This window comes from Tenacibaculum sp., from assembly GCF_050290165.1.
Taxonomy (GTDB): domain Bacteria; phylum Bacteroidota; class Bacteroidia; order Flavobacteriales; family Flavobacteriaceae; genus Polaribacter.
The window spans coordinates 173,015-288,357 of sequence record NZ_JBNKHD010000001.1; the positions used below are offsets into that span (position 1 = coordinate 173,015).

The 115,343-nt window shown below is 32.2% G+C and carries 91 protein-coding genes, 1 other RNA gene and 2 pseudogenes (2 of these 94 running past the window's edge); 54 read left to right on the forward strand and 40 right to left on the reverse strand.

Translation table 11 applies throughout. The features are described from left to right. The 3 genes in view from ACQY6M_RS00780 to ACQY6M_RS00790 are tightly spaced (at most 45 nt apart) and all read right to left on the reverse strand, a layout consistent with a single transcriptional unit that may run on beyond the window. Positions 1-9,621, reverse strand: the 5' portion of a protein-coding gene (locus tag ACQY6M_RS00780; RefSeq protein WP_428742791.1) for a T9SS type B sorting domain-containing protein. It extends 4,752 nt beyond the left edge of the window; the window shows 9,621 of its 14,373 coding nt (coding positions 1-9,621); the start codon lies at positions 9,619-9,621; its stop codon lies beyond the left edge, outside the window. A 45-nt stretch (positions 9,622-9,666) separates the two neighbouring features. Continuing rightward, positions 9,667-11,502 carry a PorP/SprF family type IX secretion system membrane protein gene (locus ACQY6M_RS00785; RefSeq protein ID WP_428742792.1) on the reverse strand — a complete coding sequence of 612 codons (1,836 nt, stop codon included), beginning with the start codon at positions 11,500-11,502 and terminating at the stop codon, positions 9,667-9,669. An 8-nt stretch (positions 11,503-11,510) separates the two neighbouring features. Next, positions 11,511-13,739 (reverse strand): gliding motility-associated C-terminal domain-containing protein, encoded by a 2,229-nt coding sequence (locus ACQY6M_RS00790; RefSeq protein ID WP_428742793.1) that lies wholly within the window; start codon positions 13,737-13,739, stop codon positions 11,511-11,513. A 281-nt stretch (positions 13,740-14,020) separates the two neighbouring features. Between ACQY6M_RS00790 and cmk the strand changes: the two genes are divergently transcribed. Together cmk and ACQY6M_RS00800 are read left to right on the forward strand one after the other, a co-directional pair. Next, positions 14,021-14,710: a (d)CMP kinase gene (gene cmk, locus ACQY6M_RS00795; protein ID WP_428742794.1), complete on the forward strand. Its 690-nt coding sequence runs from the start codon at positions 14,021-14,023 to the stop codon at positions 14,708-14,710. 77 nt (positions 14,711-14,787) lie between these two features. Then, entirely contained in the window at positions 14,788-16,275 is a 1,488-nt protein-coding gene (locus ACQY6M_RS00800) for an NAD(P)H-hydrate dehydratase (protein ID WP_428742795.1), read from the forward strand. Here ACQY6M_RS00800 and ACQY6M_RS00805 read toward each other — a convergent pair. The 3 genes from ACQY6M_RS00805 to ACQY6M_RS00815 form a co-directional block, all read right to left on the reverse strand. Beyond that, positions 16,272-17,933, reverse strand: a complete 1,662-nt coding sequence (locus ACQY6M_RS00805; protein ID WP_428742796.1) for a sodium:solute symporter — start codon at positions 17,931-17,933, stop codon at positions 16,272-16,274. The two genes, ACQY6M_RS00800 and ACQY6M_RS00805, sit on opposite strands and share 4 nt — an antisense overlap. A gap of 278 nt (positions 17,934-18,211) precedes the next feature. After that, positions 18,212-19,996, reverse strand: coding sequence for a cytochrome-c peroxidase (locus tag ACQY6M_RS00810; protein ID WP_428742797.1), 1,785 nt, complete (start codon positions 19,994-19,996; stop codon positions 18,212-18,214). A gap of 11 nt (positions 19,997-20,007) precedes the next feature. Further along, a complete protein-coding gene (locus ACQY6M_RS00815) occupies positions 20,008-21,468 on the reverse strand; it encodes an alkaline phosphatase PhoX (protein WP_428742798.1) in 1,461 nt (486 codons plus the stop codon). A gap of 1,680 nt (positions 21,469-23,148) precedes the next feature. Between ACQY6M_RS00815 and ACQY6M_RS00820 the strand changes: the two genes are divergently transcribed. The 3 genes from ACQY6M_RS00820 (at position 23,149) to ACQY6M_RS00830 (ending at position 26,115) form a co-directional block, all read left to right on the forward strand. After that, positions 23,149-23,364, forward strand: a complete 216-nt coding sequence (locus tag ACQY6M_RS00820; protein WP_428742799.1) for a hypothetical protein — start codon at positions 23,149-23,151, stop codon at positions 23,362-23,364. 135 nt (positions 23,365-23,499) lie between these two features. Further along, complete coding sequence (locus ACQY6M_RS00825) at positions 23,500-25,428, forward strand: tetratricopeptide repeat-containing sensor histidine kinase (protein ID WP_428742800.1); 1,929 nt, start codon at positions 23,500-23,502, stop codon at positions 25,426-25,428. 3 nt (positions 25,429-25,431) lie between these two features. Further along, the gene (locus tag ACQY6M_RS00830) at positions 25,432-26,115 is read left to right on the forward strand and encodes a response regulator (RefSeq protein WP_428742801.1); all 684 of its coding nucleotides are present in this window, start codon (positions 25,432-25,434) and stop codon (positions 26,113-26,115) included. A 36-nt stretch (positions 26,116-26,151) separates the two neighbouring features. On the opposite strand, the gene acs is transcribed toward ACQY6M_RS00830, so the two are convergent. Further along, on the reverse strand, positions 26,152-28,059 hold the full coding sequence (acs, locus tag ACQY6M_RS00835; RefSeq protein ID WP_428742802.1) for an acetate--CoA ligase: 1,908 nt from the start codon (positions 28,057-28,059) through the stop codon (positions 26,152-26,154). A gap of 283 nt (positions 28,060-28,342) precedes the next feature. Between acs and ACQY6M_RS00840 the strand changes: the two genes are divergently transcribed. Next, positions 28,343-29,272, forward strand: coding sequence for an AraC family transcriptional regulator (locus ACQY6M_RS00840; protein ID WP_428742803.1), 930 nt, complete (start codon positions 28,343-28,345; stop codon positions 29,270-29,272). A 77-nt stretch (positions 29,273-29,349) separates the two neighbouring features. Further along, positions 29,350-30,123, forward strand: coding sequence for a sulfite exporter TauE/SafE family protein (locus ACQY6M_RS00845; protein WP_428742804.1), 774 nt, complete (start codon positions 29,350-29,352; stop codon positions 30,121-30,123). Positions 30,124-30,133: 10 nt separating this feature from the next. On the opposite strand, the gene ACQY6M_RS00850 is transcribed toward ACQY6M_RS00845, so the two are convergent. Further along, the gene (locus ACQY6M_RS00850) at positions 30,134-31,531 is read right to left on the reverse strand and encodes a serine hydrolase domain-containing protein (RefSeq protein ID WP_428742805.1); all 1,398 of its coding nucleotides are present in this window, start codon (positions 31,529-31,531) and stop codon (positions 30,134-30,136) included. A gap of 130 nt (positions 31,532-31,661) precedes the next feature. Continuing rightward, positions 31,662-32,132: a Dps family protein gene (locus tag ACQY6M_RS00855; RefSeq protein WP_428742806.1), complete on the reverse strand. Its 471-nt coding sequence runs from the start codon at positions 32,130-32,132 to the stop codon at positions 31,662-31,664. 116 nt (positions 32,133-32,248) lie between these two features. Between ACQY6M_RS00855 and ACQY6M_RS00860 the strand changes: the two genes are divergently transcribed. Further along, entirely contained in the window at positions 32,249-33,190 is a 942-nt protein-coding gene (locus ACQY6M_RS00860; protein ID WP_428742807.1) for a hydrogen peroxide-inducible genes activator, read from the forward strand. A gap of 63 nt (positions 33,191-33,253) precedes the next feature. On the opposite strand, the gene ACQY6M_RS00865 is transcribed toward ACQY6M_RS00860, so the two are convergent. Then, complete coding sequence (locus tag ACQY6M_RS00865; RefSeq protein ID WP_428742808.1) at positions 33,254-35,146, reverse strand: SulP family inorganic anion transporter; 1,893 nt, start codon at positions 35,144-35,146, stop codon at positions 33,254-33,256. Between the two features lie 236 nt (positions 35,147-35,382). Here ACQY6M_RS00865 and pyrR point away from each other — a divergent pair, with 236 nt between their 5' ends. Genes pyrR through ACQY6M_RS00890 form a run of 5 tightly spaced genes read left to right on the forward strand, consistent with a single transcriptional unit; the run spans position 35,383 to position 38,535 of the window. After that, a complete protein-coding gene (gene pyrR / locus ACQY6M_RS00870; protein ID WP_428742809.1) occupies positions 35,383-35,937 on the forward strand; it encodes a bifunctional pyr operon transcriptional regulator/uracil phosphoribosyltransferase PyrR in 555 nt (184 codons plus the stop codon). A gap of 24 nt (positions 35,938-35,961) precedes the next feature. Continuing rightward, positions 35,962-36,894 carry an aspartate carbamoyltransferase catalytic subunit gene (locus ACQY6M_RS00875; RefSeq protein WP_428742810.1) on the forward strand — a complete coding sequence of 311 codons (933 nt, stop codon included), beginning with the start codon at positions 35,962-35,964 and terminating at the stop codon, positions 36,892-36,894. Positions 36,895-36,896: 2 nt separating this feature from the next. Beyond that, entirely contained in the window at positions 36,897-37,229 is a 333-nt protein-coding gene (locus tag ACQY6M_RS00880; RefSeq protein ID WP_428742811.1) for a hypothetical protein, read from the forward strand. A 43-nt stretch (positions 37,230-37,272) separates the two neighbouring features. Further along, entirely contained in the window at positions 37,273-37,593 is a 321-nt protein-coding gene (locus tag ACQY6M_RS00885) for a T9SS type A sorting domain-containing protein (RefSeq protein ID WP_428742812.1), read from the forward strand. After that, on the forward strand, positions 37,594-38,535 hold the full coding sequence (locus ACQY6M_RS00890; protein WP_428742813.1) for a ribonuclease Z: 942 nt from the start codon (positions 37,594-37,596) through the stop codon (positions 38,533-38,535). It begins immediately after the preceding gene. Here ACQY6M_RS00890 and ACQY6M_RS00895 read toward each other — a convergent pair. Further along, on the reverse strand, positions 38,532-38,894 hold the full coding sequence (locus ACQY6M_RS00895) for a CoA-binding protein (protein WP_428742814.1): 363 nt from the start codon (positions 38,892-38,894) through the stop codon (positions 38,532-38,534). The two genes, ACQY6M_RS00890 and ACQY6M_RS00895, sit on opposite strands and share 4 nt — an antisense overlap. A 95-nt stretch (positions 38,895-38,989) precedes the next feature. Here ACQY6M_RS00895 and ACQY6M_RS00900 point away from each other — a divergent pair, with 95 nt between their 5' ends. Further along, positions 38,990-41,386, forward strand: coding sequence for a TonB-dependent receptor domain-containing protein (locus tag ACQY6M_RS00900; protein ID WP_428742815.1), 2,397 nt, complete (start codon positions 38,990-38,992; stop codon positions 41,384-41,386). Between the two features lie 86 nt (positions 41,387-41,472). On the opposite strand, the gene ACQY6M_RS00905 is transcribed toward ACQY6M_RS00900, so the two are convergent. Further along, positions 41,473-42,483, reverse strand: coding sequence for a 3-oxoacyl-ACP synthase III family protein (locus ACQY6M_RS00905; protein WP_428742816.1), 1,011 nt, complete (start codon positions 42,481-42,483; stop codon positions 41,473-41,475). Positions 42,484-42,659: 176 nt separating this feature from the next. Between ACQY6M_RS00905 and htpG the strand changes: the two genes are divergently transcribed. From htpG to ACQY6M_RS00930, 5 genes are all read left to right on the forward strand, one after another. Continuing rightward, positions 42,660-44,573, forward strand: a complete 1,914-nt coding sequence (gene htpG, locus ACQY6M_RS00910; RefSeq protein ID WP_428742817.1) for a molecular chaperone HtpG — start codon at positions 42,660-42,662, stop codon at positions 44,571-44,573. A 123-nt stretch (positions 44,574-44,696) separates the two neighbouring features. Next, on the forward strand, positions 44,697-45,317 hold the full coding sequence (locus ACQY6M_RS00915) for an SGNH/GDSL hydrolase family protein (protein ID WP_428742818.1): 621 nt from the start codon (positions 44,697-44,699) through the stop codon (positions 45,315-45,317). A gap of 186 nt (positions 45,318-45,503) precedes the next feature. Next, positions 45,504-47,423: a YncE family protein gene (locus ACQY6M_RS00920; protein WP_428742819.1), complete on the forward strand. Its 1,920-nt coding sequence runs from the start codon at positions 45,504-45,506 to the stop codon at positions 47,421-47,423. A gap of 4 nt (positions 47,424-47,427) precedes the next feature. After that, positions 47,428-48,132, forward strand: a complete 705-nt coding sequence (locus ACQY6M_RS00925; protein ID WP_428742820.1) for a hypothetical protein — start codon at positions 47,428-47,430, stop codon at positions 48,130-48,132. A 38-nt stretch (positions 48,133-48,170) separates the two neighbouring features. Continuing rightward, on the forward strand, positions 48,171-49,988 hold the full coding sequence (locus ACQY6M_RS00930) for a DUF885 domain-containing protein (protein ID WP_428742821.1): 1,818 nt from the start codon (positions 48,171-48,173) through the stop codon (positions 49,986-49,988). 53 nt (positions 49,989-50,041) lie between these two features. On the opposite strand, the gene ACQY6M_RS00935 is transcribed toward ACQY6M_RS00930, so the two are convergent. Both ACQY6M_RS00935 and ACQY6M_RS00940 read right to left on the reverse strand, forming a co-directional pair. Next, positions 50,042-50,455, reverse strand: coding sequence for a hypothetical protein (locus ACQY6M_RS00935; protein ID WP_428742822.1), 414 nt, complete (start codon positions 50,453-50,455; stop codon positions 50,042-50,044). Next, the gene (locus ACQY6M_RS00940; RefSeq protein WP_428742823.1) at positions 50,442-51,026 is read right to left on the reverse strand and encodes an RNA polymerase sigma factor; all 585 of its coding nucleotides are present in this window, start codon (positions 51,024-51,026) and stop codon (positions 50,442-50,444) included. Before ACQY6M_RS00940 ends, ACQY6M_RS00935 begins: the two co-directional genes overlap by 14 nt. Before the next feature lie 138 nt (positions 51,027-51,164). On the opposite strand from ACQY6M_RS00940, the gene ACQY6M_RS00945 reads away from it, so the two are divergent. From ACQY6M_RS00945 to ACQY6M_RS00960, 4 genes are all read left to right on the forward strand, one after another. Then, positions 51,165-51,548 carry a DUF6249 domain-containing protein gene (locus ACQY6M_RS00945; protein WP_428742824.1) on the forward strand — a complete coding sequence of 128 codons (384 nt, stop codon included), beginning with the start codon at positions 51,165-51,167 and terminating at the stop codon, positions 51,546-51,548. Positions 51,549-51,626: 78 nt separating this feature from the next. Further along, positions 51,627-52,193 (forward strand): YdeI/OmpD-associated family protein, encoded by a 567-nt coding sequence (locus tag ACQY6M_RS00950; RefSeq protein ID WP_428742825.1) that lies wholly within the window; start codon positions 51,627-51,629, stop codon positions 52,191-52,193. A gap of 34 nt (positions 52,194-52,227) precedes the next feature. Next, the gene (locus ACQY6M_RS00955) at positions 52,228-52,755 is read left to right on the forward strand and encodes an RNA polymerase sigma factor (protein WP_428742826.1); all 528 of its coding nucleotides are present in this window, start codon (positions 52,228-52,230) and stop codon (positions 52,753-52,755) included. Further along, positions 52,755-53,552, forward strand: coding sequence for an anti-sigma factor (locus ACQY6M_RS00960; RefSeq protein WP_428742827.1), 798 nt, complete (start codon positions 52,755-52,757; stop codon positions 53,550-53,552). Before ACQY6M_RS00955 ends, ACQY6M_RS00960 begins: the two co-directional genes overlap by 1 nt. Positions 53,553-53,653: 101 nt before the next feature. Here the strand turns inward: ACQY6M_RS00960 and ACQY6M_RS00965 are convergent, their stop codons facing one another. The 4 genes and pseudogenes from ACQY6M_RS00965 to ACQY6M_RS00980 all read right to left on the reverse strand — a co-directional run. Continuing rightward, the gene (locus tag ACQY6M_RS00965; protein WP_428742828.1) at positions 53,654-55,882 is read right to left on the reverse strand and encodes a TonB-dependent receptor; all 2,229 of its coding nucleotides are present in this window, start codon (positions 55,880-55,882) and stop codon (positions 53,654-53,656) included. Positions 55,883-55,893: 11 nt separating this feature from the next. After that, positions 55,894-57,189: a tetratricopeptide repeat protein gene (locus tag ACQY6M_RS00970; RefSeq protein ID WP_428742829.1), complete on the reverse strand. Its 1,296-nt coding sequence runs from the start codon at positions 57,187-57,189 to the stop codon at positions 55,894-55,896. 87 nt (positions 57,190-57,276) lie between these two features. Beyond that, positions 57,277-58,206 (reverse strand): annotated as a pseudogene (locus ACQY6M_RS00975) (DUF4331 family protein). A 33-nt stretch (positions 58,207-58,239) separates the two neighbouring features. Then, positions 58,240-58,512: pseudogene (locus ACQY6M_RS00980) on the reverse strand (DUF4331 family protein); the annotation flags it as partial. 112 nt (positions 58,513-58,624) lie between these two features. Between ACQY6M_RS00980 and ACQY6M_RS00985 the strand changes: the two are divergent. Then, positions 58,625-59,515: a TIGR01777 family oxidoreductase gene (locus ACQY6M_RS00985; RefSeq protein ID WP_428742830.1), complete on the forward strand. Its 891-nt coding sequence runs from the start codon at positions 58,625-58,627 to the stop codon at positions 59,513-59,515. Then, complete coding sequence (locus tag ACQY6M_RS00990; RefSeq protein ID WP_428742831.1) at positions 59,505-60,188, forward strand: GNAT family N-acetyltransferase; 684 nt, start codon at positions 59,505-59,507, stop codon at positions 60,186-60,188. Before ACQY6M_RS00985 ends, ACQY6M_RS00990 begins: the two co-directional genes overlap by 11 nt. A gap of 8 nt (positions 60,189-60,196) precedes the next feature. Here ACQY6M_RS00990 and ACQY6M_RS00995 read toward each other — a convergent pair whose 3' ends face one another. From ACQY6M_RS00995 to ACQY6M_RS01005, 3 genes are all read right to left on the reverse strand, one after another. Continuing rightward, complete coding sequence (locus ACQY6M_RS00995; protein ID WP_428742832.1) at positions 60,197-61,918, reverse strand: hypothetical protein; 1,722 nt, start codon at positions 61,916-61,918, stop codon at positions 60,197-60,199. A gap of 93 nt (positions 61,919-62,011) precedes the next feature. Then, positions 62,012-62,833, reverse strand: coding sequence for a hypothetical protein (locus ACQY6M_RS01000; RefSeq protein WP_428742833.1), 822 nt, complete (start codon positions 62,831-62,833; stop codon positions 62,012-62,014). Positions 62,834-63,044: 211 nt separating this feature from the next. Continuing rightward, entirely contained in the window at positions 63,045-63,782 is a 738-nt protein-coding gene (locus ACQY6M_RS01005; RefSeq protein ID WP_428742834.1) for a DUF6263 family protein, read from the reverse strand. Positions 63,783-63,934: 152 nt separating this feature from the next. On the opposite strand from ACQY6M_RS01005, the gene ACQY6M_RS01010 reads away from it, so the two are divergent. Next, entirely contained in the window at positions 63,935-65,908 is a 1,974-nt protein-coding gene (locus ACQY6M_RS01010) for an alpha-ketoacid dehydrogenase subunit alpha/beta (RefSeq protein WP_428743000.1), read from the forward strand. Between the two features lie 46 nt (positions 65,909-65,954). On the opposite strand, the gene ACQY6M_RS01015 is transcribed toward ACQY6M_RS01010, so the two are convergent. Continuing rightward, on the reverse strand, positions 65,955-67,265 hold the full coding sequence (locus ACQY6M_RS01015; RefSeq protein ID WP_428742835.1) for a dihydrolipoamide acetyltransferase family protein: 1,311 nt from the start codon (positions 67,263-67,265) through the stop codon (positions 65,955-65,957). Positions 67,266-67,516: 251 nt separating this feature from the next. Between ACQY6M_RS01015 and ACQY6M_RS01020 the strand changes: the two genes are divergently transcribed. Further along, the gene (locus ACQY6M_RS01020) at positions 67,517-70,153 is read left to right on the forward strand and encodes a DEAD/DEAH box helicase family protein (RefSeq protein ID WP_428742836.1); all 2,637 of its coding nucleotides are present in this window, start codon (positions 67,517-67,519) and stop codon (positions 70,151-70,153) included. A gap of 8 nt (positions 70,154-70,161) precedes the next feature. Here the strand turns inward: ACQY6M_RS01020 and hemF are convergent, their stop codons facing one another. The 8 genes from hemF to hemA all read right to left on the reverse strand — a co-directional run bounded on the left by hemF (position 70,162) and on the right by hemA (position 78,934). Next, positions 70,162-71,064: an oxygen-dependent coproporphyrinogen oxidase gene (gene hemF, locus ACQY6M_RS01025; protein ID WP_428742837.1), complete on the reverse strand. Its 903-nt coding sequence runs from the start codon at positions 71,062-71,064 to the stop codon at positions 70,162-70,164. A gap of 130 nt (positions 71,065-71,194) precedes the next feature. After that, positions 71,195-71,941 (reverse strand): EI24 domain-containing protein, encoded by a 747-nt coding sequence (locus ACQY6M_RS01030; RefSeq protein WP_428742838.1) that lies wholly within the window; start codon positions 71,939-71,941, stop codon positions 71,195-71,197. 74 nt (positions 71,942-72,015) lie between these two features. Beyond that, positions 72,016-72,618 carry a TlpA family protein disulfide reductase gene (locus ACQY6M_RS01035; RefSeq protein ID WP_428742839.1) on the reverse strand — a complete coding sequence of 201 codons (603 nt, stop codon included), beginning with the start codon at positions 72,616-72,618 and terminating at the stop codon, positions 72,016-72,018. A gap of 19 nt (positions 72,619-72,637) precedes the next feature. Next, positions 72,638-73,669 carry a uroporphyrinogen decarboxylase gene (hemE, locus tag ACQY6M_RS01040; RefSeq protein ID WP_428742840.1) on the reverse strand — a complete coding sequence of 344 codons (1,032 nt, stop codon included), beginning with the start codon at positions 73,667-73,669 and terminating at the stop codon, positions 72,638-72,640. An 83-nt stretch (positions 73,670-73,752) separates the two neighbouring features. Next, positions 73,753-75,042: a glutamate-1-semialdehyde 2,1-aminomutase gene (hemL, locus tag ACQY6M_RS01045; protein WP_428742841.1), complete on the reverse strand. Its 1,290-nt coding sequence runs from the start codon at positions 75,040-75,042 to the stop codon at positions 73,753-73,755. Between the two features lie 81 nt (positions 75,043-75,123). Next, positions 75,124-76,089 carry a porphobilinogen synthase gene (gene hemB / locus ACQY6M_RS01050; RefSeq protein ID WP_428742842.1) on the reverse strand — a complete coding sequence of 322 codons (966 nt, stop codon included), beginning with the start codon at positions 76,087-76,089 and terminating at the stop codon, positions 75,124-75,126. Between the two features lie 3 nt (positions 76,090-76,092). Beyond that, positions 76,093-77,679 carry a hydroxymethylbilane synthase gene (gene hemC / locus ACQY6M_RS01055; protein WP_428742843.1) on the reverse strand — a complete coding sequence of 529 codons (1,587 nt, stop codon included), beginning with the start codon at positions 77,677-77,679 and terminating at the stop codon, positions 76,093-76,095. After that, positions 77,663-78,934 carry a glutamyl-tRNA reductase gene (hemA, locus tag ACQY6M_RS01060; RefSeq protein WP_428742844.1) on the reverse strand — a complete coding sequence of 424 codons (1,272 nt, stop codon included), beginning with the start codon at positions 78,932-78,934 and terminating at the stop codon, positions 77,663-77,665. Before hemA ends, hemC begins: the two co-directional genes overlap by 17 nt. Before the next feature lie 210 nt (positions 78,935-79,144). On the opposite strand from hemA, the gene ACQY6M_RS01065 reads away from it, so the two are divergent. From ACQY6M_RS01065 to ACQY6M_RS01085, 5 genes are all read left to right on the forward strand, one after another. After that, the gene (locus ACQY6M_RS01065; RefSeq protein WP_428742845.1) at positions 79,145-80,029 is read left to right on the forward strand and encodes a helix-turn-helix transcriptional regulator; all 885 of its coding nucleotides are present in this window, start codon (positions 79,145-79,147) and stop codon (positions 80,027-80,029) included. 40 nt (positions 80,030-80,069) lie between these two features. Then, on the forward strand, positions 80,070-80,585 hold the full coding sequence (locus ACQY6M_RS01070; protein WP_428742846.1) for a TrmH family RNA methyltransferase: 516 nt from the start codon (positions 80,070-80,072) through the stop codon (positions 80,583-80,585). 13 nt (positions 80,586-80,598) lie between these two features. Then, on the forward strand, positions 80,599-81,636 hold the full coding sequence (gene hemH, locus ACQY6M_RS01075) for a ferrochelatase (protein ID WP_428742847.1): 1,038 nt from the start codon (positions 80,599-80,601) through the stop codon (positions 81,634-81,636). A gap of 163 nt (positions 81,637-81,799) precedes the next feature. After that, positions 81,800-82,393 carry a CopD family protein gene (locus ACQY6M_RS01080; protein WP_428742848.1) on the forward strand — a complete coding sequence of 198 codons (594 nt, stop codon included), beginning with the start codon at positions 81,800-81,802 and terminating at the stop codon, positions 82,391-82,393. A 197-nt stretch (positions 82,394-82,590) separates the two neighbouring features. Beyond that, entirely contained in the window at positions 82,591-82,980 is a 390-nt protein-coding gene (locus ACQY6M_RS01085; protein WP_428742849.1) for a lipocalin family protein, read from the forward strand. Positions 82,981-83,018: 38 nt separating this feature from the next. Here the strand turns inward: ACQY6M_RS01085 and recR are convergent, their stop codons facing one another. Further along, complete coding sequence (gene recR, locus ACQY6M_RS01090) at positions 83,019-83,636, reverse strand: recombination mediator RecR (RefSeq protein ID WP_428742850.1); 618 nt, start codon at positions 83,634-83,636, stop codon at positions 83,019-83,021. Positions 83,637-83,707: 71 nt separating this feature from the next. Here recR and ACQY6M_RS01095 point away from each other — a divergent pair, with 71 nt between their 5' ends. The 3 genes from ACQY6M_RS01095 to ggt all read left to right on the forward strand — a co-directional run bounded on the left by ACQY6M_RS01095 (position 83,708) and on the right by ggt (position 87,511). Then, the gene (locus ACQY6M_RS01095) at positions 83,708-85,171 is read left to right on the forward strand and encodes an aminoacyl-histidine dipeptidase (RefSeq protein ID WP_428742851.1); all 1,464 of its coding nucleotides are present in this window, start codon (positions 83,708-83,710) and stop codon (positions 85,169-85,171) included. Between the two features lie 63 nt (positions 85,172-85,234). Continuing rightward, positions 85,235-85,822, forward strand: coding sequence for an ACP phosphodiesterase (locus ACQY6M_RS01100; protein WP_428742852.1), 588 nt, complete (start codon positions 85,235-85,237; stop codon positions 85,820-85,822). Positions 85,823-85,828: 6 nt separating this feature from the next. Further along, positions 85,829-87,511, forward strand: a complete 1,683-nt coding sequence (ggt, locus tag ACQY6M_RS01105; RefSeq protein WP_428742853.1) for a gamma-glutamyltransferase — start codon at positions 85,829-85,831, stop codon at positions 87,509-87,511. Between the two features lie 61 nt (positions 87,512-87,572). Here ggt and ACQY6M_RS01110 read toward each other — a convergent pair whose 3' ends face one another. Beyond that, complete coding sequence (locus tag ACQY6M_RS01110) at positions 87,573-88,586, reverse strand: glycosyl hydrolase family 17 protein (protein WP_428742854.1); 1,014 nt, start codon at positions 88,584-88,586, stop codon at positions 87,573-87,575. Positions 88,587-88,804: 218 nt separating this feature from the next. On the opposite strand from ACQY6M_RS01110, the gene ACQY6M_RS01115 reads away from it, so the two are divergent. From ACQY6M_RS01115 to ACQY6M_RS01170, 12 genes are all read left to right on the forward strand, one after another. Next, positions 88,805-89,662 (forward strand): RluA family pseudouridine synthase, encoded by an 858-nt coding sequence (locus tag ACQY6M_RS01115; protein WP_428742855.1) that lies wholly within the window; start codon positions 88,805-88,807, stop codon positions 89,660-89,662. A gap of 160 nt (positions 89,663-89,822) precedes the next feature. After that, positions 89,823-91,268, forward strand: coding sequence for an energy transducer TonB (locus ACQY6M_RS01120; protein WP_428742856.1), 1,446 nt, complete (start codon positions 89,823-89,825; stop codon positions 91,266-91,268). A 23-nt stretch (positions 91,269-91,291) separates the two neighbouring features. Further along, on the forward strand, positions 91,292-91,966 hold the full coding sequence (trmD, locus tag ACQY6M_RS01125) for a tRNA (guanosine(37)-N1)-methyltransferase TrmD (RefSeq protein ID WP_428742857.1): 675 nt from the start codon (positions 91,292-91,294) through the stop codon (positions 91,964-91,966). Between the two features lie 125 nt (positions 91,967-92,091). Further along, entirely contained in the window at positions 92,092-92,439 is a 348-nt protein-coding gene (gene rplS, locus ACQY6M_RS01130) for a 50S ribosomal protein L19 (RefSeq protein ID WP_428742858.1), read from the forward strand. A 709-nt stretch (positions 92,440-93,148) separates the two neighbouring features. After that, positions 93,149-95,374 carry an NADP-dependent isocitrate dehydrogenase gene (locus tag ACQY6M_RS01135; RefSeq protein WP_428742859.1) on the forward strand — a complete coding sequence of 742 codons (2,226 nt, stop codon included), beginning with the start codon at positions 93,149-93,151 and terminating at the stop codon, positions 95,372-95,374. A gap of 208 nt (positions 95,375-95,582) precedes the next feature. After that, positions 95,583-96,398 (forward strand): N-acetylmuramic acid 6-phosphate etherase, encoded by an 816-nt coding sequence (gene murQ, locus ACQY6M_RS01140; protein WP_428742860.1) that lies wholly within the window; start codon positions 95,583-95,585, stop codon positions 96,396-96,398. Next, entirely contained in the window at positions 96,391-96,630 is a 240-nt protein-coding gene (locus tag ACQY6M_RS01145; RefSeq protein ID WP_428742861.1) for a DUF6095 family protein, read from the forward strand. The genes murQ and ACQY6M_RS01145 overlap by 8 nt, the downstream gene beginning before the upstream one ends. A gap of 2 nt (positions 96,631-96,632) precedes the next feature. Then, entirely contained in the window at positions 96,633-97,685 is a 1,053-nt protein-coding gene (locus ACQY6M_RS01150; protein ID WP_428742862.1) for a D-alanine--D-alanine ligase, read from the forward strand. Positions 97,686-97,785: 100 nt separating this feature from the next. After that, complete coding sequence (locus tag ACQY6M_RS01155) at positions 97,786-98,727, forward strand: hypothetical protein (RefSeq protein WP_428742863.1); 942 nt, start codon at positions 97,786-97,788, stop codon at positions 98,725-98,727. 44 nt (positions 98,728-98,771) lie between these two features. Beyond that, positions 98,772-99,509 carry a hypothetical protein gene (locus tag ACQY6M_RS01160; RefSeq protein ID WP_428742864.1) on the forward strand — a complete coding sequence of 246 codons (738 nt, stop codon included), beginning with the start codon at positions 98,772-98,774 and terminating at the stop codon, positions 99,507-99,509. A 5-nt stretch (positions 99,510-99,514) separates the two neighbouring features. Next, positions 99,515-100,258, forward strand: coding sequence for a hypothetical protein (locus ACQY6M_RS01165; RefSeq protein ID WP_428742865.1), 744 nt, complete (start codon positions 99,515-99,517; stop codon positions 100,256-100,258). A gap of 2 nt (positions 100,259-100,260) precedes the next feature. Further along, the gene (locus ACQY6M_RS01170) at positions 100,261-101,421 is read left to right on the forward strand and encodes a gliding motility-associated C-terminal domain-containing protein (RefSeq protein ID WP_428742866.1); all 1,161 of its coding nucleotides are present in this window, start codon (positions 100,261-100,263) and stop codon (positions 101,419-101,421) included. Here the strand turns inward: ACQY6M_RS01170 and ACQY6M_RS01175 are convergent. Next, entirely contained in the window at positions 101,411-101,905 is a 495-nt protein-coding gene (locus ACQY6M_RS01175; protein ID WP_428742867.1) for a DinB family protein, read from the reverse strand. The genes ACQY6M_RS01170 and ACQY6M_RS01175 overlap by 11 nt on opposite strands. A 237-nt stretch (positions 101,906-102,142) precedes the next feature. On the opposite strand from ACQY6M_RS01175, the gene ACQY6M_RS01180 reads away from it, so the two are divergent. Further along, a complete protein-coding gene (locus ACQY6M_RS01180; RefSeq protein WP_428742868.1) occupies positions 102,143-102,865 on the forward strand; it encodes a hypothetical protein in 723 nt (240 codons plus the stop codon). Between the two features lie 62 nt (positions 102,866-102,927). Here ACQY6M_RS01180 and rny read toward each other — a convergent pair whose 3' ends face one another. The 4 genes from rny to ACQY6M_RS01200 form a co-directional block, all read right to left on the reverse strand. Beyond that, positions 102,928-104,493, reverse strand: coding sequence for a ribonuclease Y (gene rny / locus ACQY6M_RS01185; RefSeq protein ID WP_428742869.1), 1,566 nt, complete (start codon positions 104,491-104,493; stop codon positions 102,928-102,930). A 49-nt stretch (positions 104,494-104,542) separates the two neighbouring features. After that, positions 104,543-104,650, reverse strand: a non-coding RNA gene (ssrS, locus tag ACQY6M_RS01190) — 6S RNA. Between the two features lie 61 nt (positions 104,651-104,711). Continuing rightward, positions 104,712-104,999: a cell division protein ZapA gene (locus ACQY6M_RS01195; RefSeq protein ID WP_428742870.1), complete on the reverse strand. Its 288-nt coding sequence runs from the start codon at positions 104,997-104,999 to the stop codon at positions 104,712-104,714. A 13-nt stretch (positions 105,000-105,012) separates the two neighbouring features. Beyond that, positions 105,013-105,303, reverse strand: a complete 291-nt coding sequence (locus ACQY6M_RS01200; protein ID WP_428742871.1) for a hypothetical protein — start codon at positions 105,301-105,303, stop codon at positions 105,013-105,015. 149 nt (positions 105,304-105,452) lie between these two features. Here ACQY6M_RS01200 and ACQY6M_RS01205 point away from each other — a divergent pair, with 149 nt between their 5' ends. Both ACQY6M_RS01205 and ACQY6M_RS01210 read left to right on the forward strand, forming a co-directional pair. Continuing rightward, entirely contained in the window at positions 105,453-107,144 is a 1,692-nt protein-coding gene (locus ACQY6M_RS01205; RefSeq protein ID WP_428742872.1) for a M23 family metallopeptidase, read from the forward strand. Positions 107,145-107,300: 156 nt separating this feature from the next. Then, a complete protein-coding gene (locus ACQY6M_RS01210) occupies positions 107,301-108,038 on the forward strand; it encodes a hypothetical protein (RefSeq protein WP_428742873.1) in 738 nt (245 codons plus the stop codon). A 125-nt stretch (positions 108,039-108,163) separates the two neighbouring features. Here ACQY6M_RS01210 and rlmF read toward each other — a convergent pair whose 3' ends face one another. The 3 genes from rlmF to ACQY6M_RS01225 are packed head-to-tail and all read right to left on the reverse strand — an operon-like array spanning position 108,164 to position 111,269. Continuing rightward, on the reverse strand, positions 108,164-109,018 hold the full coding sequence (rlmF, locus tag ACQY6M_RS01215; RefSeq protein ID WP_428742874.1) for a 23S rRNA (adenine(1618)-N(6))-methyltransferase RlmF: 855 nt from the start codon (positions 109,016-109,018) through the stop codon (positions 108,164-108,166). Next, a complete protein-coding gene (gene bshC, locus ACQY6M_RS01220) occupies positions 109,018-110,607 on the reverse strand; it encodes a bacillithiol biosynthesis cysteine-adding enzyme BshC (protein WP_428742875.1) in 1,590 nt (529 codons plus the stop codon). Before bshC ends, rlmF begins: the two co-directional genes overlap by 1 nt. Continuing rightward, positions 110,607-111,269 carry a class I SAM-dependent methyltransferase gene (locus tag ACQY6M_RS01225; RefSeq protein ID WP_428742876.1) on the reverse strand — a complete coding sequence of 221 codons (663 nt, stop codon included), beginning with the start codon at positions 111,267-111,269 and terminating at the stop codon, positions 110,607-110,609. Before ACQY6M_RS01225 ends, bshC begins: the two co-directional genes overlap by 1 nt. Positions 111,270-111,390: 121 nt before the next feature. On the opposite strand from ACQY6M_RS01225, the gene ACQY6M_RS01230 reads away from it, so the two are divergent. The 4 genes in view from ACQY6M_RS01230 to ACQY6M_RS01245 are tightly spaced (at most 56 nt apart) and all read left to right on the forward strand, a layout consistent with a single transcriptional unit that may run on beyond the window. Beyond that, on the forward strand, positions 111,391-113,319 hold the full coding sequence (locus ACQY6M_RS01230; RefSeq protein WP_428742877.1) for a BatA domain-containing protein: 1,929 nt from the start codon (positions 111,391-111,393) through the stop codon (positions 113,317-113,319). After that, a complete protein-coding gene (locus ACQY6M_RS01235) occupies positions 113,316-114,575 on the forward strand; it encodes a dihydroorotase (RefSeq protein WP_428742878.1) in 1,260 nt (419 codons plus the stop codon). The genes ACQY6M_RS01230 and ACQY6M_RS01235 overlap by 4 nt, the downstream gene beginning before the upstream one ends. A 4-nt stretch (positions 114,576-114,579) precedes the next feature. After that, a complete protein-coding gene (locus ACQY6M_RS01240) occupies positions 114,580-115,218 on the forward strand; it encodes an alpha/beta hydrolase (RefSeq protein WP_428742879.1) in 639 nt (212 codons plus the stop codon). A 56-nt stretch (positions 115,219-115,274) separates the two neighbouring features. After that, positions 115,275-115,343, forward strand: partial view of a sterol desaturase family protein gene (locus ACQY6M_RS01245; RefSeq protein ID WP_428742880.1) — the beginning only. It continues 903 nt past the right edge of the window; the window shows 69 of its 972 coding nt (coding positions 1-69); it begins with the start codon at positions 115,275-115,277; its stop codon lies beyond the right edge, outside the window.

Consider the following 115,343-nt stretch of genomic DNA (forward strand, 5'->3'; position numbering starts at 1 on the left):
TGAAAGTGCATCAAAAGGAGCTATCGTTGCCGAAGTTGTTCCTAAACATCCTTTATCATCATACACATCGATATTTACTGTACCTCCTGCTGTATTTGATGTAGTAAATGTGAAGCTGTTTGAATCTAATGTTTCATCTGCACTTCCATCTGCAGGATCATAAGTAAACACTACTCGTGTATAAGTTCCTGAACCACCAGCAGTACCTGTTGGTAATTCTACCGTAGCAACATTTACAGTATTTCCTGTTGTACATGCAAACTCTGTTACAATTGGTGTACTAGCTGCAATTGGAGCATATTCATCTATTACAATATTAGATACTGGTGTAGTACAACCATTTGCTGCCGTTCCTGTAACTGTATATGTACCTGGAGGTAAATTAGTAAATGTACTATCACCATCATATGTACCTGCTACTGGACTAATTGTATAAGTCACTGGTAAAATACCATTATCAATAGCCGTTAAAGTTATCGTTCCTGAATTATCTCCTGAACATAAACTGTTTTCTGCTATATATGTAAAGCTTGGATTTACTGGATCTTGAACAGTAATTGATTTGATTACTGAACATCCTGAAGTTACATCGGTAACCGTTACATTATGTACTCCTGGTGCTAATGAACCAACAGTAACAGAAGTTCCAGGAGAATTTATCGTACCTGCTGCCCCTGTATCAAACGAATAATTGTAGTTACCTCCTGTACCAGAAGTTATATTTAAGAGTACTTCTCCATCATTACCTGGTACACAAGTAGCATTTTGAGATATACTCAAATTAAAATCAATATCTGGATTTACAATTATTCCAGTTGCAGTATCTGTACATCCATTATTATCTCTAACTACAATATCATAACTTCCTGGGGTTAATCCTTCAGCTACATATGTAGTACTAGTTGTTGTCGATATAAATGTTGTCCCTCCATCAATAGAATAACTATAAGGAGCTGTACCATTATTAACATTGATTGTTATTGTTTTATTTACATCACAGCTTGCTGGAATTGCAGAAACAATATTAGGTGATGGACTTAAAGTTAAAGCTACTGTACCTAAACTAACTGGTCCACAACCATTGGTATCTTCAGCAAAAGCTTCAACAGTTACTGGTGAACCTGTTACAGTACTTGCCGCAACAGTAATTGTATTACCTGATAAAACTCCGGTACCATTTGTTACATTAAAAGTATACGTATATCCAGGGAAACCTCCTACTACATTTTCAATTCTTACTAAACCATCTACACTACAAGTAATATCTCTTACTTTGGTTACTTGCCCTGAAATTTCGGTTCCTTCAATAACTTCTACATCTTGAGCACCAAACTCACAAGCCACACCTCCAGTGTTTGATAAAACAATGTAATATGTACCAGGAGCTAAACCAGTTACAACAATATCAGAATCTCCTGTTTGTGCTATATTAGTATACCCTGCTACTGCTACTCCTTCGTTGTTTGCATCTCTTTTATACAATGTCCAAGTAAAGTCATTCGATAAATCTCCACTTACATCATTTATTGAATATGTTATTTGTCCTGAATTAGCTCCAAAACATGCTTGATTGTTTACTGTGCCAGTAATTAATACTGTTGGAGTAAAATCAGCATAAATATTTTCATTATTCATTTCTATACAACCATTACCATCCATTACGAAGAAATCATAGTCTACTCCTGGTGTTAATCCTGTAAAGGTTCTAGTTCTATCTGGGTCATTAAGCGTTCCATTATTAAGTGCATCCGCAGGAAACCAACCACTAGCAGGTGAATTGATAGCAAACATAAAAGCAGGTGAACCATTAATCGCTTCAACAGTTACGGTTAAACCAGCTGTACAATCTCCTGTATCAATTATTGGATTTACAATTAAACCTGTAACGTTGTAAGGAATTTCATACGGACCATACGCAATCAAACATAATGTAGTACCTGATCCATCAATTGTTCGTAATACAGGATGTACTACATCACCTGAATTTAGATTTCTTATTTGACCATTAGTGGTAGTAAAATCTACCCATGTTACCCCATTATCTATACTATATTGTAATGTGTTTGGTAAATAATCAGCAGGGTTTATATTGATAAAATTGAAACCTGTTAATAAAGGATCATTCCCACAATTAGGAGCTAAAACTTCTTCTATATCCATCACAAGAGCTGGAGGATTTGTTAATGTTGCTGTTTCAGTATCAACACAACCTAAAGCATCTGTAATTGTAATGGTGTAGGTTTCTACCGCTAAATTGTCAAAACTTATACTAGATCCTACAAAATTATTAATTGTATTTGTATATCCTCCTCCACTATCCGAAATTGTAATAGTATAAGGAGCTTCTCCTGTATTAGCTACAATTGCTACATCAATACTTCCTGTATCTCCATTACAAGTTGGCTGATTAGCTGTAGCTGTTATCTCTAATGGAGGAACAGAAGCTATCACAATATTTTGTATCACGTATTCACAACCTGCATCATCTCTTACATATACATCATACGTATCTGCAGCTAAACCTGTAACAGGATTTGTTGCGCTATAATCTGTAGCTGTTGGAGCTGGTGATCCATCTGAAATAACAGCAAACTCATAGGTTCCTGCTCCTGTACCTCCTGTAGGATTTATTAAGATTTCTCCTGTAGGATTACAACTTGCATTGGTTGGTGTAGCTGTAGCAAATAATTGTGGATTGATTGTAACAACCATGTTTTCTGTACAACCTCTACCGTCTTGTACATATACCGTGTAATTTCCACTAGATAGTCCAGAGAATGTATAGGTATTTGATGTTAAAGGTGTTGGTGTTTGCCATGTAGTTCCGTTTAAACTAAATGTGTAATCACCATTACCTGAATTAACTGTCACATCAATTTGTCCGTTTGTTCCATCATAACATTGAGGTACAGCATCAAAAGTTACAGTTACTATTGGATTAACTGTTACAGCTACAGACCCAGTACAACCTAAACGATCTGTCGCTACTACAGTATATGAACCCGCAGGTATATTCGTAAATGGATTTGTAGTTGAAACCGAAGTGTTGGTAGCATCAAATAATTCGTAAGTATATACCGCTCCATTACCTCCAGTAGCATCTGGTGTAATTGTTGCTCCTGTAGCAGGATTACATGTTATTTCTTTTGTTATTGGCGCAGTTACAACAATAGGTGTAGGATCTACTAATGTTTCTTGCAATGTTACAACACACGCTGCTGGTGAAACACTATTTGGGCGTACTTCAATTGTATTAAGTCCTACTGGTAAACCAGTAATTGTAAAAGGATTTGTTCCTGCTGCTTGCCATCCTGATCCATTTGCATTGTATTCAAATGAAGTTGGCGCGCTTGATGGGAAATAAGTTTCCACAGTAATTGTACCATCATTGCTTCCAATACAGGTTTTAGAATTTCCTATAATTGCAGCAGTAAACTCTTGATCAGGTTCAACATTTACGGTTATATCTGTTGTACAACTACTACCGTACTCTACAGAAATCGTATGAGGTCCTACAGCAATATTAGTAAACACATTGTTTCCTGTTTGCGGAGCTCCTCCATCCAACGTATATATATAACTTGGATCTAAAGGAGTTACTACAACATCAATATTTCCTGTACCATCACAATTATATGCTATTGAACTAGCTAAAGTTGGCTCAGTTGGTAAATCGGCAATAGTTACTTGATTTAAATCTAAAATACAACCGTTCGCATCTACCACTCTTGTATCATAGGTTCCTGGATCTAAATTTGTTACCGTAGTACTACCTGCTTGTGTGTAATTGGTATCTGAGGTTAACTTATAGAAATATAAATAATTAGGTGTTCCACCTGTTGGTGCGGTAAACGTAATTGTTCCTAAAACAGTTCCTGTAGTACTACACATCAAATCTGTTGCCGCTGCACTACCTCCTGTTAATGCAGTTGGAACTGTTATTGTTTCAGTAGTAGATGACGAACATCCATTAGCATCTGTAACTGTAACTGTATAATTACCAGCAGATAAACCAATAAATGAATAGTTTAAGGTCAATCCTGTTTGAGCAGCAGGTGTTGTAGGTCCTGTAACCGTCACATTATATGGTGGTGCACCATTTGCTACGGTCGCATTAATAGTACCTGTTTCTCCACTACACTTTGGTTGTACTGCACTAGCTGTTATAGTTGGATCAATTATTTGATTTACCGTAACTGTTTCGCTATACTCACAGTAATTTGCTCCTCCATTTTTATCTCTTATATATACCGTGTAAGTACCTGCAGGCACAGTGATTGGACTTGAATTATACGTAGTTTGAGTACCTCCATTATCTACAACAAATACAAAGTTTCCATCACCTCCACTTGGAGTTATCTGTATTTGACCATCATTACAAGAAGCACTTACTGGCACTATTGTTGCTGTAACTTGTGGAAGAATTGTTCCTTGTTGTGTATCGCTACAGCCTTTACCATCTTGTACGGTAATATCATAAGTACCATCTGTTAATCCTACAAAAATGTATTCTGTTGGTGTTGCCGCATTAGGTGTTTGCCATGTCGTTCCACCATCTAAACTAAACTGGTAATCATCATTACCTGAAGTTACATTAACCGTAAGTGTTCCATTACTACCATCATAACATGTTACTGGTGTTACCGTAAAATCTAAAGAAGTTGGTTCTATTATAGGCACACTAACTGGTACACAGTTAGTTCTATTAATATTAATTTGTACATCATCAATAAAGTTTCCTACAGTATTATTTCCTCCTGCTGTTGACAATGCATCAAACGCAATAACCGTAGTTGATTGTCCTACAGGAACAGTATATGTACCTGAATATACCCCCCATGCAGAAGTACCATCACTCATAGTTTCAACAACTAAAGCCGTAGCTAAATCACTTCCTATTTTTACAGTTGCTTCATCTACACCACTTCTACCTCTGTGTGCTACTGACCAATTAATTACGTCTCCTGGTTGTGTACAATACTCTTGGTATAAAGAAGAAACCGTATTTGCATTTAATTCTGCAAAGGCATTGCCTTCATGAGCAGAAACTCCATTAAAACCATTATACCAAATTTCAATCAAATTATCTGAAGCTGTAGAATCCCAACCTGGAACTAAATCTTCATTCATTTGCTGATATGTTGTTGCTGAATTAGCAGGTAACTCAAACCCACCATTTTCAAATAAATTTGCTGTACACCCACATTCATTACAACTTCTACTGTCTCTAACCATTACAATGTAATCAGTTGCTCTTGGTGGTACATTTGAAAATACTGGAGATGACTGCCAAGTAGCCCCTCCATCAATACTAAACGTATAAGGAGGAATTCCTCCTGTAGCTGAAGCTGTTATTGTTCCTGTTGCTGTATTACAAGTTACTTCTTGAGTTGCTGAAGCAGAAAGTGTTAATTCCTCAGGTTGATTAATAACAACATTTCCTAAGTCTATTGGACAAGTTTGCCCGTTAGCTGTTTCTCTTATAAATATGTTATATGTTCCTGCTGCCAATCCTACAACTCTATATGGATTATCAGCAGTCATTGACCAAGTAGTTCCTCCATCTGTAGAATACTCAAAGCTTCCTCCAATTACGTTACTGGCTGAAATAGTAACAGTTCCATTATCTGACCCATAGCATTCACTATCCGTAGATCCTACGATACTACCTGTAAACGCTTGGTTTTCTTCAATAACAAAATTAACTAAGGTACTACAATCTTGCCCCTTATAATACACCAAGATTTTGTGAGGTCCTGGTACTAAATTTGGGAAATTATTAATATTTGTTGTTGGCCCATCATCCAAAGAATATTCAAAATTGTTCTTAATCTCAGAAGGTGGCCCTAATACTACATTTCCTGTACCATCACAATTATATGTTATAGTTGGCACTAATTGTGGTGCATTTGGAGAATCAAAAATCTCAATATCTCCTGGTATTTCATATACACAGTTATTTTCATCACGTATATAAAAGCGGTAGAACCCTGGAGTCAAACTATTAAATACTGCTTCAGCAGATCCATTATCATCAAAAGAATAATAAGTAATACTAGTTACATTTCCACTGCTATCAACTACACCAAAACCATACTCATAAGCTCCTGTTCCTCCAGTTTCATTAAAAAACCTTACTTTACCGCCTGCTCCACAGTTATAATCTCTTTCTTTTACTACTTCTGCAGTTAATGCTGGTGGCTCTGTTATCGTAGTCGTTAATTGATATGCACACTGGTAAGTACTAGCTGATGCAACAATATCAATTGTGTAATCTCCAGCAGCAAGTCCTGTAAACAGACCTGTATTATTGGTTGTTGATAAGCCATCTATACTATATGCTAATGTATATCCTGACGTACTACCACTTGTCAAGTTAACTGTTATTGAACCGCTAGTATCACCATTACATAAAACTTGTGTTGGTGTTGCCGTAAACACTAATTCTGGTTCTACAACAACTGTTGCTTCCGCTGTTGTAGTGCAATTGTTAGCGTCTCTAAGTTCAAAAACATAAGTACCTTCATTACCCATAGTTACCTCATAGGTAGTATCAGTAAAATATACTTTGTCTGCATCAGCTACAGGTGTACCGTTGATTGAAATTACTGCAAATTCATATGGCGCTGTTCCACCTCCTGGTGTTAATGTTATTATTCCTGGCGAGCTTCCATCTTTACAAGTAATATTTTTTGTTGTTACTGCTGATAATGTAACAGGGTCTGGTATGGTTATTACCCTTGTTTCATTTTCAGAACAACCATCTTCTGTGGTTACTAAAATTTGATACGTACCACTTTCAGTTATGGTATATCTTTGATCATTACTGTCTATATAACCGTTTGAACCAGTCATATATACATTATCTTTTCTTATCTCATACGAATAACCTCCAGGAACATTTTCTATTTGTACAACAAGCTCAGACAGCCCACCACAAGCATCAATATTTGTAAGTACATTCAAGTTAATGTCTAACTCTTGTATGCTTATATTTTCTGTCACATAACTACATGCCGTATCTGAAGATCCTGCCAAACGAATAGTTACCGTATAAGTACCTGGTTGTGTGATTGCAAAGGAATTACTCGTTTGAAACGGAGTAGTAGTTCCATTTCCTGACAAGCTATATTCATAACCGTTTGGAACACTATTAATTACAATACTACCATCTGTACCACAAATAATATCTTTAGACATAATAGTAGGTGATAACGTATTTTTAAAAACATTAAAATAATAGGTTCTTAGACATGAATCGTCGTATAAAACTTCTAATTTATAGGCTCCTGTATCACTAAAAGACTGCGTTAAATCAGTTCCTAATGATGTCCATGAACAACCTGTATCTGTAGGTGCACAATTATTAGTTTCATAATCATAACCACAACCGCCATCTCCATTAAGTTTGAACCACTCTGCTTTAGTAGTTGTTCCTGCAAATGGCAATGTGATATCTCTGGTGCTGTTACCATCTCCACATAAATAAACTTCTGCTAGCTCAGTTTCATTACCGACACAAGCTGTATTAAATCTATCAGCAAATGGTGATTCTAATGGATTAGGCGCATCAGCTATACTAATTACCTCTATAATTTCAGGTTTGGTAAGACACCCTAATGTTGTTGTTTTAGTAACTGTATATGTACCTCCACTGGTGACTGTAATACTTTGGGTATTGTCTATATATTTACCGTCTTCATCTTCCCATCTGTAAGTATCAAAACCGTCTCCTGCGGTTAACTGTAAGCTGCCATCACAAAGTACTTCAGTTCTTCTGAAATCACAAGCATCAATATCTACTAAAAAGTTTGACGACCCAACTATACCGAAATCACAATCATCAAAACCAGAATAACTCGGTTCGTTATCTATTGATGAACCTCCTCTAACTCCATCATATCTAGCAAATGCTTGGTTTTGAATAAGATTAGAACAAACATCACGTAATTGATTACAATCAGAAACCACTTGTACATGCAAACGAATATTGTATTTTGCTCCCCCTTCTAGTACCATACTATCTGGAATAGCAAACTCTACTTCAGCTCTAAAACCATTAGCTACTGAAGGAGCTTCATAGTCATTTATTGTTACTCCTGCTGGTAAATCTATATCAAAACGGGTACCGTTATACACAGTACCTCCAGTTACAGTTTCTAATAAATCTACATTTTTAGGTAATCTGTCCGTTATAATTGTATTAGTTGCATCATCAGTACCTACATTTTGAAAACTGATATCATACCACAACTCACTCCCTAAGGTAACAGGGGTTCCTTGTACATCATTTCCTGAACTATCTACTACAGACTTGACCATTTGAAGCTCTGGTTCAATTATCTCAACTGCTAATGCATTTAAAAAAGGCCAATACTTATCTTGGCTAGAAGTAAAATTAACAGTTGCTGATGTTTGACCGTTTGTGATTACACTATTATTAGGGTTACTTAACTGGTATAAATCCACATCAAATCCCAAAGTATTTTCACTATCAGGCGTACGAGAGGTTACATGTTGATCGTCTACACTGATAGAACCGTCAAAGAAATTATATCTCCATCCCCAACTATTAATAGTGTAATCATACTCCCATTGTCTACGATTTACGTTAGTGGAATACTGATCAACAGGATTCCCATTTGTATCTATAAATTGAAAACTATCTCCCCTTATACTTCTATCTCCTTCTAATGCAGCAGCTAATAATGTTGCTCTTACAGGCGCAGGATTGGCTGGATTACCAACTGGTACTGTAGTAAAACCAGAATAAGATAGAGACACATCATTTCCATAGTATACATCTGCAAAACCGTCAAAAATTGAAATATTTTTACTAGACTTCGTCTGGTTTTCATAAATTATCACCATAGTCCATCCACCTGAACCTCCTAAACCATTTGGGTCATCTCCTCTTGTTGCTCTAATATTAGCTCCCACATAGGTACCGTTATGTCCATTAGGATTAGTTGTAGCTAGGTCTTGAATATCTATAGTAATATCTTTATAACATATATAAGCTATATTATTATCATAAATTAACTCCCTACTTGTAGTATTATTTACATCTGCCTTTATGTCTTGATAAGCTCCTCCTGGTAATTTAAACTTTATTTCAGTAGGATCACCTGTTCTTGCATATTTTTTATCGCTCCAATCTTCTGTTTGATATACTCCCGCCCAATATAACCCAGCATATACTACTCTAGAACAAGTAGGTAAGTTTAACTCAGCCGAACTTGATGAAAACGTAGATGCATCTCCATCAATATCAATATATTGCATGTTTACACTTCCATTAGACTCTGAACCATCATAAGGATCTTCAGGATCATGACTACTATCGTCAACACTTAAAACATTATTCGCTATAAAGGTAATGTCTCCTTTAATATTTATACCTCCAGAACTTCCATCAGGATTTATAACACGCTGGCTAAAACCTGCTGCTGATACAGGTTTTAACATATTTTCTTGAGAAAGAATTTCTAATAAATTTTTGTATCCATCAGTTTCATTTATTTCTTTTTTTATTGGTTTTGAAACTGATTTTGGTTTTTCTTGTGAAAAACTAAAAAAGGTCTGTAATACAATTAATAATAAAGTAATTATTTTTTTCATAATCTCAGGGGGGGGATTAGTTAATCAAGTTCTTCTTTTGTATTCTTATTTAATATGTACGATGGTTTTACGATCGTAAAATGCTCCATTTAAGTTTGTATTATACATCTTAATCGCTTCTTCTCTGTTATCTGTTTTAAAAATATAAATATGCATATAACCCGTTTTTGGATTTATAAAATAATCTGCTTCTATATCATCATTTCTCAATTCGTCAACATTTCTGTCGGCTAAATCTTTTTGAGAATTCACATATACTTGCAAGTAATATCCTGGTTCTACACCTTCTAACTCCATTGTACGTACCCTTGCTGGTGGTTGCGTTTTAGGCTCTTCATAACTTTCTCTTTCATCTCCACCTAAGGTAATTTTAACCACATATACAGGATCTTTCGTTGTCTTTTTAACTTTAATTGTTGCATCATCTTTTTTATCCTCATTCTTTTCAAATAAACGAGTTTTATCATTAAAATCGTCTACTTTTTCTTGTGCATCTTCTTCTTTAGCAAACCTATCCAAATACACGTAGTATAATTTTTTTCTTGGCTCAAACACATACTTCGCTTCAATATCTAATCGCTTCCATTTTTCAATTAAAGCTTCTGCATTTTCTTTACTTCTAAACTGATCAGAAATTACATAATACATAGTACCTCCACCACCAGAACGTGTAATAGTACTCTTACGCCATGGAGTATCTGATCTTCTTCGTAACGTAGTATCTTTAACAGTTTGAACAGTATCTTTAATAATTACATTATTAGTTATTGTTTTTGGAACTGGTTGATTCTTCAATAATCGTAATACTTGGTCTATCTTTTTATTCAAAATATCAATAGAATCTTGAGCCTGTTGAATTTCATCAGACAGATCATTATGTTCAGGATTCTTATATTCTATTTGTTTTTGAGGAGCTCTCTCTGGTAAAGCCACTTTAACATTACCTCCTCTTCGTTTAGGACGCTCTCTAACAAACGATTTTTTTCCAAAATTATAAATCAGCCCTATTTCGTTTGTTGCTGTAAGACTGCTTTTTTCGTATGTAAAGCCTATTGCCAAATTTTCTGATAAATTCACACCCATACCAGCTGAAATTCCGTAGGTTTTATCATATCCTACTTTTACCCAACCTGCTTTTGGTAAATCTAAAATAGCATTAGCTAATAACCCAAATTCACCGTTGCCTGGTTTTCTAGCAACTGCCATAAGTCTAATATCTGCTCCTTCAAAAAGACCTGAAGCGTAGGTTAATTCTTGTGAGTACATTACATGTCCTGAAAATGTTTTTTCTCCAAACGATGTAACCATCTCACTCTTTTTCATGTTAAAATCTAACAAATTTTCAAAGAAAATTCCCACATCAAACTTACCAACTGATAAAGTAATTGCAGGTTGTATATTCACAATAGGTATATCTTGAAAATTAGCTACTTGTGGGTCTGGCTCTGTTGAATTTACTTTTAACCCATCAGCACTTCTTCTACTATACAAAAAGTTAAATCCGAAGGTTAAGTCCATCGTTTCATTTAACTGCAAACGGTGCGCATAGTTAGCTAAGGCACCGAAATCTTTAAATATTCCTACTTCTTGTTGGTAAACTGCCATACCTGCACCAACGTTTTCCCGCATTTTTCCGGAGTAAGCTAAAAGATATAATCTGGGATTATCTTCAAAATCAATATTAGTATTCCTGACTATTGCGGACAATGATGTTTTATTTTCTCTCAGAGCAGAAAAGGTAGGCACGGTTAAGAACCTGTTAAATTTCATGAAGTTACGAGAACTAAAAGCATTATACTCTTGTTCTCCACTAGAAAATTGTGCTTGTACAACAAACACATTTAACACCACTACAATAAAGAAAGTAATTTTTTTTATCATATATTCACTTAATCTAACACCGATATCGTTCCTGCTTTCATCAACTTATCGTCTTTAATAATCTTATAGTAAAATATTTTTTGATTACCAAGACTCTCCATTGGCCAATCATTTTTATAATCGGTCGTATTTAAAATTTCTTTTCCATTTGAATTGTACAATATTACTTGCACACTAGGCTGATATGCATACGAATTTGACAACTTCCAAGTATCATTTATTCCATCTTGATTTGGTGACACTATATTAGGAACTATAATTTGTCCATCAGGCTCTACCACTTCTATTGTTCTCTGTACTGTACAGCTACCTACTTTTACATATACCGTATAAAAACCTAGAGTAGTTACTATTAACTCTTCTGTTGTTGACAACAAAGCCCCTGAATTATCTTCACCTTCATACCATTCATAAGTTTCACCTCCTGCAGCTACAACAGTAGCAGAACTCCCTGCTTCCATCACTACAATTTCTGAAGGTGTTATGGTAACTGCAGAATCGTCAAAAGGAACTACAACAATTGGATTTAATTCACTATTACACCCAAAACCTGAATACTTCAACACATATTCTCCTACTTCTGTAACCACTAAGGTTTGTGGATCAGCAGGTGTTACATCTTGAATACCATCTTTTATCCATTGATATGTATAACCTGCAATAACATTATTTATTGTATAAGTAATTGCCCCTCCTGCACACAATGAGTTAGAAACTGAACTAGAAGTAACCTGAGGAACCTCTACTAATTTAACATCTAATTCATTAGAATTCCCATTAGTTATTCCAGCACTTACCGTTAAGGTATACAAACCACTATCAACATAAGAACCTATGGTTAACTCATTACTAGTCGCTCCTGATATGGGAGTCCCGTCTTTATTCCATTGATAGCTTAACAAGCCTACTTGGGTTGCTGTTAAATCATATTCATTATCATCCTCTCCAATTGCTTTCACCCCTACTATACTTAATTTAGTGCTTGAAGAATTACATTTTTCATAACCCGTTTCTGTTCTAATTGTTGCATTAAACGACTTCACTCCTAACAACACATACTTTTCAGAATCTACTACAGCATCACACGAAGACCCTGTGCTTTCTGTTACTCTGGCAAAATAAACTCCAGCAACCACAGCACTTAAACATAGTTGATTTGCTGCAGATCCCATAGAAACACCATCTTTATACCATTGAACCGTTCCTGAAGATGCATCGTGTGTAATACACAAATCTCTAGTTTCTCCTTGTAAAATTATAGTTTTTAAAATTCCTGTAGTATTTACATTAAAACCAGCTGTTGTTTGTTGTTGCAATACCACATTATTAGAAACCGTAGTACAAGTCCCTGCGTTAATCTCTAAACGATACGTACCAAACTGTCCTACATTAGGCGTAGTATATGTATATTCATTAGACGACTTTACCAAATTACCATCTAAATACCAGTTATATGTGTATGTATTGTTTGTTACATTCGCCTCAAAGGTGTGTGTATCGCTTCCACAAATTTCGACTGTTGTAGCTCCTTTAATTTGTGTATCTGAACCGCTAAGCCCCGAAACAGTTAAATAATTAGACTTAGGCCCTCCACATTTACCATAATCAACTACGACATAATATTGTCCTGCTTCTGTTATGGTATATTTAGGTTCTTGGGTTGTAGCCACAAGTGTACCCGTTGTCCCACTTATTACTTTATACCATAAATATTCTCCTATTACAGTGGTGTTTAAGGTAACTTCTTTTGTCTCACTATTACACAAAGTAAAAGTGTTTCCACCGTTAATTATCAATTCTCCTTCTGCAAACATATCGTGGTATGCTTCAAAAAAGTCTGACTCTTGTGACATCGCAGGAGATGTAGTCCTTATCCGTATTTTATAATTTTTACCAAAAGTACCTTCTGGTAATTGAAAACTTGTATCTATATTAAAAGCTTGATTATAATTAGTTCCTCCAGTACTAACAAGCGTCCTAAGCTCTTTTACTTTACTAGCGTCTGCAAAAGAACCATTTTCATCAGAAAGCTCAATAATAAAAACATTATCGTCGTTAAAAGGAGCTGTAGTAAAGGTTATTTTTAAAGGAAAGTCAGTAGTCCCCGTTTGATCACACGTTTTCCCCTCTCCATTTGCTACAATGGGAGTCTCCAAAACCTGAGACACCACGCTTGAGCTAACGCAAAAGAGGAGTATCGCTAAAAGTACTAAAATGCTTTTAGTGTGTTTTTTCATCTAAGGGATCCTTTTAGGGGTTGTCAAATTTATGCTTTTTCTCAATAAAAACGCAATAAAACAACGACAAAATTAACATCGGAATATATAAAATCTATTTCTAAGTTGCAATTAAAAATTTTACAGAAAACTAAACAACTATAAATATTTTGACAGATATATTTCAAAAAAAAAGATAAACACCTCATTAAAAACACTTTAAAAAATCATCTAATAAGCTCAAAAACTCCCCTTCATATTTTAGAATATCTACCGTATCTTTGCAATCCATTTTTTTAAACATGACAAAGAAAATCACTATAGCTATCGACGGTTTTTCTTCTACAGGAAAAAGTACCATTGCAAAACAACTTGCTAAAGAATTGGGGTATATTTATGTAGATACAGGTGCCATGTACAGAGCGGTTACCTTATATGCCATGCAACGCAATTATGTTTCTGAAAATCATTTTAACCCAAATGATTTAATAACAGATTTAAGCAATATTTCTTTGTCGTTTACCTTTAATGAAAACCTTGGCTTTGCTGAAATGTTTTTAAACGGGATTAATGTTGAAAAAGAAATTAGAACCATTGAGGTTTCTAAACTAGTAAGTCAAGTTGCTGCCATTTCTGAAGTACGAAAAAAATTAGTTAGTGAGCAACAAGAAATGGGTAAAAACAAAGGCATTGTAATGGATGGCCGTGATATTGGTACCGTAGTTTTTCCTGATGCTGAATTAAAATTATTTATGACTGCTTCTGCCGACAAACGGGCTACTAGACGCTATAAAGAACTGATAGAACGTGGCGATAAGGTGAACTACGAAGAGATTTTACAAAACGTACAAGAACGCGACAGAATAGACTCTACCAGAGAAGACTCTCCTTTAGTCATGGCTCATGACGCTATTGAATTTGACAACTCTGACATGGGGCTCAAAGAACAATTTGAACGCATAATGAGTTTGGTTACTGATAGAATCCACTAAAACATATAATTTAAAACCCGTAATATTTGCGGGTTTTATTTTTTGACCATCTTTTTAAAAAGCTGTACCTTTCTTACATGAATATGTTACCAAAAATACTGACTGCATCACAAATAAGAAAAACAGACCAGCACACTATTGCTAAAAAAGAAATCACTTCTTTTGCTCTTATGGGACATGCAGCTCTTGCTTTTGTCAGTGCTATTGAACCATCGCTTCTCCATTCACAAAAAATTGCAATTGTTTGTGGAGTTGGTAATAATGGTGGTGATGGTTTTGCTGTTACTCGAATTTTAAGGAGTAAGAAATACAATGTACATCCCATATTAGTTCAATTTAAGGAAACACTTTCTCCTGATTGCAATACTAATTTTCAAAAACTCAACGATACCGTCATTGTAAAATCTAATAATCATATTCCTGATTTTTCTGAATATGATGTGATTATTGATGCCATTTTCGGTTCAGGACTTTCAAAACCTATCATTGGTTTTGTACAACAAGTTATCGAAAGTATCAATCATGCTAAAAAAACTGTGTATTCCATTGATATTCCTTCTGGATTGTATTGTGATGAGCTATCTAATTCTGAAACGATTATTCAAGCAGATTTGGTGGTTAGTTTTCAACGACCAAAATTTTCATTCTTTTTTCCTGAAAACGGAAACTATGTTAAAAACTGGAAAACGGTTGATATTGGTTTAGATGAAGCCTTTATTCAACAACAAAACAGCAATTATTATATTTTAAACGAACAAATTACAAATATCCTAAAGTCTAGACCTCGTCAATCTCATAAAGGAAGTTACGGACATGCTTTATTAATTGCAGGTTCTTACGGAAAATTGGGTGCTGCTGTACTCTCTTCAAAGGCTTGCTTGAGAAGTGGTGTTGGTTTGCTAACAACTTATATTCCTAAATGTGGATATAACATTCTACAATCTACTGTACCAGAAGCCATGTGTCTAATCGATGAGAATGAAGAATTCACGACCCAACTCCCAAACATTTCCAAATACGACATTCTCGGGATAGGTCCTGGATTAGGTACTCATAACAAAACTGTTCAAGTTTTTAAGAAATTACTTTCAGAAAGCAACAATCCACTAGTTATTGATGCTGATGCTATTAACATACTTGCAAATAACAAAGATTTACTTTCTTTACTTCCTAAAAATTCCATTCTCACACCACACATTAAAGAGTTTGACAGATTAGCAGGCTCATCGAATACCTCAACCGAACGTTTTCAAAAACAACTAGCTTTTTCTATAAAGTATCAATGTGTTGTGGTTTTGAAAAATGCCTATACGAGCATCTCTTCTCCTGAAGGAAATTTATATTTCAATACTTCTGGAAATCAAGGAATGGCTACTGGTGGTAGTGGCGATGTCCTTACCGGAATTATTACTGGGCTGATGGCTCAAAACTACAACTCGTTACATGTAGCTTTACTAGGGGTATATTTCCACGGTAAAGCAGGTGATAAAGCAGCTAGTATAAAAGGTTTTAATGCTTTAATAGCTTCAGATATCATTGAGTATTTACGAATAGAAAAAAATTAATTCTCTTTAGAAAGTGTTTGAATTAGTACTGCTAACAACATTACCAAACCACATCCAAGTGCATTTAACCATAAATACGGTAACCAATCAATATACCAAACAGCAATAATAATTAACTGTGTAATAATTGCTGCAATAAACACCGCATTTCCTTCTACATATTTTATAAAAAAAGCAAGTAAAAATATCCCCAACACATTTCCATAAAAAATAGAACCTATAATGTTTACCAATTGAATTAGGTTGTCAAACAAATTGGCTACACAAGCGACTAAAATTGCCAAAATACCCCAACCTAGTGTAAACCATTTTGACATTTTTACATAATGTACCTCACTATATTCTTTAGTTACGTTCCGTTTGTATAAATCAATAGCAGTTGTACTTCCCAAAGCGTTTAGCTCAGAAGCGGTAGAAGACATGGCTGCTGATAAAATAACCGCTAATAACAAACCTATTAATCCTTTAGGTAAATTATTCAAAATAAAGTGAATAAACACATAGTCTTTATCATTCGTTTCTACCAGTGAATCAGATTTAGAAATAATAGTCCTACCCTTTTCTTTTAGTATTTTATCTTGCTCATTAAATTCTTGAATTTGCGCAATATTTTCAGACGTTAATCCTTCAAAAATTAATGCTTTTTTTCGACCTTCAATAAAACGATGTTGTTCTTCTAACTTTACATATTCTTCAATAGTTTCTAAGTTAGAATTTGCTATCACTTCTCCTGCTTTTGGATTGAAGTTAAGTGGAGAGGGATTGAATTGATAAAACACAAATACCATCACTCCTACTAACAGAATGAAAAACTGCATAGGCACTTTTAATAATCCATTAAAAATCAATCCTAATTGGCTTTCACGTAATGATTTTCCTGATAAATATCGCTGTACCTGACTTTGATCTGTTCCAAAATATGATAACATTAAAAAAGTCCCTCCTAAAATACCAGTCCAAACGGTATAACGATTGTTTAAATCCCAAGAAAAATTGAGTACTTTCATTTTGTCTGAAGCCCCTGCAATTTCCAATGCTTTAGTAAAAGTAATATCATCAGGTAAATATTGCAATATCAAATAAAACGCAATGAACATTCCTGAAAAAATTACCGCCATTTGTTGCTTTTGCGTTACACTTACCGCTTTGGTACCACCTGAAACAGTATAAATAATTACCAAAACACCTATAATAATATTAAGCGTAACCAAATTCCAACCTAACACTGCTGATAAAATAATTGCAGGCGCAAAAATTGTAATACCCGCTGCTAACCCACGTTGAATTAAAAATAAAACAGCTGTTAATGTTCGTGTTTTCTGATCAAATCTTCCTTCTAAATATTCATAGGCTGTATATACTTTTAGCTTGTGATAAATAGGTATAAACACCAAGCAAATAATTACCATCGCAATTGGCAACCCGAAGTAAAATTGCACAAACCCCATTCCACTATGAAATGCCTGTCCTGGTGTTGACAAAAAGGTAATTGCGCTGGCCTGTGTTGCCATAACCGACAAACCAATCGTCCACCATTTACTTTCGTTTCCTCCTTTTAAATACTCTTCAACATTTTTACTTCCTCGGGTTTTCCAAGCTCCGTATAAAACAATAAACAATAAGGTTACTGAAAGAACAATCCAATCTACTATTTGCATGGTTTATTTTGTATATATGTTGGTGATAATATAAAAGATGATGATATACACTAAATTAGCCACTAAGACTAGTGTATATTCTTTTTTCCATATATACTTTTTATCCATAATTGAATTGTTTCGTTGATTGATTTTTATTTGGGTTTCAATTTATAGATTTAGGAATAAAAAAACGTTAACTTTTTCTAAATGTTCTTTTCTTATTCTCACATAATAAAAAACTCTCTAAAAATATCTTTAGAGAGTTTCTGTTGTTAACTATAAAAAATGGAATGATTTTACTCATCCGTGAGAGTCTCCATAAAGACTATTAAATCTTGAATTTCTTTATCTGACAAATTCAATTTATCTGCTGGTAACGTTTGATTAGGTAAATTATATCCTAAACCTTGCCCTCCGCCTTTATTGTAAAAATCAACTACTTGTTGTAAAGTCTTATACACACCATTATGCATATACGGAGCTGTTTTTGAAATGTTACGAACCGTAGCTGTTTTAAAAAAATGCTTTCTTTCTTCGGTTTTGAATACATTATAAACGCCTAAATCGTTATCTAATCCTGCCTCTGCTAAATTTGGAACTCCTATTGATTCTACTTCTGTTTCCGAAAAGTTAGGAGGAACAGTTCCATTAAACACTGGTGGAAAATGACAAGTAGCACATTTTGCTTTTCCCATAAAAAGATTAAATCCGTTAATCTCAGAAGCAGTTAATGTGTTTTCCTTTTTATTGATATTCTTATCAAATTTAGAACTAAAATCGCCTAAACTTCTTATATAATCTGCTATAGCATTTCTGATATTGAAGTCGTTCACTTTTCCGTATAAACTTGTAAACGATGCAACATATACACTATCTTTTTCAATCGTTTTTGTTAAGTTTTCTAAATTTGTATGGAACTCATTTTTATTCTCAACTACCCCAACAATTTGTCCTTCTAAACTCCCTGCTCTTCCATCGTGAAAAAAGCTTTGTTGATACACTGCATACGCTAAAGTTGGTGTATTTCTCGTTTGCTTCGAAAAAGCAGTCAAACCATCTGTAAACGCCTTGTCTTTAATATGACAGGTAGCACAGCTCATCACTCCATCTTTAGACAAGCTTGTATCGTTGAACAATTTTTTTCCTAAGGCTATTTTTTCTCCAACCTTTATATTCTCTGCTTGGTGATAATCGTTAAAAAAATTAATATTAAACGTTTCTTTTGAAAATAATGACCTTATATTATTATTAAATGCCATAGTTAGCGGAAACTCTACTTTCCAATCTTCTGCTGTATTCGCTAGTAATTCTAGTTGTTTATGTGCATGGTCTTTGATAAAATCAAAACGATTAAAAGAAGTAAATTCACCTTCCTTCAATACCTTTTGAGCTTCCTTCAATTCATTTACTAACTCAGTATATATTTTTAGATTTGAAAACTCATCTTTATATGTTTTGACCATAAAAAGTAAGGTTTCATAGTTTATTTTCGCTTCTACCAAAGACTGCTCTAATACCGGAGAATCGAAACCAGTAATTCCCACTAAAGCTAAACGAGCAATTTGGTTGCGTAGCAACCATAATACATGGTATGTTTTTAAATACAGCTTATTATTGCTTGCTATTAACTTAAGTCGATTAACTGTTTTATACACCGTTTCTTTAACCGCAACCAAGTCCACTTCATCTTCATGCAACAATTCTTCAATAACCTGAAAACCAAATGGTTTATTTATTTTAATATCCGTAGCATCTTCTTCTTCAACTTTTAACAAATTAGGAGCATTTACACTTTTATAATTTTCTTTATCTACAAAAGCTAAAATAGGTTCTACCAACTTGAACTCTCTTCTTGCTAGTTTGTATTTTTTTAGTCTTTCTGAAACTACATCAGCCTTATTTATTTCTTCTAATGCTTCAATACAATTGCTAAGATGTAGCGAGTAATACTCTTGAATTTTAGCTACATGAGCTTGATTATTATCAACCTCTGTATAACTAACTTTTTTTTCTTGCTTGCAGCTAATTATAGATACTAGAAAAAGACACATGATAACATGTGCCTTTTTTATTTTTTTCAAACTGTTTGTCATTATCTATCTAATCCTTGAATCACATATAATTGACTTCCTTCTTTTGTTGTTTCAGCAGCATCATTCGCTAAAGGATCAGTAAATGCTCCTCCATCAGCTGGAACCCAACCGTGATTTTGAGTAATTACTAAGAACGTATTGCTCACTCCTATTGTTTTAGAAATATCCATCATACCTGTAATTTCCCAAGCATTTTCAGCAAAAGAGCTTCCATACCCAGCAGCTGAAGCTGCCACCTGATCACATTCTAATACTTTCTTTAACTCTCCTGTTTTTAAGTTATACTGATATAAACTTGCAGCGTGATTTTTTTCTCCATCAAAGTACCCATTTGGATCTTCTTGGATGTACGCATAGTTTTCCGTTACAACAATATTATCTGGGCTATGGAAAAGTTTTGCTTTACCATCTAATTTATCTCCATCTAATACACAAGTGATTTTAGCAGCTCCAGTAGGATCGTTTTCGTTTAATTCTACTTTATAAACACGTCCGTAAGCTGTTCCTTTACCAATTAATCCATCTTTTTTACGTCCAGTTACGCAAAAATAGATTTCGCGATTGTTTTTAGCAGAACCTCTTCTCCAATCGATATCTTCTAAACGAGAGAATCCCATTACTCCTTTTTCCTTTGCCTCAGCATCTAATAAATCAAGATTTTTCTCTGTCAATTCAACAAAAGAAGCATTATAGGCTGTACCTTCTTCCATATCCACTTCATAAGTAACTCCTTCGTCAGTTACTTTTAATCCATATAATTTACCTCCTTCTAAATCTCCTCTATTTCCTACATACATACCTAACTGTCCTGAAGGAACTTCGTTGTCAGAATGATCATCACCAATAAATAAAACTGTTTTATCACTGTAAGCATCTTTACCAATAACAACAGCATTTTCTGTAGACCATTGTCCCATAGCTGTTAACATTCTTGGTGCGCTAGCTGCAGAAGCATCTTTAAAAGGATCCGTTGCAAAGACACCTTTAGAAGCACCACCCCATTCACCACCTGATAAATATAAAGGTCCAAATCCATGCTCTTCCATAGTAATTAAAGAACCTGAACATTGAGCTGTACTTGCCGTTGCTTTAGCATTTAAAATGTACTCTCCATGGATTGGCTTAAATGTTTCATCAAATTTAATTCTAGCAATAGAATAATCAGCTTCAATATTATTTATTAAAGTATAAGTCCCATCAGAATTTCTTATCAATCCAGAACCATCAGCCATTGATCCGTACACAAAGTTTGGAGCATCTTCTAATTTATCTTCTGATGATAAAATAGGAAATACTTTTACTCCTGAAAACTCAGATTCTAATTTTAAAAAGTTAGGGGTTTTAGAATGTGCCTTTAATTCAATTGAATCCCCATGATTAGGTGTACTATCAGAATCACAAGATGTTAAAGCTACTGCTGTACAAACACCTAAAAATCCTAATTTAAATAAGTTTTTCATTATTATGTTAATTTTTGTTTTATAACCGCAAATCAACAACACTAACATTAAGAAGTTCTTAGCTCTAGTTTAAATATACCTCATCAAAAGGTTACGAACTTTAACTAAAGTTAAATAAATTCTCACACTTCCTTCTCATACAAAATCTTAACCAACTAAATATAAATAACTTAAACATACACTCCATTTTAACACCTACTTAACTTTTATTAATATGCTGTATATGTTTATAATACATATTCACATATAGAAATAAGAAAAGCGCCTTTATAAAGGCGCTTTTTGTCTTGCATCATTAGTTTTTACTTTGGTTAGAGTAAAAATCATTTTGTTTTCTTTTTCTCATAGAATTCTCCCCTACGACATGATATAAATCCCCATTTTATATCTTACCTTATACAAGGTTTAAATTTTAACCGAGACAAATATATTTCATGTATTTAACAACATGGTGAGGGGCAGCATTACTTTTAGTGAGGCTCAGCCTTACTTTTTATATTAGAACCGAATACACCACATAAACATAGAGTGTTTTTTGATATTTGACAAATATTGTATATTTGTCCTTTATGAATAAAATGATTTTACATATAGCACAAGAACTTGTTAGCCTAAAATGTGGCTTTCGCGGGAATACCGATAAGGTATCTCTTCGAAATCGGACGTTATATGTTAATTATAATGAAATTCAAACATGATTTGATTATAAAAACTAACTATATATAAAGCGTCCAATAAAATTGGACGCTTTTTTTATGTATTTTTTTAAAGAAAATGACATTTTAATTTAAAACATATAACTCTGTTTAATTGAACACTAAGCAACTGACAAACAAAATGTTGCAAACGCAATAAATATCTGGACACAATCCGGACAGCCACCCTATTCTTTAAAAACAATACAAATATCTGATTATCAATTAATTAACTTCATTTTTTTCTTGTTTTATTATAAAATATTCGTATATTTGTACCATACTTATTAAGGAATTCTTAATTGGTATTTAAAACAAAATAATAACAGAAATTATGATATTAATTTACACAAACAGAAGTATCGACAAATCTTTTAGCAAAGGAGTTGATTACATAACTAAAAAAGATAAGGATGTTTATTGTGATAAACAGTATTTAAGAAAGAATTAGCTACAATTCTATACTAATATATATAACACAAAGGCGCCTTTTTTAAAAGGCGCCTTTTTTATTAAAACAATATTTACAAGAACACAAAAATTTGTACAATTCGTTTTTTTTCACTATATTAATAGGACAAATTTAATAGCTATGAAAACATTAAAATTGCACACACTAAACGAAAAAGGACGTTTACTCATTAAACAAGAACGCTTACTAAAATTGCATTCATCATTTAAAGTGGTATCACTATTTTAGAATTAAAAATCAACTAGCGTTCATTTCAAAATTGCAAACGCTTCCTTATTAACGGCAAAGTAGAATTTCCTGAAGTCTGTTGTACTCAATAGGCCTTGGTAGTAACACATCTTCATACATTGATGTTTCCATCAATTTAATTCTACCAACTACCCATAAATACTTGGGCTAGATGACTATTACCCCAATTTAACTGAGGTAATTCAATCGAAAAAATCATTTCGATACCAAACAAGCTGCTTATGCGGCTAGGAAAACTATTGTCAAAATTTAAAAAATGAAATTATGAAAACTTTAAAAATTACACTACTTATAAGCATGTTAACTCTTTTAACCACAAGCTGTACAGATTTAACAGAAGATATAGTACCAAACAATACCATTGTACAAACTGAATTGATTTCAGGAACTGACACTACTGATAGCGGCACAGGTGGAACCACTGACTTTGAAACTGGTGATGGTGATGGTGACGGTAATGATGGTACAAAAGGCAACTAACACCTTTGATATTTATAAGCTTTTAACAAATTTGTTAAAAGCTTTTTTTAGTTTTGTCAAAAAACAACAATCTTGAAATATTTTAAAAAAAACTTTTTCTTGTTTATTTTCTTAATACTCTTCTGCTGTTTTTCTTTGAATTCTCAAAATGACAGTATTAAAATATGGCTTAAACAAGCCAAAGATAAAAAGCTAGATAATCTCTCTAAAAAACAATTACTATTTAAATCATCCAATTACATTATCTTTAATAACGAAAAACTACCTTTGGAACTTAGTTCAATAGCCTATGAGTTCTATAAATTAAAAGACACTGCAACCTTTTTTAAAGTTAATAAAGAAGCACTACAGCTAGCTACCAAATTAAATCATATTTATGCTATAGGTGATACACATTGGAATTATGCCACTTATTTTGTAAAAAACAAGATGTATGACAAAGGTTTCTTTCATTTTAATAAAGCTTATCAGAATTTTATAAAAGGAGGTTTTAAAAACGAAGCTTCGCAAATACTATACGGAATGGCTCGTATAAAAGGGAGATATCGAGATTATGCTGGTAGTGAAATTCTAAATATTGAGGCAATAAAACTTTTTAACGAATTAAACAACTATGAATATTTATATGCTTCTTACAATCATCTAGGCTTACTACAAAAAGATATTAAAGAATATGATAAAGCCCTGGAATACTACAATAAAGCTTTATTATATCTAAAAAAAATAGACAAGAAACATTCTGAACCGAAATACATTCCTGTTTATAATAATTTAGGAAATATATACTTAAAAAAGAAAAAATATAAAACAGCAATAAAGTACTATAATAAAGCCTTAAAAAATAAAGGAACAATTAGTCAGTATGCCAGAGTGCTCGATAATAAAGCTTACTGCAAACTTTTTTCTAAAGACACAACAGGCATTAAATCTGAACTTTTCAAAGCTTTATCCATAAGAGATAGTCTAAAAAATATTGAAGGAGTACTAACATCTAAAACGCATATTTCTGACTACTACAAGCACATAAATGATACTCTTAATGCTATAAACTATGCTAAAGAAGCTAATTATATTGCAAGACAACTAAAAAATGGTGGAGATTATTTAACTACCTTAAATCAGCTAGCCAACTTAGATACCAAAAATTCTAAAAAATATTTAGACCGTTATATAGAATTCAATGACAGTTTAATTAGTGCAGAGCGAAGAATACAAAATAAGTTTACTCGTATTGAATTTGAAACCGATGAATATATTGAAGAGACAGAGCGTTTGAGCCAACAACGTATTTGGATACTTATTACCAGTTTTGCTGGAATTTTAATTCTTAGTTTATTGTATTTCTTAAGAGTACAAAAAGTTCAAAACGAAAAACTTAGCCTAGAATCGGAGCAACAAAAAGCAAACGAAGAGGTTTATATACTTACTTTACAACAACAAGCCAAACTAGAAGAAGAAAAAGTTAAAGAACGCAACCGGATATCAGAAGAATTACACGACGGTATTTTAGGCAAATTGTTTGGTACTCGTTTTGGTTTAGGTTTTTTAAACATTCAAGGTGATGAGAAAGTTTTAGAAAAACACCAAGCTTTATTAAATGAACTGCAGGATATTGAAAAAGAAATAAGAGACGTTTCACACAAATTAAGTGATAATTTCGACGGTTCTAATATCAATTTCATCTCTATTATAGCGCAACTTTTAAAGGACAAAAGCGAAATCGGTAATTTTAAATATCAATTTTCGTCTGATGAAAATATTTCTTGGAAAAGTATGGATGAAATCACCAAGGCGAACGTATATCGTATAATACAAGAAGCCTTACAAAATATTATCAAGCATGCTGAAGCTAAAAATATTGCCCTTAGCTTATCTACAGATTCACACAACCTAATTATCCACTTAAAAGATGACGGTAAAGGTTTCAATGTTAAAAAGAAAAAAACGGGTATTGGTATAAAAAACATCAATTCTCGAATAAAAAAGCTAAAAGGAACCGTATTGTTAGATTCGGAAATTAATACCGGAACTTCATTATCTTTGACCATTCCTCTTAAAAGCTAAACTATGAGTACCAAAATATATACAGCTCTAATTATTGATGATCATCCATTGATATCTGAAGCTTATAAAAGTGCTTTCAACCATGTAACAACCTTAGATAAAAACATTACATTTAACATTCATGTTGCGCATGACTGCGATACAGCATATGCGTTATTACAAGAACATGTAAATTCCAACTCAGAAATTGACATTGTTTTTTTAGATATGAGACTCCCAGCATCTCAAGATGGAAAAATTTTATCTGGTGAAGATTTAGGCTTGAAAATTAAAGCAATGCATCCTTCTGCTAAAATAATTGTTTCTACTACTTTTAACGACAACTATAGAGTACATAGCATTCTAAAAAACATTGATCCAGATGGTTTTTTAGTAAAAAATGATATTACTCCCTTAGAATTGGTAACAGCTATACAAGAAGTCTTAAACGATCCTCCCTACTATAGTAAAACCATAGCTAAACTTTTACGAAATGAAGTAACCAATGATTACTTAATAGACGATATAGATAGAAAGATAATTTACGAACTTTCCATAGGTACAAGAATGAAAGATTTACCAGATGTTGTACCACTATCAATAACTGCTATTGAGAAAAGAAAACGTCAAATGAAACAGATGTTCGGCATCAATAACTCCGACGATAAGGATCTTATCTTAATAGCTCGAGACAAAGGATTTATTTAAATAAAAAAGCCAAGAGATTTTACTCTTGGCTTTTTGCTATAATCTGTTTTCAATAATACTTTTAACTACCTCAGGATTTAAGAGCGTGGAAACATCTCCTAAATTATTTAGTTCATTATGGGCTATTTTACGTAAAATACGACGCATTATTTTTCCTGAACGTGTTTTTGGTAATCCCTCTGTAAACTGAATTTTATCAAGCTTCGCAATTGGCCCAATATGTTCTGTGATTATTTGATTAATCTCTTTTCGAACATTGTCTTGATTCCTTGTCTCCCCTGTTTCTTTTAAGATAACATAACCATATAACGCATTTCCTTTTACTTCGTGAGGAAAACCTACAATAGCACTCTCCGCTACAGCAGGATGTTCATTAATAGCATCTTCTATAGGAGCAGTACCTAAATTATGTCCTGAAACAATAATTACATCATCTACTCTACCTGTTATTCGGTAATATCCTACTTCATCTCTAAGTGCTCCATCTCCTGTGAAATACATAGATTCAAATGCAGAAAAATAAGTTTCTTTATAACGTTGATGATTTCCCCAAATAGTTCTTGCCATAGATGGCCATGGGTATTTTACACATAAACGACCATCTACTTGATTTCCTTTTACTTCTTTACCATTTTCATCCATCAACGCCAATTGAATTCCTGGTAAGGGCAATGTTGCATAAGTTGGTTTGGTCGGAGTTATATATGGTAATGGAGAAATCATCATCCCTCCTGTTTCAGTTTGCCACCAGGTATCTACTATAGGATTTTTCTTTTTCCCCACATTATCATTATACCAGTGCCAAGCTTCTTCATTAATTGGTTCACCTACAGTTCCTAATACTTTTAACGAAGATAAATTGTGACTATCTACATATTCTAAATTTTCTTTTGCTAATGCTCTAATTGCTGTTGGCGCTGTATAAAACTGGTTAATTTTATGCTTTTCTACCACCTCCCAAAAGCGTCCAAAATCTGGATAACTAGGCACTCCTTCAAACATTACTGTAGTTGCTCCATTAGCTAAAGGACCATATACTATGTAACTATGCCCTGTAATCCAGCCAATATCCGCAGTACACCAATACACATCATTTTCTTTGTAATTAAATACATTTTTGAATGTATATGCTGTATACACCATATAGCCTGCTGTTGTATGTAACATTCCTTTAGGACTTCCTGTTGATCCTGATGTATACAGAATAAACAATGGATCTTCAGCATCCATAATCTCAGGGACACAATCTTCGTAAGCTTCTTTTAATAACGGTTCTAGCCATTTATCACGTCCTTCTTTTAACTGGATATTAGATTTTATTCGTTTGGCAACTAATACTGTTTTTACAGTAGGGCAACTTTCCAGTGCTTCATCTACAATACCTTTTAAATCAATTGTTTTTGCACCTCGATAAGAGCCATCAGAAGTAATCACCATTTTAGCTTCGCAATCATTAATTCTCGTTGCTAAAGCTGTAGATGAAAAACCTGCAAATACTACTGAATGCACCGCACCAATTCGAGCACATGCCAATACTGAAATTGCTAACTCAGGAATCATTGGTAAGTAAACACAAACTCTATCTCCTTTTCTAATTCCGTGATCTTTCAACACATTAGCAAACTTGCAAACACGTTTATGTAATTCTTTATACGAAATATGTTCAGCTTCCTCATCAGGATTGTTAGGTTCAAATAAAATTGCTGTTTTATCACCTCTGATATGCAAATGACGGTCAATACAATTTTCTGTAATATTCAACTTAGCTCCTTCAAACCATTTAAATTCTGGTTTCTCAAAATCATAACTTAAAACAGTATTCCATTTTTTTCTCCAAACAAAATGCTCTTCAGCTATTTCTTCCCAAAATAATTCAGGGTTCCTTACAGACTTTCTATATACATGAAAATATTCTTCTAGTGTTTTTACGTGGTAATTACTCATAACAAGATTTACTTAAAAAATGTTTTTAATCGGTTAGGAAGTTAGTATTTAGTTTTTGGATAGACAAAATAAAAAAGCCAACACTCATACAGTGTTAGCTTTCTTTTTCTTTCTTTAGCAAAAAGTGCTAAAATTAACGGGGGAACAATTAACTCTTCTTTAAAAAAGAGTAAAGAAAATTAACTTTAACTTTCTATTTTTCACATTAGCAAATTTATCGATATATTGCATGTAAAAATTGAATTATATTATCAAAAAATTGAACTATATTCTTTTATAGCGCATGAAAAACAGAAATTTAGAAATACAACACCATTACGATACCAGAAAATTAACTACCCTTATTGAAAATAAAACTACATATGCTTCAGAATATGCTGAGTTAAATATTTTTGAAACTTACCAAGCCACAAAAAATGTAGTCTTAAACTTTGATTCTACAATAATTGCGAGTATGTTAACAGGTAAAAAATCAATGACCGTAGACAATGGAAAATATTTTGATTTCCTCCCTGGAGAATCTCTAGTTATACCTGAAAACTTGAATCTTCATATTGATTTTCCTGACGCAACTTTTGAGAATCCAACTCAATGTTTAGGTTTATCTATAGATCAAAATAAGATAAACGAAGTCGTTTATAATTTTAATGAAGTAACAGCTATTGAAAGAGAAAACAACAAATGGAACTTAAAAAAAGATTCTTCTCATTTAACAAATAATACTGAAATTGATTTACTAGTTAGCAGACTAACAAGTACTTTTATTAAAAACACAAAATCTAAAGATGTACTATTAGATTTGATGATACAAGAGTTGATTATAAGACTTTTACAAAGTAAAGCTAGACAAGTTATTCTAAACAATGTTAACGATGCTTTTAATGACACAAGAATTGGGTTTACAGTAAAATATATAAAAGAACATTTGACTGAAAATGATTTAACTCTTGATAAAATGGCAGAAAAAGCCTGTATGAGTAAATCTCACTTTATCAAAAAATTTAAAAACACTTTAGGAGTTACCCCTATTGATTTTTTAAATTCAGAAAAAATAAAACTAGCTAAACAACTTATTAAAAGTAATCCTAATGAACGTATTTCTAACATTGCCTATAAAGTTGGGTTTAATAATGTGAGCTATTTTAATCGTCTTTTTAAAAAATGTGAACTATTAACTCCGCAACAATTCAGAAATACTCTTATTAAAAGCTAGATATTTATTTTAGTTTATATGTTTTGTTCTTTATGAATTAACCTCGTAATAACTTATTTTTACACTCAAAAAAACAATTGAATCTATTTATTGAAACAGTTTTTTTAAACTGGCACATCGTTTTACTTTTTTTCTTTATTGCTGTTTTATACTCTTCTGTAGGGTTTGGTGGTGGGTCTAGCTATTTAGCTGTTTTGGCTTTAACCAGTTTACTTTTTACTCAAATTAGAGCCACAGCACTCTTATGCAACATCATAGTCGTTACTGGTAATGTTTTTCTATATATACGTCAAAAACAATACCGATGGAGAAAAGTGATTCCTCTTACTCTTTTTAGTGTTCCGTTAGCTTTTTTAGGAGGGTATTTGCGTATAAGTCAAACATTCTTTTTTATCCTTTTAGGTTTTACGTTACTCTTTGCTGCTATTACAATGTGGATCTCTAACAAGACAATTAGTAGCAGCAACAAAACAACTAACTTAAGTTTAACGAAGAATGCTGGTTATGGAGGAATTATTGGTTTTATTTCGGGAATGGTAGGTATTGGAGGTGGTATTTTTTTAGCTCCTTTACTTCACTTGACTAATTGGGATACTCCTAAAAGAATTGCAGCTACTGCCAGCTTTTTTATTTTGGTTAATTCTATTTCTGGTTTGATTGGTCAATACACCAACCCTAAATTTTCTATCGATAAGAATTTAACTGTTTTACTGTTGATAACTGTTCTTATAGGTGGTCAAATTGGTAGTAGAATGAGTAACAGATTTTTTACTCCAATACAATTAAAAAAGGCAACTGCTATTTTGATTGCCTTTGTAAGTATTCGTATTTTAATTAAATACTTATTTTAAACTTTTAATACTACTGAAATATCTTTTTCTCTTTTAGAACTTCTTTTTGAGTGTAAACTCCTTTTTCTTTTTCTATCCTATTCTGAAAGACTACTACTTGCTTTCTATTTTCTAATGAAAAACTATAAGAAATGAAACCATCTTCAGATGAAAATTCATTGGCAGTTGTTGGATATATTTTAATTTTTTGAGAACTACCTTCTCGCTGACTATACAACTGATTCCCTTCAATACTAATAAAACGAACAGCTCCATCTTCAAATTCATAAGCTCCAACCCATTTATCTAGCTCTTCTTTTGATAACGAAACTGCTTTCTCTTTTGTAAAAAAAGGTTTATCAATAGCTAACGCTGCTATTCTTATTGCTGTTTTGGTTGGCGATTGACAGCCACAGTTAGAAAATACAACTACATACACATCTTCGCTCGGAACATATACTCCCATTGATTTGTACCCAGGAATTGAACCTCCATGCTCAATAGTTGGTATTCCATTTATCTCATTTAAATGCCACCCATATCCGTAATTTATTTTCTTTCCGTTATCCAATGTGTAATTTGTAAACGCTTTAGCTGTGGTTTCTTTTTTTAATAATAAATTATTACTAATAGCTGTTTGCCACTTTAGCATATCATCAACATTAGACATAATTGACCCTGCTGCATACGGTAATGTTGAGCTAAAATATTTGTGGTTTAAAAAACCTTCACCTCTTTTTTGATAGCCTGAAGCTCTATTTTTAATCAATTTTGTATGACTCTCATAGCAGGAAGAGTACATATTTAGTTTCTTAAAAATTCTTTCTTCAACAAATTTAGAATAGCTTATTCCACTAACTTTCTCAATAATGTATCCTAAAATAAAATATCCAGAGTTACTGTATTTATATTTTTCACCTGGTTCAAAATCCACGGGTTCATTTTTAAAAAAATCAATAAACTCTAATGGTGGTATATCATCAGTTGTTATTTCTCCAAACTTTCGTATAGAAGTGTAATTCTTAATCCCAGAAGTATGTGTTAATAAATGATGTATGGTTATTTGTTTTCCTTTTATTGGAAAATTAGGGATATACTTAGTTATAGTATCTTCTAAGCTTAGTTTCCCTTCTTCCAACAACATTAATATTGATACAGATGTAAATTGTTTTGTCATCGAACCAACTTTAAAAACATTCTCCGGTATCATATTTACATCAAGCTCCAAATTTGCTTTTCCAAATGCTTTTCTATAGATAACTTTTCCTCTTTTTGCTACCAAGACAGACACTCCTGTTTCGTTACTTTTAAATTGAGTTTTTAAAACTTTATCTATTTTCGATTCTAGATTTTGCGCAGACAATGCACTCATTAAAAAGAAGCATAGAAAAACAGTTGCAGCTCTTTTTAATTGATTTAATTTTTTCATAGGTTAATTATCTTGATTACTTTTCTTAAGACGGAAGAAAATGAAAACAGGTTACACCTACTTCTTTAAAACAAAAAAAGCAGCATTAGTTAATGCTGCTTATAATCCCCAAAAGATATGAATGACTTTCTTAGCCTAACCAAGCATTCATCATCCATAAAGTTTTTTCCTGTTCTGAGATAAAATCACTCATCATCGAGTTTGTTCCCTCATCTTCTGCCTCTCCAGACAATTCCAAAATATTACGTTCGATTTTTAGCAATTCTGATAACGAATTCAACACCAATTTAACGGCCTCTACATCGTTAGAAATATTTTTTCCAACAGGCACTTTTGATACTTTTATATAATCTTCAAAAGTATGCAGCGGGGTTCCTTGTAAGGTTAGAATTCTTTCTGCAATTAAATCTACTTTTTCCTGCGCATCTGTGTAAAATTCTTCAAACTTTACATGTAGTTCAAAGAAACTTTTCCCTTTAATATTCCAATGCAATCCTCTTACGTTTTGATAATACACTTGAAAATTCGCTAATAGAATATTTAATTCGTTTACTAAAGTTACGGTTTTTTCTTTATCTAATCCTAAAATAGTTATTAACATATTGTGTTGATTTTAAGTTTTTTACTTTTTTACGTACAAAATTACCGCAACTTTTAACACTTAAACTATAAATGTAATTGATTGTTTTAATATCTTTATCGAAAATTATTATACTAATGACTATAACGCAATTAAAATATACTCTTGCTGTAGCTGAATATAAAAACTTTACAATTGCCGCTGAACATTGTTTTGTTACGCAACCAACACTTAGTATGCAAATTCAAAAGTTAGAAGAAGAATTAGATGCTAAAATTTTTAATCGTTCAAAAAAACCTATAGAATTAACTGAAGTTGGTAAACGTATTGTGGAACAAGCCAAAGTTATTGTGGATGAAAGCAATCGAATTATCGATATTGTACATCAGCAAAAAGGATATGTAGGTGGAGAGTTTAAATTAGGAATTATACCTACTATTATGCCTACACTACTACCTATGTTTTTAAAAACATTCAGTAAAACTTACCCAAAAGTACAGTTAGTAATAGAAGAGTTAACCACAGAAGAAATTATTAGAAAATTAACTGATGGACATATTGATGCTGCTATTGCTGCTACTCCTTTAGAAAATGAAGCTATTAAAGAACGTGTGCTTTATTACGAACCTTTTGTTGGTTTAATACCAAATGAACATCGATTATTTAAGCAGAAAAAAATTAAAGTTGATGACTTAGAAATTGATGACATTTTACTGTTAGAAGATGGACACTGCTTTAAAGACAGTGTTATTAATTTATGCAGAACCAACAAAAGAAGTACTACACATCATTTTCAATTAGAAAGTGGAAGTTTTGATACCTTAATAAAACTATCAAAAGATGGGTTAGGAATGACCTTACTTCCTTATTTAAATACATTGGATTTAAATGAAAGTGACAAAACGCATTTACGTGAATTTGAAACTCCACCTCCAGCTCGTGAGGTAAGTTTGATTTATCATAAATCGCAATTAAAAATGCAATTAATTGAAGCTTTAAAAAATACTATTGATGGTGTTATTAGAGGCGCAATAGCATTTAGTGATGTAGAAATCATCAGTCCTATTCATAAGAATTAGTTTTTAGAAAAAAGACTACTTGATACAGTAAACAGAAAATCCCGCTATTTGCGGGATTTTTTATTAGAATTCATATTCTGACAACGGCTTCGGGAAATTTTCCGGATTGGCTGCCAAATGATAACGAGGATCATCCACCGCCTCTTCTATAACATCTGCGAAAATAGGGCTTGCTTTGTACAGTAACACCTTACAATCTTCACTTAAATGTTTTAGAGTAACTTTTTTTCCTGCTGCTTGGTATTTTTCAACCAATAAGAAAATCGCTTCAATAGCTGAGTGATCTGATACACGAGATTCTACAAAATCAATCTCAACAGTATCTGGATCATTCTTTATATCAAACTTCTCATTAAAAGTTGTAATACTTCCAAAGAACAAAGGTCCCCAGATTTCGTATATTTTTGTTCCGTCTTCTTTAAAACGTTTTCTTGCTCTAATTTTCTTTGCATTTTCCCAAGCAAAAACTAAAGCAGAAATTATAACTCCAACAAATACTGCAATCGCTAAATCGAAAATTACGGTCACCGCCGACACTATAATTAATACAATAGCATCCGATTTTGGTATTTTATTCATAATTCTAAAACTCGACCACGCAAACGTATCAATCACCATCATAAACATCACTCCTACCAAAGCCGCAATAGGCACTTGTTCAATATATTTATCTGCAAACAAAATGAAGATTAATAAGGTAACCGCCATCATTACTCCAGATAAACGCCCTCTACCACCAGCATTAACATTAATTACTGTTTGACCAATCATACCACAACCACCAGTACCTCCAAACAATCCACTTAACATATTTCCTGCTCCTTGTGCTATACATTCCTTATTTCCATCACCTCTAGAATCGGTTAACTCATCTACTAAATTCATGGTCATCAAGGTCTCAATTAAACCAACTGATGCTGCTAAGAAAGCATAAGGCGCTATGAACTTTAAAGTATCTAAATTGAACGGTAAATTACTCCAAAGCTCTAATAAGTTCATCTTTTTTGAAATCTCGTCAAAACCATTTAAACCGGCTCCTCCACCATCTCTAATAAAATCTCCTACATTGATAGATTCTAATCCACCAAAAATTGAAACTAATGAAACAATTAAAATAGCAGTTAGTGCTGCTGGAACTTTTGTAGTTAGTTTAGGTAACAACCAAATAATTAGCATCGTTAGTAATACCAATCCAACCATTGTATATAATTTGGTTCCTTGTAAGGTAGCTTTTGATACTCCTTTATCTTTTACTGAATAAAATCCGTTATTATCAATATTATAAACTACCTTTTTGGTTTGTGCGTCAAATACCTGAGTATCTGACTTTACAAAAACTTCTTGATTTGTTTGATTATTGATGATTGAATTTCCTTTGATAGAAAACAAAGCTGCATCAGAAACTAAATCTCTTACCTCTCCATCTGTAACCTTATACACTAATTCTTTCGATTCAGTTTTACGCATGTTTTGTCCGAAAATATCTTTCTTATTTTCTTTAAACATCCCTAACTGAGCTATAAAAATAACAACTGCTAAACCGTTCACAAATCCCATCATTACAGGATGTGGAATTAATCGTACTAACTTACCTAGTTTAAATACTCCTGCCACAACTTGAATAATTCCCATAAGAACTACAGCCGCTAGTAAATAGAAATACCCCATATTTTCTACAGGTGTATCAAACAACAAACCTTTCGCATGCCCTTCTTGTATCATATATACAAAAATCACAGCTACTGCACCTGCTGCACCAGAAATCAAACCTGGTCTACCTCCAAATAAAGCTGAAGTTATTCCTATTACAAAAGCTCCAAAAAGTGCTACAATAGGACTAATTTGAGCCACAAAAGCAAAAGCTACTACTTCAGGAATCATTGCCAAAGAAACCGTAATACCTGCTAATGAGTCATCTTTTATATTTATCTTGTTACCTTTAATATATTTCATCATAATTTTAAGCGTCTTTATAAACTAACTACATTTAGTTAAAAGCTTACGAATCTTAATTAATTATATCTGTTTTTGAGTCCCGCAGCCTTTAAATCTCAACTAAGTGAGTAAAAGTGGGCAAATGTAAAGATTATTTTATAGACATCCTTTTACGTTTCATTAAGTTTAATTTTGTCAACTTTATTTTTTGCCGTAATTTTGAATGTTGAACTATCAAACCAATTTGGTAGCAAAACATGAGCAGAAAAATACTACTTACTTCGAAAGAAATTGAAATCATTCTGCATCGATTAGCTTGTCAGTTAATCGAGAATCACAACGATTTTTCAAATACCGTTTTAATAGGATTACAACCTAGAGGTACTTATTTAGCTAATCGTTTAGCTAAATTATTAAAAGATGAATATCATATTAAAGACTTACAATTAGGCTTTTTAGATATTACTTTTTATCGTGATGATTTTCGCAGAAGAGAAGCACCACTAGAAGCCACTTCAACACAAATTGACTTTTTGATTGAAGACAAAAAAGTGGTAATTATTGATGATGTTTTATACTCAGGAAGAAGCGTGCGAAGTGCTTTAACAGCATTGCAGTCGTATGGTAGACCTGATAGCATTGAATTATTGGTATTAATTGACCGCCGTTTTAGTCGTCATTTACCAATTCAACCTAATTACAGAGGAAGGCAAGTAGATGCCATCAACGAAGAAAAAGTAGTTGTTAACTGGCAAGAAACTCATAAAGAAGACACAATTTACCTTGAACCCAAGCCTACAAAGCTTGACTAGTTATGATTAAAAAAACAAACTAAGATGAAGCAGTTAAGCGTTGAACATTTATTAGGAATTAAATACCTTAACAAAAATGACCTTGAGCTTATTTTTGAAACTGCTGCTCATTTTAAAGAAGTCATTAACCGACCTATAAAAAAGGTTCCTTCATTACGTGATATTACAATTGCTAATTTATTTTTTGAAAATAGCACACGTACAAAACTTTCTTTTGAATTAGCTGAAAAGCGTTTATCTGCAGATGTTATTAATTTTTCTGCTGGGCAATCTTCAGTAAAAAAAGGAGAAACTTTAATTGATACTGTAAACAACATTTTATCAATGAAAGTTGATATTGTTGTCATGCGTCATTCAAATGTGGGAGCTGGAATTTTCTTATCAAAACATGTAGATGCAAAAATTATCAATGCTGGTGATGGTACACACGAACACCCAACACAAGCTTTATTGGATAGTTTTTCAATGCGTGAAGCTTTGAATAGCGATTTAAAAGGGAAAAAGATTGTAATTGTAGGTGATGTATTGCATTCTCGTGTAGCCTTGTCAAATATTTTCGCTTTGCAACTACAAGGAGCTAAAGTAAAAGTTTGTGGTCCTACTACATTAATTCCACGCTATATTTCTAGTTTAGGAGTTGAAGTAGAAAACAACCTTAAAAAAGCTTTAGAATGGTGTGATGTGGCAAATGTTTTACGTGTACAACACGAACGTATGGATATTAAATATTTCCCTTCGACTAGAGAATACACACAACTTTTTGGAATTAACAAGGAAATTTTAGATAACCTTGACAAAAAGATAGTTATTATGCACCCAGGACCTATAAACCGTGGAGTAGAACTAACAAGTGATGTTGCCGATAGCAGCCAATCAATTATTTTAAATCAAGTAGAAAACGGAGTAGCTGTACGAATGGCAGTTATTTATTTGTTAGCACAACAAATAAAAAGATAGTCATGAAAACAACCCATACAAAAGAGTATACACACATTGTTTCTGATGAAAATTCTTTTTCAGACTTTATTAAAAACTTTGAAAATGAATACAATAATTACACAGGAAAAAACCTGATTATTCAAATTTCAGAAAAATATAATACCACTAACGAAAATATTTTGCTATTTTTGAAATACGCACATGAACACCAAGACAATGGCACATCTTTTGTTATAATATATAAAGATGTTACTATTGATGATTTTCCTGATACTTTTAACATCGTTCCTACTTTAGTGGAGGCGGAAGATGTAATAGAGATGGAAAATATTCAACGTGATTTGGGCTTTTAAGCATATTTTTTAATAATTATTCATTCCCCCTAAATGATAATCTATGGTAAAAAAAATACTATTTTTAACTTTCTTCTTGACAATTGCAGTTGGTTTTTCACAAGAAAAATCGATAGAGAAGTTAGTTGCATCCCCTAACCCTTTTACAAATAGTACTACTATTTATTTTAATGCTAACACTGAACAAACTGTTATTTTAACAGTAAGAAATGTGTTAGGTAAAACTGTTTTTAACAAAGAACTTAAGGTTGTTAAAGGACGTAACTCTTTTCCATTTCAACGTAACGATTTAAAGTCAGGAATGTACATTTACGCAATACAAAGTAATAAAGAGATAATATCAAAACGCTTTGTGATAAGATAAATGAGTTTACAATTAACTATTTTAGGTTGCCATTCTGCAACTCCAAGAGTTAATGCATACCCTACTGCTCAATATTTAGAGATTAACAATCGTCATTTTTTAATCGATTGCGGTGAGGGTACACAACGACAAATGCGAAAATATAAGGTTGGTTTTTCTAAAATCAACCATATTTTCATCTCTCATTTACATGGCGATCATTTTTTTGGCTTAGTTGGATTAATCGCTACTTTTGGTCTCTTAAATAGAGAAAAAGAGCTTCATATTTATGGCCCTAAAGGAATTAAAAAAGTAACAACTCTTCAGTTGCAGCTTTCAAAATCTTGGACTAAATATCCAATCATTTTTCATGAATTAGACTCTAAAGAAAGCGAGTTAATTTTTGAAGATGATAAGGTTTTGGTGAGAACTATTCCCTTAGATCATAGAGTGTACACCAATGGTTTCTTATTTACTGAAAAACCTAAACCGAGAAAACTACACATTGAAAACATTCAACAGTACGATGAAATAGAAACCTGTGATTTTCACAACATCAAAGCTGGAAAAGATTTTGTGCTTTCTTCAGGCGAGGTTATCCCTAACGATGAATTAACTATTGATCCGCCTAAACCTTTGAGTTATGCATTTTGTAGCGATACTGCATACAAACCAGATATTGTTCCTGTAATTAAAGGAGTGGACTTGTTATATCATGAAGCTACCTTTTTAAAAGACAGAGAGGATTTATGTGAAAAAACAAAACACTCTACCTCTGAACAAGCTGGTTTAATAGCTAAGCAGGCAAATGTAGGTAAACTTATAATTGGTCATTATTCCAGCAGATATGATAATTTAAATGACTTTAAGGCAGAAGCACAAACCGTTTTTGAAAATGTTGAATTAGCAGAAGCAGGAAAACTTTACAGCACCAATTCATTTCCTATTGAAATTTTAAACTAATACTGATTCGTAGATAAAAGTACCAATGTACAAGCTTCTATAAAAGCTATACCATTATCTTTTAACTTATCAGAAAACTCTTTATTTTCTGTCCCTGGATTGAAAATAACCCTTCTAGGCTTCAAACTAATTATATAGTCATAATATTCTTTTTGGTGTTCAGGATTTAAATACAGAGTAACTGTATCAACATTTTTGAATATTATTTTTTCAGTCTCAATAGTAACATCTAGTACTCTACCTCTTCTCGACCCAATAGCTAAAACAGGTACATCTTTATCTATCAATCTTTTAATTGCAATATTAGCATACCTGTTCGGGTTTATAGAAGCTCCTAATACTAATGTTGTTTTATTCATATTTGTTAAGAATACGTTAAACTCTGTTAATCTGAGTAACAAAGATACAGTACAAACAGTCTATTAAGCATCAAAACAATTCTAAAAATACCCAAATGAAAAACATATTTCTAGTGCTTTTAACTGTATTCTGTACAAGCATATATGCACAAATGCCCAAGAGTAATCTCCCGAAACCAGGGGTCATTTCTGGTAAGGTCATTGATCAAAACACCCAACAACCACTTCCTTATGTTAATATAATAATCAAAGATGCTGCCAAAAAAGTTATTACTGGTGGAATTACTGATGATAATGGACTGTTTTCTATAAAGAATATTCCAGAAGGTAACAATACTGTTGAAGTTCAATTTATAGGTTACAAAACTTTTACAAAGCCCGTTTTAGTAGATCGAAAATCGAGTAAAATTAATTTAGGAACTATAAGTCTTGAAGAAGATAGTACCACTTTAGATGAAGTTGAAGTTCGTGCAGAAACTTCTTCAGTAACTCAAAAAGTAGACAGAAAGGTTATTAATGTAGGTAAAGATTTAACTTCAGCAGGAGCTACTGCCTCTGAATTATTAAATAATGTACAATCAGTAAGTGTTGATAGCCAAACTGGAAACATCAGTTTACGTGGTAATGAAAATGTACGTGTATTAGTAGACGGTAAACCAACTAACATTCCTGCTTCTGAGCTTTTAAAGCAAATTCCTTCTTCATCTATCAAAAGTGTTGAGTTAATAACCAACCCTTCTGCTAAGTACAACCCAGAAGGAATGAGTGGTATTATTAACATTATTTTGAATAAAAATGCCAACATGGGATTTAATGGTTCTATAAATACTGGTATTGAAGCTGGTCATTATGTTCGTTACAATGCTTCAACAAATATGAATTATAAAACAGGAAAAGTTAACTTCTTTGGTAATTATGGATTTAATGGTGGAGATCGTTACAACTATGGTTATGTTAATAGACCAGGAGTCAACAACCAAGATTTTATTTTTACCAATGACAACGAATCTCACTTAATTAAAGTTGGAGCAGATATTTATTTAGATGACAAAAACACTTTATCTCTTTATACTACTCAAAATTGGTTCAAAAGTAATGCTAGTGGACGCGCAATAATTACTGATAATAACGGTGATTTAATTGAACACTCTCCTAACACACAAGATAATGATAGTCATAACCAAGCTTATAACTTAAATTATAAACATGAGTTTGCTAAAGAAGGTCATAACATAGAATTTGAAGCTAATTTTTCTAAAAATGACTCTCCAAATTTTTTAGAAAATAGATTTTTAGAAGGCTCTCAACCAGATTATATTAATGACATCAGTAATAAAAGAGAGAGTACACTTTTAAATTTAGACTATACAAATCCTGTTTCTGAAAATGGAAAATTAGAGTTAGGTGCTGAATATCGAATAAATAAAACTGATAATACCAACCTTACTACTCAGATTAACTTTAACAATTCTTCTTTTACTTATGATAGAGATGTTTACTCAGCTTATGCTAATTATAATCACAAATTTGGCAAGCTAGACATGCAAGTAGGTGCACGTTTTGAGCAGTATAAAATAAAAGGTGTTTTTAACCAAGAAGGAGAACCTACAGAAACTGTTACAGATGATATTTTTACTGTATACCCATCAGCTTTTCTTACCTTTAATCCTAACGAAAATGATCAATTTCAATTAAGTTATAGTAAAAGAGTGGATAGACCAAGTATTGGACAAGTAAATCCTATTAGAGAATGGAGTACTCCATTAATTACTTCTGTAGGTAACCCAGATCTTGTACCTCAATTTACAAATTCAGTTGAATTCAATTATACCAGAAAAATAAAAGGTGGATCTATTACCATAGGAAGTTTTTACAGAAACATTAATGATGTAATTAACAGAGCTACTTACAAAGACCCAAGTGACGATACTGATGTAAGACAAATTTTAACTTTTGCCAATTTTGATGATACTGATGCTTACGGTTTAGAGTTTTCTGCTAACTACAAAATTGCTAAATGGTGGAGAGCAAACGCTAGTATGGACTACTACTCTCAAAAGCAGTTTGGAACTACAGATTTAAGCGACCCTAATGCTCCTACTACCGAAGTTAAAGCTGATATTTTTAACGCAAGAATTAGCAACAATTTTACAGTCTCAAAGAAATTACGCTTACAATTATTTGCTATGTATAGAGGACCTAGAAAAGATATTCAATGGGATGTAGATCCAATGAAAATGGTTAACATTGGTGCCAACTATAGCATCCTTAAAGGAAAAGGAGACATCAATCTTAGAGTAAATGACATTTTTAATACCATGAGATTTAAGTTTGATTCTACTAGACCTTTTGTTCAAAATGGACGCTTTAAATGGGAAAGCAGAACCGCTTACATCGGATTTAACTATAGATTTGGAGGGGGTAAAAACAAAGCCCGTTCAAGAAAAAGACGTGACAATAATGATGCTCAAGGAGGCGGAGGTTTCCTATAGAAATCAATTTTCAGAAGATTCCCTAACAACAAAAAATCCGAAGTTAATACTTCGGATTTTTTATGTTATATATATTAAGGTAAAAATTACCAACGAATCACAACTGATCCCCAAGTAAATCCACTTCCAAAAGCAGCTAGTATTACCAAATCTCCTTCGTTGATTTTCCCTTTTTCCCAAGCCTCTGTTAATGCTATAATAACTGATGCTGCAGTAGTGTTACCATACTTTGTAATGTTATTATACACCTTGTCATCTGACAATTGGAATTTTTTCTGAATGAACTGTGCAATACGCAAATTCGCTTGATGCGGAATTAACATATCAATATCTTCTTTTTGCAGTCCGTTTGCTTGTAAACCTTCCATTATAGCTTCTGAAAAACGAACTACTGCATGTTTAAACACAAATTGACCATTCATATAAGGATAGTAAGAAGTATCATCAGGATCATTCGCTTCCATAATTTCAGGAACCCAGCGACCTGTTGAAGGACCTTCTAACATTAATTCTTTTGCATATTTTCCTTCTGAATGTAAATGAGATGATAAAACCCCTTTTCCTTCTTCTTCCGAACGTGATAAAACAGCTGCTCCTGCTCCATCTCCAAAAATTACCGTTACTCCACGACCACGGGTAGAACGCTCTAAACCTCCAGAGTGGTTTTCAGAACCAATTACTAAAACATTTTTATACATTCCTGTTTTAATGAATTGATCTGCTACAGAAAGTGAATAAATAAATCCAGAGCATTGATTTCGTACATCTAAAGCACCAACTGTTGGCATATCTAACAAATCTTGTATTTGCACTCCTCCTCCCGGAAAATATAATTCAGGACTCAACGTAGCAAAAATGATAAAATCAATATCATCTTTTGTCAAACCAGCACGCTCAATCGCAATTTTTGCGGCTTTGGCTCCCATCACTGATGTAGAATCATCTGATGTTTTTGGATCTATCCAACGACGTTCCTTGATACCAGTTCTCTCTTGAATCCACTCATCGCTCGTCTCCATAAACTGAGTCAAATCATCGTTAGTCACTACGTTCTCAGGAACATAATAACCTAATCCTGTAATTTTTGAACTATACATATATTTTTATATTGATTATTTTGTTGTTAGCAAATTAAAAGCTTGTAAAAGTATGAATTTTATGTAATTCGCACAAAAAGTGTCAGTTTGTCATAAAACTTTCTTTGGTATTTTTTTTGACTAATCCTTTTCAGAAAATAATATTTTAAAGTTATACATAAATAAAATATATAATTATGAGTAAAGGAAACATTAATGTGTCAGTTGAAAATATTTTTCCTCTGATTAAAAAATTCTTATATTCTGATCACGAAATCTTTTTACGTGAGTTAATTTCTAACGGAACTGACGCTACAACTAAATTAAAACACCTTATCTCAATTGGTGAAGCAAAAACAGAATTAGGCGATGCTAAAATTGAAATAAGTATTGATAAAGATGCAAAAACCTTAACTATTAAAGACCAAGGAATTGGTATGACTATGGAAGAGGTTGAAAAATACATTAATCAAATTGCCTTTTCTGGTGCTGAAGAATTCTTAGAAAAATACAAGGACGATAAAAACGAAACAGGTGTTATTGGTCACTTCGGGTTAGGTTTCTACTCGGCTTTTATGGTAGCTGATAAAGTTGAAATTTTTACCAAATCGTTTAAAGACGAGCCTGCTGCTCACTGGACATGTGATGGTTCGCCAGAATATACTTTAGTAGAACACGACAAGTCTGACAGAGGTACTGAAATCGTATTACATATTGCTGAAGATTCTACTGAGTTTTTAGAAGAAGGTAAAATTCGTGGATTACTAACCAAATACAATCGTTTTAATCAAGTGCCAATTAAATTTGGAACAAAGAAAATAAATGATCCTGACTTTACTCCACAAACTACAAAAGATGAGGATGGTAAAGAAGTTACCGAACCTCACAAACAAATTGAAGTTGACAATATCATTAACAATACGGAACCTGCATGGACAAAAAAGCCAGCAGATTTAGAAGATGAAGATTATAAAAACTTCTACCGTGAGTTGTATCCAATGCAATTTGAAGAGTCTTTATTCCACATTCATTTAAATGTTGATTATCCATTCAATTTAACAGGAATCTTATATTTCCCTAAGTTAACACAGAACTTGGATATGCAAAAGGATAAAATCCAATTATACCAAAACCAAGTATTTGTTACGGATAACGTAGAAGGAATCGTTCCTGATTTCTTACAAATGTTAAAAGGGGTAATTGATTCTCCTGACATTCCATTAAACGTTTCTCGTTCTTATTTACAAGCAGACGGAGCTGTTAAAAAAATCTCTGGATACATTACTAAAAAAGTAGCAGACAAACTTTCTTCTTTATTCAAAAATAACCGTGAAGATTTTGAACAAAAATGGAACGATATCAAGGTTATTATTGAATACGGAATGCTATCTGAAGAAAAATTCTTTGATAAAGCGAAGAAGTTTGCCTTATATCCTACTGTTGATAACAAGTTCTTTACGTTTGATGAATTAGTTGAAAAAACCAAAGATGCTCAGACGGACAAAGACGGAAATCATATCATCTTATATGCTGCACACAAAGATGCGCAACACAGTTATATTGAAGATGCAAAAGCAAAAGGATACGAAGTATTATTGTTAGACTCTCCTATCGTTTCGCATTTAATGCAAAAATTAGAAATGGAGTCTGGTGATGCTAAAGTACAATTTAAACGTGTAGATGCTGACCACATTGACAATTTAATTAAGAAAGACGATACAGTAATTTCTAAACTTTCTGACGAAGAAAAAGAGAAATTAAAGCCAGTTATCGAAGAAGCTGTAAACAACACAAGCTATACAGTACAATTAGAAGCGATGGATTCTAATGCTTCTCCTTTTATAATTACCGTACCAGAATTTATGCGTCGTATGAAAGAAATGAGTGCTACTGGTGGTGGCGGAATGATGGGAATGGGTAATTTACCAGAAATGTACAATTTGGTAGTAAACACCAACCACGAGTTAGTATCAGAAATTTTAAATGCTGATGAAGACAAGCAAAAACAATTAGTTACACAAGCATTTGATTTAGCTAAATTATCTCAAAACTTATTACATGGTGAAGAGTTAACCAACTTTATCAAACGTTCATATGAACTAATTAAATAATGGAGAATTTCCATAGATAAATTTAAAAGCCTCTTTGTTTATACAGAGAGGTTTTTGGTTTTAATTCTCTACAAAATACATTAGATTCGTTTCACTAAAAAAAGCTAATATCAAACTGAGATTATGACACATATTATTTGTTTTGGAGATAGTATAACTAGAGGCGAAAATGATAGTGAAAAAGGAGGTTGGGCAAACCGCTTGAAAGCTTATTGCATGGAACTTTTTCTAAAAAACAGAAAAAATGAAATTTGTGTTTTCAATATGGGTATTGGAGGGGAAACCACAGAAGGTTTAGTCAAAAGGTTTGTAAATGAATTTGATACAAGACTCTTGAAAGATGGAAACAATATTGTAACACTAGCCTATGGTACCAATGATATTGCTTTGTTAAATGACAAAAACACTGTTTCCTTAGAAAAATTTCGCGATAATCTTAATTTGTGTATTGACCATGCCTTAAAACAAAAGGCAACTGTCTATTTAATCAATATACTTCCTATATTAGAAGAAGAGAGCACTACAAAGAAGAGAGCTATAGAAGACGTTGTAAAATATAATGACATGCTATTATCAATCGCGCAAAAGCAAAATATTCACTTTATTGATGTACATAGCAAATTTAACATTACTAAAGAGGATTTACTCACCTATGATGGAGTGCATCCTAACGCAAAGGGACATGAAAAAGCTTTTAACCTGATTAAAGAGGCTATATTCAGTAAATCACAATTAACATCTTAAACTTTACTTTTTTAGTTCTACTTTTATTAACTCTAATTAAAATTACACTAAAAATATAATTGATTATTTACTTTAAGTCTTAGTACACTAATTTCATAATTTTTTATGAAAAATATAAAGGTTTTTTCTATCAAACTTACCAGAAAATATATTTTTGCCTTTAATTAAAATAATTGCTAAATAAACATGAATTTTCACAAGACCTTAAAATTAATTTTTATTAGTTTTTTATGTTTTTACTTATCAAAATGTTCATATGACTTTTCAGATGATTATTATGTTGATATAAAAATCCCCTCAATCAATGATAGTGAAATTACTATTCTAAATTTTAATAATGATGAAGTCATTAATGATGAAACTACTTTAGAATATATCTTTAAAGGTATGCCTAATCAAATCACATTAAAATCTGAAGTTTTTCTTGATAATGAAAAAATTTACTCAGACTTTAAAATAAGTAAAGGCTCTTTTACTCTATTTCCCTCTAGGTACAATGATGGTAAACATATAATTAAAATTACTCACACTTTTACCTCTGGTTCTGGAAGCTTAAGTGATCAAATACAAAAAGAGATTTTAACAAAAACTCAAGAATTCTCTTTTGAAGTTAAACGAAATCCTAGCACTCCTCCTTCTATTACAGATGTAATAGTTGAAAATGGTAGTATAACTGTAAAATGGGATCAAATTAATGGGGTTGATTATGACAACGCTTTTTTAAATTTAAAATTTAAATACAAAGAAATTCAAATCCCTTTAAGCAAACTAGAATTAGAATCAAAAAAGTACATAGATAAAACTACTGTTTTATTTGAAGCAAACTCTAATTCAGCTTATTTTGATTCATACTCACAAGTAACTTATTCTATTGGCTACTCTAATCAATATACTAAATTACATGGTTCATCAAGAACTCTAAAGTGTGACCCTAATTGGGTTAATGTACAATTATCATATGTCAATAATGATAGTTATAAACTTGTTTGGAAAAAACACCCTTTATACAATAATTTTGAGAAGTTTGACATCTATCATGGTACTGAAAACTTTAAAGCTTCAAGTTTAGGGGGAGAGTATATAATTAATTTACCTTATGCTATTGGCAAAAAATATTATTGTGTTATTAAACCTATTAAAGAAAATAGCTCTTTTGTAGCTCTATCAATTTGGGATTTAGAATTAGATCCAAATACTTTTGGTTTATTTGATTATAATCATTTATACTCTTTAGGTATTGTTTATAACCCAATTAATTATAATTACTATTCGCTTATAGCTGAAAATAAAACCGATAAAGGTTTTACTTATTATATTTATGAATACTCTGGTTCTATGGAATTTATACGTAAAAAAAGAATTCTAGAAGACTCTTATGCTGATTCTTATTATTTTACAAAAAAAACCTTTAACATAAATACTATTAACAACAACCTTCATGTAGAAACCAGTAACGGAACCTATGAAATTGATTATGTTAATTTAAACATCATTAATAGTTTTGTAGGTGAAATCTACGATAACAAAAGATATATTTTAAGAGGAAATATTCTATATACATTTAATATTTCAAACTACTCTATAGAAGTAAAAAATATTTTAACAAATACTTTAATACATAGTCAAAAAATTAATCTCCCATCAAATACATTTCCTCTTTCTGGAGGAACCCTTTCAAATGATGGTAAATATGTATTTATACCTGATTACGTATCTTCTAATGGATCTATTTATAAAATAAATGGTGGCAGCCTAATCAAAATATCTGAAATTAAAGCATCTAGAATACATTTTTATGATCATCTCGCAATTTACCAAAATAACGGAACTGTTACTGTTTTAGATATTGAGACTAACATTACTACTTCCTTCGACTTTGGAGTTGAACCAAAAATTGATTTTGATTTGCAATCACAAAAAGTCTTGGTACAACAAAACGGATACAATGCTATTTTTGATTTGAATACGAATCAACTTAAAACTTTTTTTTCTGAAAGCACTAAACATGCAAGTATACCTTTCAGTTATAATGATATAGACTATATTTTTCATTTACTAAACAACAGACTAATACATACAAAAGGAATTTATTTTGATAACTACTAAAAAAATGCTTACAAGAAAATATTATTTATTTTTATTTATGGTTTTTGTTAATTACTCAAACACTTTTAGCCAAAAACTTGAAGTTTTTTCTGATTTTAAAATTGGTTTTCTCTCTCACCAATCTTTAAAAGAATTTCACAACGAATTAACAAATGATATTCCTTTTGATAATATAAAGACTACAGATAATTTTAACTCTAACTATGGCTTTAATTTTGGTATTAAATTTAACAAGTTTAATACATCTATCTTTTATAGTCATAGAGTCTCAGGAGCAAAGTCTTCTTATTCTGACTTCTCGGGTTACATAAGGCTTACAAATGAATTAAAAGGTTCAACTATTGGAGTTATGTATGAAAAAGAGTTAAAAAGAATTGGAAAAGGGAAATTACTTACTGGATTCAAAGCGTTACTCACTTTTTCGAATTTACAAATAAATAATGAAAATAAAATAGCTAATACTATAAACAATGATAAACTTAATTTTAACTCCACAGATTTTGGTGGTGGTGTAGAACTTTCTTATAACATACCTATAGCTTTTTTTACTCTTAAAACATCTATTGGATTCGATGTTTATATTAATGGTAAATTAAACTCTAAAGAAATACCTAACGCACATCTTATTAATAAAAATGGAGATAAAGTTACTACTGACTGGACTGGTTTTAATGTTGGGATGGGCATAATTATACCTATTCTTAAATAAAACCATATATTCACATCAACAAATTCAAAAACAAAACCATGAAGAAAATCCTCTTAACCATAGTAGCTACCGCTACACTTATTACTTCTTGTAAACAAGAAAAAAAAGAAGCGGTTAACACTCCTGCACCTGAAAATATGGAGTTTAATCAGTTGCTAAAAGACTATAACGAAGGAAAACTACAATTAAACCCTGTAAGTGCAACTTTTGCAGGTGACAATCGTTTTAACGATCAATTTCCTAACACGCTTTCAGACGAATATCAAGCAAAAAGCAATGAGTTTTTCAAAAATTACAAAACTAAACTCAATAGTTTTAAAGATGCTGACTTAACCGAAAGTCAACAAATGAGCAAAGCTGTATTGGGTTGGGATTGTGATATGGCATTGGCACAAGCTGGTTATAAAAATGACTTATTAATGCCTATTAACCAAATGTGGACAATTAACCTTACGATGGGGCAATTGGCAAGTGGTAGTAGTGCACAACCTTTTAAAACAGTTGAAGATTACGACAATTGGTTAAGTAGATTGGACAAATATAACACTTGGCTACAATCGGCTAAAGAACGCATGCAACAAGGAATCGAAGAAGGGTATGTTTTACCAAAATCATTAATCCAAAAAGTAATTCCTCAATTCGAAAGCTTAACTGTTGTAAAAAAGTCATCTGAAGGAGTTACTGATTTTTCTGAGCATTTATTTTATTCTCCGATAAATGCTTTACCTGCTGATTTTTCCGATGCCGACAAAACTAGATTAACAGAGGCTTATACTAATATATTGAATGATAAATTAATTCCTTCATTCAAAGCTATGTATGAATTCTTAAAAAGTGATTATTTAGCTGCTGGTAGAGAAAGTAGTGGTATTTCAGATATTCCTAACGGAACAGCATACTATCAACACGCTATCAAAAATTATACGACTACCAACATGACTGCTGATGAAATTCATGAATTAGGACTGAAAGAAGTTGCTCGAATTTTATCAGAAATGGAAAAGGTAAAAGAACAAGTTGGTTTTGAAGGAAGCTTAAAAGAATTCTTTGATTTTGTTCGTAACAACAAAGAATTAATGCCTTATACCGAACCGCAACAAATTATTGATAACTTTAATGCGATTCACGAAAAAATGAAACCACAATTAGAAAAGTTATTTGGTAACAAGCCAAAAACTCCATTTGTGGTAAAACAAACTGAAAAATTCAGAGAAGCATCAGCAAGTGCTGAATACAACCCAGGTTCGTTAGATGGAACTCGCCCAGGAGTTTTCTATACACCAATTCCTGATGCTACTAAATACAATGTATTTTCTGATGAAGCTTTATTTTTACACGAGGCTATTCCAGGGCACCATTATCAAATTTCATTAACGCAAGAAAATGAAGACTTACCAGATTTTAGAAAAACTTTATGGTACAGTGCTTATGGTGAAGGTTGGGCATTGTATACTGAAAACTTAGGAAAAGAATTAGGTTTATATACCGATCCGTATCAATATTTTGGAATGTTAGGTATGGAAATGCACCGAGCGATTCGTTTAGTAGTTGATACAGGAATACATGCTAAAGGTTGGAGTCGTGAAAAAGCAATTCAATATTCATTAGATAACGAAGCGGAAAGTGAAGCAAGTATTATCTCTGAAATTGAACGTTACATGGCGAATCCTGGACAAGCATTATCATATAAAATAGGACAATTAAAAATCCGTGAATTACGAGCTAAGGCTAAAAAGGAATTAGGTGATAAATTCGACATTAAAGAATTCCATAATCAAGTTTTAGAAACTGGATGTATTCCTCTAGCGTTGTTAGAAAACAAAATTGACAAGTGGATTGCTTCTCAAAAGCAATAATTCACAACTTATTACTATTAAAAATCCGCTTTGAGTTTTCAAAGCGGTTTTTTTTATGAATTTAAGTGTTTCGTAAAATGGTTTTTGAGAACATAAATCTGAATAAAAATCATTACTGTAAATAAGAAGCTGGTATATAATACAGTATGTGAAATTGTAACTCCTTCAAAGAAATTAGGAAATTGAATATGAGATAAATACTCCATTTTTAGTTCTGGAACTTGCAACCAACCTAACGAAGTACCTTGAGACACGTACAAAATACTAATCAACAATATGCTAACTAGTATAAACCACACTTTTTTAGATATTAGTGGAGTCGCCTTATAAACCAAAGTCTTTTCTTCTTTCAAGATAGTCTCCATAATATTTGCGGTAAAATCTACTCGTGGAGTTTCTGTCTCTATATCTTTGATATGCTTTTTTGTAAAAGCACTCAACTCTTCTATATGTTTATTTTCTCCCATAATGACTTATCAATTCAGGTTCTACATTTTTCTCTACTATACTCAACAACATTTTTCTAGCCCTATGTAACTTCACTTTTACATTCGCTTCCGAAAAATCTGTTATTTCTATTATTTCTTTCAAACTTAATTCTTCAAAATAAAACATCCACAAAATAGAACGCTCCTCCTCTGGCATACTCAATAAACAACTATTTAGTACTTGTGCTCTTTCTTTACGCTCAATTCCTTCTAAAATAGTATCTGCAGCTTTTATTTTATGAATAGTTACTTCATCAATAACATCTATATTATATCGTTCCTTGGTCTTTTTTAAAGCATCTAAACAAGTTCTATAAGCTATCTTATATAACCATGTAGAAAATTTTGATTCTCCTTTAAACTTATTTAAGTTTTTATATGCTTTTATAAAAGTATCTTGAGAAACTTCTTCGGCTTCTTCTCTACTCTTTACCATTTTTAACGCCAATGTAAATACCATTGTCTTATACCTTTCTACTAAAAAAGCATAAGCATTCGCATCTCCTTTAAGGATTTTATCAATATAAACTTGGTCGTTAATAATAGTCATTTTATACTTTGACTGTATTTAACTTTAAAAGGTTACAACTATACATCAAAAAAAAAATGTTTTTTTCTGTAACCTTTTTTCAGATATAGCTGTCATACTTGCAAACACATTAAAAATAATCATTTTAAATTCAAAAATATGGAAGCAGCAATTGTATTTATGTTCTTATTTGCAGTAATCTTCGGAATCTTTTACTTGTATTATTCAACAAGAAATAAAGAACGTTTAGCTTTAATTGAAAAGGGTGTAGATGCCAAAATTTTTATGCAAGGGGAAAAAAAGCGTTCAACTTTAACCGGTAGAGTGATTATCTTAAACTTAGCATTATTAGCAATGGGAATTGGCGTTGGTGTTTTATTAGGTGCCATTTTAAGTTCTTTCTTTGGTTATAACGGTCCATGGGAAACACGTCCAGCTGATGCTATAGACTCAGAAGTTTTCTTTATTGCATCTATCTTCTTATGTGCTGGAGGAGCCTTATTAATTGGATTTAATCAAACTAAAAAACTAGACAACGAATAAACTTATCTACTCAAAATAAATAAGCTAAAAGAGAATGAAGTAAATTTCATTCTCTTTTTTGTTTTGTACATTAGTAATATGAATAACAAACCTCATCTTTATTTTAAAACAGACACTGAATGGCGTGAGTGGTTATTAGAAAACCATAACGAAAGTGACGGAGTGCATTTAATTTTATACAAAGTAGAATCTGTTCAACCTAGTATGCGTTGGGAAGAAGCAGTTAAAGTAGCTTTGTGTTTTGGATGGATTGATAGCACCGTAAAAAGTTTAGGTAACGGTAAACGACGTCAATATTTCTGTCCTCGAAAACCTAAAAGTGTATGGAGCGCTTTAAATAAGAAATATATTGATGAATTAATTGCAGAGGATTTAATGCATACTTCTGGAATTTCTTCTATTGAAATTGCTAAAGAAAACGGATCTTGGTCGGCTTTAGACTCAGTAGAAAACTTGATTGTTCCAGAAGATTTACAAGTTGAATTTGATAAAAATCCTACTGCATTTAGCAACTATCAAAATTTTGCACCTTCTTACCGTAAAGGCTATTTGTATTGGTTAAGTCAAGCTAAAAGAGAAGATACAAGAACAAAACGAATTTATGAAATCGTCCGTTTGTGTACTATTAATCAAAAATCTAGATGATTTTTAGTATTTTGTAATCCAATCAATCAACTATATGCAACTAGAATCCCTCGTCCAAAAATTTAAAACCAAAGATGTAAAAGCTTTTGAAGCTTTATACGAAATGTATAATGAAAGTGTACAAGGCATCGTATTTAACATTGTTAGAGAACAATCCATTGCTGAAGAAATTACCCAAGATGTTTTTATAAAAGCGTGGAATAATGCTGAAACTTATTCAGAGAAAAAAGGGCGCTTTTTTACATGGATTATCAATATTGCCCGAAATGCAGCTATTGATAAAATTCGTTCTAAAAATTTTAAGAACAATTTAAAAAACCTTGATGCTGAAAATTTCGTAGATATAATAGAAAACGACGATAGTTTGGACTCAAAAACAAATGCTATTGGTATTAAAAAATTTGTGAGCAAACTAAAAGAAACTTGTATTAAAGTTATAGAACTCCTCTACTTTAAAGGTTTTACACAAAAAGAAGTTTCGGAAAGTTTAAATATCCCCCTAGGAACTGTTAAAACTAGAAATAGAAATTGTATTAACGAATTAAGAACCATGCTTAAATAATGGCCGCTAATAAACACATAGAATCTGGGATTTTAGAGCTATACATTGCTGGAGCACTTTCTGAAAAAGAAAACGAGCAAGTATATCGTTTAATAATAGAGCATCCTGAAATTTTGGAAGAAATAAAAGAAATTGAAAAATCAATTTCTATCCTTACTTCTCATGTTGCTCCTAAAAATACCAAAACCTTTTTTAAAGATATTTTAATTAAAATATTACAAGAAAAAGAAGACTCAGCTAAAGTTATTGCCATAAGAACTTCTAAGAGAAATTGGATAACTTATACAGGGTGGGCAGCAGCTCTAGTTGTAGGTAGTACCTTAATCTTGTCTTTAAACAAAAATGCTAATTTACAAGGGCAAATAAAGAGTATTAATGAAGCTAAAGAACAATTTGAAATTCAACTAGATAAAACAAATTCTAATTTAGCTGAGAATAAAAAATTACTTGCTGTAATTAGAAATAAAGATATTATAACTGTTCCTTTACAAGGTCAAAATGTATATCCAGAAGCTTATGCTAAAGTTTACTGGAATAAAAACACTAAAAGCATTTACTTAGATGTTCAAGGGTTACCTGATCCTCCAGAAGGAAAAGTATATCAAGTTTGGTCTTTAAAACTTAATCCGCTATCTCCTACTAGCCTTGGTGTTTTAGATGGTTTTGTTGCTAATGAAAATAAAATATTTACCATAAACAACCCGAACGATTCACAAGCCTTCGGAATTACTTTAGAACCAGCTGGTGGTAGTGAATCGCCAACTTTAGAACAATTATATACTCTTGGAGCAGTATAAATTTATAAATGGATATAGCCGCTAAAGCGGCTATATTTTTGTTGTCATTCATCCTTCAAAAATGACAACGTTACATGAAGTTCCCCTGAACAACATCTATATTAAAAAGTGTATCGTATTGAAGCTTTTGCTGAAAATGGAGTTCCTGGAGTAAAATGGATTTCTTCAACTGGATTTGGTTCATTTTGTAACCTCGATTCTGTAGCAAATTGTGTTTCATTCCAGGCTACATCAAAAATATTTTCTAACGCTACACCTACTGTTATATTATTCATTTTATAACTAACATTTGCATCGGTAACAAAATAACCTTCTGCTACTATTGAATTGTGTTCATTTGCAGGTCTGTCTCCTATGTATCTGTAATTTATTCCTCCTGAAAAATTCTTATAATTATTTACTGATAATCCTCCAGTTACTGTTATTTTAGGCGCTAAAGGAATATAGTTTTCACCTGACAAAGCATCAACACTTTCTGCTTTGGTATAAGTAGCATCACTATCAAAATATAACCAATCTGTTAACTGATATCTAAGACCTAAATCGATACCATAACGTTGTGATTCTCCTGAAGGTTCTACAATACCTGCATCTCCAACATAAACTAATTCATCTTCTGATAATAAATACCATAACGCTGTGTTAAAAACTAGCTTTTGTGTAGGTTTCCAAACAGTTCCAAAATCAATACCGTAAGCTCTTGGTAATGTTTTTTTATTAGGTTGGGTAGCTACTACCCTAGTATCGTTTGAGTGAAATCCTATTCCTGATTTTAAAAACCATTGAATTTTAGCATTTGGAGTATAGGTTACATTAATTTTAGGATTTACAACCACTTGCGATTCAGAAAACGTTTTATACTTGTCTAATAAATAGTCATTGTAATTAAACTTTAAATAATCTAAACGTAATGCAGGAGCTACCATAAACTTACCAAATTCAAATTCACTATTTACAAAAGCGTAATAGTTGGTTTGGTTTACTTTTCCTAATTGAATTTGGTCTAATACTACTTTTCTTTGAAGCGTATGAGATAACTCTAAATTATCTACGATATCAGCACGCAAACCTGTTCCAAAAGTTAACTCTACAGGTGTATTTGATAATTGTGTTTTCTTTTTAAACTGTGTATTAAACCCGAAAACATCTCTGTTTTCAGTTTGTTTTATTTGATCTCCGTTTACAGGATCTTCTAAAAAGAAGGTAAAGTTTGAAAATAAATTGAAATTATAGTTCGAATAGAAAACACTTGAGGTTACACTAACATCATTCTTTAAAACTTTTGAGTGTTCTAAATTTATGTTTGTTCGCGATGTGGTTCCTCCTTCTGTATCATCAATTGAACCAAAACGAGTAATAGTACCATTATCAACTTCTCTTTGTGGTATTTGCCCAGAAGCATCCCATTTACTCCTAAAATGAGATACTGATAATGATAAACTACTATTATCTTTTAAAAAGGTTCTATACTTTGAAAAAAGGTTAATCCTATTAAAGTTTTGAGGAGATTCTACAAAACCATCTGTTTCTAAATACTCAATAGCTACATAGGCATTGTCGGTACTGTTTTTATCTAACAAATTAAACATTCCTAAGGTTCTAAAGGTATTAAACTGACCTACCCCCACTTCAACTCTACTGTTTTCTAAATATGTTTTTGTTTTAAAATCCACATAGCCAGCTGTATTAAAATCTCCTTTACTTGCATAATAAGGTCCTTTTCCGAAGTTAATTTTCTCTATTGTTTCTGGTATTACAAAATGTAAATCACTATACCCTTGTCCATGTGCATGTGAAACCATATTTACTGGGATATTATCTACCGACAAAGCTATGTCTGTACCATGATCAATATCAAAACCTCTTAAAAACAGTTGTTCTGCTTTTCCTCCTCCAGCATGTTGTCCTATAAAAAGTCCTGGTACTCTTTGTAAAATTTGTTGAGATGAATTTACTGGTTTCTTATCTAAATCAACTCTTACAATAGTTTGTAACGGATCTCTTTTATTAGTCAAAACCATTTCATCTAATAAAAAGTTTTTCATCTCTAAAACAATTGTATTTATCGTTTTAAAATGACTTTCGTTAAGCTGCAATCTAACTTTTTCGTAACCTAAAATTCCAAACTCAATAATATCTCCTTCTTTTGAATTGTCTAAAGTAAACTCCCCATTCACTTTCGTATGGGTATGACTATTACTAATCGTATTGTATACATAAACATTCTCTAAAGTTTTTTTATTGGCATTAAAAACCTTTCCTTTAAATTGTTGCGAGAATGCCTGAAAGGAACTGATAAGTACAACAAAAAACAAAACCTTTGTTTTCAAAATATGTAGTATTAAATATTTAAAATTTTCTCTGTCATTAATGGTCCTAACTCAAAAGAACTTTCTAAAAGCTCTTCTTTTAATAACATTGCTTTGTCATTAATGCCATTTGCTTTGTAAATTTTGGCTATATGATATTGTACTTTTGGCTCGAATGTTTTACCTACCACATGTGTATTAGCTACTTCTAAAGCCTTCTTAAAGTCTTTATTTTTATAATAATACCAGGCTAATAAATCATATGATTGTGGCGTAGGGCGATTTGCTAATTCTTTTTCTATATATGGTAAGGCATTTGCTGTATCATTAAACTCATCTAAATACAACTTAGCTAAATGCTGATTATACATTACACCATATGAACTATTTTTTGTAGCTGATAAATATACTTTTAGGTTATCGTTTTTCATTGCCCAGTTATTCTTAAACTCAGCTATTTCTGCTTTTAGCATATAGTAATCTGGAGAAAAATGCTCTTTGCTAATTATTTCTAATATCCGTAAAGCTTCATCTGTATTTTTATCATGAGAATATACTATCCACGCTATACCCTTTTTAGCATAGGCATTGTTATAATCTAACTCAAGTGCTTTAATATATAAATCATAGGCCTCTTTTACTTGCCCATCATGTCCGTAAAAATCCGCTAAATTAGTATAACTCCAAATTTTAAGATCTTTATCATTAGCTTCTTCTGCTTTTTTCTTAGCTTTTTCCATAAAGCGAATTGCAGAAGCTAAATCACCTTTATGATCATACCATTTAGAAACTCTAATTAAATACCCAAAATCGGCATAATCTTCGATTTCCTCTAAATACTCTGATGCTTCTTTAGGATTTCCCAACTCTAAATAAACATCAAAAAGCATTTTTTGAGTAGCATTAAGATTCTCTCCATTTACTTCCGCTCTTTTTAATAGTTCTAACGACTCTTTAAATCGATGTTGAGAGATGTAGTTTCTTGCTAAAGACCTTAAATATGATGCTTTGTTATAATCTGTTTTTTGATTAATTTGAAGTAACTTTTCTTCTGCCTCTATCAAATAAGAAATATTTCCACTTTCTGAAAAAAGAAGTGTATTAGCCTTTGCCAGCTTACTTAGATATGGATATTGTGTAGGCTGATCGTTCAGTTTATTTTGCCAAAATTCTAGCTCTTTTTGCGCTAACGACTCTGAAGTTATTATTATACTTTGTAAATATTTATCATAGTCTTTCTCGTTAGCTACCTTAGTTGTTTCAGGGGTTGAACAACTTAATACAGCACTACTTAAAATAGCACATATAATTATGTTAATAGTTTTCATTTTAGAAGGAATTAGGTTAGTAGCTTATTTTAAACTTGGTTGCTTTTAGCAACCAAGTTTAATTTTCAGATGTTCAGTAATTTTATTTTACCAAGGGTTTGCTAGGTAAGGAAATGATGTTAAGAAGCTTTTATCATTAGCATCTACATGATCATCTGACAATGTTGGATTTTCTGAAAAGTCTTCACCTCCAAAAATCAACAATAATTCAACAGTAATTACATCATCTGCCAAAGCTCTACCAGTTAACACATTGGTTCCGTCATAAAAAGTAGTAGTACCATCTAACGAAACAGTTAATACATCAGTAGCCAAAACGCTAGCAAAAGTTGCTGCATCTAAACCTAATGCATTAGTATCTCCATTGTTTGCATAAGCAGGACTCAACGCTTTTAAATTTGTTTCAAACATTGCCGCAAAATTTGCTCCTTGCTCCGATGGTATTGTTACATTAAATGCATCTTTCATATCACTATTTACAAATACTGTATTCACTGCTGGTCTCCCCATTTGATCTTTTTGCATATAACTTCCTGAAAAATCAACAGAAGGTGTATATATTTTATCATTATCATCACTACAACTTGCTAAAGCAAAAATTGATAGAATTGAAATCGCTAAGATTTTTATATTATTAAGTTTCATGTCTTTTTGTATTTAAAGTTGATTGTTTTACTGCTTTGTTTTAGTTTCTACCCAAGTATTAATAGTTCCTGTGCCTCCAATCATCGATTTTGGTACCTCTACCACAACTGACAATACATTGGTACCTGCAAAAGTATCTGCTCCTGGATCGTTAAAACCACCTGCATTTCCAGCTATTATTTCACCGTATTGAGCAAAGTCCATAAAAAATGGGTCGTCTCTTGGACCTGCAAAAAATTGCATTCCTCCACTATTACCGATGATAGCGTTAGATCCATAAGGAGTTATAGAAACTCCATACTCTGAGCCATTTTGAGGTAACGTACTAGTTAAACCAGTAATAGAAGGACTGTATGGACCAAAAAAGTACATTTTTCCATCTCTTGGAATCGCTTGAATTACCAAATCTTCGACTTTATCACCATCGTTATCAATGTTAAATTCAATCAAAACATTTTCATCAAAGCTTGCTGATGCTGTCGCTGATGGACTTAATAAGCCTTGAATGTTTGCTACAAAGACAATATTATTTGTGTTTTCTCCTTGGAAAGCATAAAAATCTGTAATATCACTTGAGCCTCCTGTTACATCTGGAGCATCTATATGATCTGCTGCAAATAACACCAGCCCTATTAATACCAAAGCACTTGCTCCAATAATTAGTTTCATTTTTTTCATGGTTGTAAATTTTAATTGTTAATTACTTATTTACCCTTACTTACGAGAAAACAACCAAGACGGTTTTTATTTTTTTATTTTTTTTGAAAATGAATACTTAATTTTGAATACTATGGGTACTATTTTAATTACAGGAGGAACGGGTTTAATTGGAAAAGAATTAACTAAAAAGCTAACTAATAAAGGCTATACAGTCAACATACTTACTCGTAATCCCACTAATGAGAATGAATATCACTGGAATGTTAAAGAAAATTTTATTGATAAAAATGCTTTTAACAATGTTACACATATTATTCATCTAGCGGGTGCAGGAATTACAGACAAGCGCTGGACTAATAATCGTAAAAAAGAACTAATTAATAGCCGAGTAAAAAGTTCCAACTTATTATTAAAAAAAGTGAAAGAATATGAAGTACCTATTGAGGGATTTATTTCTGCTTCTGGTATTGGATATTATGGTGCTATCACTTCTGATAAAATTTTTACTGAAAAAGATGCTCCCGAAAACGATTTTATATCTGAGATTTGTATTAAATGGGAAGATGCAGCTTTTAAATTTCAACAATTAAACATTCCTGTAACTATTTTTAGAACTGGAGTCGTTCTTTCTAAAAAAGACGGTGCTTTAAAAAAAATAAACACTCCTTTGTTTTTGTCTGTCCTAGGAGAAGGAAAACAATACATGCCATGGATTCATATAGACGATTTATGTGAACTTTACATAAAAGCTGTAGAAGATTCAGATTTTAAAGGCATATTTAATGCTATAGCACCAGAACATCAAACCAATGAAAGTTTTACTAAAACATTAGCTACAACATTAAGAAAACCTCTATTTCCCTTTAATGCTCCTTCGTTTGTTTTAAAAACCGCCTTAGGCGAAATGGCTTATATTTTATTAAATGGAAGTAGAATTTCTGCTGAAAAAATAAGTCAATTTTATACCTTTAATTTTCCTGATTTACAATCAGCTTTGAACAATATTTATAATGGAAGATAAGCTTAAAAATCCTGTATGGCATTCACTATGTGAAACGCATCAAAAATTTGTGATTAATTACGATGAGGTAAAATTTTACGACCCAAAAATATGCCCTTTTGGTGCTTTTACAAATAGTTCTAAAACAGCAGCAGCTCTAAATGAATATCTTAAGCTAACTAATAAATTCTTTTTAGTTTCTGAAAATGAGACTCCAACCTTTGACAGTAACTACATTAAGTTAGATAAAAAAATTGAAGGTTGCCAAATGGTTCTTGATAGCTTAGTTGAACTAGAAATTTCAGAAGAAATTGTTCAACTAACTGAAAAACATATCGATGAAATTTATAATTTGATTTGGTTAGTAATGCCTGGATATTACAAAAAACGAACTTTTGATATGGGAAAATACTTTGGTGTTTTTAAAGACAATCAACTCGTTGCCATTACTGGACAACGTATGCAAACAGATAATTTTACTGAAGTAAGTGCTGTAGTTACTCACCCTAACTACACTAGAAGAGGATTAGCAAAACAGCTTACTCATTTTGTTACCCAAGAAATTATCAAAGATGGAAAACATCCTATTTTACATACTACCAAAGGAAATCCTGCTATTGGACTTTATGAAAAATTGGGATACAAACTTACCCGTGATATGAATTGGTGGTACTACCATTCAACTAAAATCTAACTAATAATTTATTTTACCACGGATGATTTCAACTCAATATCAGAAGTTTTCCATACCTCATTAAATCTATTTTCTGTTTCTTCTTGGTTGGTTGCATCACCTAACTTTGAATAGGCTATACTTAGTCCCTTTAGTGCCCATCCATTTTTAGGTAGATTTTTTAAATCTTGGGTATACGTATTTACAGCATCTTGATATTTCCCTGCATCTAATTGTACGACTCCTAAATGATGCCTAACAGAGAAAAACCAATCAGGTGGTTCATTATAATTTAATGCATCTTCAATAGCCACAGCTTCTTTTAATAAAATAGTACTTTGCTCATAGTTTTTTTCTTGTGAAAGTATTGTTGCTTTAAGCACTTTACTTGCTATTTGTAACAGTTCATATACAGAGTTAATTTCCCAAATAGTAATTGCTCGTAATTCTTCATTCGAAGCTATTTTTTCTAAAGCCTGAAGCTCGTTTTTGGCAGCTTTTATATTTCCCTTACCTACATAAGCCATTCCTTTAGCATAATGTAATATTGCTGTCGGGTAATCCAGTTCGGGAACCTCATTTTCTATCGTAAGTATATCATCCCATTTACCAAATTTCACATAAATATAAAAAGGTATCGTATAATAATGCTGAATAGTACCCCAACCAGGTTCCTTCATTAGTTGTTTATTGGTGTTTCTTTGCAAAGCTTCAGCAGCATAAAACGCCCATTTACTGTTTCCTTCCAAAGTAGCAGTAGCTGACATGAAATGTTGGTTGTGAGGATAATATGCCAAAGGATATGCACCTTGCGCATTACACGCTGTTACATATGCACTATCTACCTTTATAGATTGTAAATTAGCTAAAGTACCTTTATGATAATCACCTGTTCTAATATATACATGAGAAGGCATGTGCACCAAATGACCTGCATTAGGTACAAGCCCTTTATCAAATAATTTAGCACTTGTCAATGCTCTTTCAGGTGTATTTGACGCTTCTACAGCATGAATATAAAAATGATTTGCCCCTGGATGCTTAGGGTAATTTTCCATAACACTTTCTAAAGTGGTAATAATCTCTGGAGTCCATTCCTTGTCTTTACCTTTTTTATCTTGTAAATCCCAAGGATGTAAATTCATTAAAGATTCTGCATATAGTACTCCTATTTGTGAATCGCTAGGATATTTAGCATATAGCACTTTCATCGCATTCGCATATGCCTGGTCTAATGAGCGACGATCATCTACAACACTATCTATATATCTTTTAGAAAGAGCATCAATAAGATCTCTTTCTTTTTCTGTAGCATTATTATCTTTTGACAGTTTTATCGCTTCCCGAATAGCTTTATAGGCACGTTCATAATTATCACTTTCCATACCTGCATTATAATTAGGCCCAAGCACATAAGCATAGCCCCAAAAAGCCATAGCGCAGTTAGGATCGAGCTTAGTTGCATAATAAAAGGAACGGGCGGCTTCAGCATGATTAAATCCATAAGCTAAGGTTAAACCTTGATTGAAATATCTTTGGACCAATGAGTCATTAGTAGATATAGGATAATATAAATCTCCAAGGCCTTCAAACAAAGGAGCCTTATTATTTTCATTATACCAATCTTTGTCCGAAGTAATTGGTGTACATACTTTGGTGGAAGTGATTAATTTTCTTTCTTCCTTTTTATTTGAATTTTGGCATCCAAACAAAAAAACAAGTAATACAGTTATTACAGTAAAATATTTCATACAACCGTTTTTTGTTAATTACAACACAATAAGTCTTTAAGTATCTAGCTTATAAAAAATAAAAGCTCAGGAAAGTTCCTGAGCTTTTACCTACTACTTGGTTAGTTCAGGCACAGAGGTATAAATATAATCTCCATGTTTACCTGTAAAATATTTTCTCATTTTTTTACCAAACTCTTTTCTTTTAGCTTCATCTGGCCAATGTTCTTTAAACAACTCTGTACTTCTTTTACCTAAATTGTCCAAAGCTCCCATTGAATCAACCACATAAACTCTAACATAATCTGTTCTATCTGATCCCCAAGCATGTGCGTGTTGATAAAACCCCTTTATAAATTCATTCTTATTAATCACATTATCAACATACTCTTTTGATAAAGCATCAAACTCTTCTTTAGATCCATCTTCAGGGAAAGCAAAATGTCCTTTTACTACTAACCATATGGTTTCTTTATCCGAAGGAGGAAAAGGTTTCATCCCTGGAATAGGTACATAAATTTCATCTGAGTGAGTCGCTGCATAGTATTCGTCTTTCATATCAAAATACTCTTTTCTTTTAGCCTTATCTGGCCATGCCTCTTTAATAAGCTCCCCATTTCTTTCATAAGCTTTATCTATATCTTCCCAAGAAGCATAAGTGCTTACAAAAATTATTTCAGTATTATCTGGTGTAAAACGATGGGTGAAGACTAATGATTTAAGAATAAATTCATTCTTTTTTACCACTTTATCTAAAAACTCTTTTTCAGTAGCAATCCATTTATCTTTATCAAAATTTTCATAGTTCATGTTCCAATGTCCTGTTGTTACAGTAATATATTTTGGCTGTACATCTTGTGTTTGAGAACACATAGTAGTTGGAAACACCATTAATAGTAAAAATCCTATTAATAGTTTGAGTCTTGTTGTTTTCATAATAATAAAGTTTTAGTTATGATAAAATATTTTACTGGGAATTTGTTTAAAAAGTAAGATAAACCATCCCCCCCTTTGTGAGAAGTATAAAATAAGAGGTTAGCAAAGTTACAAAAACATAAAACATTAATCTAAAGTGTTTTAACTGTTTTTTAACATAGAAAAAGCTCGGGGAGTCCCGAGCTTCTTAACTTTATTATGACTTTATGATTTAGTTTTTAAATTGATTAACTACCATATTTGTTGTTAAATCTTGGCCTTGTACTTTCATCGTCATATTAATTTTAGACTCAGTCAATATTCCTGATTTTTTATCTATGTCTATAGATCCTGTTATATCTCCTTCAGCTACTCCAGAAACTTTTCCACTAACATCTAACAAAACATTTTTGGAAGATATAGACTTAACTTTATAAGTAAAATCCATATTCATTCCTTCTTGATTTTTACTCATTGTCCAAGTATCTCCTACTGCAACAGCATTTTCAGGATACACAACACTACTTGATTGTTCTGTGATTTTTTCAGCACCTTTAAAGTTCGGTTCAGCTTTTGATTCTAAAATTGTTCCCATTCTATCTCCTTTCATAAAAATGGTAGATTCTAACATAGGTTTCATCTGAGACTTCATCATTTTTCCAGCTTCATCCAATTCTTCATCTTTCTTTGTTGAATCATATGACATATTCATTGCACCTTGCTTCATATTCATTACCATTTTAGTATACTTTGCTGTACTCTCGTAGGTATCTTTTGAAGCATTAGTGATATCATATTTCATTTGAATGTCCATATCGTTAGTCATCGCTCCCATTCCCATTACTTGAGCCATTTTCATATTCATAGTATATGAGTCTCCTTTTTCATAATTTAAACGAAGTAATACTTTCTCTTGTGCCAATGTTATTGTTGACACAAATAATAATAAAGCAATAATTTTTTTAGTCATTTTTTGTCAGATTTTAATTTTTAACGAATTTAAACAAATAAAAACACAAAAATTCTCAAATCCTATTTTGATTCTATTTTTTTTTTAGCCACATTTGAAGGAACTATAACTTAACCATGAGAACTATATTTAACACAAAAAACAAAGCCTCAATGCTTTACAATAAAAAACATCTTACCAATGAAACATTGATTAAACTCTATAAGCAAATGCTTTTGCCTAGGCTAATAGAAGAAAAAATGTTAATTCTATTACGACAAGGTAAAATATCAAAATGGTTTAGCGGTATTGGACAAGAAGCTATATCTGTAGGAGTTACTTCTGCGCTAACAAGCGACGAATACATCCTACCAATGCATAGAAATTTAGGTGTTTTTACCACTCGTGAAATTCCTTTGTATCGCTTATTTTCTCAATGGCAAGGGAAAGCGAACGGATTTACCAAGGGAAGAGATCGTAGCTTTCACTTTGGAACTCAAGAGTACAAAATTGTAGGAATGATTTCTCATTTAGGACCTCAATTAGGTATTGCCGATGGAATTGCATTAGCTAATAAACTAAGAGGAGATAAAAAAGCTTGTGCGGTTTTTACGGGCGATGGCGGTACTAGTGAAGGAGATTTCCACGAAGCTTTAAATGTAGCTTCTGTATGGAATTTACCTGTTTTATTCTGTGTAGAAAATAATGGGTATGGACTTTCTACGCCAATTTCAGAACAGTATAATTGTGAACATATTGCAGATAGAGGAATTGGTTATGGAATAGAATCACATATCATTGATGGAAATAATATTTTAGAAGTGTACACCAAAGTTTCAGAACTAGCTGAGAGCATTCGCGAAAACCCAAGACCTATTTTACTAGAATTTAAAACCTTTAGAATGCGTGGACATGAAGAGGCAAGTGGAACTAAATATGTACCTGAAGAATTGATGGAAGAATGGGCTTTAAAAGATCCTATTGAAAATTATAGAAATTTCCTTATCAAAGAAAAAATTCTTACTCCTGAAAAAGACGAAGAATTTACCAATGAGTTTAAAGACATCATCCAAGAACATCTTAATACTACTTTTGATGAACCAGTTATTACTTCCTCTATCGAAAACGAATTAAATGATGTATTTAAAACTTCTTCTCCAGATATTGTAGCTCCTAATTCGGTAACTGAAAATATTCGCCTAATTGACGCTATTTCGCAAGGTTTAAGACAATCTATGGAACGTTACGACGATTTAGTTATTATGGGGCAAGATGTTGCTGAATATGGTGGGGTATTTAAAATCACTGAAGGATTCGTTGAAGCTTTTGGGAAGGAAAGAGTTCGCAATACTCCAATTTGTGAATCTGCGATTGTTTCTCTTGCCTACGGATTGGTTGTAAACGGAATGAAAGCTGTAATGGAAATGCAGTTTGCCGATTTTGTTTCTACCGGATTCAATCCTATTGTCAATTTATTGGCTAAGTCGCATTACCGTTGGAACCAAGAAGCCGATGTTGTGATACGAATGCCTTGTGGTGCTGGTGTTGGCGCAGGACCTTTTCATTCGCAAACTAATGAAGCATGGTTTACCAAAACTCCAGGATTAAAAGTAGTATATCCTGCATTTCCTCATGATGCGAAAGGATTATTAACAGCAGCCATTAACGACCCGAATCCTGTTTTATTTTTTGAACATAAAGGCTTGTATAGAAGTACTTATCAAGACGTTCCAACAGATTATTACACATTACCTTTAGGTAAAGCAGCTGTTTTAAAAGAAGGAAATGAAGTTACGATTATTAGTTTTGGTGCTGCGGTACATTGGACTTTAGAAACCTTAGAGCAAGTAACTGTTTCAGCTGATGTAATTGATTTACGAAGCTTACAACCTTTAGATACCGAAACCATTTATAACTCGGTTAAAAAGACAGGAAAAGTAATTATTTTACAAGAAGACTCTTTATTTGGAAGTATTTCTAGTGACATTTCCTCTCTTATTATGGAGAATTGTTTTGAGTATTTGGACGCTCCTGTAAAAAGGGTTGCAAGTATTGAAACTCCTATTCCTTTTGCTGGAAATTTAGAAAAGGAATATTTACCCAAAGAACGTTTTAAAGAAGAATTGTTACAGCTAATCGCTTATTAATAAAAAAGCTCACTTTTCAGTGAGCTTTTTTATTTTGATGTTTTTATTAAAAATCTTGGTTTACACTCCAAGACTCTAAAATCTCTTTAAATGTTTTGATAAACATACCACCTAAAGCTCCATTCACTACTCTATGGTCGTATGAATGCGATACAATCATTTTATGACGGATTCCGATGAAATCTCCTTCTGGAGTCTCTACAACTGAAGGCATCTTTCTAATAGCTCCTAAAGCTAAAATTGCCACTTGTGGTTGGTTGATGATTGGAGTTCCCATAATAGAACCAAAACTTCCAACGTTTGTTACCGTATAAGTTCCTCCTTGGATTTCGTCTGGCTTTAATTTATTAGCTCTAGATCTGTTTGCTAAATCATTTACCTGCTTAGTCATTCCAACTAAACTTAATTGATCTGCATTTTTAATTACAGGAACAATTAAATTTCCATCTGGTAAGGCTGCAGCCATTCCTAAATTGATATTTCCTCTTTGGATAATTTTATCTCCATCAACAGAAATGTTGATTAATGGGTGCTTTTTAATTGTTTGTGCTACAGCTTGCATAAAGATTGGAGTAAAAGTTAACTTCTCTCCTTCTCTTTTAAAATATGCATCTTTTACTTTGTTTCTCCAGTTTACAATATTGGTAACATCTATTTCTATAAAAGATTGAACATGTGCCGATGTTTGCACAGAATCAACCATATGCTTCGCAATCAATTTACCCATACGGCTCATTTCAATTACTTGATCTTGTCCTCCTAAGGTAATAGGTGTAGATACTACTTTTTCAGCTGGAGTTGCTTTTGCTGGAGCTGCAACAGGCTTTTCAGCTATTTTTGGTTGACTTCCTCTATTTTCTATATATGATAAAATATCATTCTTAGTAACTCTTCCTTCTTTTCCTGTTCCTTGAATGGTTTCTAACTCTTCAGCAGAAATTCCTTCTGTTTGTGCAATACTTTTCACTAATGGTGAGTAAAAACGATCACTTGCAGAAGTGTCAAACGTGGTAGTAGTAGTTTCTTTAGCTGTTTCTATTATTTTTTCTACTGCTTCAACAGCTGCAGGCTGTGCTTCTTCTTTCTTTGGCGCTTCAGTTGCTGCTCCTTCTCCTCCTTCAGTTTCGATAATTGCGATAGTCTCTCCTACCTGTACAACAGCATCTTTTTCGAATAAGATTTCAACTAAAGTTCCTTCAACTTCACTAGGTACTTCACTATCCACTTTATCAGTAGCTACTTCAACAACGGTATCATCTATATCAATAGTTTCTCCAACTTCTTTTACCCAAGAAGTAATTGTCGCTTCTGCAACACTTTCGCCCATTTTAGGCAACTTCAATTCGTATCTAGCCATAGTGTGTATATTTTTAATGCTTGCGAAGTTACTAAAAAGCAACGATTTTTTCATGATTTTATCCATTAATTATTTCTCATTCTTTTCTTTTTAAATTAAATTATCCTCAATACACTCTATAAAAAACACACTCAAATTACAATTATCACCACAAAACATATATATTCTTACGAATTACCTAATCAATAAGTAAAGTTTTATTTATCCTTACAAAATTCTATTTTTGAAGTCTTTAACCTAAATCAAAATTGTTGAACACTGCTATTGCTAATCTTAATTTCTTATTCAATTGGAGACCTTATCAAGCTAAAGTATTAGAGAATTTCTCTTCACATATAGATGACAATCACTTTCATATCGTTGCACCTCCAGGATCTGGTAAAACTATTTTAGGTATAGAAATTATAAAACGGATTAGTAAAAAAACCTTGGTTCTTGCACCTACACTAACCATTAGAAATCAGTGGGAAGACCGATTGCAAAACTTTTTTACAACAAATTGCGATTTTACGCAAGTGTCATTCAATATCAAAGAACCGTCTGACATTACATTTACTACCTATCAAGCATTACATAGCTTTTATAAGTCTTTTGAGGATAAAGAAGCTTATTATAACTTCTTTAAAAAGCATGGAATTGAGGTTTTATTATTAGATGAAGCGCATCATTTAAAAAATGAATGGTGGAAATGTTTGTATGATTTGAAAGAGCAACACATTCAAACAGTAGTTGCTTTAACAGCTACTCCACCCTATGATAGTGACAATTCTGAAATTCAAAAATATTTTAAACTGTGTGGAGAAATCGATGATGAAATTGTAGTTCCTGATTTAGTTAAGGAACATAATTTATGTCCACATCAAGATTTAGTATATCTATCCAAACCAGAAGATCAAGAAATTAATTTTATTGCTGAATTTCGGTTAAAAATTGCTCAGTTTGTTACTGATATCTTAAAAGATAAAGAGTTTATCTCTTTTCTAAAACAACATCGGTTTTACGCTAAAACTGGAGAAAACTTAGAAGAGCTCTATAAATATTCTGACTTCTTTTCTTCACTATTAATCTTCTTACACGAATCAGGAGAAACTATTCCTATTGAGAAATTAGAAGTATTAGGTTTTGATAAAAAGGAAACAATTGAATTTCCTTCAATAACTAATGAATGGATTCAAATTTTATTTCAACACTTATTAGTAGTTGATCGTGAAAACCTTGTTGAACATGAAATGTATCTTGAAATTTTAGAAAAAAGACTTCGAAAGTTGGCTGTTTTTAGCAAAAATAAAATCAATTTAGTAGGAAATGAGCTTTTATATAAATCACTCAGTAGTAGTCCGAGTAAGCTAAAAAGCATTACTACCATTGTTCAACAAGAACAGCAAAACTTACAAGACGATTTACGTTGTGTTATTTTATCTGATTACATTAGGAAAGAATATCTGAATTGTCCTCAATCAGAAATTAAAGAAATCAAAAAACTAGGAGTTGTTCCTATTTTTCATCATGTACGGGTTTCAACAAGAGACAAAACCAGTTTAGCTATTCTATCTGGTAGTTTGGTTGTTATTCATAGTAGTCTTATTGCTAAATTAGGATTGATTGATAACATTCAAAACTACAACTACACACCTTTAAAATCTGATACTGAATTTGTAATTCTTACAAGTACTACTGCTTCTAAACTTACTATTGTCGAAGTTATTACAAAACTTTTTGAGATTGGTCATATCAAAATTTTAGTTGGTACCAAATCACTTTTAGGTGAAGGTTGGGATGCACCTTCAATCAACAGTTTAATTTTAGCTTCAGTAGTTGGCTCATTTGTTACTTCAAATCAAATGAGAGGTCGTGCAATTCGGGTAGATAATCAAACCCCTCATAAAGTGGGTTTGATTTGGCATTTAGCATGTGTAGATACCACAAGTGAATTTGGAGGACGAGATCTTGAAATTCTTGCCCATCGTTTTGAAGCTTTTTTAGGTATTTCTAACGATGAAAAAGCTCTTATTTCTAACGGAATTGAACGTTTACAACTTCCTTCTAGTTTTACCGAAGAAAGTATTCAACAACAAAACAAAAAGACTTTTGAACTCTCTAAAAATAGAGATATAATCGCTCAACGATGGGCTAATGCCATTAGTGATGGAAAAGGAATTATTAAAGAGTTGACTTTTTATAATGAAAAGAACAAACAGTATTCAAAGCAGAAAAAACTACATTATCAAGATATTGTAAAATATACTGTTGGAGAAATTATTATTGGTCTCTCTTTTTTTACCCCTGAGTTTATCCTCAAAAACTTCAATATCTTACTACAAAAAGGAATTGTTTACTTCCTACTTGCATTATCATCTGCTTTAGGATTGACATTCGGTTACAAAATTTATAAGTCTGCTCAATTGTACTTATACTTCGGATTGATTCATAAGAAAATAGATAAAATGGCAGCTGCTATTTTGGAGTCTCTTCATGAATTAAATCATTTAACAACACCGTTAAATAAAATACAAATTCAAACTCAATTATTCACTAAAGGAAATGTTTCTTGTACAATTCACGGAGCAAATAGATATGAAAGTACGTTGTTTATAAAAGCTTTGGATGAATTATTACAGCCTATCAACAATCCTAAGTATTTATTGATAAAAACCAACTGGTTTCGCAAAAAATTGAAATTGAATAACTTTTTTCCGGTTCCAGAAATTTTTAGTGCTCGTAAAAAAGAAACTGAAATTTTTCAAGCTTATTGGAACAAACACCTTGGTAAATCTAAATTAGTGTATACAAGAACTTTCAATGGAAGAAAACTATTATTAAAAGCACGCCTTTTCCACATTCATAATGTGAATAATGAGCTTACTAAGAAAAATATTGTTTGGAAATAATCTTAGACTTACACCCAATTTTTAGGTTTTGCTAATACTTCTAATAATTTCGCTTCTTCTGAACCTTCTTCAGGATGATGATTGTATTTCCACTGTACGGTAGGTGGTAAACTCATTAAAATACTTTCAATACGTCCGTTCGTTTTCAATCCAAATAATGTTCCTCTATCGTGTACCAAATTAAACTCGACATAACGACCTCTACGCACTTCTTGCCAATCTTTATGCTCTTGAGTATACTCTATATCTTTTCTTCTCTCTACAATAGGCACATACGAGTTTAAAAAGCTGTTTCCTACTTCAGTTACAAAATCGTATCGATCTTCCATCGAGAACTCTTCTGTTTCTTTTAAATAATCAAAGAATAAACCTCCTAAACCACGGGCTTCATTTCGGTGTGCATTCCAAAAATAGTTATCACAGGTTTCTTTATACTTCGGATAAAAATCAGGATGGTATTTATCACAGGCTTCTTTACAAACCGAATGAAAATGTACCGCATCTTCTTCAAATAAATAATACGGCGTTAAATCTTGTCCACCTCCAAACCATTGGGTAACAATATTTCCTTCTCCATCATACATTTCAAAATAACGCCAATTGGCATGTACTGTAGGTACAAACGGATTCTTCGGATGAATTACTAAACTCAATCCACAAGCAAAGAAATCTCCGCTTTCTACTCCAAACTGCTTTCTTAACACCTCCGGTAATTCACCATGTACTGCTGAAATATTTACGCCTCCTTTTTCAAAAATGTCTCCATTTTCAATCACACGAGTTCTACCTCCACCACCTTCAGCACGATCCCATACATCTTCTTGAAACTTGGCTTTACCATCTACTTCTTCTAGCTTTGAAGTTATGGTATCTTGTAATTGTTGAATATAGGCGTAAAATTGTTCTTTCATGTGTTTATTTCTATTGCTATTAATGGTCACATGTAACCTTCAATGTTAAAAAATAATCATAAGTTATAAGTTTAATGATTATTTTAAACATATCGGTTTCATCTTGATTTCTATTGAAGTGCAAAAGTACTTATTCTGGTAATTTTTTTAATTGAATTTTCTTAATAGTTTCAGTAGTTGCTGCTGTAACTGACAATGGCAATACTAGTATGACTCCAATTACAGGAATTAATAGAAAAAGTATAAACACAATTCCGTTTCCAATAGCCAACCCTTTATGTTGCTTTACAAAATTGATACTTTCTCTATATTTAAAATGACGCTCAAGTGTATAATCCATATTACCAAAACCAGCATAATATGCTTGCATTAAGAACAATAATACGGTTGAAAAAATACCTATCACAGGAATAAATCCTAGCAATAAAATTGGGATTGTCAGTAATAATTCTCTTATCAAATTTCTTAGGTTTATTCGTATACCTCGCACTAATTGTTCTTGAAAAGAACTAATTCTATATGCATGATTTTCTCCTCTTAAATGATGTTCTATTTTTTCTGAAACGGGACTCATGAAAGGCGCTGACAATGCCATTACGATATGTTTATACAACACCAATCCTATCACGACTATTATCAATCCACTTATAAAAGTACTAATTACCTCAAAAGTTTGTTTACCAAATTCCCATTTCCAAAAATTAGCCACATAGTGACCAATATTATCTGAAAATGTGTACGCCATAAACCCCACAAACACTGCTGTTAATAGGCTTATAAACATTGGAATGATAAAATACTTCCATAGCTTTAATTTAGAAATTAGTCCAAAAGCTCCAAAATAGGCTTGAATTCCTTTTACAATATTCTGCATCATATATTTTTTTGTGTGAAAATAAAAAACCTCTTTCGATTAAGAAAGAGGTCTGAAAAATATTGTTGTTTTTTTAGCTATTTTAAAATTGGTGCTAAAAAGTCTTCGAAATTCTTTGTGTTAATTTCATTTACTTTATCCCAACCAACTTCTTTTGTTGGTGTAGCTGCTCCTCTTTTAACATTGATAAACTGCTTGTCTTTATCAATCAAGTAAGCTGTAGGATAATCTAACTTATGTACAAAACCACTAACATCTAAGTAGCCTTTTTCTACTTTATCAATATCTCTTGCAGGAACTAATTTTATTCTCTTATCTAACTTCTCTGCCATTCTTTGAACCTTATCTGCCTTATCCCAAAAAACCATGATAAACTCTAACTTACCATGATATTTTTCTACCATTGCATTTAAGGCTGGTACATCTCCCCAACAAGGAGCTGACCAAGTAGCATTAGTAATTAGTACAATTGGTTTGTTAATTTTGTCTGTACTTACCGTTTTACTATCAGTAGTAGTAAAATTATAATTTAATAAATAAGAGCCTTTAATGCACTTATCAATCAAATCTTCGGCACTTTCTTCACCGCAATTGTTTACTGCAAAATTGTAATACGTTTTATTTTGTGCGAAAGTAACTGCAGTTAGAAAACACATCAAAACAAAAAATAATTTCTTCATTTTTAATTATTTAAAGGGGTTATCTGTCGGCTTTATACTCCTTAACCGCATCTATAAATGCTTGTGCATTTTCTAGCGGAATGTTGGGTAAAATTCCATGCCCCAAGTTAACAATATATTTGTCTTTACCAAACTCATTAATCATTTGGTTTACCATCTTTTTTATTTCAGCTGGTGGAGACAACAATCGAGAAGGATCAAAATTACCTTGTAAGGTAATATTACCTCCTGTTAAATAACGCGCATTTCTTGCTGAACATGTCCAATCAACTCCTAAAGCTGAGGCATTTGATTGTGCCATTTCATGTAAGGCAAACCAACACCCTTTACCAAAAGCGATTACTGGAGCGTCATCTTTTAATGCTTCAATTATCTGATTGATGTATTGCCATGAAAACTCTTGATAATCGGTTGGAGACAACATTCCTCCCCAAGAATCAAAAATTTGTACTGCATTTACACCTGCTTCAACTTTTGCTTTTAAATAAGCAATTGTGGTATCTGTTATCTTCTGAAGCAATTCGTGTGCCAAAACTGGTTGTGTAAAACAAAATTCTTTTGCTTTATCAAAATTCTTAGATCCTTGCCCTTGTACAACGTAACATAAAATCGTCCATGGAGACCCCGCAAAACCTATCAATGGTATTTCATCATTCAACTTTTCTTTCGTTGCTTTAATGGCATCCATTACATATCCTAATTCTTCATGTACATCAGGAACGATAACACTATCTAACCCTTTTTTATCTCTTACAGGGTTTGGTAAATAGGGTCCAAAATTAGGTTTCATTTCCACTTCAATATTCATTGCTTGTGGAATTACTAAGATATCTGAAAATAAAATAGCAGCATCCATTCCGTATCTACGAATAGGTTGTACTGTAATTTCTGAAGCCAATTCTGGAACTCTACAACGTGTAAAGAAATCGTACTTTTCACGTAATTCCATAAATTCTGGTAAATATCTTCCTGCTTGACGCATCATCCATACTGGTGGACGATCAACAGTTTCTCCTTTTAACGCTCTTAAAAATAAATCGTTTTTTATCATATTTCTTCTACGTCATTGCGAACAGAGTAAAGTAGTCTTACATCAACTCTTCCTTACTTCCTTGTAATGACAATTTATTTATTCTACATTTTTGATACTGCTTCCATCGACTTATCAATGGCATTTGCAATCTTTTGAATATCTTTTTCAGTTAACGCTGATGATAAGAACCAAGCTTCAAATTGACTTGGTGGTAAAAACACACCATTTTTAGTCATTTCCCAGAAAAAAGTAGCATATTTCTTCGTATCTGAAGTTTGTGCATCTTCAAAATTCGTTACTTCTTTATTTGTGAAAAATGGATTAATCATTGAACCGAATCGGTTAACCGTGATTTCTACTCCGTACTTTTTAGCCGATTCTAACAAGAATACCTCAATAATTTGAGCAATTTCATTGAACTTCTCATATGGATTTTGCTTCTTTAATTCTGTTAAAGTAGAGATTCCTGCTGCCATGGCAATTGGGTTACCACTTAACGTTCCTGCTTGATACATTCCTCCTAATGGAGCTACCATTTCCATAATTTCATTACGAGCTCCATAAGCTCCTACTGGAAAACCTCCTCCAATAACTTTTCCTAAACAGGTAATATCAGCTTCTACATCAAATAACTCTTGTGCACCTCCAAATTTAGAACGGAAACCTGTCATTACCTCATCAACAATTAATAAGGCTCCTTTCGAGTTTACATACTCTTTTAATTCTTTTAAGAAATTGTTTTGTGGTGTTACCACTCCCATATTTCCTGCAACAGGCTCTAAAATTACCCCTGCTATATCATCGTGTGCTTCAAAATGAGCTTTTACACTTTCTAAATCATTGTAGTTTGCAATCAATGTATTTTTTACAGCTCCTTCAGGAACTCCCTTACTTCCTGGTAAACTCAAAGTTGCTAAACCTGAACCCGCAGCTACTAATAAAGCATCTTGGTGTCCGTGATAACAACCAGCAAACTTGATGATTTTATCTTTTCCTGTATAAGCTCTCGCTAAACGAATTCCGCTTAAAACTGCCTCTGTACCAGAATTTACAAAACGTACCTTGTCCATTCCTGGAAAAGCATCACAAACAATTTTTGCGAGTTTGATTTCATTCTTAGTTGATGCTCCAAAAGAATATCCATTTTTTAAAGCCTTCGTAATTGCCTTTTGTACTTTTTTATGACGGTGACCTAAAATCATTGGTCCGTAAGACAATACCAAATCAATATACGAATTACCATCAACATCGGTAATTTTACTTCCTTTCGCTTTTTTTATGAATAAAGGATTCCCTCCTACTGAAGCAAATGCACGTACTGGTGAATTTACCGCTCCTACAAGGTTTACTAATCCTTTGTTATATAATTCTTGTGATTTTTTGAATTCCATATTCTATATTTACTGTCATTGCAAACAAAGTCAAGCTATCTTTTACAAAAGATTACTTCGTCATGCTTCCTCGTAATGACGTTAGTGTTTTAACAATAATCTTGCTGCTTCTTTAGCAAAGTAAGTAATGATAATGTCAGCTCCAGCTCTTTTCATAGACAATAAGCTTTCCATCATTACTTTTTCACCATCAATCCAACCTTTTTCAGCAGCTGCTTTTATCATTGAATATTCTCCACTTACATTATAGCAAGCAATTGGCCTATCAAAATTATTTTTTAAATCTCTGATGATATCTAAATACGATAAGGCAGGTTTTACCATTAAAATATCTGCTCCTTCTTCGTCATCAAAAGTTGCTTCACGCAATCCCTCATCTCTGTTAGAAGGATCCATTTGATAAGTTCTTCTATCTCCAAATGATGGTGCTGAATCTACCGCTTCTCTGAAAGGTCCGTAAAACCCTGAAGCATATTTTACTGAATATCCCATGATTGGCAAATTTGCAAAACCCGTGTTATCTAACGCTTCACGCATCATTGCTATAGCACCGTCCATCATTCCAGATGGTGCTACCATATCCGCTCCAGCTTTCGCATGTGATACTGTTTGTTTCGCTAAGTTTACTAAGGTAGCGTCGTTATCTACATCATTATCATGTATTACTCCACAGTGACCATGTGAGGTGTATTCACAAAAACACACATCGGTAATTACATATAAACTCGGGTAATTCTTTTTTATGAATCGGATAGCTTGTTGCATGATTCCATTATCATTCCATGTTTCAGTACCTTCATCATCTTTTTTAGACGGAATACCGAATAATAAAACTGCTGGAATTTTTAATGCTACAACCTCATCTAATTCTTTAGAAATTGTATCTAATGAATAACGATTAATTCCTGGCATTGAAGGAATTTCAGTTTCGATACCTGTTCCCTCTTCAATAAATAATGGATATATAAAATCATCTACCGATAGTTTGTTTTCTCTTACTAATCGACGGATGTTCTCAGTTTTTCTTAATCTGCGCGTTCTAAACATAGTTTATTCTTTAACAAAGTGTAGGTTCACTAATTCTATAACACTTTCTACTGTTGGTAACTTTGCTATTTGTACTTCTTTAAAATGTTTTTTAGCTTCGTTTGCCGTACTTTCCCCAATACAAAAAGCAATTTTATCTGCAGTATTTTTCTGCATATAACTTTCTACTGTTGATGGACTGTAAAACAATACTCCGTTTACTTTTTCATCAACTTTTGCAGGACTGTACATGGTTTTATAAGCTTCCACTTCATTTACAATAACATCATTCGCTTTTAAAATCACAGGAAGTGTATCTAAACGTAAATCACTACAGAAATAAGTAACTTCTTGTCCTTTCAACTCTTTTGACAAATATTCAGATAGTTTTTTAGCATTATTTTCTGAATGGATTACTTTTCCAATACGTTGCTCGATTAACTTTTTAGTTCTTCGACCTACACAATAAATATTTTTGAATTGTAATTCTTCCGAGGTAAAAGAGTTTAGAAGTGCTTCTACTCCATTTTTACTGGTGATAATTACATTTTCTATTTCATTCTTAATTACCTTAGGAGCTATTCTGTTAAAACGAATTTTGATAAAATCGCTATCTTCCACACTCATATGTGTTGGCAATAATTTTTTTTGTGCTTCAGATAATTTTTTGGTTGAATAAATGGCAAATTGTTTTTCTATACCTTCATCCTCCATCATAATCAGCTTCCCTCCTTTATCTATCACATAGTTTGCGCAATCTTTTGCTACAAACTTATGCTTACCTACTTTAACTTTTTTACTAACTTCAATCTTCTTCTTACCATCTCTACTCAGTAAAATCCCTTTAAAGTTAATTTCTTCTTCCTTTTCATTTATAAAAGCTAAAGCTCCAATAGGTGCTGTACAACCTCCTTCTAAACGGTTTAAAAACTCACGCTCTATCCCTGTACAGATTTCGGTATCTTTATCATTTAACTCAGCACAAATTTCTTTGATTTCTTCATCTTTATCTAAAGCAGTAATCATAATCGCACCTTGTGCTGGTGCAGGAATCATCCACGTTAAATTTACCGCTCCTTTTGGTCGTAAACCTACACGTTCTAAACCAGCAGCAGCAAAAATAGCTCCGTTCCAATCGTTCTCTTCTAACTTTTGTAAACGCGTATTTACATTACCTCGTAACCCCTCTACTGTATGCGTAGGATAACGGTTTAACCATTGTGCTCTTCTTCGTAAACTACCTGTAGCGATAACTCCATTAGGTTGCGACATAAACTCTTCGTTATCTTTTAACAACAAAATATCGTTATAGTTAGCACGCTTTAAAACCGCCGCTTGTATAATACCTTCCGGTAATACTGTAGGAACATCTTTCATAGAATGCACCGCGATATCGATATCGTCATTCAACATAGCGATGTCTAAATTTTTGGTAAAAATCCCAGTGATTCCTAGCTCATATAGGGGTTTATCTAAAACTAAATCACCCGTTGCTTTAACGGGGATTAATTGAGTTTGATGACCTAATTCTTCTAAAAGTTTTTGAACTTTTTTTGCTTGCCACATAGCCAATTGGCTATCGCGTGTACCTATTCTAATTATCTTCTGCATGTATAGTATCTAAATTTGCTCCGAACACTTTAGCCATTACTTCAATACTTGTATCTACTGAAGTTTCTTCGTCTTTTAAGTGCTTTACAAATTGTGTAGTTATTTTTTGTATAAATCTTGATGTTAGTATTTCAGCTTGTTCTTCATCAAAATCTTTTATTTTTTTCTTGTGGAAAGCTATTTCGTCTTGTTGAATTGTTTGTAATGACTCTTTTAACGCTGTGATAGCTGGTGTAAACCTTCTGTGATTTAACCACTCTTGAAATTCCTGATTATGAGTATTAATAATAGCCTCTGCTACTGGTACCTCTTGTTGGCGTATCGCTAGAGTTTCATCCGTTACTTTAGATAAATCATCAACATTAACAATTGTTACGTTTTCCAACTCTGCAACTTCTTTAGCTACATTTGCAGGCATTGATAAATCTAAAATCAGTAAGTCCTTATCTGTTGGAACATGCTCTTTAGTAATAGTTGGAAAACTAGCCCCAGTAGACACTACTAACACATCCGTATTATTAACTTCTTGAGTTAAATCGTTGTACTTAGCATTTCTAATTAATGGATGTTCTTTTACAAACTCAGAAACTTTTCCTTCCGTTCTATTAATTAAACTCACTGATTTGTTTTGCGTGTACTCAGCTAAGTTTTTACAAGTATGCTTTCCCATTTTACCCAATCCGAAAACTAAGATGTTTTTCGAGTTGTAATCTGGTAAATTATTGATGATATATTGTACTGCAGCATACGATACCGAAGTGGTACCTGAACTTAACTTTGTTTCATTTTTAACACGCTTGCTTGCTTGCATTACGTGGTTTAATAAACGCTCAAAATATGCATTGGTAGTTCCTAATTTTTTAGCTTGTTTAAAAGCTTGACGTAACTGACCTACAATTTCGTAATCTCCTAAAATTTGGCTATCCAATCCTGTCCCCATTCTGAACAAGTGGTTAATAGCCTCTTTGTTTTTATATACGTTGGATACGTTTGCAAATTCTTCAACAGAACCGTTAGAATATTTACACAACATGCTTATCAATTGAAAAGGATGCTCTGCAAAACCACATATTTCAGTTCTATTACAAGTAGATAATACGAAAATACCATCTACTCCATTTTGCTTTGCTTCTTTTAAAAGTGCTATCTGATTTTCTTTAGAAATACTAAACTTTCCTCTAATAGCAGCATCAGCCTTTTTGTAACTAACGCCTATATTGTATAAATTACTATGATGTTTGTTATCTACTGTCATTGAGTCTACTTCAAAAAGTGGGTCAAAAATATAAATATTGAATAAAAAAAAGTATCGCTAAAAGAACTTTTAATGTCGCTATTTGTTTTTTCACTTAAAAACAGCTAAAAAACGTACTCAAAAGTGTATTTTTGCAGTGAAATAGGCTATTAAAGATATTTTACTTTAGAATCATTCTAAATAAAAGTTCATTTTAAAAACATTGAATCCATGTCAAAAAATATCGCAGAAAGTACATTTAGAGAAGTTCCGCTAGAAAAAGGTTTTTTTGTATTAAAATTTCAAAACAACTCTGACGAAACTGAATTTTTCAAAAGAGACATAGACAATTCTTACATACAACTACATTACTGTGTTAAAGGTAATTGCAAGTTTCATTTTAACAATAACTCGTATACTTTTAATGTATTAGACAAGCATTCAATATTCTTATACAATCCACAGCAAAATTTACCTATTAACTTAGAAATACTACCAAAAACCTCATTGGTTTCTGTATTAATCTCTATTGAAAAATTTCACGCTTTCTTTTCTAAAGAAGCAAGCTATATTCCTTTTTTAAGTGATGATAATAAAAACAAAAAGTATTATGATAGCGCTGAAATAAACCCAAATGTATTAATGGTACTTCAGCAAATACTGACCGCACAAAGTCAAAGCTCTATGCGCGACTTATACATTAAAGGAAAAACATACGAACTACTAAGCTTGCATTTTGATAGTAGTGAAAACACCACCGAAGAATATTGCCCTTTTTTAGTAGATGACCGAGAAGTTTTAAAAATAAGAAAAGCCAAAGACATTATCATTTCAAGAATGAGTGAACCACCAAGCTTACAAGACTTATCCAATGAAGTAGGCTTAAACCTCAAAAAATTAAAGGAGGGTTTCAAACAAATTTATGGAGATACGGTTTACAGTTTCTTATTTGACTACAAAATGGATCATGCAAGAAAACTACTAGAAAGCAATCAATACAATGTAAACGAAGTTGGATTACAAGTAGGTTATAGTACTTCTAGTCACTTTATTGCTGCCTTTAAAAAGAAATTTGGCACTACCCCTAAACAATATGTAATGAGTTTAACTCAGTAGACAGTAGATAAAATTAAAAACGCACAACTTTCAACTAAAAATGAAACAACTAACTCATTACGATATAGAAAATAACCAGCAAGAATTCCCTATAACTATTGTCTGTGATGCCATTCGTACTCCAGAAAACATAGGAATGTGTTTCCGTATTTCAGAAAGTTTTGGTGTATCAAAAATATATTTACACGAAAGTTCTCCTTCAATAGAAAATAGAATTGTAAAGAAAACTGCACGAAACACTATTCAGCAAATACCTTACGAAAACTATGGTAATTTCGAGCAATTAATTCTTCAATTAAAACAAGAAGGAAATATCATTGTTGGAATTGAAATTACCGATGAAAGTATCAATATTAACGATTATGATTTTACTCCTCATGCCAAAATTGTGTTACTTTTGGGTAGCGAAAGAAACGGTATAGAAAACGTAAATCTGGTAGATGCAACAGTAGCTATACCTATGTACGGTCGTAACTCTAGCATGAATGTAATTCATAGTTTAGCTATTGCGCTGTACGAAACAACAAACCAATTAAACAGAAAGAATCTGAAATAAATTCAGTCAAAATATGAAAGGAGTTTTATTAGTAAATCTTGGATCACCAGAAAGCACCAATCCTAAAGACGTAAAAAAATACCTTGATGAATTTTTAATGGATGAGCGAGTTATTGATGTCCCTTATTGGTTAAGAACACTTATTGTAAGGGGAATTATATTAAATACTCGTCCTAAAAAATCAGCAGAAGCATATCAAAAAATCTGGTGGAAAGAAGGCTCTCCTTTGATTGTATTATCTGAGCGTTTACAAACAAAAGTACAAGCAAAAACAGAACTCCCTGTTGCTTTAGCAATGCGCTACGGAAATCCATCTATAAAAAGTGGATTACAAGAATTACACGACAAAGGTGTTACGGAAGTTTTATTAGTTCCGTTGTACCCTCAATTTGCCATGGCTACTACCGAAACTATTTTAGTTTTAGCTGAAGAATTGAGAAAGGAATTCTTTCCTACTATGAAAATAACAGATGTACCAGCTTTTTACAACAAACCTGAGTACATCAAAGCATTATCTAGCAGTATTCAAGACTATTTAGCAGATAAAGAGTACGACCATATATTATTTTCATATCACGGAGTACCAGAGCGTCATATTAGAAAATCTGATATTACAAAATCACATTGTAACCCTGAAGCAGGGAACTTATCTTGTTGTAACACTTCTTCTGAAGCACACAAGTTTTGTTACAGACACCAATGTTATCAAACAACTAAAAATGTAATTTCTGAATTAGGGCTAGATCAAAGCAAAGTTTCAACCTCATTTCAATCACGTTTAGGTGTAGATCCTTGGCTACAACCCTACACCGACAGAACTATTGTAAATAAGGCTGAAAAAGATGGTATTAAAAAATTAGCCATAGTTACTCCTGCTTTTGTATCTGACTGTTTAGAAACTCTGGAAGAAATAGCAATGGAAGGTAAACATGAGTTTTTAGAAGCTGGTGGAGAAGAATTTCACACAGTTCCTTGTATTAATGATAATGACGAATGGGTAAATGTATTAGCTGGATGGATTAACGATTTTCAGTTAACAACAAACAACTAGTAGATTGCCAAGCTTTCGCTTGTCTTGAGCGACAGTCGAAAGGCTCGCAATGACCACAAAAACTATCATTATGAGGAGTGATAACGACGTAATAATCTCATTTAGATTAGCAGTTAGCAAAATTAAAAACTTGTAACTTTACAACTTTCAAACATTAAAACTCATGGATTTTTTATACGTAAAAGCATTACATATCATATTTGTAGTTACTTGGTTTGCAGGTTTATTCTACATGGTTCGTTTATTCATTTACCATGCAGAAGCTGACAAAAAAGAACAACCTGCTAAAGATATTTTACAAACCCAATACAAGTTGATGGAAAAACGTTTGTGGTATATCATTACATGGCCATCAGCAATATTAGCGAGTTTCTTTGCTTTTTGGATGCTGTATAAAAATCCTGTGTATTTAGAAATGCCTTGGATGCATGTAAAATTAGCCTTTGTATTAGCTTTATATTTTTATCATGGAGCTTGTCATTCCATCTATAAACAACTACAACGAAACGAAATAAAGTATTCTGCATTAAAACTACGTTTATGGAATGAAGTAGCTACCATTTTATTGTTCGCTATCGTTTTTTTAGTGGTTTTAAAAAATGCCATTAACTGGATTTGGGGTGTTGTAGGAATTCTGTTAGTTTCAGTTTTACTAATGCTTGCTGTAAAAATGTACAAAAGAATCAGAGCTAAAAAATCTTGGGATAAATATGAACAAGAGTTGATTGACGAAGATGAAAAAAAATTAAATTCATAAATCTTAGAAAACTTTAATATTTAAAAAAACAGCTATGAAATTTCATAGCTGTTTTTTATTTCTCTTTTTAATTCATACTTAAAATCTATATATAAATACCATAAAAAATTAACAGATAAATAACAATTTCCTTCTTTTCATCCCTTACTAATTAAACTAATTTCGTTCTTAATTATAACCTATAAATATTATAAGCTATGAAAAAAATTATTACACTATCAATTTTAACAGCAAGCCTACTTTCTTGTTCTTCAAACGAGAATACTCCTTTGAGTGATGATATTATTATTGGAAAATGGCAATTAATTCGTCAGTATGGTGATGATGCTGATGATTGTACAAAAAAATCAACAATGACCTTTGAGAATGATTTCGATTTAACAATTAACACTTACCTTTCTTTAACAGATGATGAATGTGTGAGCACTGGTATAACTAAAGGTAATTGGAACAAAAAAGGCGAAAACCTGTATACACTAGAAAGACAAGGGTTATCTATAGATGCTTCAATTAGATTTGAAGACAACAATAACACTTTAATCTTTTTAGAAGAAGGCGAAGAAGAATTAGCTTATAGTAGAAAATAATTAGCAAAAAAAAGCGAAGTTTTTGAACTTCGCTTTTTTTACCCCTTTATCGACTGTTCAAAAGGTATCCTATTTACAATACTTCTCCCTAAAGTAACCTCATCCGCATACTCTAACTCGTCTCCCACTGAAATTCCTCTGGCAATCGTTGAAGTTGTAATTCCGTATTGTTCTATCTGTTTGTAAATATAAAAGTTGGTTGTATCACCTTCCATTGTAGAGCTCAACGCAAAAATTAGTTCTTTTACCTCACCATTCTTAACTTTCTCTACTAAAGATTCTATCTGTAAGTTTTGAGGACCAATTCCTTCAATAGGAGAAATTTTTCCTCCTAATACATGATACAAACCTCTGTATTGTGCTGTGTTTTCAATCGCCATCACATCACGAATATCCTCTACCACACAGACTATTTCATCATTTCTCTTCGGGTTACTACAAATATCACACAATATCGTATCAGAAATATTATGGCATTTTTTACAAGACTTTACATCATTTCGCAAATGCGTCAATGCTTCTGTTAAATACTTTGTATTTTCTTTAGGTTGCTTTAATAAATGTAATACCAAACGAAGTGCTGTTCGTTTACCAATCCCTGGTAATCGACTTACTTCATTTACTGCATTTTCTAATAATTTCGACGAAAAATCCATACTGCGAATTTACAATTTTTCAATAAGGATTAAGTATCTTCGTAGCTTTAAAATTAAACATTCAATTCACAATGAATTCAGAGATAAGAAACCTAGAACCAAAAGCTATTTGGAAAAATTTTGCCGATTTAAATGCTGTTCCTCGTCCATCAAAAAAAGAAGAAAGAGTTATTCAATTTATGGTTGATTTTGGTAAAAAATTAAACCTTGAAACGATGGTTGATAAAGTAGGAAACGTGATTATTCGCAAACCTGCTTCTGCTGGAATGGAAGACCGTAAAACGGTAGTAATGCAAAGCCATTTAGATATGGTACACCAAAAAAATGCAGACACTGTTTTTGATTTTGATACAGAAGGAATTAAAATGTTTGTGGATGGTGATTGGGTAAAAGCTGATGGAACTACTTTAGGTGCCGATAACGGTTTAGGTGTCGCTGCTATTATGGGAATTTTAGAATCAACTGATATTCCACACCCTGCTATTGAAGCTTTATTCACAATTGATGAAGAAACGGGTATGACAGGTGCTATGGGACTTGAAGGTGGATTGTTAGAAGGTGAAATCTTATTAAACCTAGATACAGAAGAAGATGACGAAATAGGAATGGGATGTGCTGGTGGTGTAGATGTTACAGCTACAAGAAACTACAACGAAGAAGCTACTCCTGAAAACACCTTAGCCTATGAAATTTCTGTAACTGGTTTAAATGGAGGTCACTCAGGAATGGACATCATCAAAGGTTTAGGAAACGCCAACAAAATAATGAACCGTTTGTTATTTGATGGATTTACCAACTTTGGTTTACGTGTTGCTGAAATTAACGGAGGTAGTTTACGTAACGCTATTCCTCGTGAAAGCTTTTCTACCGTAGTAATCGACGCTATTTCTAAAGAGCCTTTCTTATTTGAAATTCATGAACTTATCAACAATATCAAAGCTGAGTTTTCAACATTAGAACCTAACCTTTCTATCGAATTGAAAGAAGTTGAAATTCCTGAAACCGTAATGGATTTGGGTGTTCAAGAAGGATTAATCAAGGCTGTTTACACGGCGTTAAACGGTGTATATCGCATGAGTCCTGACATTGAAGGATTGGTAGAAACCTCTAACAATATTGCTCGTATTATTGTAAAAGACGGTGCTATTAAAATCGGATGTTTAACACGTTCTTCTTCTGAAACCAATAAATGGGATTTAGCTAACTCGTTACGTTCTGCTTTCGAATTAGCAGGATTCGACGTAGAATTTTCTGGTGCTTACCCAGGGTGGTTACCTAATGTAAACTCTGAAATTTTAAAAACAGTAACAGGTTTATATGAAGAATTACACAACGAAAAACCTATTGTAGCTGCTTGTCATGCAGGATTAGAGTGTGGTATTTTAGGTCAAAACTATCCAAAAATGGATATGGTTTCTTTCGGACCTAATATTAAAGGAGCTCACTCTCCAGATGAACGTGCTCAAATATCGTCAACGCAAAAATTCTGGAAATTTTTATTAGAGATTTTAAAGAATACACCAGCAAAGAATTAAAATTTGCACATAAACTTTTAAACCACAACTTTTCAGTTGTGGTTTTTTGTTTACATTTATAAAATGAATTTTTTAGCGCATTTATACCTTTCAGGTAATAACACCAATATAATGATTGGTAATTTTATTGCCGATCATGTTAAGGGGAATAAGTTTTCTCATTATCATCAAGATATTCAAAAAGGCATTTTGTTGCATCGTGAAATCGACACCTATACGGATGCGCACGAAATTGTAAGAAAAAGCAAGCGTCGTTTACACGAACGATACAGACACTACGACGGAGTGATTATTGATATATTTTATGATCATTTTCTTGCTAAAAACTGGAAAAATTACTCGCAAATTCCATTAAACGTTTTTGCGGACTCAGTATACAAGTTACTTCAAGAAAACTATACTGACCTTCCAAAAAAAACACAAGAAATACTTCCGTTTATGGTGCAGTACAATTGGCTATATAATTACCAATTTGCTAAAGGTATTCAAGAAGTATTAAATGGTATGAACAGGCGTACTAATGGTAAATCTCACATGAATTTAGCTACGGAAGACTTACTAGAAAATTACCTAATTTTAGAAAACGATTTCACTTCTTTTTTTGAAGATTTATGCACTTTTTCAAATCAAAAAATATCAGAAATAAGCTAACCTATTATGAAAAAAAGACTACTATTACTTTCAGCTATCTCTATTTTATTTTTCAGTTGTAAAAAAGAAAAAACTATAGGTTTAATAACTGATAAAGCAATGGTAGTATCCGCTCGAGAAGAAGCTTCTAAAATTGGAGCTGATATATTACAAAAAGGCGGAAATGCATTTGACGCTATGGTCGCTACCGAACTAGCATTAGCAGTAGCCTATCCATACGCAGGAAATTTAGGAGGTGGCGGGTTCATGGTTTACCGTAAAAGCACAGGAGAAATTGGCGCGTTAGATTATCGCGAAAAGGCACCTCTAGCTGCCTATGAAGACATGTATTTAGATAGCTTAGGAAATGTAATTGAAAACAAAAGTACACTGGGTGCAATGGCAGTTGGAATTCCAGGTACAGTAGCAGGTGTTTTTGCAGCGCATAAAAAATTTGGCTCATTACCTATCCAAGAAATTTTAACCCCTGTAATAGCACTAGCCAACAAAGGAGTTATTGTTACCCAAAAACAAGAAAATCGCATAAAAGAATACCAACCTTACTTTTTAAAAGCAAATAAAGACTCCATCCTTTTTGACAAAAGCTGGAAAAAAGGTGACACCATTAAATATCCTGCCCTAGCCTCAACTTTAGAGCGTATTTCGCAAAATGGTCGTGATGAGTTTTACAAAGGAGAAACTGCTAAACGCTTGGTTGCTTTTTTGCAAGATAACGGGGGCATTATAACGGAAGAAGATTTAGCTAAATATGAAGCTAAATGGAGAACTCCAATTACATTTACTTACGATGACCTACGAATAATCTCTATGTCACCACCTGCAAGCGGAGGCATTTGTTTAGCTCAAATTATGAATGGAGTTGAACCTTTTGACTTAAATAAGTTTGGACACAATTCTACCAAAGCTATACAGGTAATTACAGAAGCGGAACGTAGAGCTTATGCTGATAGAAGTTTTTATTTAGGGGACCCTGATTTTGTAAAAATCCCTATTGAAACTCTTATTAGTAAAGAATACACAAAAGATCGTATGAACGATTTTTCATTTGAAAAATCAACTTCTTCAAAAGATGTTTCTCACGGTAACATTACCATGGTAGAAAGTGATGAAACAACTCATTACTCCATTATTGATCAATTCGGTAATGCAGTTTCTGTTACCACCACTATTAATGGTGCTTATGGTTCTAAATTATATTGCTCTGAATTAGGCTTCTTCTTAAATAATGAAATGGATGACTTTTCAAGCAAACCCGGTACACCTAACATGTTCGGTTTAGTAGGCGCTAAAGCTAATAAAATTGAACCCGAAAAACGCATGTTAAGCTCCATGACTCCTACTATTGTAGAGAAAAACGGTCAGTTATATATGGTTGTAGGAACCCCTGGTGGCTCAACCATCATCACTTCTGTGTTACAAACCATTTTAAATGTACATGAGTTTGACATGGGAATGCAAGAAGCTGTAAATCAACCACGCTTTCATCATCAATGGCTACCTGATGTAATTAAAATGGAACCTACTGGTTTTGATAAAAAAGTAAAAAATAAACTACGTCAACTTGGATATGAATTAGATGAAACCAACTCTCCTGTTATTGGTAAAGTAGATGCTATTTTAGTACTTCCTAATGGGAAACTAGAAGGTGGTGCCGATCCTAGAGGAGACGACACCGCAGTAGGATTTTAATAATTTATTGATACTGAAAAAACAAAAGGATAGTTAATTAACTATCCTTTTATATTTCTAACTACCATGTTAAAACATACTTGGTTTGATAGTTTTTACTTTGAGAATCATATCCGTAAACTCCCCAATGTTGCTCAAAAGCACCTGCTTCAATTAGCTTGGTATCCTCATCATACATTTCAAAAATAAAACAAGGTATTCTAACATCTGGTTTACGTGGTGTTCCTTTTCCACTTTTACAATGGTTAATTAAATTTTGATTAAACGTTTGTGCATTTATTCTTGTTGCCGCAGAGTAAGTAGTACTAGGTCCTGTAGGCCAACCTGCTTCACCAATCACAATCGGTAAGCTTCCATAACCATTATTTCCTAACGCTACATATAACGCATCATACATCGCATCAAAAATATTTTTATACGTGTAATTCCCATCATGAACCCAATGTTTTTTACCTGCAGTAAACAAACAATAGTCTAAAGGAACATTATTTGGCTGACTATTGTGAGCAAGGAATGGATACATATTAACCATAAATACTGAATTATCTGCGTCCAATATATTACAAACATCTATAATAATGTTTTTAAGACCATTATTAAAACATCCTGTTGAAGGAGGATATGAATTACCCATAATAGCATAGTTAAAGGGAACAGTTACTTTTGTTGTAAGGCCATTAGCTGCAATTGCTGCTTTAATGTTTGTTAAAGCATTAACAAGATATGGAGCATAGGCATTGTTCCACCAACCACCTAAAGGTTCGTTTCCAACACATATCATCGGAATAGTGGTTGAATAATCTGACAATACTTTTACAATGGTGTTTATAGTAGCTGCATCATTATTGGCACAAGCTTTTAAATCACCATTAGGTACATCAACTAAAACTTGTAATCCTTCTTTAGCAAAAGCATTGATACAATCTGCCTGATTGTACGTAAACATTTTAACTGTTTTAACCCTTGTTGCTTTTATTTGTGCTGCTGCCATTGTTGCACTTACTTGTTTTCCTACACTTTGGAAAGTATTACTAAAGTTAACACCTATGATTGAATTAAATATTGAATTGTTCATAATTGGTTCGTTTTCATAATATAGTTACAGTCATTAAAGTTATGATGCTATCAGTAACTATTTTTTTAAAACTTCCTTAAGCGTAAGTATAAAAGGTAAGGATGTGTGTTTAGATAAAAGATTTTAATTTTCAACATTGCTTCTAAATTATTATCGGTGTAAATAATCATCTTTTTTAATTTTATTAACTAATTTTGAGCAAAACAACTACTTCATTTTTGAAAATTTCTGAAACTCACACTGTAGAAAATATAATAGTTCCCATTCGATTACAAGAATATGCTGTTGGAATATTTAAAACTATCCCTACTAAATCTGGCATAAAAAAAGCGATTAAAAAAAGGCGTGTTCTTGTTGATGGTAGGATAGCTTCGACCGCTTTATACATTAAAGGAAATGAAACCATTGAATTACTTCAAGAAGAAGATTCTCCTCAAAAAAAACATTTTAAGTTTCCTATAGAAGTTCTTTTTGAAGATGATTATTTAGCTATTATTTATAAACCTGCTGGTATTTTAGTCAGTGGAAACTCTTTTGCTACGATTGACAATGCACTTTCCCAAAACTTACAAAAAAGCACCTTATCAAATGCTACTCGTCCACGTCCTGTACACCGGTTAGATTATCCTACAAGCGGATTGTTACTTATTGGAAAAACTACTGAAAGCATTACCACATTGAATAGAATGTTTGAACAAAAAGAGATTCAAAAAACTTATCATGCTATTTGTATTGGTAAAATGGAACGTAGTGGAGAAATTAATATTTCTATTGACGATAAAAACGCCTTCACTTTATTTGAAGTTATACAAACAACACCCTCTCCCCGATTTAATTTTTTTAATCTAGTCAAGTTAAATCCAAAAACAGGAAGAAAGCATCAATTGCGCAAACATTTATTCGCAATTGGAAATCCTATTTTAGGTGATCGAGAGTATTTTTTAGAGGGACTTATTTTAAACGGAAAAGGATTGTTTTTACATGCCTCTAGTCTATCTTTCACTCACCCATTTACCCTAGAAAAGGTAAACATTAAAAAAGAACTCCCTAAGAAATTCAAAAAAATATTCCCCTAATTTTAATTAAACCAATACTTGTATAAATATTAATACAAAACGGCTAATTAGAAATTTATATATATATCCATATATCTTCAGTAAAACTGCCTTTGTTTCTATTTTATTCTAAAGTAAATTAGATGTTTTTTATACATTTACCCAAATTATATTTGTTGCAATGAAAAAACTATTTTTACTATTCTTTTTATCATCTTTCTGCTTTTCTCAAACTGCTAAAGATCAATTTTATGATGAGTTTACAAACCCAGATCTCAACAATAAACTTTCAAATTACCTAAAAGAAAACCTTCATCAAGATTTATTAAAAGATATTACTTACCCAGAAAAAAGTAAAAAGATTATTTTGTCTTTTCAGATTAATAAAGAGAATATTCCTTATCTAATTGACATTAATTCTTTTCGTAATGAAGAATTAAGAAAATCATTAAAAAAACTTTTCAAAGAATACAATCTTAATAATTTTACAACCAAGTTTGATACAAGAAAAAAATATTCTCTTCAAATTATTACGAACAATGGAATAAGTAACATTGTAAATTGTAGTACAATTCCATTAGAAATTTCTTCTCCAAACTATAAATCTTGTGAAGATTTAGATTTTTACAGTGATACTAATTATTGTGTAAATAAAAACATCAGAAATCATTTTTATAATTCAATCAATTATAATTTAGCTGACAGCATACTTACCAAAGAGGAAAGAGTTACTTTAGATTTTAAAGTATTAATTGATAAAAATGGTAAACTAAAGGTAACAGAATTAAAAGCACCTGAAATTTTCAAAAAAAACATTACTAAAATTACCGAAAAATATGATACTGTTTTTACACCAAAAATGATAAATAATAAACCTACTAATTACTACTACCATATAAAACAAGTATTTGAAAAAGGAAAAAAACCAATATCTAACTTAGAATTAGATTATAATTTTGATAGTATATTCAAACCAAATTCAACAAATGAATTAGCAAACTATTTCAAAAAAAATCTGTCGCCAGAAGATATAAAAAAGGCGAACCTAAATAGAGTAAATGACAGACTAAAACTTTATTTCGAATTAGATGTTACAGGTAAACCTTTTAAAATCTCAACCAATTCTAGATCCGATTTATTAGAAAAAAAGATTATTAATATATTCAACAAATATGATCTTTCTAAATCTACTTTTAAAAATATACACCCTGTAAATAGATACTTTACTCCTATAATAAAATATGAAAATGGTATTAATAAAGTAGTTACTAATAGTATAATGGGGTATAGCAGAATTCCTGTTTTTCCTAACTGTAAGAACTCCTTAAATGCTACTATGGGAAAAAATTGTTATAACAGAACTATCACAGAATTCTTTGTTAAAAATTTTAATAGTAATTTATCACTCAGACTAGGACTTGCACCAGGAAAAAAAAGAATCCTTGTTAAGTTTAAAATTGATAAAGAAGGAAAAGTTACTGATGTAAGTTGTAAAGCTCCACATCCAAAACTAGAAGAAGAATCTATAAGAGTTATAAAAAAACTGACAAAAGCTTCTCCTGCAATGTTTGGTGACAAGCCATCAAAAGTAGGTTTTGCTTTACCTATAACTTTTAATGTTGAATAAGTATAATACTATATCTTTGCCCCATGCGAATAGATATTATTACGGTTGAACCCGATTTATTACGAAGTCCTTTTGAAAATTCAATGATGAAAAGGGCTATTGAAAAGAATTTAGCTGAAGTACACTTACACAATTTACGTGAATACGGGTTTGGAAATTATCGTCAAGTTGATGATTACCAATTTGGAGGAGGTGCTGGTATGGTATTAATGATTGAACCCATTGCTAAATGTATTGACAAACTTCTATCTGAAAGAAGCTATGATGAAATTATTTATATGACTCCAGATGCTAAAACCTTAAATCAGGCTACAGCTAATATGTTATCGTTGAAAGAAAACATCATTATTTTGACTGGCCATTATAAAGGAGTAGACCAACGTGTTCGTGATAAATATGTTACCAAAGAAATTTCTATTGGTGATTACGTACTTACAGGAGGAGAGTTAGCAGCAGCAGTTTTATGTGATGCAGTAATCCGATTAATTCCTGGAGTTTTAGGTGATGAAACTTCTGCCTTAACAGATAGCTTTCAAGATAATTTATTGTCTCCACCAGTATATACAAGACCTTCGGAATATGAAGGAATGAAAGTACCTGATGTATTATTATCTGGTAATTTCCCTAAAATTGAAGAATGGCGATCAGAACAAGCCTATAACCGCACCAAAGAAATACGACCAGATTTATTAGACTAACTAATAGTCAGCGATTTATTTATTTTTTTTATCAAAATAAAAATCCTAAATTTGCAGCCACAAAACCAACCTCTGACGAAAAAATCGTGTATGTTGCTTTTACACAACCATAAATAATTATAGAAATGGATTTAGTAAAATTTGTTCAAGACGAATTTGTAACAAAAAACGAATTACCAGAATTCGCAGCTGGAGACACTATTACAGTGTACTACGAAATTAGAGAAGGAGATAAAGTTCGTACTCAGTTCTTTAGAGGAGTTGTTATCCAAAAGAGAGGTACTGGAGCTTCTGAAACATTTACTATCAGAAAAATGTCTGGTACTGTAGGTGTTGAACGTATCTTCCCAATTAACTTACCATCTATTCAAAAGATTGAAATTAACAAAAGAGGTAAAGTACGTAGAGCTCGTATTTTCTACTTTAGAGGTCTTACTGGTAAGAAAGCAAGAATTAAAGAAAGAAGACACTAAGATTTTCTTTCTCCTAAAAGTAAAAGCACTGTGTAAACACAGTGCTTTTTTTTATTCACATTTGTTGATAACCCTTTTTTTGAAGCAGTTAACAACTAACTACTTATAAATCAACAAAAAACAAAAATATTCCTTATATTTGGTAAAGAGTTTACATATACGTGACGTCAGAAAATAGTTGAACTATATTAATCACTCAAAGTAAACCACTTAAAGTAACGTTCTTTATATATTTTTTGTTTTTAAACATTTAAAGTTAAACCCAATCATCGAAATTTTTGATTAATTGTAAGTTATTAATAATTTGTAATTTTTAGTTATAAGTTTGTAAGTATTATTGGTTTTGGTTTAACTTAACTAACCTGTTTAAAAACACGAAGCATTCATTTTATAGATAAAATGTGTATAAAGTGATGTTTCTTTTGAGATAGTAATGTAGTTTTTTCTAAGGAAGAAACATAAACACTGTTTTATTTGATGATGTAGCAATACAAGTCAGTGCCCTTACTATTTCAAGAAAGCCATGTCAATTACAAGAATATTGTTTGATATGGCTTTTGTTTTTAATAACAAAATCTTCATTTTCTTTGTTTTTATTATCATTTTCACAATAAAACACCTTAATTAATAACAATTTACCATCAAAAAACTCATCCGTAATTCTTAAATTTGCGTCACTTCAAAATATAATTTAATTTTTACTTACAATATGAATAAGACTGCAAAAATTATGTACACAAAAACGGATGAAGCTCCAGCATTGGCTACACGTTCGTTTTTACCTATCGTAAAAGCATTTACAAAATCATCAAACATAGAAATTGAAACCAAAGATATTTCTCTTGCTGGTCGTATTCTTGCTAATTTTTCTGATTTTTTAACTGAAGAACAACAAGTTGAAGATGCTTTGGCATTTTTAGGTGATTTAGCTAAAAAACCAGAGGCTAACATCATTAAGCTTCCTAATATCTCAGCATCTGTACCTCAATTAAAAGCAGCTGTTAAAGAATTACAAGCTTTGGGATATGCTTTACCTGATTACCCAGAAGAAGCTACTACCGATGAAGAAAAAGCTATTTTAGCACGTTATAACAAAGTAAAAGGTTCTGCAGTAAATCCTGTTTTACGTGAAGGTAACTCTGACCGTAGAGCTCCAAAAGCTGTAAAAAATTACGCAAAAAAGAATCCTCACTCAATGGGTGCTTGGAGTTCAGACTCTAAAACTCATGTTTCAACAATGACTGAAGGAGATTTTGCGCACAGTGAAAAATCAGTTACTGTACCAAATGCTACAGATGTGCAAATTGTACATACAGATGCTAACGGAAATAAAACCGTTTTAAAAGAAAAAGTGTCTTTATTAGCTGAGGAAGTAATCGACGCTTCTATAATGAGTAAAAAAGCATTACTAGCCTTCTTAGAAGAGCAAGTTAAAGATGCCAAAGATAAAGGTGTATTATTTTCTTTACACATGAAAGCTACCATGATGAAGGTATCTGACCCTATCATTTTTGGACATGCTGTTCGTGTTTTCTTTAAAGATTTATTTGCAAAACACAGCGAAACTTTCAAAGAAATTGGTGTAGATGTAAATAATGGCTTTGGTAACTTAGTAAGTAATCTTGAAGAATTATCTGCTGATAAAAAAGCGGAAATTTTAGCTGATATCGAAGCTATTTATGCTAGTAATCCTGATTTAGCAATGGTAAATTCTGATAAAGGAATTACCAATTTGCACGTTCCTTCAGACGTAATTATTGATGCTTCAATGCCTGCAATGATTCGTACTTCAGGGCAAATGTGGAATAAAGAAGGAAAACAACAAGATACTAAAGCGGTGATTCCTGATAGTTCGTATGCTGGATTATATCAAGAAACTATCGATTTTTGCATCAAAAATGGTGCTTTTGATCCAACTACAATGGGAACCGTTCCTAACGTAGGGTTAATGGCTCAAAAAGCCGAAGAATATGGTTCTCATGATAAAACTTTTGAAATCGCTACTGATGGAAAAGTTGAAGTTATTGATGCTAACGGAACAACTTTATTAGAACACACTGTTGAAGCAGGTGATATCTGGAGAATGTGTCAAACAAAAGATGCACCTATCCAAGATTGGGTTAAGCTAGCTGTTACACGTGCTAGAGCTACTGGAACTCCTGCTGTTTTCTGGTTAGGAAAAGAAAGAGCACATGATACTGAAATCATCAAAAAAGTAGAAAAATACCTACAAGATCACGATACTACAGGTTTAGAAATTAAAATCTTATCGCAAGTAGAAGCTACTAAATATACTTTAGAAAGAGTTAAAGAAGGAAAAGATACCATTTCTGTTACTGGAAACGTATTACGTGATTATTTAACTGACTTGTTCCCTATTTTAGAATTAGGAACTTCTGCAAAAATGTTATCTATTGTACCATTAATGAATGGTGGAGGATTATTTGAAACTGGTGCAGGAGGATCTGCTCCAAAGCATGTTGAACAATTAGTAGAAGAAAATCATTTACGTTGGGATTCTCTTGGGGAATTTTTAGCTTTAGCTGTCTCTTTAGAGCACTTAAGTGAAACGAATGACAATAACAAAGCAAAAATATTAGCAGAAACCTTAGATGATGCTACAAGCAAATTGTTAGACAACAAAAAAGGGCCATCAAGAAAAACAGGTGAACTAGATAACAGAGGTTCTCACTTTTATTTAGCCATGTACTGGGCTGAAGCCTTAGCTACTCAAGATAAAGATGCAGAATTAAAAACTCATTTTGCTCCAATAGCTGAAAAAATGGCTGCTAACGAAGCTACTATTGTAAATGAGTTAAATACAGTTCAAGGAAAAGCTGTAAACATAGGTGGATACTACGAACCTAATGAAGACTTAGCCAACGGTGTGATGCGACCAAGTAAAACTCTTAACGATATTTTACAAAGCATTTAATCAAAATAAGTTTTATAAAATAAAAAGCAGGTGACCTTTCTCACCTGCTTTTTTTCGTTTAAAATAAACCAAACAAATTATTATAGCAATATTACCCCTAATATATTCTATAACCCCCATTAACTTTGTTTAGTTATAAGTAAGACACATAAAAATTATAATCGTCACATTTCAGTTTCTTAAAATTTATAATTAGTAAATTTGAAACATGAAGTTTACCAAAACAACTGAACAAGATTCTATGTACAATAATTTAGAAAAAATGAGTATTTCTGAATTATTATCAAACATTAATAAAGAAGATCAAACAGTTCCTTTAGCTATTGAAAAGTCGTTACCTCAAATTGAAAAACTTACACAACAAATTGTATTAAAGCTAAAAGAAGGTGGCCGATTATTTTATATTGGAGCTGGAACTAGTGGACGATTAGGAATTGTTGATGCCAGTGAGTGCCCTCCTACCTTTGGAGTACCTTATGAATTGGTTGTTGGACTCATTGCTGGAGGAGATTCTGCAATAAGAAAAGCAGTTGAGTTTGCTGAAGATTCTATTACACAAGGTTGGAATGACTTACAAGAACATAAAATATCATCAAAAGATGTGGTAGTAGGTATTGCCGCATCAGGTACCACTCCTTATGTTATTTCTGCTTTAGAAAATTGCAACAAAAACAACATTGTTACTGGCTGCATAACCTGTAATCAAGGAAGTCCTTTAGCGTTAACTGCTCAATTTCCTATTGAAGTAATTGTGGGACCTGAGTTTGTTACTGGTAGCTCTCGTATGAAAGCAGGTACCGCTCAAAAACTGGTGTTAAATATGCTATCAACAGCCACCATGATTCAATTAGGAAAAGTAAAAGGTAATAAAATGGTAGACATGCAGCTATCTAATAATAAACTGGTAGATAGAGGTGAAAAAATGTTAGTTACTGAATTAAATATCGACCAAAAAACAGCAGCTGAATTATTAAAAAAGTATGGAAGTGTGCGAGAAGCAATTAAAAACTATACCAATGAATAAACCTGCTACTTTTGAGTCTGGAGTAAAAAAATTACTAATCTTTCTTGGGTTACTTATCGTTTCTCCTATCGTTTTAAGCTTAGGATTTAAAGCGCTACGTGTTTTTAAAGAAGCTCCAAAAATATTCATCGCTTACGGTTTATTGGTCGTTGGTGGTTTTTTACTTGTATTTGCAGTATATTACGGGTTCAAAACCTTTAAAACGATACTGGATTCCCTTTTTAACCAATAATTTTGAAAAAGAGTAATTCCATAGAAAAATTAACCAATTGGGAGCATTGGCCTTCGGCGATGTTTTATGTTCCTAATCTTCCCTATGCTCTTTATCTTGCTTTAAGAGCAAAGCATTTTGCTTTTTTTAGCGCTACAAATCCTTGTATAAAAAGTTCAGGAAATGGGACAGAAAGCAAATACGAAACCATTTTATTAGTTCCAGAAAAACACAGACCTAAATCTGTTTTAGTAGTTCCAAATACGAATTTTGATTTGGTACTCAAAAACCTCCAAAAACAACACATAAGTTTTCCATTAATAGCAAAGCCCGATGTTGGATTTAGAGGACTTTTAGTAAAAAAAATAGCTACTGAACCTGAACTAAAAAACTACCTTGATAAATACCCTATCAACATTATCATTCAAGAATTTTTAGACTATGAAAACGAGTGTGGTGTTTTTTATCACAGAAATCCAAAAAAAAATACTGGTCATATTACCTCATTAACTCTAAAACGCTTTTTATCAGTTACAGGAGATGGAAACTCTACGTTAAGAGAGCTTATTTTAGCTGATGATAGAGCTAAGTTATATATTGATTTATTTACTGAAATTCATCAAGAAAAACTAACCTCGGTTCCTACTAAAAATGAAATTATAAAGCTTACGGCTATTGGTAATCACTCGAAAGGAACACAGTTTATTAACGGAAACCATTTAATCAGTAAAAAATTAACCGATACGTTTGACGAATTAAGCAAATCGATTCCTGGTTGGTACTACGGAAGAGTCGATTTAAAATACAACTCTTTTGAAGAATTAGAAAATGGAACTGATTTCAAAGTACTTGAAATTAATGGAATTATTGCTGAACCTACACATATTTACGACGCTGAAAACTACACCTATCTCAAAGCCCTAAAAGCTATTAGAACTCATTGGAAATCTCTTTTTAATATTGCAACTACAAATCATGTAGCATTCAACATGCCCTACAAGAGCTCTATTAGTTTTCTGAATGAAATTATAGCTTTAAAACAGTACACAAGAAAAATTAAAAAATTATCTGAATAATTTTTTAGTTTCATTCTTCGATTTTTTCATTATCTTTCACTAAGCACAAAAAACTATAAATAAGCAACTTAGCATTACTTATTTTTTCAAATGCTATACAGTGAAAAATAAGATATTTTACTTTTTTATTTTTTTTCTCATAATTCCTCCAACTTTTGCTCAAGTAAAAATTGGCAACAATCCTGCTTCAATACATTCAAGCTCAATATTAGAACTAGAAAGTTCAGACAAGGTATTAGTTATTAGTAAAATGACAACTACTCAAATGAATGCTACCCAACCTTTACGGGGTGCCTTGGTATTTAACACTGAAGAAAACTGTGTTTTTATATACGATGGAACATCTTGGAGAAATTTATGTGATCTAGGAGCAGGCATTAATGTTACAACTTCAACTACAGCTCCCACCAATAATAAAATGGGAGATTTTTGGATTAATAAATCTTATGACAGTTCCGCCTATATTTGGGATGGTACTAGTTGGGATTCAATGGATAACAATCCCAGACGAGGCAATGGAATTCCAAACAATACTACTGCTCCTAATCCCATAGCAGGTGATGTGTATGTTGATAATAATTCAGGGATGATTTATGCTTATGATGGTTCTACTTGGATTACCTCCAACTCTCCCCTTTCAGCTAATAATGGACTATTAATAAACTCCAGTAATACTATTCAATTAGGAGGTGTACTAATACAGCCAACCATTATTGAAACTAATAATATAAACACCATAACTATTAATGGATTACAGAACGGAAATACTACTACAGATGATATTGTTACCATAAATAAAACAACAGGAGTTTTAAAAAAAACATCAGCATCCAACATATTAAGAGAAAACGTAATTAAAATAATAGCTAACGATGGTCAAGTAACATTTACTGGACTAACACTATATACAACAGATAAAATAAATGTATACAGAAACGGTGTACGTATTGATTTTACTTTAATTAATTCGACCACCATAGAAATTGAACCCAGTGCTATTTGCTACGCGGGTGATGAAATAAGAATCGTGCAACTATATTAACTAAACAACCCATAAAACTTAATAACCTAATCAATAACCAAACTATGAAAACAATTACAAACAAATTAAAAATAGCATTAGCTATAATAGCTTTCTTGGCTATAGGTTCCATTAGTGCACAGACAACTACTGGAGATATTACTAAACAAACAAATGCTACTTTAAATTCAACCAACACAGCCGTAAGGGTAGTAGACAACAAAGGAACCATTAAATACTTACAAGTAGCTAACGGTTTGACATCATTCACCAATACCACTCCTGCCGGAGGTGTTGTTACTACTTGGCAATTAGGAGGAACATTAACAAGTAACACATATATTGCTGCAGGTTCTGGAACTGAATTTGTTTTGGACGATTTGGAACTGGTAACTGATATAGCCAATGCTTCTACTAATGCTACCGACCGCTCAACTCATGGTACAGGAACTGGTTTTACCGTATTAATTAGAGATGAAGCAAGTGGAGCCACACAAAAAATGTTACTTGCTGATTTATTACAAGTTAATGGTATTAGAGTAGAATACACTCAAAGCACATTAGGTGGAGGAACTCCTGATGGATCGGGAAATGCTACTACTGATGTAGCTATTACTGTTACTGGTTTACCTACATTAACTTCTGGTACTACAGCTGCCAAATTATTTGTTTACAGAAACGGGGTTAAACTACGATTTGGTACCGACTTCTCTGTAACAGCTAATACCGTTACAATAACATATGACGCTACTGATTTACCAATGTACAATGGAGATGTAGTAGAAATCCAATACATTAAATAACATCAATGCTAAAAAGCTTTAACACACAAAACATATATACCATAATCTCTTGGGTGTTGATAATATTCTCTATCAATACCAATGCCCAAGAAGTTAAAGTGGTTGACAATAAAGGAACCATTCAATCTGTCAACAATAATACCGTTACAACAGCTTCAACAGCTCCAACAAGCCCAGTTGAAGGTGATGTTTGGTTTGATACTACAACTAATATTGCTAGTGTTTGGAATGGTACGATATGGAAAACTATTATAACTCATAGTATTGGCGATATTAAACACAGTATACAAACCACTAACCATGATGGTTGGTATAAACTAGATGGTACCGCAATATCATCATTACCTAGTGTTGCACAAACTAATGCTGCTACTTTGGGTTTATCTGGAAATTTGCCTGATGCTACCGATAGAGTATTAAAATATTCTAATGGCTCTGAAGCTATTTTAGACACAGGCGGTCAAGCTACAACAACGCTATCACAGGCAAATTTACCTAATGTGAATTTTACAGGAAGTACATCTACCGACGGTAACCACACCCATAATGTTGATGTTAATACAGATAATTTCAGTCTATTAGCATTAGGTGGTGATGGATATACCCCTGGTTCCTCAACACAAATACCAACTTCTGCATCTGGAGACCATAGCCACACTGTTAGCGTAACAAGTGGTGGTAGTGATCAAGCTTTTGATCGTTATCAGCCTTTTTTAGTTGTAACCATTTTTATTTACTTGGGAGAATAACTATGAAAAAACTGGTTTTTTGCATATTATATTCACTATCGTTAACAGCACAAAATGCCATATACAATTCTGGTAATATGCAATTGCATACTGGAGCACAAGTTGGATTTCACACCAATATGATAAATGACGGTACTTTAGACAATAACACTGGTTTTGTTGGTTTTTACGCTGATAATGAAATCAGAATTATTTCAGGAACGAACAATATTACATTTTTTGATGTAGAAATTGATGCTTTACAAAATCTTGAATTATATACCTCGCTAGGTATACGTAATCAATTAAACTTTATCAATGGGCTGATAATTACTCCAAAAGACAACACCAATATCTCCCTCAATTTTATCGATTATGATTACTATGCTGGTGAAGACAATGCACATCATGTAAATGGGTATACATCTGTAATACAGAAAAGTAAAAACATTAACTTTACATTTCCTGTAGGTGATGGTATTTTTCTTCGCCCTATTACCATCCCTAACAATAATGATAATGCTTATTTTAAAGGTGCTTATTTTTACGAAAACCCTAATTCTCCAGGTGCTTTTGCTGCAAATTTTTCAACAAATCAAAAGCAAATAATTATAGAAAACATCAGTAGTACCGAGTTTTGGGATTTAGACGGAAACATCGAGACTAGAGTTACCTTAACATGGAATTCTCGCAGTAATATAGCTACTATTGCTTCTAACATTTCACAACTTACAGTAGTTGGCTGGAGTATATCAGAAAATCAATGGGTTAATTTAAATACTTTAAATCATACAGGAGATTTAACCAATGGAACTGTTACCTCTGCTATGTTTGTTCCAAATGATTATGAAATAATAACTATTGGTTCTTTATTAGGCAATGAAGTAGAAACTAATAATAACATTTTGATTTCTCCTAACGGAGATAATCTAAATGATCTTTTGGTTTTTAATGAAGTAAATGAATACCCATATAACAAACTGAGCATATATAATCGTTGGGGAAATATTGTTTATCAAACAAAAAACTATCAAAATAATTGGGATGGAATCTCTAACGGTAGGACAATCTTTGACAAAGGAGAAAAACTCCCTTCTGCAACTTATTTCTATACTTTAGAACTAGGCAATACTCCCAATAAATATTCTGAACTTAAAAAGGGATGGGTATATATTAATCGATAACTAGTTTCTTAGGAGTAGTAGGATTGTATCCAAAATCTGCATCTGGTAACTCTATTCCTAATTGATTTATGATAAATCCGATACTAGCAAAATGGTGTATTGCATGGCTGTGTGCTTGTATCAAAGCTGCCCCTAAAGTGTAATTAGCAGTTACCTTACCTGTACCTAGATCGTCTGTAACTGCTATCAGAGTATCAAAATCTGTTGATTTTAAAGCTTTCAACTGAATCAAAACATCATCAAAATATGCAATTCCAGCCGTAGTTTGTTCTTCAGCCAACCTATTCCTTTCTCTATCAGAAAAATCAACAATCCTTGTATCAAGTCCATTAAAAATACATGCAAAAACATCTAACACGTGGCGCATATTGGCACCTATACTTGAATAATATGGGGGGATAGACGTATCACTATACTGTGAATCATTAATGCTTTTTAGTAATTTAATTCCTCTTTGTAAGTTTTTCTCTATAGCTTCTATCATTTGTAGTTAAATGTTTTCAAGTATGTCGTATAAATATAGAACTTTTTACGAGTAGAAGTAAAATATTTTTTCAAACAATTATAAAACTTTAATTACCAAACACATACACAAAACCAACATAGATAAAAAAGCTTGTTTAAACAATTATTTTTTTTTTGGCACGTTCTTTGAAAATTAAACAACAAATGCGGAAGCCGAAAAGCATATAGAGTAAGCATAACCCTAAAATTAGCAATTATGAGAACAGGGATACTATTATTATTAGCAATGATGTCGTTAACTACAATAAACGCGAACAACATTGAAAAATCAACTAGCAAAATTGGGGTTACAAACCGTTATAATGATGCGGTTACCTTTGTTGAAAGAGGTATTCAATTTCATGTATTTTTAAACGGAGACTTTGATTTCAATACACATTACGACAGATACTCAGATTATGGGGTACGTATTGATAGAGACAGAAGAGGACGTATTAGAAGTGTAGGAAGTGTGTACATAAACTACGACTCAAGAGGTAATGTAAGACGAATTGGTAGTGTATTTATTAAGTACAAATTCGGTCAGTTATTTAAAGTAGGTAACCTACATATTAGCTACGACAGATGGGGTAATCCAAGGTATAGAGGTTTTGTAAAACCTGGGCATCACAATCACCATGATGATGACCATTACTACTATGATGAAGATTACTACGATGATGGAGTTGATGTAAATATTGATATCAATATAGGTGCTATCTTTGATTACAATGATGTTTACTTTTACAGAAAAGATTTTACAAGAAACTATCGTCAGTTTAGAGAAGATAATGACTTCTATTACTACAAAGCTTTACCAAATGCTAGAATTGGTAAGAAGAGTAAGATTATAAAAAGACGTAAAGACAAACATTACAAAAACAAATATTATAAAAAAGGTAAACCTGAACATGCAGGGAAATCAAGAAGAAATTCATAAGTAAAATAAAAAAACTCATCAAATATTTGATGAGTTTTTTTTATTAATAATTTCGATAATATTTACTTCGCAACATTTACCGCTCTTGTTTCACGAATTACAGTAACCTTTACTTGTCCTGGATACGTCATATCATTTTGAATTTTTTGTGAAATATTAAATGATAATTCAGCTGCCTTAGTATCATTTACTTTAGCACTTTCTACCAATACTCTTAACTCACGTCCAGCCTGAATAGCGTAGGCCTTTTGTACTCCGTTAAATCCAAAAGCGATATCTTCTAAATCTTTTAAACGTTGAATATAAGAATCCAATACTTGACGACGAGCTCCTGGTCTTGCTCCCGAAATCGCATCACAAACCTGTACTATTGGTGCTATTAAGCTCTTCATTTCAATTTCGTCGTGGTGTGCTCCAATAGCATTACATACATCGGCTTTTTCACCATATTTTTCTGCCCATTGCATTCCTAGTAATGCGTGTGGTAATTCACTTTCAGTTTCTGGTACTTTACCTATATCATGTAATAAACCAGCTCGTTTAGCAGCTTTAGCGTTTAATCCCATTTCAGCAGCCATAATACCACATAAATTAGCTACTTCACGTGAGTGCTGTAATAAGTTTTGTCCATAAGAAGAACGATACTTCATACGTCCTACAGTTTTAATTAATTCAGGATGTAAACCATGAATTCCTAAATCGATTACCGTACGCTTACCTACTTCAATAATTTCTTGTGTAATCTGTTTCTCTGTTTTCTTTACAACTTCTTCAATTCTCGCAGGGTGAATTCTACCATCAGTTACCAGTTTATGCATTGATAAACGTGCTATCTCTCTACGAACAGGATCAAAACACGACAAAATAATAGCTTCTGGAGTATCATCTACGATGATTTCAACACCTGTAGCAGCCTCTAATGCACGAATATTTCGCCCTTCTCGCCCAATAATTCTACCTTTTACATCATCAGATTCCAAATTGAATACAGAGACACAGTTTTCCACAGCCTGTTCAACTCCTACACGTTGAATAGTGTTTAAAACTACCTTACGTGCCTCCTGTTGTGCTGTCATCTTTGCTTCTTCAACAGTATCTTGAATAAAAGACATAGCATCAGCTTTTGCTTCATCCTTTAACGATGCCACTAATTCTGTTTTTGCCTCATCTGCAGAAAGTCCCGAAATTTGCTCTAGCATGTCTACATGACGCTTGTGCATCTTATCTATTTCCGACTCTCTTTTTTCTAAAAATTCTAGCTTATAATCAAAATCAGCTTCTTTTTTCTCTAATTCTTTATTAAGCTTTTTAGTTTTATCTAACTCAGATGAAACTTGACTCTCTTTATCTCTAATCCTCTTTTCTACATCTGAAACTTTTTTCTCTCTAGATAAAATTACCTTCTCATGTTCTGACTTCAGCTCTATAAACTTTTCTTTGGCTTGTAAAATTTTATCTTTTTTAATAGCCTCTGCTTCAACTTTCGCTTCCTTTATAATGCTATTAGCCTCCTTTTTAGTTTCTTGTATTAACTTATTTGCATTAGATTTTTCTAACATTTTAGCAATAAAAAAACCTATTGCAACCCCTATAATTCCTGCTAATACAGGAAATAATATTCCTTCCATAATTTTGATTTGATTGTATAAAAAAAGCCTACATTAATAGGGTCTTTATAAACTCCAAAAAACAAGTTTAGGATTAACTGGCTGATCAAGGATCCGAGATATAATCGGCTTGCTTTCCTAACCAAGACTCACCCTTTATAATTGAATAACGTTGAGTTTAACAAACAATGTACTAATGTAGGCAGTATATTAAATATATATTTATTTTAAAGAACGTATTATAAATGATTTTCCAGCAAGTTAGTTAATTCATTTATCTTTTGCAATACTTCGGTATTTTCTATAGTATTTTTTAAGGATACTATTTCCGCTTTTGATGCAAACTGCAATGCGCACATTGCCAATACATCTTGTTTATCTGCTACCGCATAATTTTGTTCAAACTTAGCAATCAACTCATTAATGTTTTTCGCTGCCTTACGCATCCCCTCTTCTTCGTTAGTATCATTAACACTCAATGGATACGTTCTACCTGCAATTACCACATTAACTTTTATTTTTGCCATGCAAAGAACTTTTTTATGTGTTCAAAAGAGAAATACACTTATCAATCTCCCGAACTAAAGCATTTATTTTGAGTTTTGTTTCTCTTGTACTTTCGTCACTGCCTTCTATAGTTTTGGCAACCTTTAACAAATGATATTCTTTTTGCTTTTCTTCTAATTGCTTCTCTTTTTTTTGTAATAAAATTTGTAACTCTGCGTTGTTTTGAAGTAAAACTTGGTTTTCTTCTTTTAAAAATTCATAGTTGGTGAGTAAGTTTTTCAACTTATCTTCCAGTAAATGAATTGCTTCTAAAGGGTTACTCATTTATTTTTTGAGAATAAAACTATATTCACAAAGTTATTAATATAGATTAATATTAACAACTCTTTTAGCTTTTTTTACCAAGTTATTGATTTTTAACCTATTAACTGATTTATATAATTTTACTATTTTTGTTTGAAAACTATTTTACTTTGAGATTCTTTTTCCCTCTTATTTTATTTGTAATAATTAACACTCTAAATGCACAAAATCAGTATCCAAAAAATTACTTTTTACCTCCTGTAAAAATACCTGTTGTTTTAGCTGGTACTTTTGGAGAGTTAAGAAGTAATCATTTTCATTCTGGGGTAGATATTAAAACTCAAGGTAAAGAAGGAATTCCAGTCTATGCTCCAGCTGACGGATATGTTTCTCGTATTAAAGTGCAACAATACGGCTTTGGCAAAGCCCTATATATAAACCATCCTAACGGATATACTACTGTATATGCGCATCTTGAAAAATTTGAACCATATATTCAACAGTATGTAAAAAATGTTCAATACAAAAAAGAAAACTATGATACAGGAAACCTTTTTCCTAAACCTGAAAAATTCCCAGTAAAAAAAGGACAACTTATAGGTTATACTGGAGATACAGGAAGTTCACAAGCTCCTCACTTACATTACGAAATTAGAGACACAAAAACTGAACGTATTATCAACCCAATGCATTTTGGGTTATCTGTTAAAGATGATAAAGCACCTACTATTCAAAAATTAATAGCATATCCTTTAAGTGATGATGCACGTATTAATAATTCTTCTTTGGGATCTACACTTTCCTTTAAAAAGAACGAAAATGGAACTTTTATTACTGAAAAGATTACAGCTTGTGGTACAATTGGTTTTGGTATTTGTGTTTTTGACCGATTAAACGGAGCCATAAATCGAAATGGTATTTATAGTTTAGAAATGAAGGTAAATGGAAAAAGAGTTTATTATCACGATGTAGAAACCTTTTCTTTTGCTGAAAGCAAATACATCAATCTATTAATAGACTATGAACACTATAAAAAATACAAAAACAAACTTCAAAGAACTTATAAAATAGATGCTAACAAACTTAGCATGTATAAGGACTTAGTAAACAATGGTAAAATTCATATTGAAGAGAACTCGAATTACAATATTGAAATTATTGCCAAAGATTTTGATAATAACACTTCTGAAATAAGAATTCCTGTTCAAGGAACTAAAAGTAATTTGGTGTTTAAACAAAAAGACACCACCGATTATAAAATTAATGCTGCTGATTTTAATAAATTTCATCAAAAAAACGTTACAGTAGCTTTTCCTAAAAACACTTTTTATCAAGATTGTTTTATTGATTTTATTGTTGAAAATGGTACAGCCAAAGTTCATAACCCTACTATTCCCCTTGATAAACGTTATACGCTTACTTTTGAAACATCTTTTTTAAGCGAGGATCAAAAACAACACGTATACATTGCCAATGTTACCAACCCTAAATACCCAAGGTATACTACTACTAAAAAAGATGTAAACAAAGTATATACTACAACAAAACTTTTAGGAGACTACGCTTTACGTTTTGATACAGAAGCTCCAAGTGTTCAATTTTATAATTTTAATGACAAACAGTGGATTTCTAAAAACAACACCCTAAAAGTTAAAATTAGAGACGAGAAAACAGGCATAAAAAATTATCATGCTACAATTGATGGCGAATGGATTTTAATGGAGTATAACCATAAAAAAGGAATTCTTACGTACGATTTTAGCGATAAAAAATTAGTAGGTAGTAAGCACCTTTTTAAAATTGTAGTTTCTGATAATGTTGGAAATACTAAAACAGTTTCTGCTACTTTTTTTAAAAAGTAAGTTTATTTTTTGGCCTTTACTACTCTCTATTTTCCGCTAACCAAAGTAATAGCAAGAGGTTTTACCCCTGCATTCTTTGTTTAATATTTCCTATTCACAAATTTTGTAACAATAGTTGTTTTTTTTCTTCTAATGGGTAGAAAAAAATATAAACCAATGAAAAAAACACTAATTATTTTTGCAATCTCTCTAGGAATATCTTCACTTGCTTTCAGTCAAAAAACTTTCTTAAATCCATTAAACAATCCAGCAGACAAAAGCCTCATTCAGTCTGAAACTTCTAATATGACTTGGTCAATGGTTAGTGGTTCTAATAAAATGGAAATAGGAAATATTCAAACTCAAATTCAGAAAGATGATGAGAAGATAAATATTATTACTACAATAAACATGAAGCAATCACCTGTAAAATGGGTAGATAGTACCGTTGTTGAATCAAAAAATTTTAAACCTATATATCATTCATCTTTTAACCATCAAAGAGACATGGTTTTAAAATTTGGAAAAAAAATTACTGGATATTATTTGAATAAAAAAACAGGTGTTAAAACACAAATTTCGGAAAACACTAACGATTCTTACTTTGACAGTAATTTTTATCCTCAATTAATACGATTGCTACCTTTAGAGAATGGTTATTCTAAAACTATTTCAATATTTGACTATAACCCTACAGCTAAAATTGGAGTAATTACAGCGACAATTAAAAACACAGAAACGGCTACAATTGATTTTAATGGCACGAAAAAACAAGTTTGGAAAGTTGAAGCTACTGATGATATATCAAATAACTCTGCAGTAAGCACTTATTATATAGACACTACTACAAGACAAATAATTAAGCAGAAAGTTGATTTAGGTGGTAGAAAAATGATTATGGAGTTGACTCAATAGTACACTCTTTTATATTGATAGCTTGTTGTGCCTAAGTTCTTAAACTAAAGAGTTTCAACTTAATCTTTAAATGAGTAAAAAACACATTACTAAAGAACACTGTGCAACAAGCTATTAATTAATAGCTAAAACCTCCAACATACAATTCGAGTTACTTTGTTCCCCTGATTCATAGGAATAATTTTAAACTCTTTTACGCCTAGTTTTTTTCCTGAGCTTTGTAAGCTTTCTACATTTTCTTTTTTAGACACCAAACTTGTAAACCATTTGCTTGCTTTTGGAAACTTTGAGCTTTCATATAAATAAGTATGTAAAAACGCTTTTTCTCCTCCTACATACCAAAGTTCATTCGAATTCCCAGCAAAATTACGAATGGTATTATTCCCTAGGTTTCTCGATTTTCTTCGGTTAGCTCCTCTCGCCTCTTCTTCCGATTTGTAAAATGGCGGATTGCACATCGTTACAGTAAACACATCCTCTTCTTTAAGAATACCTTGTAAAATATGCATTTCATCCTTTTGGTAACGAAGCGAAATTTTACTCTCTAAATTATTTTTATCAATAATTTTTTGAGCATTCGATAAGGATTTTGCATCAATATCTGAACCTACAAATTCCCACTTGTATATTGCACTTCCTAACAACGGGTAAATACATGTAGCTCCCGTACCAATATCTAAAACTTTCACGTCTTTATCACCTGCAATTAAATCAGCTAAGTGATGGATATAATCTACTCTTCCTGGAATTGGTGGGCATAAATTTTCATCCGAAAACTCCCATGAACTTAATCCATAATGGGTAAATAGTAACGCTTTATTAAACTCTTTAACCGCTATTGGATTTGAAAAATCAATAGTTTCCTTTCCAAATTTTTCAACAATAAATTCAGATAGCTTAGGATACTTCTCTGTTAGTAACTTAAAATTGTATCCTTGATTATGTATATTTTTAGGGTGTAATTCTTTTTTAGTGCTCATTAAAGTATAAGAATTGTAAATTCTAATTGTAACGGACGTAAATTCTCTTTTAAAACCTTTATAAAATCAGTTCCGTATTCTAAATAATACTCAGAAAAATTACGTTGACGTTCTTCTAAACTTTGGTTTGGTAAAATTTCGTTTTGCAATACTGTAATTCGTTCCACCAAATCTTTCTGTCTTCTTTTTTCAGCTCGCAACCAACGTTTTTCTAAATTCTCCAAGCCTTTTTGTTGCTTTCTTTCTTGTGCATTAACAGCCCCCAAAAACGAAACATCTGTTTTTTCAGCAAGCTTCCTCAAGCTTGCAAACTGATCTAATAAAAACTGTTTTTGCTTAGTAAAATCAACATTAGTTTCTGAATTCTCTAATACCTTTTGTTGTATTAAAGTATTCTGTTTGGTGAACACAGTTTCTGTTGACAGTCCTAAGTTCGTTAGTTTCTTTGCTTGTTTTTCTGATATTACTTGTACCGAATTACGCAACAATAAAATAGGAAATGGTACCTCAGCTGCTTCAAACATACTTTTTAGCTCTAACCAATAAGCTAACTCTCCTCCTCCACCTATATAAGATAGATTTGGTAAAATTACCTCTTGGTATAATGGACGTAGAATTACATTAGGTGAAAATCGTTCTGGAAAATCGCTGACTTCACTCAATAATTCCTCTAAACTCCATGAAATATCTGTACTATTTACTTTGTAAACTCCATTTTCAAAAATAATTCGTTCACGAAGTGAATCAGTCAAATAAAACAAATTGATTTCTCTCGGATTCACCTGGATTTTATAATCAGCTTCTAAAAGTTTAATCGTTTCAGAAACTTTTGTAAACGAAAACTGCTCTGTTATTTCTTTAGTAACATATGGAATAAATTCTTTCTTTAGCTCTCTATCATCTCCATCAACAATTACTAAACCATATGTTCCAAATAATTCATTAGCAATGTATCGAGTTGCTTCTGTTAAATTAGCATGCTCAACATACGCTTCTTTAAAAAGCTGGGTTAAATATTGTGCATTTTTTGAGGTTCCTAAATGTTCAGAAAACACTTCTAATACATGATCTAAACCTTCTGTAGAAAAACGTCCCACTCCACCTGTTTGATGAGAATTCCACTGCACTTTTTTTCCATCAAAATTAAAGAAGTTGATTTCTTCAAAATCATGATCCTCTGAAGCCATCCAATATACAGGTACAAAATTTTCTTCTGGAAACTGTGCTTGTAAATCTTCACATAAATTGATTGTTGACACAATCTTATATAGAAAATACAACGGGCCTGTAAACAAGTTCAATTGATGTCCTGTTGTAATTGTAAATGTATTTTCTAATGCTAAAGCCTCTATATTCTGCTGAGTAGCTTCTGAAACCTTACTGTTTTTATATTGATTTTTTAAAACACTAACTAAGGTTTTTCTATGCGATGTTGAAAAACTACGCTTTTGTGCTAGTTGATCTTTAAAACCTTCAATATTCGGAAAATTACCGTAAAACGATTGTAATTTTGGAGATTCCTCTAAGTAATTAATCATTGTTTTAGAGAAAAACCCAGTATTTTTAAAAGGGATATTAGTTACCTTCATTATTTATTTTTTCTTTGAAACAATGTGTAAATATATGGACGTTCACCTCCGTACGGGTTTATAAATATGTGATTGAATGCTTCTATTAACCTAAAATCATTACCTAACTTTTCTTGTAACATTACAGTATTGTAACGCTGTAGTGGTAATCCGCAACACTTTTCAGTTCCATCTAAAGCAAAAACAGCTATAATTACAAAACCATTAACTTTTACTAATTTCTTGAGTAACTTAAAATAAGCTTCTTGCTCTTCTTCTTTTAAAAAGAAATGCAATACTGCTCTATCATTCCAAACATCTACTTCTTGTAATTCTTGAAGTTGTGTAGGATTGGTTAAATCATCCGCAATAAAAGTAACTTCAGATGCTTTTTCACTCAATCGAGTTTTTATGTCATTAAGAGCTTTCTCTGACAAATCATTAGCTATCAACTGTGTATAACCTTTTGCCACTAATTCATCAATTATAACAGATGAACCAACACCTACATTTAAAATTTTAGCTTCTTTGGCTACTCCTGATTTTTCTAGTAATTCAATGGTTTGTGTTGAACTTTCTTCAAACCACCCCAGCTTTTTAGTCGGTTTTTTTTTATATGCAGCCTCCCAGTGTTCTTTCGATATATTCTCTGGAAGTGTACATTCACTCTCTTTTGTAGTCATAGTTCAAAAATAGGAAATTTTACTCCTTTGTCGAAAAGGAAACTAACTTCTAACAGATTTTTAACTACATTCTTTTTTAAACCGTCAATTTGGCTATTTTTACATTTGGTAAAACACAAGTATGCAATTTAAACATCCAGAAGTTTTATATTTCTTAGCTTTTTTGCTCATCCCTATTTTGGTGCATTTATTTCAATTGCAGCGATTTGTAAAGGTTCCGTTTACCAATGTAGCTTTTTTACAAAAATTGGTGTTGCAAACCCGTAAAAGTTCTCGCATAAAAAAATGGTTGATTTTAGCTACTCGCCTACTACTACTGACTGCTTTAATTTTTGCTTTTGCGCAACCGTATCTTAGCAATCAAAAAGTAAACAAACAACAACACTTCTTTATTTTTCTAGACAATTCTTTAAGTACTAATGCTATTGGTGAAAAAGGAAATTTATTACAAGTAGCTTCACAAGAAATTATTGAAAACCTATCTAACAAAGCCAATTATTCATTAGCTACTCAAGATAATTTTTATAACAACAAAACAGCTTCTGAACTTAAGAGTATCCTATTAAGAATTCCCAATACTGCTAAAAACACGAGTTTAAAAGATGTGTTATTAAAAGCTTCTAACGAAGGGAATAATGCCACTACAAAAAGCATATTTATTTCTGATTTTCAAAACATCAAAAAAGAAGATCTAAATAATGTCCCTACAAACTCTACTCTAGTTAAGGTAACTCCTGAAGAAAAAAGTAATCTATCTATAGATAGTGTTTTTGTAAGTGACAATGGTTCTTCTAACTTAAATGTTCATATTATAGTTAAAAATCAAGGAGTCGTAAAAAAAGAAGTTCCAATTGCTATTTACAATGCTAAAAAACTAATTAATAAGCAAACCTTCTCAGTTGAAGAAAATAAAACAACTCAAGTAACTTTTTCTATTGTAAAAACACCTGTTTTCTTGGGTAAAATTGATATCAATTTTAAAGACACCTATGGATTTGATAATTCGTTTTACTTTACCATGAACACAAACGAAAAAATCAATGTTCTAAGTATAGGCGAACCTGCTGATTTTTTAAGTAGAATCTACACAAAAGAAGAATTTAACTTTACTGCTTCTTCTTTACAAAATGTAAATTACAATCAAATCCCAAAACAGCATCTGGTAGTTTTAAACGAGCTAGAAGACATTCCACAAACTTTAATCAACAGTATAGAATCGTTTGTGAATGACGGAGGAAATATTGCTATTATCCCAAGTAAAAATTCAACGATTTCTTCATACAACAACTTGCTTAACAAGTTAAATGCAGGTAAGTTACTTTCTCAAAAAAATGATAGTTTAAAAATTACGGATATCAATTATAACCATCCGCTTTTAAAAAATGTGTTTGAAAAAAGGGTGCGCAACTTCCAATATCCATTTGTAAAGACATCATTCAGTTCAGCATTTCAAAATGCTTCTAATTTGGTTTCTTTTGAAAACAAACAAGGTTTTATCAAACAAGTAAATTTACCTAAAGCTTCTTTGTATTGGGTTGCAGCTCCGCTTCAAAAGGAAAACAGTAATTTTATCAATTCTCCCTTGATTGTTCCTGTGTTTTATAACATCGGAAAACAAAGCTTACAACTTTCTGAATTGTATTACACAATCGACAAACAAAACACCATTGATATTGATAAGCACTTAGGAAAAGACGAAATTTTAACCATTAATTCTACCAATAGTTCGTTTATTCCGCTACAACAAACTTTTCAGAACAAAGTACAAATCACCACTAAAGAGCAACCTTTAGTAGCTGGATTTTATCAAATTCAACAGAAAAATAATCTGATAAAAAATTGTGCTTTCAACTATGCAAAAAATGAAAGCTCCTTAAATTTCTTAACGCTTTCAGATATTGATAATACAAAGATTTCTACTTCAGTAAAAAACACTTTAGAAAATATTAATAACGAAAATAAAATTCAATGGCTTTGGAAATGGTTTTTGACCTTAGCTATCGTATCTTTGCTCGTAGAAATTTTGATTTTAAAATTCTTTAAACCATGACAACGCTGCTAAAATCGGCAACAATTATAGATGCTTCTAGCCCTTACCACAAGCAAACCAAAGATATTTTAATTAACGACGGTATTATTACCAAAATAGACAACAATATTCCTCAAAAAGACGAATACCAAGTTGTTGAGCTTGACAACCTTCATGTTTCTACAGGATGGTTTGACACTAGTGTTTCTTTTGGTGAACCAGGGTACGAAGAGCGAGAAACCTTACGACATGGTGTACAAGTAGCTGCTAAAAGTGGTTTTACAGATGTAGCTATTAACCCAAACACTAGCCCTATTGTTGATAACAAATCTGCTGTTGAATTTTTAATTAATAAAGTAAACGGAGCAGCTACAAGCATACACCCAATAGGAGCCTTAACACAACAAAGTAAAGGTGTGGAGATGTCGGAAATGTACGACATGCAACAATCAGGAGCTATTGCTTTTGGTGACTACAATAAACCAGTAAGTAATGATAACTTATTAAAAATTGCGTTACTGTATGCTCAAAATTTTGATGGACTGGTTTTAAGTTTTCCTAAAAACAATTCTATTGCAGGTGAAGGTGTTGCGAATGAAGGAAAAAACAGCACGCTTTTAGGATTAAAAGGAATTCCTGCTTTGGCAGAGGAAATTCAAATTTCTCGCGATTTATTTTTATTAGAATATACAGGAGGTAAATTACACATCCCTACTATTTCTACTGCAAAATCAGTTCAATTGATTAAAGAAGCTAAGAAAAAAGGATTGAATGTTACTTGTAGCGTTGCTGTACATCATTTATTTTTAACTGATGATGAATTACACGGATTTGATGCTAATAAAAAAGTGACTCCACCTTTACGTACTGAAGAAGATAGAAAAGCTTTAATAAAAGGATTGAAAGACGGTACAATTGATATGATTACTACAGATCACAATCCTATTGATATAGAACATAAAAAAGTAGAGTTTTCTACTGCAAAAGACGGAACAATTGGTTTAGAAAGTGCCTTTGGAGCTCTAAATACTTTACTAAATATAGAAACAATAGTTAAGTGTTTATCTAATAACCCTAGAGAACGTTTCGGACTTAATAAGATTACTATTAAAGAAAATGAAAAAGCTTCTTTATCTATTTTCAGCCCTGAAAGAGATTATACGTTTTCTGAAGAAAATATTATTTCTACGTCAAAAAACAGCGTCTTTTTAGATAAAAAGCTTCAAGGAAAAGTGTACGGAATTTTCAATAACAATCAATTAGTTTTAAATTCTTAACAGAATGAGTTTACAGTATCTTGTAAGAGAACCTAAAAGTTCTATAACAAATCCTCCATTACTTATTTTATTACATGGGTATGGTAGCAATGAACAAGATTTATTTTCTTTTGCTGAAGAATTACCTGACGATTTATTAATTGTTAGTGTAAGAGCTCCATACGATATGGGATATGGCGGTTATGCTTGGTACGCTATTAATTTTGATGATGTTAATGGGAAGTTTTCTGATTTAACTCAGGCTAGTACATCAGTAGATCAAATAGCTACATTTATAGACGAAATCAAAGCAAAATACAATACCAACCCTGATAAAACATTTTTATTAGGATTTAGCCAAGGAGCCATTTTGAGTTATGCTTTAAGCTTTAAGTATCCTAATAAAGTCCAACATGTAGTGGCTTTGAGTGGATATATTAATGAAGAATTATTGCCTTCAGAAATAAACAATTCAATTGCTACTGATTTTTATATTTCTCACGGAACTGTAGATCAAGTCCTTCCTATTGAATGGGCTCGTAAAGCTCCCGTATTATTAGAAAATTTCAGTTTAAAAAACGAATACTCTGAATACCCAGTAGGGCACGGAGTAGCACCACAGAATTTTTATAGTTTTAAAAATTGGATTGTAGAAAGATTGTAGTTTTAACAATTCTATTTGAAGGAAATTAAATATTTTTGCTATCTAAAAAAAATAGCATGAACAATATCTTCAATCAGGATGTATTATACTACTGGAGTGCACCTTTTTTCATTTCAGTAATTTTA

Excerpts from the sequence above, each read along its gene's own strand:
- ACQY6M_RS01065 (WP_428742845.1), top strand. The coding sequence starts at position 79,145 with ATGTCAAAAAATATCGCAGAAAGTACATTTAGAGAAGTTCCGCTAGAA.
- ACQY6M_RS00895 (WP_428742814.1), bottom strand. The coding sequence starts at position 38,894 with ATGAATAAAACAACATTAGTATTAGGAGCTTCTATAAACCCGAACAGG.
- ACQY6M_RS01120 (WP_428742856.1), top strand. The coding sequence starts at position 89,823 with ATGAAAAAACTATTTTTACTATTCTTTTTATCATCTTTCTGCTTTTCT.
- ACQY6M_RS01145 (WP_428742861.1), top strand. The coding sequence starts at position 96,391 with ATGAATAAACCTGCTACTTTTGAGTCTGGAGTAAAAAAATTACTAATC.
- ACQY6M_RS00905 (WP_428742816.1), bottom strand. The coding sequence starts at position 42,483 with ATGTATAGTTCAAAAATTACAGGATTAGGTTATTATGTTCCTGAGAAC.
- rplS (WP_428742858.1), top strand. The coding sequence starts at position 92,092 with ATGGATTTAGTAAAATTTGTTCAAGACGAATTTGTAACAAAAAACGAA.
- ACQY6M_RS00945 (WP_428742824.1), top strand. The coding sequence starts at position 51,165 with ATGGAAGCAGCAATTGTATTTATGTTCTTATTTGCAGTAATCTTCGGA.
- ACQY6M_RS01035 (WP_428742839.1), bottom strand. The coding sequence starts at position 72,618 with ATGAAGAAATTATTTTTTGTTTTGATGTGTTTTCTAACTGCAGTTACT.
- acs (WP_428742802.1), bottom strand. The coding sequence starts at position 28,059 with ATGAGTAATTACCACGTAAAAACACTAGAAGAATATTTTCATGTATAT.
- ACQY6M_RS01210 (WP_428742873.1), top strand. The coding sequence starts at position 107,301 with ATGAAAAAAACACTAATTATTTTTGCAATCTCTCTAGGAATATCTTCA.
- ACQY6M_RS01080 (WP_428742848.1), top strand. The coding sequence starts at position 81,800 with ATGGATTTTTTATACGTAAAAGCATTACATATCATATTTGTAGTTACT.
- ACQY6M_RS00990 (WP_428742831.1), top strand. The coding sequence starts at position 59,505 with ATGGAAGATAAGCTTAAAAATCCTGTATGGCATTCACTATGTGAAACG.
- hemH (WP_428742847.1), top strand. The coding sequence starts at position 80,599 with ATGAAAGGAGTTTTATTAGTAAATCTTGGATCACCAGAAAGCACCAAT.
- ACQY6M_RS00995 (WP_428742832.1), bottom strand. The coding sequence starts at position 61,918 with ATGAAATATTTTACTGTAATAACTGTATTACTTGTTTTTTTGTTTGGA.
- ACQY6M_RS01135 (WP_428742859.1), top strand. The coding sequence starts at position 93,149 with ATGAATAAGACTGCAAAAATTATGTACACAAAAACGGATGAAGCTCCA.
- hemE (WP_428742840.1), bottom strand. The coding sequence starts at position 73,669 with ATGATAAAAAACGATTTATTTTTAAGAGCGTTAAAAGGAGAAACTGTT.
- ACQY6M_RS00960 (WP_428742827.1), top strand. The coding sequence starts at position 52,755 with ATGGCCGCTAATAAACACATAGAATCTGGGATTTTAGAGCTATACATT.
- ACQY6M_RS01010 (WP_428743000.1), top strand. The coding sequence starts at position 63,935 with ATGCTTTACAATAAAAAACATCTTACCAATGAAACATTGATTAAACTC.
- hemC (WP_428742843.1), bottom strand. The coding sequence starts at position 77,679 with ATGCAGAAGATAATTAGAATAGGTACACGCGATAGCCAATTGGCTATG.
- ACQY6M_RS01000 (WP_428742833.1), bottom strand. The coding sequence starts at position 62,833 with ATGAAAACAACAAGACTCAAACTATTAATAGGATTTTTACTATTAATG.
- rlmF (WP_428742874.1), bottom strand. The coding sequence starts at position 109,018 with ATGAGCACTAAAAAAGAATTACACCCTAAAAATATACATAATCAAGGA.
- ACQY6M_RS01175 (WP_428742867.1), bottom strand. The coding sequence starts at position 101,905 with ATGATAGAAGCTATAGAGAAAAACTTACAAAGAGGAATTAAATTACTA.
- ACQY6M_RS00930 (WP_428742821.1), top strand. The coding sequence starts at position 48,171 with ATGAAGAAAATCCTCTTAACCATAGTAGCTACCGCTACACTTATTACT.
- ACQY6M_RS00940 (WP_428742823.1), bottom strand. The coding sequence starts at position 51,026 with ATGACTATTATTAACGACCAAGTTTATATTGATAAAATCCTTAAAGGA.
- rny (WP_428742869.1), bottom strand. The coding sequence starts at position 104,493 with ATGGAAGGAATATTATTTCCTGTATTAGCAGGAATTATAGGGGTTGCA.
- ACQY6M_RS00890 (WP_428742813.1), top strand. The coding sequence starts at position 37,594 with ATGAGTTTACAATTAACTATTTTAGGTTGCCATTCTGCAACTCCAAGA.
- ACQY6M_RS00985 (WP_428742830.1), top strand. The coding sequence starts at position 58,625 with ATGGGTACTATTTTAATTACAGGAGGAACGGGTTTAATTGGAAAAGAA.
- ACQY6M_RS01030 (WP_428742838.1), bottom strand. The coding sequence starts at position 71,941 with ATGATGCAGAATATTGTAAAAGGAATTCAAGCCTATTTTGGAGCTTTT.
- ACQY6M_RS01085 (WP_428742849.1), top strand. The coding sequence starts at position 82,591 with ATGAAAAAAATTATTACACTATCAATTTTAACAGCAAGCCTACTTTCT.
- ACQY6M_RS00820 (WP_428742799.1), top strand. The coding sequence starts at position 23,149 with ATGAAAACTTTAAAAATTACACTACTTATAAGCATGTTAACTCTTTTA.
- ACQY6M_RS00970 (WP_428742829.1), bottom strand. The coding sequence starts at position 57,189 with ATGAAAACTATTAACATAATTATATGTGCTATTTTAAGTAGTGCTGTA.
- ACQY6M_RS00855 (WP_428742806.1), bottom strand. The coding sequence starts at position 32,132 with ATGTTAATAACTATTTTAGGATTAGATAAAGAAAAAACCGTAACTTTA.
- hemB (WP_428742842.1), bottom strand. The coding sequence starts at position 76,089 with ATGTTTAGAACGCGCAGATTAAGAAAAACTGAGAACATCCGTCGATTA.
- ACQY6M_RS00950 (WP_428742825.1), top strand. The coding sequence starts at position 51,627 with ATGAATAACAAACCTCATCTTTATTTTAAAACAGACACTGAATGGCGT.
- ACQY6M_RS01015 (WP_428742835.1), bottom strand. The coding sequence starts at position 67,265 with ATGGCTAGATACGAATTGAAGTTGCCTAAAATGGGCGAAAGTGTTGCA.
- cmk (WP_428742794.1), top strand. The coding sequence starts at position 14,021 with ATGACAAAGAAAATCACTATAGCTATCGACGGTTTTTCTTCTACAGGA.
- recR (WP_428742850.1), bottom strand. The coding sequence starts at position 83,636 with ATGGATTTTTCGTCGAAATTATTAGAAAATGCAGTAAATGAAGTAAGT.
- ACQY6M_RS00925 (WP_428742820.1), top strand. The coding sequence starts at position 47,428 with ATGCTTACAAGAAAATATTATTTATTTTTATTTATGGTTTTTGTTAAT.
- ACQY6M_RS01070 (WP_428742846.1), top strand. The coding sequence starts at position 80,070 with ATGAAACAACTAACTCATTACGATATAGAAAATAACCAGCAAGAATTC.
- ggt (WP_428742853.1), top strand. The coding sequence starts at position 85,829 with ATGAAAAAAAGACTACTATTACTTTCAGCTATCTCTATTTTATTTTTC.
- ACQY6M_RS01230 (WP_428742877.1), top strand. The coding sequence starts at position 111,391 with ATGCAATTTAAACATCCAGAAGTTTTATATTTCTTAGCTTTTTTGCTC.
- ACQY6M_RS01235 (WP_428742878.1), top strand. The coding sequence starts at position 113,316 with ATGACAACGCTGCTAAAATCGGCAACAATTATAGATGCTTCTAGCCCT.
- ACQY6M_RS01195 (WP_428742870.1), bottom strand. The coding sequence starts at position 104,999 with ATGGCAAAAATAAAAGTTAATGTGGTAATTGCAGGTAGAACGTATCCA.
- ACQY6M_RS01240 (WP_428742879.1), top strand. The coding sequence starts at position 114,580 with ATGAGTTTACAGTATCTTGTAAGAGAACCTAAAAGTTCTATAACAAAT.
- ACQY6M_RS00880 (WP_428742811.1), top strand. The coding sequence starts at position 36,897 with ATGAAAACAACCCATACAAAAGAGTATACACACATTGTTTCTGATGAA.
- ACQY6M_RS00860 (WP_428742807.1), top strand. The coding sequence starts at position 32,249 with ATGACTATAACGCAATTAAAATATACTCTTGCTGTAGCTGAATATAAA.
- ACQY6M_RS00790 (WP_428742793.1), bottom strand. The coding sequence starts at position 13,739 with ATGAAAAAACACACTAAAAGCATTTTAGTACTTTTAGCGATACTCCTC.
- ACQY6M_RS00805 (WP_428742796.1), bottom strand. The coding sequence starts at position 17,933 with ATGCAAATAGTAGATTGGATTGTTCTTTCAGTAACCTTATTGTTTATT.
- ACQY6M_RS01225 (WP_428742876.1), bottom strand. The coding sequence starts at position 111,269 with ATGACTACAAAAGAGAGTGAATGTACACTTCCAGAGAATATATCGAAA.
- ACQY6M_RS00865 (WP_428742808.1), bottom strand. The coding sequence starts at position 35,146 with ATGATGAAATATATTAAAGGTAACAAGATAAATATAAAAGATGACTCA.
- ACQY6M_RS00800 (WP_428742795.1), top strand. The coding sequence starts at position 14,788 with ATGAATATGTTACCAAAAATACTGACTGCATCACAAATAAGAAAAACA.
- ACQY6M_RS01110 (WP_428742854.1), bottom strand. The coding sequence starts at position 88,586 with ATGAACAATTCAATATTTAATTCAATCATAGGTGTTAACTTTAGTAAT.
- ACQY6M_RS01180 (WP_428742868.1), top strand. The coding sequence starts at position 102,143 with ATGAGAACAGGGATACTATTATTATTAGCAATGATGTCGTTAACTACA.
- ACQY6M_RS01170 (WP_428742866.1), top strand. The coding sequence starts at position 100,261 with ATGAAAAAACTGGTTTTTTGCATATTATATTCACTATCGTTAACAGCA.
- hemL (WP_428742841.1), bottom strand. The coding sequence starts at position 75,042 with ATGGAATTCAAAAAATCACAAGAATTATATAACAAAGGATTAGTAAAC.
- ACQY6M_RS00840 (WP_428742803.1), top strand. The coding sequence starts at position 28,343 with ATGAAAAACAGAAATTTAGAAATACAACACCATTACGATACCAGAAAA.
- ACQY6M_RS01100 (WP_428742852.1), top strand. The coding sequence starts at position 85,235 with ATGAATTTTTTAGCGCATTTATACCTTTCAGGTAATAACACCAATATA.
- ACQY6M_RS01095 (WP_428742851.1), top strand. The coding sequence starts at position 83,708 with ATGAATTCAGAGATAAGAAACCTAGAACCAAAAGCTATTTGGAAAAAT.
- ACQY6M_RS00830 (WP_428742801.1), top strand. The coding sequence starts at position 25,432 with ATGAGTACCAAAATATATACAGCTCTAATTATTGATGATCATCCATTG.
- ACQY6M_RS00920 (WP_428742819.1), top strand. The coding sequence starts at position 45,504 with ATGAATTTTCACAAGACCTTAAAATTAATTTTTATTAGTTTTTTATGT.
- ACQY6M_RS01200 (WP_428742871.1), bottom strand. The coding sequence starts at position 105,303 with ATGAGTAACCCTTTAGAAGCAATTCATTTACTGGAAGATAAGTTGAAA.
- ACQY6M_RS00915 (WP_428742818.1), top strand. The coding sequence starts at position 44,697 with ATGACACATATTATTTGTTTTGGAGATAGTATAACTAGAGGCGAAAAT.
- bshC (WP_428742875.1), bottom strand. The coding sequence starts at position 110,607 with ATGAAGGTAACTAATATCCCTTTTAAAAATACTGGGTTTTTCTCTAAA.
- ACQY6M_RS00785 (WP_428742792.1), bottom strand. The coding sequence starts at position 11,502 with ATGATAAAAAAAATTACTTTCTTTATTGTAGTGGTGTTAAATGTGTTT.
- ACQY6M_RS00955 (WP_428742826.1), top strand. The coding sequence starts at position 52,228 with ATGCAACTAGAATCCCTCGTCCAAAAATTTAAAACCAAAGATGTAAAA.
- ACQY6M_RS01160 (WP_428742864.1), top strand. The coding sequence starts at position 98,772 with ATGAAAACAATTACAAACAAATTAAAAATAGCATTAGCTATAATAGCT.
- hemA (WP_428742844.1), bottom strand. The coding sequence starts at position 78,934 with ATGACAGTAGATAACAAACATCATAGTAATTTATACAATATAGGCGTT.
- trmD (WP_428742857.1), top strand. The coding sequence starts at position 91,292 with ATGCGAATAGATATTATTACGGTTGAACCCGATTTATTACGAAGTCCT.
- ACQY6M_RS00875 (WP_428742810.1), top strand. The coding sequence starts at position 35,962 with ATGAAGCAGTTAAGCGTTGAACATTTATTAGGAATTAAATACCTTAAC.
- ACQY6M_RS00815 (WP_428742798.1), bottom strand. The coding sequence starts at position 21,468 with ATGAAAAACTTATTTAAATTAGGATTTTTAGGTGTTTGTACAGCAGTA.
- murQ (WP_428742860.1), top strand. The coding sequence starts at position 95,583 with ATGAAGTTTACCAAAACAACTGAACAAGATTCTATGTACAATAATTTA.
- ACQY6M_RS01165 (WP_428742865.1), top strand. The coding sequence starts at position 99,515 with ATGCTAAAAAGCTTTAACACACAAAACATATATACCATAATCTCTTGG.
- ACQY6M_RS00885 (WP_428742812.1), top strand. The coding sequence starts at position 37,273 with ATGGTAAAAAAAATACTATTTTTAACTTTCTTCTTGACAATTGCAGTT.
- pyrR (WP_428742809.1), top strand. The coding sequence starts at position 35,383 with ATGAGCAGAAAAATACTACTTACTTCGAAAGAAATTGAAATCATTCTG.
- hemF (WP_428742837.1), bottom strand. The coding sequence starts at position 71,064 with ATGAAAGAACAATTTTACGCCTATATTCAACAATTACAAGATACCATA.
- htpG (WP_428742817.1), top strand. The coding sequence starts at position 42,660 with ATGAGTAAAGGAAACATTAATGTGTCAGTTGAAAATATTTTTCCTCTG.
- ACQY6M_RS01005 (WP_428742834.1), bottom strand. The coding sequence starts at position 63,782 with ATGACTAAAAAAATTATTGCTTTATTATTATTTGTGTCAACAATAACA.
- ACQY6M_RS00935 (WP_428742822.1), bottom strand. The coding sequence starts at position 50,455 with ATGGGAGAAAATAAACATATAGAAGAGTTGAGTGCTTTTACAAAAAAG.
- ACQY6M_RS00850 (WP_428742805.1), bottom strand. The coding sequence starts at position 31,531 with ATGAAAAAATTAAATCAATTAAAAAGAGCTGCAACTGTTTTTCTATGC.
- ACQY6M_RS00900 (WP_428742815.1), top strand. The coding sequence starts at position 38,990 with ATGAAAAACATATTTCTAGTGCTTTTAACTGTATTCTGTACAAGCATA.